Origin of the sequence: Microbacterium sp. SLBN-146 (assembly GCF_006715145.1) — a bacterium.
In the GTDB taxonomy this organism is placed as follows: Bacteria; Actinomycetota; Actinomycetes; order Actinomycetales; family Microbacteriaceae; genus Microbacterium.
Genome location: NZ_VFMR01000001.1, coordinates 1 through 115,343 on the forward strand (window position 1 = coordinate 1; position 115,343 = coordinate 115,343).

The following is a 115,343-nucleotide window of genomic DNA, read 5'->3' on the forward strand; positions in this document are numbered from 1 at the left end:
TGGGTGACGGCCGCGAACGACCTCGGACTCTACGACCTCCGCGCGAACGACAAGGGCTCCAACGTCCGTTCGAAGGGCGGCGACGGGTTCACGCCGCTCGGGCCGTCGCTCATCGACGCCTGCAGCGTGGATCCCGCCGCGCTTCGCGTGCGCACGTGGGTCAACGGCGAGCTCGCACAGGCCGACACGACCGACGGGCTCCTCTTCCCCCTCCCCCGCATCGTCGCCGATCTGTCGCAGCACATGACCCTCGAGCCGGGCGACGTCATTCTCACGGGGACGCCCGCGGGCTCGTCCGTCGTCGCGCCCGGCGATGTCGTCGAGGTGGAGGTCGACGCACCGGCATCCGGATTCTCCTCCGGCCGACTGCGGACGACGGTCGTCGAGGGCGAGGCGCCGTTCGACGAGACCCTCGGCTCGCTCCCCGCCGTCGACGACACGCAGCGCGCCGAGGCGTGGGGATCGCGCGAGGCCGCGGGGCTCGGCCCGGTTCAGGATGCAGGAGATCTCGCCTCGACAGGAGGATCCGCGCCCGGTCGACCTGCCGAGCGGACTTCTCCTGCGCTGAGTGACGCCCTCCGCGCGAAGCTCGAGCGCACTCCCGTCGCCGGCCTGTCGCAGCAGCTGCGCAAGCGCGGGCTCGACAACGTCACGATCGACGGCGTACGCCCCCTGCATCCCGGCGCCAAGCTCGTCGGAACCGCCCGCACCCTGCGCTTCGTGCCGCTTCGTGAGGATCTCTTCGCGAGCCACGGCGGCGGCTACAACGCGCAGAAGCGCGCGTTCGACGCCGTCGAGAGCGGCGAGGTCATCGTCATCGAAGCGCGGGGCGAGACCGGCTCGGGAACGCTCGGCGACATCCTCGCGATCCGCGCGCACGCCCAGGGCGCTGCGGGCATCGTGACCGACGGCGGCGTCCGCGACGTCGACGCCGTCACGGCCGTCGGGATCCCCGTCTACACGGCCGGCGCCCATCCCGCCGTGCTCGGGCGCAAGCACGTGCCGTGGGATCACGACGTCACGATCGGATGCGGCGGCACGACCGTGCAGCCGGGAGACGTCATCGTGGGCGACGCCGACGGCGTCATCGTCATCCCTCCCGGGCTCGCCGACGAGGTCGCCGACGCGGCGCTCGCTCAGGAGCACGAGGATGCCTGGATCGCGGCGCGCGTCGCGGAGGGCCACCCCATCGACGGGCTCTTCCCGATGAACGCCGAGTGGCGGGCACGCTACGACGAGGAGCGGTCATGAGCGAGACGCAGAGCCTGTCGAAGTCGCAGCAGGCCTACCACTGGATCAAGGAGCGGATCGCGCGCCAGGAGTTCACGCCCGGCTACCGCCTCGTCCTCGGCACGATCGCGAGCGAGCTCGACATGAGCGTCGTTCCCGTCCGCGAGGCCGTTCGGCAGCTCGAGGCGGAAGGCCTCGTGACGTTCGAGCGCAACGTCGGCGCGCGCGTCTCGATGGTCGACGACTCGCAGTACCGGTCGTCGATGCAGGCGCTGTCGATCCTCGAGGGGGCCGCGACGGCACTTTCCGCGCGGCGGCTCACCGCTGACGACCTCCGGGCGGCACGGCGCATCAACGAGCTCATGATCGAGACGCTCGAGCACTTCGACCCGAAGGCCTTCACGGCCCTCAATCAGGAGTTCCATGCGGCTCTCTTCGGCAAGTGCGCGAACCCCCGCATGCTCGAGCTCGTCAACGCCGAATGGGGACGCCTCGGCCACTTGCGCGACTCGACCTTCAGCTTCGTCCCCGGGCGCGCGCAGGAGTCCGTCCGTGAGCACGAGAACATCCTCCAGCTCATCGAGAACGGCGCACCCCTCGGCGAGATCGAGAAGGCCGCCAGGCGCCACCGCTCGGCGACCCTCGATGCCTACATGATCCACGAGCACCCGGACGAGGCCCTCGGCCTGCCGGCATTCTGACCCCTCCCGAAGGAGCACCCCCATGACCCGGCACGTTCCCGCCGACCTCCCCGACCGCATTCGCCACTACATCGACGGACGGTTCGTCGATTCGATCGACGGCGACGAGTTCGACGTCCTCGATCCCGTGACGAACGAGACCTACGTCCGTGCCGCGGCGGGCAAGAAGGCCGACATCGACGCCGCCGTGGCATCCGCCCGTCGCGCGTTCACAGAGGGCCCGTGGCCGCGGATGCTGCCGCGTGAACGCTCGCGGGTGCTCCACCGCATCGCCGACCTCGTCGAGTCCCGCGATGCCCGGCTCGCCGAGCTCGAGTCCTTCGACTCGGGCCTCCCCATCACGCAGGCGCTCGGCCAGGCCCGGCGCGCGGCCGAGAACTTCCGGTTCTTCGCCGACCTGATCGTCGCCCAGACCGATGACGCCTTCAAGGTGCCTGGCCGGCAGATGAACTACGTCAACCGCAAACCGATCGGCGTCGCGGGCCTCATCACGCCGTGGAACACGCCGTTCATGCTCGAGTCGTGGAAGCTCGGCCCCGCGCTCGCAACGGGCAACACGGTCGTGCTCAAGCCCGCTGAGTTCACCCCCCTCTCGGCGTCGCTGTGGGCCGGAATCTTCGAAGAGGCCGGGCTCCCGCAGGGTGTCTTCAACCTCGTCAACGGACTCGGGGAGGATGCCGGAGACGCACTCGTCAAGCATCCCGACGTCCCCCTCATCTCGTTCACGGGCGAGAGCAGCACGGGCCAGCTGATCTTCGCCAACGCCGCTCCGTTCCTGAAGGGCCTGTCGATGGAGCTCGGCGGCAAGTCGCCCGCGGTCGTCTTCGCCGACGCGGATCTCGACGCGGCGATCGACGCGACGATCTTCGGGGTGTTCTCGCTCAACGGCGAGCGCTGCACGGCGGGATCCCGCATCCTCGTCGAGCGACCCGTCTACGACGAGTTCGTCGAGCGCTACGCGGCGCAGGCGTCGCGCGTCAAGGTCGGCGATCCGCAGGATCCCGCGACCGAGGTCGGCGCGCTCGTCCATCCCGAGCACTACGCCAAAGTCATGTCGTACGTCGAGCTCGGCAAGACCGAGGGCCGCCTCGTCGCCGGCGGCGGACGCCCCGCCGACCTCCCGACGGGCAACTACGTCGCGCCGACAGTGTTCGCCGACGTCTCCCCCGACGCGCGCATCTTCCAGGAGGAGATCTTCGGACCCGTCGTGGCCATCACGCCGTTCGATACCGACGAAGAGGCCCTCGCGCTCGCGAACGGCGTGAAGTACGGGCTCGCCGCCTACGTCTGGACGAACGACCTGAAGCGCGCGCACACCTTCTCGCAGGCGATCGAGGCGGGGATGGTGTGGCTCAACTCGAACAACGTCCGCGACCTCCGCACGCCCTTCGGCGGCGTCAAGGCCTCGGGTCTCGGGCACGAGGGCGGCTACCGCTCGATCGACTTCTACACCGACCAGCAGGCCGTGCACATCACGCTCGGCCCCGCGCACAACCCGACCTTCGGCAAGGCGGATGCCGCGGCATCCCACTGATCTCTCCCGCGAACCAGAGCAAGGACGCTGACATGACCCACCGCGATGACATGACCCTCACCTCCTCGGGCTTCTACGTGAGCCAGGAGGCGCCGATCCACAGCGCGAACCCCGTTCCGACACCGACGAGTCCCGCGCCGGACATCCTCCGCTGCGCGTACATGGAGCTCGTCGTCACCGACCTCGCGGCATCCCGCCAGTTCTACGTCGACGTGCTCGACCTCATCGTGACGGAGGAGGACGAGAACACCGTCTACCTCCGCTCGATGGAGGAGTTCATCCACCACAACCTCGTGCTGCGGCAAGGTCCCGTCGCCGCTGTGGCGGCCTTCTCGTACCGCGTGCGGACGCCGGAGGACCTCGACAAGGCCGTCGCGTTCTACGAAGAGCTCGGATGCCGCGTCGAGCGCCGCGTCGAGGGGTTCACAAAGGGCATCGGCGAGTCCGTCCGCGTCGAGGACCCGCTCGGGTTCCCGTACGAGTTCTTCCACGATGTCGAGCACGTCGAGCGGCTCGCGTGGCGGTACGACCTGTACACGCCGGGCGCCCTCGTGCGACTCGACCACTTCAACCAGGTCACCCCCGACGTCCCGCGCGCCGTGAAGTTCATGCAGGACCTGGGCTTCCGCGTGACGGAGGACATCCAGGACGACGAGGGCACCGTCTACGCCGCGTGGATGCGCCGCAAGCCCACCGTGCACGACACCGCCATGACCGGCGGCGACGGACCCCGCATGCACCACGTCGCCTTCTCGACGCACGAGAAGCACAACATCCTCGCGATCTGCGACAAGCTCGGGGCCCTCCGGCGCTCCGACGCGATCGAGCGCGGACCGGGCCGCCACGGCGTGTCGAACGCGTTCTACCTCTACCTGCGCGACCCCGACGGTCACCGCGTCGAGATCTACACGCAGGACTACTACACGGGCGACCCCGACAACCCCGTCGTCACGTGGGACGTGCACGACAACCAGCGCCGCGACTGGTGGGGGAACCCGGTCGTGCCGTCCTGGTACACGGAGGCGTCGCTCGTCCTCGACCTCGACGGCAATCCCCAGCCGGTCGTCGCCCGCACCGACTCGTCGGAGATGGCCGTCACGATCGGTGCCGACGGCTTCTCGTACACGCGGGCGGCCGAGGGAGCGGCATCCCTCCCCGAATACAAGCTCGGGAACCAGCTGTGACGCTGCCTCCCGACGTGCTCGCGTCGATCGCGGAGGAACTGGCGGAAGCCGACCGCACGCACGGGATGATCCCGAGGATCACGGCGCGGTACCCCGACGCGACGATCGAGGACTCGTACGCGATCCAGGGGGTGTGGCGCGACAAGAATCTCGCAGCCGGGCGGCTCCTGGTGGGCCGGAAGATCGGCCTCACCTCGAAGGCGATGCAGCAGGCGACGGGAATCACCGAGCCCGACTACGGCGTCATGTTCGACGACACGGTCTACCGATCGGGGGACGAGATCCCGGTCGCGCTGTTCTCGAACGTCCGCGTCGAGGTCGAACTCGCCTTCGTTCTCCGGGAGCCCCTCGAAGGACCGGACTGCACGCTCGACGATGCCCTCGCCGCGATCGACTACGCCGTCCCGGCCCTGGAGGTGCTGAACTCGCACATCGAGCTCGAGGGACGGACGATCGTCGACACGATCGCCGACAACGCCGCCTACGGGGCGATGGTGCTCGGCGACGTGCACAAGCGCCCCGACGAGATCGACCTGCGGTGGGTGCCGGGCGTCCTCGCGCGGAACGGCGAGATCGAGGAGACCGGCGTCGCCGCGGGGGTCCTGGGTCACCCCGCGACGGGGGTCGCGTGGCTCGCGAACACCTTCCACCAGCACGGTGCGCGACTCGAAGCGGGTGAGATCATTCTCGCGGGGTCGTTCACGCGGCCCGTATGGATGTCGCGGGGCGACGAGGTGCGCTGCGACTTCGGACCGATGGGGGTCATCGAATGCCGCTTCGTCTGACATTCCGCGACGACCTGCGCGCCGCCGAGCGACCGCTCGCCGGCATGTGGGTCTGCACGGGCTCGGCGCTCGTCGCCGAGATCGCAGCCGGCTCGGGCCTCGACTGGCTGCTGATCGATATGGAGCACTCTCCGACCGGTCTCGAGTCCGTCCTCGCGCAGCTGCAGGCCGTCGCGGCATCCGACATCACGCCCGTCGTGCGCGTGCCGATCGGCGACGTCGTGACGATCAAGCAGGTGCTCGACCTCGGGGCGCAGAACCTGCTCGTGCCGATGGTGTCTTCCGCCGCGGAGGCTGCCTCGGTCGTCTCCGCCGTGCGGTATCCCCCGCGCGGGGTGCGCGGAGTCGGGTCGGCGCTGGCCCGATCGGCGCGCTGGAACCGGGTCGACGACTACCTCGCGAACGCCGACGCGCACGTGTCGCTCTTCGTGCAGATCGAGACCGCGGCGGGAGTCGAGGCTGCGGCCGAGATCGCAGCGGTCGACGGCGTCGACGGCGTCTTCGTCGGGCCGAGCGACCTCGCGGCATCCCTCGGTCTCCTCGGTCAGCAGACGCATCCCGACGTCGTTGCCGCCGTCGGGCGCGCCTTCGACGCCGTGCGGGCGGCGGGCAAGCCCGTCGGGGTCAACGCCTTCGACCCGGCCGCGGCGCAGGCCTACCTCGACGCCGGCGCGTCGTTCGTGCTCGTGGGCGCGGACGTGGCCCTCCTCGCACGCGGATCCGAGGCCCTCGCCGCGCGCTGGTCTTCTTCGGCGCTCGGCTCGCGCGCGTCGTACTGACGCGTCGCGGGGCTCCGTTCACGCGCAGGGGTTCCGTTCACTTGTCCCGAAGGGCGGGGTCGGGGCCGCGGCATCCGCCATTCGCGACAAGTGAACGGGGAGGGATGCCGCGGGGGCGCATATCCGGACGAAGCCCGTCGCACAACCTTCATGCGCGCGACACGACGGCCTGCCAGGCTGGACGCATGCAGAGAGACGTCACCAGCCGCATCGTGCTGAACATCACAGAGCCGGCCGACCTCGTGTTCGCGATCGGGGTCTCGGAACATTACGCACCCACCGCCGAATCGTTCACCGCGACGCTCGATGGCACCGCGGTCACGCATACCGAGCTGAGTGACGTGCACGGCACGCGCCTGCACCGGGTCGAGAGCGGAACGGGTGAGCTCGTCGTGGAGTACTCCGCGCAGATCGAGGGCGCGGGCGCGGCGATCGAGACCGCAGACATCGACCTCCTCACCTACACGCGCCCGAGTCGCTACGCCGAATCCGACGCCCTCGCACCGACGGCCGCGGCGGAGTTCGCGGGGATCGACGATCCCGCGCAGCTCCTCGCCTCGGTGTCGTCCTGGGTCGGCACCCACTTGTCGTACGTGCCGGGATCGTCCCTGCCGACCGACGGTGCGACCCGCACGCTCCTCGCCCGGCAGGGCGTCTGCCGCGACTACGCCCACCTCTGCGTCGCACTTCTTCGCAGCCTCGGCGTGCCGGCACGTCTCGTCGCCGTCTACGCTCCGGGCCTCGACCCGATGGACTTCCACGCCGTCGCCGAGGCGTGGATCGAGGGCGCATGGCGGGTCGTCGACGCCACGACCCTCGCGCCCCGTTCGACGCTCGTCCGGATCGCGACGGGACGGGATGCCGCTGACACCGCCTTCCTGAACGTGATGTCCGGCCGGGCCGATCTCGTCGAGGTGCAGGTCACGGCGACGGTCGACGCGCTTCCGAACGACGACCTCGATCAGTTGGTGTCGATCGGGTGACCTCCCGCCCGCGGGCGACGCGTGGCAGGCTTGACGCATGAAGGCTTGGGTCGTGCGGTTCGTCTCCCTGTACCTCTTCAACGTCGTGGTGCTGCTCGTCATGGGCTGGATCGTGCCGGGTGTCGCGGTCGGGTGGGCGGCATTCTGGGCGGCCATCCTGCTGACCGCGGCCACCATCTGGCTGAAGCCGGTCATCAAGAAGGCGTTCGCGGGAGCCGCCGCGAAGTCGGCCGGTCAGCGGACGCGCGCCGGTGAGTGGCTCGTGCAGGCGGTGCTCGTCTTCCTCGTCGAGCTGATCATCTGGATCGCCGTCGTCCTGCTCTCGGGCGTCAGTGTGCGCGGGTGGTTCTGGGGCTGGGTGCTGCCGCCCATCGCCCTCCTGATCGCCTGGGCGATCTACGCCGCCGTCGACGACAGGATCGAGGCGCGGGCCGGGGCCGTGTACGACCGCGCGACGGGTGGGCGAGCGACGGATGCCGCGGCCGCACGCCCCGAGGTCCGCTCGACCCGCGCCGGGGAGACCGGCCGCCGCGAGCTCAAGGACGGCCTGACCGACGAGCAGCGACGCATGCTCGACGAGCTCTAGCCGCCGGCATCCCTCACGCCCTTTGCTCCTGCTGGGGTCCCCCTCCGGGTGCCGAGAAGACCCCAACTGCTCGCAACTCGGGCCGAAACCGACGTTTCGCGTCTTCTCGCCGCCCGGGGGGCCGGGGCAGCGGGCCCGGGGCGGCCAGGCGACGCTCGAGCTCGGGGACGACCCCCTGGACGCCGAGAAGACCCGAACTGCTCGATTCGGCGCCCAGACGCAGCGGTTTGGGTCTTTTCGGCAACTGGAGGGTGCGGGGATGGGTGGGGGCGGGTTTGATGGCCTCGGTGCATCAAGACCGTAACAAAGCGTCGTCGGGTGAGCCCGCGGCATCCGATCACCGTCATCATGGAAGAGCGGATGCCGCGACAGCACCCTTCGCGCCCGCCAGCACCCGAGCCCAGGAGGCCCCATGTCCCGTCGTTCCGCCCTGCTCCGTACCGCCGTCGCCGGCGTCGCCCTCGCCGCCCTCGCCCTGAGCGGCTGCGCGGCGTCCGCAGAGCCCGAGAGCGGCGACAGCAGCGAGGTGAGCGACGACGCCTACGTCACGCCGGGCACGCTCACGATCGCGACGGGCGACATCGCCTACGAGCCGTACGTCATCGACGACGACCCCTCGTCCGGCGAGGGCTTCGAAGCGGCCATCGCCTACGCGATCGCCGACAAGCTCGGGTTCGCCCCCGACGACGTCGAGTGGGTGCGCACGAGCTTCGAAGCGGCGATCGCCCCGGGACCCAAGAACTTCGACTTCAACATCCAGCAGTACACGATCACGGACGAGCGCAAGCAGGCCGTCGACTTCTCGTCGCCGTACTACGCCGCCAGCCAGGCGATCGTCGCCGTCGAGGGCGGGGCGGCCGACGGTGTCGACTCGATCGACGGCCTGAAGGGCCTGACGATCGGGGCGATGGCAGGGTCGACGAGCGCCCAGACGCTCGAAGAGGTCGTCGAGCCCGACGTCGCGCCGCAGCTCTTCGGCTCCAACGAAGACGTCGTCGCAGCGCTCAACGCCGGCCAGATCGACGCCTTCGTGATCGACCTGCCGACGGCGTTCCTCGCGACCTCGGTCTACATCGAGAACTCCTTCATCGTGGGCGAACTGCCCGCCGGCGGCATCGCCGACGAATGGGGCGTCGTACTCTCGAAGGACTCCCCCCTCACCGAGAGCGTGAGCGCCGCGATCGACGAGCTCCGCGAAGACGGAACCCTCGCCGCGATCACCGACGAGTGGCTCGGAGCGGGCCAGGGCGTCACGCTGCTCCAGTGACCCTCGACTCGACGCACTTCGGTACGGTCGAGGCGTGACGACCCACACGCCCAGCGCGCTCGAGCTCGAGCGGCGGAGCTTCCGCGCGCGGCAGTCCCGCCGCTCCGTGCTGATCGCGGTCGCCTCGTCGCTCGCCTTCGCGGCGGTCGTCGTGACGACGGCGGCGCTCTCGCCCGGGTGGGCCGACGTCCAGCGAGCGTTCTTCGACCCGGCGATCGCGCTCGACTCCCTCCCCCGCATCTGGGAGGGGTTCCTCCTCAATCTCCAGGTGCTGGGACTCTCCGTCATCACCGTCGGAGCTTTCGCGCTCCTCCTGGCGTTCCTGCGCACTCTCCGCGGCCCTGTCTTCTTTCCCGTGCGCGTCCTCGCCGCCGCCTACACCGACATCTTCCGCGGGCTCCCGTTCATCATCGTCCTGTACATCGTGGGCTTCGGACTTCCGACGCTCGCAGGCGTGCGGATCCCCGTCATCGTGCTGGGGACGCTCGCCGTGACCCTCACGTATTCGGCGTACGTCGCCGAGGTCATCCGCGCGGGGATCGAGGCCGTGCATCCGTCGCAGCGCCTCGCGGCACGCGCGATGGGCCTCGGCTACACGCAGACGCTGCGGCGGGTCGTGCTGCCGCAGGCCTTCCGCAAGATCACTCCCCCGCTCATGAACGACTTCGTCGCGATGCAGAAGGACGTGGGTCTCATCTCGATCCTCGGCGCGGCCGACGCCATCCTGGCGGCGAAGGTCGAGTCGGCGCAGACCTACAACTTCACGCCGTACGTCGTGGCCGGCATCCTGTTCATCCTCCTCGCGATCCCCACGATCCGTCTCACCGACTGGTATGCCGCGCGACTGCAGCGCCGCGAGCAGATCGGGGCGATCGTATGACGGGGCTCCTCCGCGCGACCGACCTGTGGAAGTCGTTCGGCGACAAACCGGTGCTCAAGGGGATCTCGCTCGAGCTCTCGGCCCACGACGTCGTCGCCGTCATCGGCGCCTCGGGGTCGGGGAAGTCGACGCTCCTGCGGTGCCTCAATCTGCTCGAGCCGATCGACGACGGCCAGATCTTCCTCGGCGACGAGGACATCTCCGATCCCCGGATCGACGCCAACCGCATCCGTGCGCGCTTCGGGGCCGTCTTCCAGAGCTACAACCTCTTCCCGCACCTGACCGTGCTCGACAACGTGACCCTCGGTCTTCGCGTCGTCGCGAAGACTCCTCGTCGCGAGGCCGCCGCGCGCGGGCTCGCCCTGCTCGAACGGGTCGGACTCGCGGACAAGGCCCACGAGCATCCCGACCGCCTTTCGGGAGGCCAGCAGCAGCGGGTCGCCATCGCCCGAGCGATCGCGACCGATCCCGAGGTGCTGCTCCTCGACGAGATCACGTCGGCCCTCGACCCCGAACTCGTGGGCGAAGTGCTCGAGCTCGTGCGCTCGCTCGCCGACGACGGTGCGACGATCCTCATGGCGACGCACGAGATGTCGTTCGCGCGCGACATCGCGAAGCGCGTCGTCTTCCTCGACGACGGGCGGATGCTGGAGGAGGGGCCGCCCGCGCAGATCTTCGGCTCCCCGCGCGAACCGCGCACGCGCGAGTTCCTCGCCCGCTTCACCCCCTAGCCCCCCCTGCCCTCTTCCCCCTCCCCGTCCCCCTCTTCGTCGAGACTCCGCGATCTCGCCGACTGACCCCGCTATATGCGCGCAACGACGGGGTGCCTCGGCGAGATCGCGGGGTCTCGACAGAAGGGGGAGGCGGATCGGTCATACTTGACGGGTGCCTCGCACGCCGGGGCCGACCGGCTGCGAAGAGTGCAGCACCCCTGGGGAGGGGACCTGTGAAGCTCATCGTCGTCGTCGCGTTCAATGTGACCGACCTCATCCGCGCGCAGTCGGAGACCCTGCGCGACTGGCTCCTCGCCGATGAGTCCGCGCATCTCGTCGTCCTGGACAACAGCGCGAGCGAAGAGACGATCGCCATCGTCCGCGACGTGACCACCGACGTCTCCGCACGCGTCATCGCCGAGGTCGCCGACCACAACGCCGGCTTCTCCCCCGCCGTCAACGACGCCGTCACCCGCGCCGAGGCCGCCTGGGGGGCCCTCGAATCGGTCGCCCTGCTGAACCCCGACGTGACGACGGATGCCGCGACGATCGCCGCCGTCTTCGCGGGCCTCGACGATCCCCGCGTCGGGATCTCCGCGCCCCTCCTCGTCGACGAGGCCGGGGCCGCCGACCGCGGGAGCCTCCGGCGTGCCTGGAACCGACGCCGCCTGTTCGCCGAGGTCGTCGGGGCTCCGGGTCTCGCCCGCGTGCTCGGTTCGCCCGCACGCAGCATCCGCGCCTCCCGCGCGGGCCGCATCGACGTCGACTTCACGTCGGGGGCCTACATGGCGATCCGGCGGGAGGTCGTCGGGGAGGGCCTCGACACCCGGCTTCCGATGTATCTCGAAGACCAGGAGATCTGCCACCGCGCACGGCGCGCGGGGCTCGCGGTGCGCGTCGACACGCGGCTGCGGGCCCTCCACACGGGCGGCCACAGCAGAAAGTCGCACACCGCGATGGCACGGCAGCTCCGACAGATGGAGCTCGCGACAGCGCCCGCGATGTCCTGGCTCGATCACACGGGATCGCCCGCCTGGCAGGTGAGGGCCGTCATCGGGCTGGCCGCCGCGGCGCGGATGGCGATCGCGGGGGCAGCGGTCGCGGCATCCGTCATCGTCCCGTCGCGTCGCGAGTGGGCACACGATCAATGGGTGCTCGGCGGGTGGCTCCTCACCTGGGCGACCGACCCGCACGCCCGCGACCACGTGGAGTGGACGTCATGAGGATCCTCGTCGCCAACAAGTACCACCGGATGGTCGGAGGTGTCGAAGCGCACGTCGCGGCCGTCACCGCCTGGCTCGAGGCGGCGGGGCACGACGTGATTCCGTTCGCGATGGCGGAGGAAGACTCCATGCCGACGCCGTACGCGACCTACTTCCCGAGCGAAGTCGACTTCCGCGTCTCGAACGTCAAGGACGGCCTTCGGACCCTCGAGCGGGCGACCCTCTCGCGGGACACGCGCCGCCTCCTCGGGGAGCTCCTCGACGCCGAGCGGATCGATGCGGCATACGTCGTGCACGTCTACCACCAGCTCGGCACCGTCATGCTCGACGACCTGGCGGCCCGCGGCATCCCGACCGTCCTGAGCCTCCACGACTACAAGATCGCCTGCCCGAACTACCGCTTCTTCTCCGAGCGCACCGGGACCATCTGCACGCGGTGCCTCGATCACAAGGCCGGCTTCGCCTATGCCCCCGCCGTCGAGCGCTGCTGGGCGGGGAGTGCGCCGGCGGGCGTCGCCCTCTCGCTCGAGGCGATCGCGACGCGCGCGCGGGGAAGCTACCGCAAGGCGGGCACCGTGACGGTCCTCAACGGCCTCCAGGAGCGTGCCGCCGCGGCGGCCGGCGTGTCGGCCGAGCGCATCCGGCGCCTCCCGCATCCCGTCGAGCTCGGCCCGGAGCGGCCCGTCGCCGAGCGCGATCACGTGCTCTACGTCGGGAGGCTCGTACCCGAGAAGGGCGTCGACGTGCTCATCCGGGCCGCCGCGACCTCTGGCGTCCGCACGGTCATCGTCGGCGGCGGCCGCGATGAGGAGGCGCTCATCGCCCTCGCGACCGAGCTCGATGCCCCTGTCACCTTCGCGGGATCCGTCGCCCCCGACGAGGTCGCGGGGTATCTTGCGGATGCCGCGGCGCTCGTCGTCCCCTCCGTCTGGCACGAAGTGAGCCCGCTCGTCGTCTACGAGGCGATGTCGGCCGATGTGCCCGTCATCGGTACGAACGTCGGCGGGATCACGGAGCAGCTCGGCGAAGACCGCGGACTCCTCGTCGGCGCCGGTGACGTCGACGAGCTCGCGGCGGCGCTCCGGACGGTCGTCGACGACCAGGCGCATGGTCGCATCCTCAGCGCGAACGCGCGCGCGTACGCCGCCGAGCACTTGAGTCCCGCTCAGTGGGAGCGCAACATGACGGCCGCTTTCCACAGCGCCGGGGCGACGGACTTCTCGACGTGACGACCCTCGCGAAGGGTCGGCTGCTGTCGAGCGTGGGAGCGCTCGTCGTCGTCGCGGTCGTCGTCGTCGGGCTTCGCGTCGTCACTCCGACGCCGCAGCTCCTCGTCACCGCCGTCGCGGCCGTCGGGTTCCTCGCGGTCCTGGTCCTCGCTCCTGTCCACACCCTCCCGTCGATCTCGCTCGCGGCGTTCGTCTTCGTTCCGCAGCAGGCGGTCGGATACCTCAACGGCGCGTCGCCCGCGGCCATCGCCCTCGGCGTCTGGGCGGTCCGCCGCATCGTGACGGGCGGCGCGGCGCGGGGCGACTCCCTCCTGCTGTGGGCGCGGATCGCCGCCGTCGCGGCCGCGGCATGGGGATGCTGGCTGCTCACGCAGAGCACGGACGCCGTCGCCTTCCAGCTCGGCGCTCAGTGGATGGCGAGCCTCATCCTCGCGGTCGTCCTGCCGCTTCTCGCGGGCGGCGCGGAGCGCGAACTGCAGACTCTGTGGCGCGTCTGGCCCGTCGTGACGATCGTCGCAGCGCTCTACATCGGGATCGAGTACGCTCTCGGCTCGAACCCCCTCTACGGTCGGATCTACGACATCGTCGGCCGGTCGGTCACGCAGGACTGGGCCGTCTACCGTGCACACGGCTCCTTCGGCCATCCGCTGTATGCCGCGACGTTCTTCGCCGCGAGCGTCGCGGCGGCCCTCGCGCGCTTCGTCACGGTCCCCCGCGCACCGTGGCTCTGGGGAGTCGCCGCCGCCGCGGCACTGACGCTCACGGTGTCCCGCAGCGCCCTCGCCGCCGCCGCCGTCGCGGCGGTCCTGATCTTCGTCCTCGTGCCGATCTTCGCGCGAGGACGCGTGCTCCCCCGCTACGGCGGAGCGGTCGCCGTCGCCGGCGTCGGAGCCCTCGTGATCGCGGCATCCGGTCTCCTGCAGTCCCGCGTCGACAGCAGTGAGGCCTCGACCTCGAGCGCGGCGCGCGGGACCATCACCGACATCACCTTCACGGCGATCCGCGCGAGCGATTGGCTCGGCGTCGGGCCCGGCATGGCCGACCGGGCCCTCGCGCCGTGGAACGACCAGCAGTACGTCGTCGAGAGCTCGCCGCTGCAGATCCTCCTGAGCCTCGGGCTTCCGGGTGCCATCGCGCTGGGACTCATCACGGTGCTCGCCGCCGTCGCGGCCCTCACGCGGAAGAACATCCCGATCCTCGCCGCGCTCATCGCGCTCGTCATCGCGATCTCAGGGTACAACGCGATCGAAGCGCTCCTGCCCCTCCACGCCCTCCTCGGTCTGCTGTTCCTGATGGCGTTCGCGCGAACGGCGGATGCCACGTGACGCGCCAGTTCGCCGCGATCCTCGTGTCGCGGCTCGCGGGCGCCGTCATCCAGGCGCTCGTCGGCATCGTCCTCGCACGGAGCGTCCTCGCGGCGGAGTACGGCCAGATCACCGCGATCACGGGTGCTCTGCTCTTCTGGTTCATCGTGTGCAGCGTGGGCATCCCGAGCTACCTCGGGCGCGCTCGGGCGCTCGGCGCGAACGACGACGTCGCGACGGCGCTCGTGCTCAACATCGTGACGTCGATCCTCGGCGGCGCGATCGCGGCGGCAGCGCTCCTCCTGGGACTCGTGCCGATCGACCTCGCCGGCGTCCTCGTCCTGCTCGTCATCGGGACGGCGCTCGACAAGAACGTCGACGCGTCGCTGTCGGTCGCGATCGCCGACGGCGAGCGCCTGCGCCCCGCTGTCTCGGTGCTCCTTCGCCGACTCACGACGGCGGCGGTGTTCTTCGGGCTGCTCCTCGGAGGACTCGCCGCGATCCCCGCCTACTGCATCGCGACGGCGGCGGGACCGGTCCTCGGCCAGGTCCACGCGAGCCTCACGCTCCGGCGGGCCGGCGTCCACGTCCGGCTCGCGTCGAGCTGGCGAGGTGTGCTGCGCGACTCCGTGCCCTTCGCCGTCAATGACATCGCGATCCAGTCCCGCACCCTCGACGTCGCCGTCACGGCGATCGCGGCCGGTCCGACCGCGGCGGGTCTGTACTCGGCCGCCGCCAAGCTCGTCGCACCGTTCGAGCTCGTCTCGTCGACGCTCGCGGCGGTCGTCCTGCCGCATGCGACGCGGATGGCGCACTCGGGCGCACGACGGGCGGCGCTCCTCCTGGGGGCGGCGGGCCTCGCGCTCATCGTCCCGGCGGGCGTCCTCGCGTTCCTCGCGGGGCCGATCGTCGTCTTCCTCCTGGGAGAGCAGTATGCGGATGCCGCGCTCCCCCTCGCGATCCTCGTCTTCTCGCTCCCCGCGATCGGGCTCACGTCGCCGTACTCATCGCTGCTGCAGGGGCGCGGGCGCCACCGCTTCGTCGCGATCACGAGCACGGCGTTCGCCGTCGCGACGATCTCGGCGATCGCGATCGGCGCCGTCGCGGGCGGCGCGATCGGTGCCGCTGTCGCGGTGCTCGCCGTGACGACGGCGAAGGCCGTTGTGCTGTTCTGGGCGCTCGTGACCCTTCAGGACGCGTCGGAGGCCTGAGCCGCGATCCGATCCTCGATCGCGCGGAGCGTCGCCGCCGCGTCGCCGAAGCCCTCACGGGTGGATGCGCGCTCGCGGGCCTGCGCTCTCACGTCGTCGAGCACATCGCCTCGTGCGGCCAGCGCGACGAGGGCGTCGGCGAGTGCGTCGGGAGTCGGGTCGACGAGGACCCCGCCGCCCGCTGCGAGGATCTCGGCCGTGCCGCCGAGGCGGTAGCCGGCAACGGGAGTCCCCACGAGGAGCGACTCCGCCGTCACGCGGCCGTAGGCCTCGTTGAGGGAGCACACGAGGCTCGCATCGGCGCCGCGAAGCACCGCGAGCGCGTCGGATGTCGCACCCCGGTGGTGCACGATGTCGGCGGATCCGAGGTTGGCGGCGAGACGCAGGAGGTCGGCGAGCGCCACCGCGTCGGCGTCGCCGTAGAGGTCCAGCATGACGTCGGCGCCCTGCTCGCGTGCACGGGAGACGGCGCGCACAGCGTCGGCCTGGCCCTTCTCGGCGGAGAGCGTGCCGAGCATGACGAGCCGCAGGGGTCCGGATGCCGGGGGTGTCGCGAGCTCGACGGGCGCACCCGGCGGCACGATCTCGGGCACCTCGACGACGTCCGCTCCGCCCCACTGCGCGGCGGCGAAGTCGGAGACGGCAACGGTGACGTCGGCCCATGCCCGCACACGCCGCGCGATGGCCGGCTTCGAGATGACCGAGCGGAGCGTGTCGTTCGTGCGCATGCTCTCGCTGAGGAACACCACGACGGCGGCCCCCGACCGCCGTGCCGCCGCGATGGGCGCGGGGCACACGGTCGACATGACGTAGACGCGATCGGGGCGGGACCGGCGGAGCATCCGCGTCCAGACGGGTATCTGCGACGCGGCGTGCAGGAGCTTCGCGATGCCCCGCGGTCCCGTGTGGTCCGGTCCCATCCACCACTGCGCCTTGCGGAAACGCAGGCCGATGCGCCCGCGGAACTGCTCGAGCAGGTCGACGAGAGGCCCGGGGCCGGGGATGATGACGTCGACGGCGTCGCCGCGCTCGACAGCGGCGCGCACGAGCGTCACGAGCGTGCGCTCGACGCCGACGGCGAGGGAAGAGTGGCAGACGAAGACGGAGCGCAGCGGCGACGCGGGTGACGTCATCGCTGCGAGGACCGCGCGCTCGCGCGGCGTGCCGTCACGACGATCCCGACGGGCGAACCGCCGACGGAGCGGATCCGCGCCGCCGCCCGCGCGAGGCTCCGGCGCGTCGCGACACCGATGCGGGCGACGAGGACGACCGCACCCACCGACTCGGCGAGGATCGTCGCGTCAGGCCCTTCCGACAACGCGGAGGCGTCGACGACGACGGCATCCCAGTGCACCTCGAGGCGGCGCAGGAGCCGATCCATCTCGGCAGAGGAGAGGAGCGCAGCGGGGTTCTTCACGGCAGACGCCGCGATGACCGACAGTTCGCCGCCCGGGACGGGACGGAGGACGTTCGCGAGGGTCGCGCCGCCCGAGAGCACCGCATCCAGCCCGCCGTCCTCGATCCCCAGCTGACGCGCGACGCCGGGGTGGCGGAGGTCGGCGTCGACGAGGCAGACGCGCTTCCCCGTCGCGGCGAGCGCCTGAGCCAGCAGCACAGCGGTCGTCGTGCGCCCTTCCCCGCGGGTCGGCGACGTGACGAGGACCGACGTGCGTTCGCGGCCCGCGAGGACCGCCGAGAGCATCGTCCGGACCTCGATGACAGCGTCGGTGACCCCTTCGCCGTGCGCCGAGCGGGGCAGCATCCCGAGCACGGGAACGTCGGGCACAGCGGCGGCCACGTCGTCGGGTGCCGTGACGGAATCGTCGACCCGGCCACGGACGATCGCGACGACCGCGCCGCCGACGAGGCCGAGGAGCCCGCCGAGCGCGACGAAGAGGAGGGGATGCGGCGCGGACGGCGCCTGCGGCACGGCAGCCGTGCGCGTCACGGTCATCGCGACCTGCGGGCCGGACTCCCCGCCGTCTTCGAGCGTCGGGACGACGGTCTCGAGGCTCGAGACGACGGCACGCGCGAGCTCCGCCGCACCTTCTGCTGTGTCGTCCGTCGCCGTCACGGTGAGGATGACGGTGTCGAGCTGGGTCTCGGCCGACACCTGGCGGGCCAGTTCGTCGGCGGTGACGTCGAGTCCCAGCTCCTCGATGACGGGGTCGAGCACGAGCGGCGACGTCACGACGGCGGAGTACGACCGCAAGCGCGACTCGATGAATTGGTTGCCCTGCGTGAGCTCGTTGAGGCTCCCGCCGGCACGCACGGCGAAGAAGACGTCGCTCGACGAGGAGTACTTCGCGGGACTCAGCACCGCCCAGCCGAGACCCACGCCGGCACCGACGAGGCCGAGCACGAGGATGAAGATCCAGGCGCGGCGGAGCGATGCGAGCATGCCGGTCGGGCTGGCGATGATGTCCTCCAGGGTCGGGTGGGACAGACGAGGTCTATCGTCCCACAGACGCGGGGAGCGTCAGTCGAGCGAGCGCTCGGCGGCCTCGACGACGTTCGTCATGAGGAGTGCGACGGTCATCGGACCGACGCCTCCCGGATTGGGCGAGACGTACCCGGCCACCTCGACGACGTCAGGATGCACGTCGCCGTGGACACGGCTCTTGCCGGTGTCGGGGTCGGTCTCTCGCGTGACGCCGACATCGAGCACGGCGGCACCCGCACGCACGTGCTCGGGGCGCACGATGTGCTTGACCCCCGCCGCGGCGACGATGACGTCGGCCTGGGCGAGGTGGCGTTCGAGGTCGCGCGTGCCCGTGTGGGTGAGGGTCACGGTCGCGTTGATCTCGCGTCGCGTGAGGAGGAGCCCGATCGAGCGCCCGATCGTCACTCCGCGCCCGACGACCACGACATGCTTCCCGCCGAGGTCGTAGCCGTTGCGGAGCAGGAGCTCGATGACGCCCCGCGGCGTGCACGGCAGCGGCGAAGTGATGGGGGCGTTGACGTTGAGCACGAGGCGGCCGAGGTTCGTGGGGTGGAGGCCGTCGGCATCCTTCGCGGGATCGATGCGCTCGAGGATCGCGTCGGTGTCGAGGTGCTTCGGCAGCGGGAGCTGCACGATGTAGCCGTGACACGCGGCATCCGCGTTGAGATCGTCGATGACGGCCTCCACGTCGGCCTGTGTGGCATCCGCCGGCAACTCGATCTGGATCGAGTTCATGCCGATCGCCTCGGACTCGCGGTGCTTCATGCCGACATAGAGCTGCGACGCGGGGTCTGCTCCGACGAGGACCGTCGCGATGCCCGGGACGATGCCCCGTTCGCGCAGCGCCGCGACACGTGCGCGCAGCTCTTCCTTGATCTCGGCCGCAGCCGCGCGTCCGTCGAGCTTCGTGGCCACCATGTCGTCTCCTCGGTCGTGTCGTGTTCGTGCTGCGTCGGCGTTCCCGGTGCCCCGCCTCGCTCCGGCCCGCTCCCCGCCCCTCGCCGCGAGACTGCATCCTCCGGCCGAGGCTGCGGTCTGCCGCTGCTGTTTCGGCCGCGAGGTGCAGTCTCGCGGATGATGCGCGTGCGGCGGCGGGGCGGGAGAGGGGCGGCGGGGTGGGAGAGGGGCGGTGGGGTGGGGCGGGACGGATGCCGCGGGGGGGGACGTACCGCACCGGGCCGGGGCGGATGCCGCCGGTCGGGGCGGCGGGCGCGTCCCGGGGGCGTGCCGGATGCCGCGGGGTGGCCTACTGCTGGAGGCCGGGGTACAGGGGGAACGCGGCCGTCAGGGCGGCGACGCGCGTGCGGAGTGCCTGGACGTCGGAGCCGGGAAGGAGCGCGAGCGCGATGATGTCGGCCACCTCGGCGAACTCGGCGTCGCCGAAGCCGCGCGTCGCCAGGGCGGGCGTGCCGATCCGCAGGCCCGACGTCACCATCGGCGGACGCGGGTCGTTCGGCACGGCGTTGCGGTTCACGGTGATGTGGATCTCGTGGAGCAGATCCTCTGCCTGCTTGCCGTCGATCTCGGCCTCGCGCAGGTCGACCAGCACGAGGTGCACGTCGGTGCCGCCCGAGCGGACGGCGATGCCCGCCGCCGCGACATCGGGCTGCGACAGACGCTCCGCGATGAGGCGGGCACCGTTCAGCACGCGCTGCTGACGCTCCGCGAACTCGGGGGTCGCGGCGAGCTTGAACGCCGTGGCCTTCGCGGCGATGACGTGCATGAGGGGTCCGCCCTGCTGACCCGGGAAGACGGCCGAGTTGATCTTCTTGGCGATGTCGGCGTCGTTGGTCAGGATGAAGCCCGACCGGGGACCACCGATCGTCTTGTGGACGGTCGACGACACGACGTGCGCGTGCGGCACGGGCGAGGGGTGCAGGCCCGCGGCGACGAGCCCCGCGAAGTGCGCCATGTCGACCCACAGGAGTGCGCCCACTTCGTCGGCGATCGCACGGAAGGCCGCGAAGTCGAGCTGACGCGGGTAGGCGGACCAACCGGCGATGATGACCTTGGGCTTGTGCTCGACGGCGAGGCGGCGGACCTCGTCCATGTCGATCACCGACGTCTCGGGGTCGACGCCATAGGCGACGATGTCGTACAGGCGGCCCGAGAAGTTGATCTTCATGCCGTGCGTGAGGTGGCCGCCCTGGTCGAGGGAGAGCCCGAGCAGCGTGTCGCCGGGGCGCGCGATCGCGTGGAGGACGGCGGCGTTGGCGGTCGCGCCGGAGTGGGGCTGGACGTTGGCGAACTCCGCGCCGAAGAGCTTCTTGGCGCGCTCGATCGCGAGCTCCTCCGCGACGTCGACCTCTTCGCAGCCGCCGTAGTAGCGGCGTCCCGGATAGCCCTCCGCGTACTTGTTCGTCAGGACGGATCCCTGCGACTGGAGCACCGAGACGGGAACGAAGTTCTCCGAGGCGATCATCTCGAGGTATCCACGCTGCCGCTCGAGCTCGCGCTCGAGGACCTGGGCGATCTCGGGGTCGACCTCGGAGAGAGGGGCGTTGAAGTACTGGTCGGTCATGGCGTTCTCCTTGACGGCGGCTTGAGAGACGATCCTGCTGGTCGGGCCCCCGCCGCGAACGGCGGGCACCCGCTGGTCGAGCCCCGCCGCGAACGGCAGGCACCCGCTGGTCGAGTGCCGCCGCGAAGCGGCGGTGTATCGAGACCCGGCCCAGGCGTGCGGTCGAATGCCAGTGTCAGCCGCTCCCCGGTGGTATCCCCACCTCAACGCCAGTCGCGACAAGGCGAGCATATCGGATGCCGGTGACGGTTCCCCCGCTGCGCGGTCGGTCTTCCCGGTGCGCCGAGGCCCCGGTATCCTGAATCGACCTATTTTGTTAGGACTCTTTACAACTCTCTCCGACAGGATGGACACATGACGCCTCCCGCTGTCGTCCCCGCTCCCCGCACGCTGGCGACCGGCGACGGGAACCCTTTCGTCCTGTCTCCGTCGCTTCGCATCGCGGGTGACGCGGAGGCCGCCGACGTGCTCGCTGCTCTCCTGGCGATCCGAACCCGCGGCGACGTCGCGCCGCGCACCACCGACGGCGGGTCAGACGGTGGCCCCCTGATCGAGTTGCGCGTCGAGCCCGGCGAGGAGCGCGAGGGGTACCGGGTCACGGCCGACGCGGCATCCGTCGTCGTGACGGGAACGGATGCCGCCGGACTGTTCTACGGCGTGCAGACGGTCGGTCAGCTCGTTCGGCGCAACGGGGACGCCTGGATGGTCACCGCCGTCGCGATCGAGGATGCCCCGAGATTCGCCTACCGCGGCGTCATGCTCGACGTCGCGCGGCACTTCTTCGGTCCGGACGCGATTCGGGCGTACATCGACCGCGCAGCGTCGCTCAAGTTCAACGCCCTGCACCTGCACCTGACCGACGACCAGGGGTGGCGACTCGCGCTGAAGTCCCGCCCCGAGCTCACGGAGCACGGCAGCGGCACGTCGGTCGGCGGCGACCCGGGCGGTTTCTACACACGCGAGGAGTATCGCGACATCGTCGCGTACGCGGCATCGCGCCACATGATCGTCGTGCCGGAGGTGGACGTCCCCGGCCACACGCACGCCGTCGGACTCGCCTATCCCGAACTCGCCGCGGCGCCCGTCCTCACCGACGATGTCCGCGCCGCCGTCGCGCAGTTCGGCGGTGGACTGCCGACGGCGGGAGTCCCCTATGACGGATTCGCGGTCGGCTTCTCATCGCTCGAGATCCAGGACGAGCGCACGTACGACTTCCTCGCCGACGTCTTCGGCGAGCTCGCCTCGCTCACCCCCGGACCGTACCTCCACCTCGGTGGCGACGAAGCGCTCGGGACGGCGCCGGACGACTTCGCGGAGTTCATGCGACGGGCGAGTGCCATCGTCGCCGACCTCGGCAAGACCCCGATCGCGTGGCACGAGGCGGGAGCTGCGCCAGGGCTCGACGACGCGACGGTCGGACAGTACTGGGGTTTCGTCACGCCGACCGACGGCGCCGACGAGAAGGCCCGGCGATTCGCCCAGCTCATCCTCTCCCCCGCCGACGCGGTGTACCTCGACATGAAGTTCGCCGCCGACTCGCCGCTCGGCCTCACGTGGGCGCGCGGCACGACGACTCTCTCTCGCGCATACGCGTGGGAGCCGACCGACGTCGTGGAGGGCGTCGACGAGGACGACATCCTCGGCGTCGAAGCTCCCCTGTGGACCGAGACGATCCGCACGCTCGGGGAGATCGACGGCATGGCCTTCCCCCGCATCGCGGCGGCCGCCGAGATCGCCTGGTCACCCCGCGCGGCTGCATCGGGTCTGCGCACGTGGGAATCGTTCCGCTCGCGCGTCGGCGCGCTCGGACCCCTGTGGACGAGCCTCGGCATCCGATACACGCCGCTCCCCGAGGTCGAGTGGAGCGCCGAAGAATGACGGCGATCCTGCATTCCGCGACGCTCATCGACGGCGGCGTCGCCCGAGAGGACTCGTGGGTCGTCTTCGACGGCGGCGTCGTGGCCGGGATGGGGCAGGGAGACTCCTGGCGTCCCCTCGCGGCCTCCGCCGACGTCCTCTCCGCGACCGACCTGGCGGGCGAAGGAGCCGTGCTCACGCCGGGCTTCATCGATCTGCACGGCCACGGCGGCGGGGGCGCGTCCTACGACGACGGCGCGGATGCCATCAGACGGGCCCGGCGGTTCCATCGGGCGCATGGCACGACGCGTGCCGTCGTCTCGCTCGTCTCGGCGCCGCTCGGCGTGCTCGAACACCGCGTCGGCGTCGTCGCGGATCTCGTCGCGACAGACCCGGATGTCCTGGGATCCCACCTCGAGGGCCCGTTCCTCGACCCCGCACACAAGGGTGCCCACGACGAGTCGGCTCTGTGGGCCCCCACTCCCGAAGCCGTCGACCGACTGCTACGGGCGGGTCGCGGCAGCGTGCGGCAGATGACGCTCGCGCCCGAGCTCGAGGGAGGACTCGACGCGATCCGGACGATCACGGCGCGCGGCGCGGTCGCGGCCGTCGGCCACACGGGAGCGGGAGGGGATGCCGCGTCCGCGGCCTTCGATGCCGGCGCGACGCTCCTCACTCATGCCTTCAACGCGATGCCGGGGCTCCACCACCGCGAGCCCGGGCCCGTGGGCGCCGCGACGGCCGATCCGCGCGTCGTGCTGGAGATCATCGCCGACGGCATCCACCTGCACCCCGAGATCGTGCGCCTCGCCTTCGCTGCCGCACCCGGGCGGATCGCCCTCGTGACCGACGCCATGGCCGCCGCCGGTATGGGCGACGGCCGCTACGAGCTCGGCGCGCTCACCGTCGACGTCGTGGACGGCGTCGCGCGGCTCGCCCACGGCGGCGCCATCGCAGGATCGACGTTGACGCAGGATGCCGCTGTGCGGTTCGCCGTCGCGGCGGGTGTGCCGCTCGTCGATGCCGTCGCAGCCGTCACGGCGACGCCCGCGCGCGTGCTCGGGCGGACCGATATCGGCGAGCTCGCGCCGGATCGCCTCGCCGATGCGGTCCTGCTGACGAGCGAGTTCGACGTCGTCGCGGTGTGGACGGCGGGCGTTCGGACCTGAGGCTCGCAGGAAAAGCGAGGCGGCCGCTGCATCCCCCGATGCAGCGGCCGCGATCCCCCCTATGAGAGCCGGTGCGACCCCGCGGAACCCTCCCCCAGGTTCCCGCGATGTCGCCCGCCGAATCCGGACATTCTGTCTCTGTCGCCGCTCCGCCCCCGCGTTCCCCCGAAGGGGGGCGTGAACGTCTCTCAGAACATGAGACGGGCGAGTGCGCGATCCATTACGCGACTTCTCGAAGTTTTTTCTCGCGCGTGCGGGAGCGCCCTTCGGATGTCGCGACGGGACGGAGACAAACCGGTCCCGACCGGGCAGAATGAGCATGCCGCGTAATGAAACCCGAATCCGCGCGTCTCTTGTGGTGGACGAGCACGATGCTCCCGCCGCAGACACCTGGAGTTCCGCATGACCACGAACGACGAGCCCGACGGCGTCGCCGAGATCGGTGACGCCGATCTCGTGCTCCGCACGCGCTCGGGGGATCGGACGGCGTTCGGCGAACTGTGGCGACGCCACTACAGATCGGGCATCACGGTCGCACGCTCCATCTCGTCGTCGCTGGACGCCGACGATCTCGTACAAGAGGCCTACACGAAGATCTACCAGTCGATCCAGCGGGGGCGTGGCCCGACGGGCTCCTTCCGCGCCTACCTCTTCACGACGATCCGCCACACCGCCGCGGGGTGGGGACGAGATCGCAAAGAGACCGCGATGGATGTGCTCGACACCGTCGAGGACCCGTCCACGAGCGAAGAGGCCACCGCGGAAGCGCTCGATCGGAGCCTCACGCATCAGGCGTTCCGGAGCCTTCCGACGCGCTGGCAGGAGGTGCTCTGGTACTCCGAGATCGAGGGCATGAAGCCCGCGGAGATCGCCCCCCTTCTCGGCATGAAGGCCACCGCCGTCGCGCAGCTGGCGTTTCGCGCCCGCGAGGGCCTCCGTGAAGCGTGGATCCAAGCGCACCTCCGGTCGGTGGCCGAGGGCTCCGAGTGTCAGTGGACGATCGAACGGCTCGGCGCCTACGCACGGAACAACCTCGGTCGGCGCGACCTCGCGAAGGTGTCGGGTCACCTCGAGAACTGCACCCGCTGCGCGATCATGGCGAGCGAGGCCAACGAGGTCGGGAGCCGCCTGGCCCTCATCCTGCTTCCGCTCACGATCGGAAGCGTCGGAGGCGCGGCCTACCTCGCGTCGCTGCAGAGCGGCGGGACGCCTGCGCTCGCCCTGGCCGCGATGCCCTCGAGCGTCGTCGAGGGCGCGATCGTGGCGCCCGCGGCCGGAGTGCCGCTCGTCCCCCTCGACCCGTCGAGCGCGGGTTCCGCCGTCGGAAGCGCGGCGGGCGCCTCGTCGACGGCCGGTGGGGCCGCCGCAGGCACCTCGGCGGCAGGAGTGGCCGGCACGACCGCGGGAGCCGCCGGAGCCGGCGCGGGCGCGGTGATCGCCGCGGGCGGGATCCTCTCGAGCGTCGGCGCCGTCGTCGGACTCGCCGCGGCGGGCATCGTCGTGGCGGGATCGGTCGTCGCGGCGGCCGTCGTTCTCCCGAACATGACAGCACCGCCGGTCTCGGCCGAGCGATCCGGAGTCGTCGAGACGATCACCGACGATCCGGATGCCGCACCCCTCCCCCGCCCGTCGAGCACGACCTCGACGAGCCCGGCCCCCGCGCCTACCGAGACCGATCGACCCGACCCCGTCTCGCCGACGCCGTGGGCGCTCCCCGTCCCGCCCGCCGCACCGGTGGAGCCCGACGTGATCGAGCCGGGAAGCGCCGAACCCGACACGGATCCCTCGGCACCGGCGCCGAGTGCCACCCCCGCGCCGAGCGTCACACCCGAGCCGAGCGCGTCTCCGACCCCGACGTCGACACCCGAGCCCAGCCCGACTCCCACGCCGACCCCCACACCAACACCCACGCCGACCCCCACACCAACACCCACGCCGACCCCCACACCCGGAGCGGAACTCCCCGACGGAACGCCGACGGTCGCCGGTGCGTCGCTCGCGCTCTCGGACGATGGCGGGATCGTCCTCGTCGTGCGCGCGACGGGCGCCCCGTCCTCGACGATGAGCGTGCAGTTCTTCACCGAAGCGGCGCGCACCGTCGAGTTCGACGCCAACGGAGAGGCCACCATCGAACTCGGCCTGCGTCTGGAGTACGTGCTCTTCGATCCGCAGCTCACGCTCCGTTACATCGCGGGCGACACGCTCGGCCCGGCGTCGACGACGGGATTCCGCGACCTGCTGCTAGGCGTCATCCCCTTCTGATCGCCGCGAGAGAGCCCGTACCCCGCGCGTAGACTTGAGGCCGTGCCAGAGACCCCCAACGTGCCGCCTCAGAAGCCCGCGGAGCCCGTGCCCGCACAGCCCGTCGATGCACAGCCCGGCGCAGCACAGCGTGGTCCGCTCTCGGCAATCGACGTCCTCGCTTTCATCAGCGAGCTCTTCGCCTTCGCGACTCTCGCCGTCTGGGGCTTCGTGGCGTGGCCATTCCCGTGGAACATCGTCGCCGGCATCGGCGCTCCGGTCGTCGCCATCCTCGTCTGGGCACTGTTCGTCTCCCCCCGCGCCGTCTTCGCGGTGCACCCCTTCGTGCGCGCGGTCGTGGAACTCCTCGTCTACGCGTCCGCCACGATCGCATTGTGGAGCATGGGGCTCACGTGGGTCGGTCTCGTCTACGGCGTCCTCGCGGTGACGATCGGGGTCATTGCGGGTCGCCGACGGTTCGCATGAGCACCGTCGACGTCGTCGAGCGTCTCCGGGCGTCGCTCGGCGACAGGGTCGACACGACCCATGAGTCCCTGCAGTCCGCCCGCGCGGACAAGTCGGGGCATGCGGCATCCGGTGTTCCCCTCGCCGTCGTCCACGCGGCATCCGTCGACGACGTGCAGACGACGCTCCGCATCGCGAACGAGACCGCGACGCCCGTCGTGACGAGAGGTGCGGGGACAGGCCTCGCGGGCGGGGCGAACACGGGCGCCGGCGAGATCTCGCTGTCGATGCGCCGCATGGATCGCATCCTGGAAGTACGCCCCGATGACCTGCTGGCCGTCGTCGAGCCCGGCATCCTCAACGCCGACCTCAACGCCGCGCTGGCACCCCACGGCGTCTGGTGGGCTCCCGATCCCGCCAGCCGCGCGATCTCGACGGTCGGCGGCAACATCGCCACCGGCGCCGGCGGACTGCTCTGCGCCAAGTACGGTGTCGTCCGCGACGCGGTCCTCGCGCTCGATGTCGTGCTGGCCGACGGGCGGCTCCTGCACCTCGGGCACCGCACGGTGAAGGGCGTCACGGGGCTCGACCTGACGTCGCTCTTCATCGGGTCGGAAGGGATCCTCGGCGTTGTCGTCGGCGCGACCCTCAAGCTCCGCCGGCTCGTGCCGGGTGAGCTGTGCACGATCGCGGCGACGTTCACCGATGTCCGCGCGGCCGCGGCCGCATCGGCTGCCGTCACCGCCGCGGGGATCCAGCCCGCGATCATGGAGCTCATGGATGCCGCGTCGCTCGCGGCCGTCCACGCGCATCTCGGAATCGACACGCCCCCCGCGGGCGCCGCGCAGCTGACGATCCAGACCGACGGACCCGCCGCCGTCGCGGAGGCCGACGCCATCGCGGAGGTCCTGACCGTTGCGGGAGGCACGGTCGCCGTCACGCAGGACCGCGCCGAGGGCGAGCGCCTTCTCATGATCCGCCGCTCCATGCACCCCGCGATGGAGAAGCTCGGCACGTCGCTCATCGAGGACGTCTCGGTACCGCGGAGCGCTCTGCCGGCGATGTTCGACGAGATCGCGCGCGTCGAGCGTGAGCACGGCGTCGTCATTCCCACGATCGCGCACGCGGGCGACGGCAATCTGCATCCCAACTTCCTCTTCGACTCCGCGCCCGACGAGCACGGGATCATCGACGTGCCCGACGAGATCTGGGTGGCAGCGGACGACATGTTCCGCGCGGCCCTCCGACTCGGCGGCACCTTGACGGGCGAGCACGGCATCGGAGTTCTCAAGCGTCGTTGGCTCGCCGACGAACTCGGCGACGATCAGTGGGAGCTGCAGCGGCAGATCGCGCGAGTGTTCGATCCGCGCGGCATCCTCAATCCGGGCAAGGTCTTCGCGCCCTGAGTCAGCCGCCCCGTCGATTCACGCGGGCGGCGGGTACACCTGCACGTCGGCCTCCGGCGGTCCGCCGGCGCGCGGCGCCTGCACGATCGCGAGGATGCCGATGACGGCGACGCCGATCGTCACGACGGCCTGCGAGAGGACGTAGGGGACGAGAAGTTCGTCGCCGCGCATCCCCGGCGTGACAGCGAGAATCTGAGCCACGACGTTGACGCCCACCGCAACGGCCACGGCGATGAGCGGCACCCATCGGACCGACCTCGGTACGGCTGCCGCACGCCCGACCTGGACGAGCCCGATCACGAGCGCGACGACCGGAAGGAGGAGCGAGACATACGAGAGGGCGAGCAGACCGGGATCGGGTGACCCGTCCTGCGGGTAGACCACCAGTCGGCCCACGATGCCCAGCACGAGCGGCGCGACGCCCGCGACGATGAGGGCCGTGACGCCGAGCGGGCGCCGGTCGACGACGCTGCCCGCGCGACGCCACCCCAGCGCGAACAGGACGAGCGCCGCACACCACAGGATGTCCGCGACCACCCCCGACAGGAAGAGCGGAAACGGCGGGTTGGATGCCACGACGCGAAGGAGCGCGACGGCGACGAGGAGCGAACCGCCGACCTGCCAGGCGATGCGCGCGTCTGCGCGGCGGGGGGCGGCTGCGGCATCCGTCATCTCACCAGCCTATGTATCAGGTGAGGGTCAGATCCCCTGCCACTCGGGTTTGGTGGCGTAGGCGTACCGGTAGTAGTCGGCGCGTTCGAGGGCCGACGCGGCGGCCTCGTCCACGATGACCGTGGCGTGCGGATGCAGTTGGATGGCCGACCCCGGCACCGAAGCCGAGAGCGGCCCTTCGACGGCGCCCGCGACGGCCGCCGCCTTGCCTTCTCCGAACGCGAGCAGCACGAGATGCCGTGCCCGCAGGATCGTCCCGAGCCCCTGCGTGATGCAGTGGCGGGGAACGTCGTCGATCGCGTCGAAGAAGCGTGCGTTGTCGCGCCGCGTCTGCTCCGTGAGCGTCTTGACGCGCGTGAGCGAGGCGAACGACGAGCCGGGCTCGTTGAATCCGATGTGCCCGTCGGTGCCGATTCCGAGGATCTGCAGCGCGACACCGCCCGACTCCTCGAGGGCCCGCTCGTAGTCATCGCCCGCGTGCGTGATGCCCGCGAGCGACCCATCGGGAACGCGGACGCGGGACGGGTCGAACCCCAGTGGCTCGACGACCTCTCGCGTGATGACCGACCGGTACGATTCCGGATGCCGCGGGTCGAGGCCCACGTACTCGTCGAGGGCGAAACCGCGGACCCGCGAGACGTCGACACCCGCGAGTCGCGTTCGCAGCGCCTCGTAGACCGGCAGCGGAGTCGAGCCGGTCGCGAGGCCCAGGACGACGTCGGGATCGGCGCGGATGAGCCGCACGATCTCGTCGGCGACGAGCGCACCCCCCTCGCCCTCTTCTCGCACGATGACGACTTCAGCCATGCGCGACCACCTCCGTGCCGGCCGTGTCTCCGATGAGGGCAGCGCCGACGGCGGCGGCGGGCGACCCGGACGGGAGCAGCTCGATGCGCTCCTCGAGACGGAGCGAGCGCAGGAAGGGGGATGCCGCGGCGCTCGCGGCGAGCTCGGCCGAGACGTCCGCGAGAAGAGGCGCACCCAGCCCCGTGAGCCCTCCCCCGATCACGACCACGTCGACGTCGACCGTCAGGACGAGCACCCGGACCGCGGCGGCGACGGCGCGGGCGAGGCCCGCGCGCAGATCCCGCGCGCGGGCGTCCCCGGCATCCGCGGCCGAGAAGACGTCGCTGACGGGATGGACGCCGGGGCTCCCCCAGCGCTGCGCGAGGGACCCGCCTCCCGCGAGCGCTTCGATGCAGCCGCGCTGTCCGCACGGGCAGAGCGGGCCGTTCGGGTCGATCGAGATGTGCCCGATCTCACCGGCCGTGCCGCGCACGCCGCGGATCAGGGCGCCGTTGTGCACGATGCCGGCCGCGACACCCGTCCCGAGATTGAGGTAGGCCATCGATCCCGACCCGCCGTGGAGCGCGGAGGCACCGAGAGCTGCCGCCTTGACGTCGTTCTCGACGCGGATCGGCGCCCCCAGCGACGCGCCGACGGCGTCGTACAGGTCGAGCTCGGCGACACCCAGGTTGACAGCGTGGACGACGCGGGCCGTCCCCGGCTCGACTTGACCGGGGATGCCGATGCCGATCGAGGCGACCTCGTCGGCGGGGATCCCGGCATCCTCACGAAGAAGCGCGACGGCCTCGACGATCGTCCGGATGACGGCCGATGCCCCCCACCCGGTCGGCACGCGTACGCGTCCGGCGAGCGCTCCGCTCGGGTCGAGGGCGACGGCATCCGTCTTCGTGCCGCCGACGTCGAGCCCGATCCTCATCGGCCGTCCTCCCCCGGGGAAGTCGGCTGTCGTTCCCGCGCGCATCAGCCCTTGACCGCCCCGGAAACCAGGCCGCCGGTCATCCGGCCCTGAATGATGAGGAAGAAGACGACGACGGGGATGGCCACGAGGGTCGAGCCTGCCATGAGCTCGGCCCAGTTGATGCCGCCGTTGGGATCGAGGAACGTGCGCAGCCACACGGGCAGCGTCATCGCCTCGGGCCGCGCGTTGAGCACGAGGGCGAAGAGGAACTCGTTCCACGCCTGGATGAAGCCGAAGATGCCCGTCGCGACGAGACCCGGCGCGAGCAGGGGGAACGTGATCCGCCAGAACGCCTGCGAGCGGCTGAGTCCGTCGATCATCGCGGCCTCCTCGAGCTCGATGGGCACCCCGTTGACGAATCCGCGGAGCGTCCAGATCGTGAACGGCAGGACGGCCGCGATGTACACCGCCGACAGACCGAGGACGGTGTTGAGCAGCTGCCATCCGTCGATGAGGCGGAAGGTCGAGATGATCATCGCCTCGGCGGGGATCATCTGGATGAGGAGGATCGCGATGATGAAGCCCGCGCGGCTGCGGAAGCGGAAGCGCGTGACGGCGAGCGCCGCGAAGAAGGCGAAGACGAGCGACACGACGACCGTGATGAGCGTCACGATGAGCGAGTTTCCGAGCGCGGGGAGGAACGGCACGCGGCCCGAGTCGAAGATGACGTTGATGTAGTTGTCGAGCGTGCCGTTGTCGGGCCAGAAATGCAGATCGCTCCCGCGCACCTGGCCGTTCGGCTGGAAGGACGTGTTGACCATCCAGTAGACGGGGAAGACGGATGCCGCGAAGACGACCACCGCGGCGGCAGCCAGGATGATCGATACGGGACGCACGCGGCGCCGGCGCGGAGCGAGGGTCGCGGCGGTCACAGGGTCTCCTCCTTGATGCTCCCGCGGACGTAGAAGATCGACAGCGCGATGAGCAGCAGCACGACGATCACCGAGATCGCGCCGCCCGTCCCGAAGTCTCCCGATCCGAGCGAGACGCGGTAGATGTAGACGCCGAGGGTGTTCGTCTCCTCGGCGAGACCGCCGATCGACTGCAGGGCGTAGATCTGCGTGAAGACGCGGAGGTCCCAGATGACCTGGAGGATCGTCACGATGATGAGGATCGAGCGGATCGACGGGACGATGACGAGGAAGAAGCGCTTCGCCGCGCCTGCACCGTCGAGTTGGGCGGCTTCGAGGACCTCCTCCGACACCTGTGTGAGACCCGCGTAGACCGTGAAGGCGACGAAGGGCACCGCGCCCCACACGATGATGATCGTCGCGACGGCGAAGAAGCTGAGCGGATCGATGAGCCACGCGTGGCCGTCGAAGTCGAGTCCGAACCAGTTCGTCAGCACGTTGTTGAGGACGCCGTACTGCGTGTCGAAGATCCAGCCCCACACGATCGTCGCCGACAGGGGCGGCATCGCCCACGCCAGCAGGAGCCCGATCGAGACGAGCGTGCGCAGCGCCTTCCCGAGGCTGTTCATGAGAAGAGCGACGAGGATGCCGAGGACCATCGTCGTGACGACGCAGACGACCGCGAACACGACGGAGCGGGTCAGGACCTGCCAGAACTGCGGGTCCGTCAGGACGCTCGCATAGTTGTCGAAGCCGACGAACTCGGGCGGAGCGCCGAAGACCTGTGCCCGCCCGAACTCCTGGAACGACATGACGAGGAGTTGGACGAGCGGCCATCCCGTGATGACCGCGAGCACGATGAGCGCGGGCGCCAAGAGGGCGTAGGGCGTGAAGCCGCCGCGACGGAGGCGGCGCCTGCGGGATCGCGGCGCCGGGTCGGGCGGAGCGACGAGACGCTCGCCGTCGACGGCGCTGACGGCCGGTGCGCTGGGCGCGACGGACATGGGAGGCTCCTGCGGGTCTGGTCGGATCGGCCGGGGGGCGGGTCGCGCGCGGTCGGTGGATCCGCGCGCGACCCGGAGGGTCATCCGTTGAGGATGTCCTCGATCTTGACGTCGACCTCTTCTGCGAGGGAGGCGACGTCGCCTCCCTGCGCGATCTTGACGAAGAAGTCCTCGAGGATGCGCGCAGCCTCGACCTCGGCCCAGTTGGGGGATGCGGGCGTGAGCTTCGCATTCCCCGCGGCCTCCGTGAACGCCTGCGCCTCCGGACTGTCGCCGAGCGTCGACGCGAGCGACTTCTTGGCCGGGATGAGGCCGTTCTCTCCGTAGATGGTCTGGAAGTCGTCGCTCAGGATGATCTCCAGCGCGCTCTTGGCGAGGTCGGGGTTCGCGGACTTCGCCGAGATGCCGATGTTCGATCCGCCCGCGAAGACCTGTGCCGCGCCGCCGTCGACACCCGGGAGCGCGTAGACGAACGGGGCCGCCGGAGGATCCGCCGTCTCGCACGCGCTCGCGAGCCCGAGCGCCCAGTTCGGCGCCGAGAACTGGATCGACGTGCCCTCGCAGTACGGGGTCCACGGTTCGGCGTTGTCGCCGTCCTGGGGTGCGATCGAGGCGTTGACCATGAGGTCCTGGACCTGGAGCAGACCCTCGATCGACTCGGGCGAGCTCAGCTGCGCATCCCACTCCTCGCCGTCCGCGACGGCGATCTCTCCGCCGTTCTCCCAGATGAAGGGGAGCGCGTTGTACCAGTCCTGGCCTGCGAAGTAGATGCCCGACTTCTCGGGGTTGGCCGCGTGGAGCTCCTTCGCCGCCGTGATGTAGTCGTCGAGCGTCGCGGGCGCCTCGGTGACGAAGGCGGGGTCGGCGAAGACGACGCGCGCGCCGGAGTAGAGGGGCGGTGCGTAGAAGGCCCCGTCATAGGACCCTGCCTCGACGAAGCCGGGGAGCAGGTCGTCGCCGCCGAGGTCCTCGTAGATGTCACTGATGTCCAGCAGAGCGCCGACCGACGTGAACGCGGGTGCCTGCGTGTTGCCGAACTCGACGATGTCGGGGCTGTCCGAGGACGACAGGCTCGTCGTGAGCTTGTCGACGAGGCCCTCCCACGTCTGCTCCTCGATCACGAGGGTCGAACCGGGGTTCTCGTCCTCGAACGTGTCGACGAGATAGTCGCGCGCCTCCTGCGGAGTATCCGTGCCGACGAGCCACACGCGGATCTCCGCGCCGTCCGTATCGGGGGAGCCCGCGTCCGCGCCGCCGGCGCAGCCGGCGAGCACGAGAGCCGTGGCGCCGAGGAGCGCCGCGGCTCCGAGCGTCTTCTTCATCATGCTGTTCCTTCGTTCTCTGGTGTCGGAGGGATCGAGCGATTCCTCCGTGGGGGCGAGTCGCCTAGGAGACTCCGAGTTGTCCGGAGAGGACCATGACGGCAGCACCGCGCAGGACGATGTCCTGGCCTTGCGCCGTCATCCGCACGCGGACGCCGTCGTGGAACTCGGCGAGGGTTCGCGTGCGGAGTGTCTCGAGTGCCGCGTCCATGAGCGGGCCGTCGAGAAGCTCAGGGGGACCGGAGAGCACGATCTCGGAGAGATCCAGCGCGCCGACGATAGGGGCCAGCGCGATTCCGAGCCGCTCCCCCGCGTCCCGCAGGATGCGGTCGTGGTCGGCGGGGGATGCCGCGTCGAGCCGCTGCGCGAGCGACGGGACGGAGAGCCAGGCCTCGAGGCATCCGATCTTTCCGCACACGCACTCGGGCCCGCCGTCGGTGCCGACCGTCACGTGGCCGATCTCACCCGCGGCGAATCGCGCGCCGCGCATCGGCTGACCGCCGGCGAGCAGACCGGAGCCGACACCGCGACCGATCTTGACGAGGAGCACGTCGTCGCCCGCTCCCCCGAAGGTGTACTCGGCCAGAACGGCCGCGTTCGCGTCGTTGGCGACGAGCACGGGGAGACCGAGGGCGTTGCGCAGCACTCCCTCGAGGTCGAAGCCGACCCAGCCGAAGTTCGGGGCGGCGAGGATGACACCGCGGGGGTCGACGACGCCGGGGCTTCCGACGCCGATGCCGAGGACCGGCGCATCCGCCGCGTCGACGAGTCCGCGCGCCAGTTCCACGACCGCATCGAGCAGGTCGCCGGCGACGGGAAGCGGGATCTCGCGCCGCTCGATGATGCTGCCGTCGAGGCCGAGGACCGCACCGATGACGACCTCGCTCCCGGAGAGGTCGAGCCCGACGATGCGGTGGCCCGCGCGATCGAGGTCGACGAGGATCGCAGGCTTGCCGGGCCCCGACGACTCGCGCGTACCGGTCTCGACGATGAATCCGTCGGCGATGAGTTCGCCGACGAGATCCGAGATCGTGACGCGGGTGAGTCCCGTCTCGCGGGCGAGGTCCGCGCGACTCATGGCGGCCTGGTGGAAGAGGGTCTGGAGCACGAGCGAGCGATTGTGCGCCCTTGCGTGCTCGGGGAGGACCTTTCCGCCGGGGCGGAGGGCGCGTCCGGGAGCGAAAGCGCGGGCGCTGGTCGTTGCGGTCATGTTTGTTAGTAGACCTTACGAACTATCCGCTCGCAACCCCATCCCGCCATTTGCGCGGCGTCTTAACAAAACTGTTACACGTCCCCGAAGGGCCGTAATACGACTGTTGCCCGCGTGTCCGCCGTCGTCCATTACGATGAGTGAGAAGATTCCGGCTTTACCGGGGGGTGTTGCGTGACGGATCTGGCGATCAAGCCTGGCGCTGACGATGCGTCGACGGGAGCGACGTCCGTCGTGGACGCCTCCACCGACGCGCCCGCAACACCGGACGAGTCGACGACGACCGGACCTCTCGAGTGGGCTCCCGCCGAGCCGCAGCCGAAGAAGAAGCGTGTCGGCCTGTGGATCGGCCTCGGCGCCGGTGCCGCTCTCGCAGGCCTCGTGGCCGCATCGCTCGTGCTCATCGCCCCCGGCACATCCGTCGGCGGCGTATCCGTCGGATTCATGACTCCCGGCGCCGCAACCGACGCCCTCGCACAGCGCCTCGCCGAGACGACGGTCGTCCTCACGGGCGACGGCGCCGATGCCGAACTGACGGGCGCCGACCTCGGCGCGACGCTCGACGCTCGAGCCCTCGCCGACACGGCGTTCGCCGAGCGTCCCGGTTGGAACGTGACCCAGTGGTTCGGAGAATCCGTTCCCGCCGTGGTCACGATCGACGATGTCGCGGCGACCGAAGCACTGCGGGGCATCGCCCCCGAGCTCTACACCGACCCCGTCGATGCGACGCTCGCCTTCGACGCCGCCACCGCGACCTATGTCACGACGCCCTCCGTCGAAGGCACGGGGATCGACGTCAGCGCCGTGCGCGACGCCCTCCAGTCGGCGTTCATCGCCGGGGAGAGCCGCGTCGAGCTGGATGCCGTCGCAGCCCCCGTCGACGCGAGCACGCCGACCTACGTGGCGGAGTCCGCCGCGGCCAACCTGAACGGCATCCTTGATCACGCCGGGTTCTACGTCGGCGAGGAACGGACCGTCCCGATCGACCGTGCCGTCGTCGCCTCCTGGCTGACCGTCGAGCCGAGCGACCGCGGCACTTTCGAGATCACCGCTGACGAAGCCGCGATCCAGCAGGTGGTCGACACGCTTCCCGGCATCGTCGACCGCGCGCCCGTCAACAACACCGTCATCACCGACACCGCGGGAAAGGTCCTGCGCGAAGAGTCGGCAGGCGTCGTCGGCCGCGAGCTCGGCGACCCGTCGCAGATCGCCGGCGATTACGCCGCACAGCTTGCGACGGGCAACGGCGCCTTCACGCTTCCCGTCACCGAAGTGCCATTCACGACGACGACGCTCGCCCGCAACGTCGTGGTCGACCTGAGCGAACAGCGCGTCTACCTCTACGAGAACGGCAACATCGTCAACTCGTACCTCGCGTCGACCGGTAAGTCGGGATCTCCGACCTTCACCGGATCGTTCCGCGTGAACTGGAAGACGCCCATGCAAGACCTCGGATGCTTCGAAGGAGCGCCGTACTGCACCGAGAACGTGCCGTACCTCGCCTACTTCAACGGCGACCAGGCCCTGCACGGCGCCTACTGGCACAACAACTTCGGCAACGTCATGAGCCACGGTTGCGTCAACCTGCCCGTGGCCACCGCGAAGTCCGTCTACGAATGGGTCGCCGTCGGCACCGAGGTCCGCGTCCAGTCCTGAGTACGCTGCCGACACTCAGCACACACGAAGAAGCCCCGGCTCGGTGAGCCGGGGCTTCTTCGTGCGCGTGGTCAGACCCGAAGCGCGTCGATCACGTCGTTGAGCGTCTTCGAGGGCCGCATGACAGCCTCGACGAGAGCCGGATCGGGGCGGTAGTAGCCGCCGATCTCGGCCGGACGCCCCTGTACCGCGACGAGCTCGTCGATGATCTGCTGCTCGTGCTCGGCAAGCGTCGCCGCTACGGGCGCGAAGAGAGCGGCGAGCTCGGGGTCGGACTTCTGCGCCGCGAGCTCCTGAGCCCAGTACAGCGCGAGGTAGAAGTGGCTGCCCCGGTTGTCGATCGTGCCGAGGGCGCGACCGGGCGACTTGTCGTGCTCGAGGAACGTGCCCGTCGCGGCATCCAGCGTGTCGGCGAGCACCTGGGCGCGCGCGTTGCCGGTCGTCGTGGAGAGGTGCTCGAGCGACGCGGCGATCGCGAAGAACTCGCCGAGGGAGTCCCACCGCAGGTAGTTCTCCTCGACGAGCTGCTGAACGTGCTTGGGTGCCGATCCGCCGGCGCCCGTCTCGAAGAGTCCGCCACCCGCGAGGAGCGGAACGATCGAGAGCATCTTGGCGCTCGTACCGACCTCGAGGATCGGGAAGAGGTCGGTGAGGTAGTCGCGCAGCACGTTCCCCGTCACCGAGATCGTGTCCAGGCCGTGGCGCATGCGCGCGAGGGTGTAGCGCGTGGCCTCCTCGGGCGCGAGGATCGTGATCTGGATGCCGCGGGTGTCGAGGAGCGCGAGGGCCTGGTGGACCTTCGCGATGAGCTGCGCGTCGTGCGAACGGTTGAGGTCGAGCCAGAAGACGGCGGGAGCCCCTGTCGCGCGAGCGCGGCCGACCGCCAGGCGCACCCAGTCGACGACGGCGATGTGCTTCGTCTGCGTCGCGCGCCAGATGTCGCCCGTGCCGACGGAGTGCTCGATGAGCACCTCGCCGTCGCCGTCGAGGATCTGGACGACGCCGGGCGACGCGATCTCGAAGGTCTTGTCGTGGCTGCCGTACTCTTCCGCCGCCTGCGCCATGAGGCCGACATTGGGGACGGTTCCGATCGTGGCGGGGTCGAGGGGACCGTTCGCGATGACATCGTCGATGACGGCCTGGTAGACACCGGCGTAGGACGAGTCGGGGATGACGGCGAGCGTGTCGTCCTCTCCCCCGTCGACGCCCCACATCTTGCCGCCATTGCGCACGAGCGCCGGCATCGAGGCATCCACGATGACATCTGACGGGACGTGCAGGTTCGTGATGCCCTTGTCGGAGTTGACGTACGCGAGGCGAGGGCCGCGCGCGAGATCGGCCGCGACCGCCGCGGCGATCTCGTGCCCCTCCTCGACGCCGTCGAGTCCGGCGAGGATCGAGCCGAGACCGTTGTTCGGAGTGAGTCCCGCGGCGGCGAGCTTGTCGCCGTAACGCTCGAAGACATCCGCGAAGTACGCCTTGACGACGTGTCCGAAGATGATCGGGTCGCTGACCTTCATCATCGTGGCCTTGAGGTGCACCGAGTAGAGGACGTCGTCGGCTTCGGCCTCGCGGAGCGTCTCGGCAAGAAAGGCGTCGAGCGCTGCCGCCGAGAGGAACGTCGCGTCGATGATCTCGCGCGGCAGCACCTTGAGGTTGTCCTTGAGCACCGTCACGGTGCCGTCGGCGCCCACGTGACGGATGGTGAGGACGTCGTCGTGCGCCGCGACCCACGACTTCTCGTTGGACTTGAAGTCGTCATGGCCCATCGTCCCGACCCGGGTCTTGGACCCCTCGGCGAACGGCTTGTTGCGGTGCGGGTGCTTGCGCGCGTAGTTCTTGACGGCCAGCGGCGCGCGACGGTCGCTGTTGCCCTCGCGCAGGACGGGGTTCACCGCAGAGCCCTTGATCCGGTCGTAGCGAGCCCGGATGTCCTTGGCCTCGAGGGTCGTCGCGTCGTCGGGGTAGTCGGGGACGTCGTATCCCTGCGCCTGCAACTCGGCGATCGCGGCCTTGAGCTGCGGGATCGACGCGGAGATGTTGGGGAGCTTGATGATGTTGGCCTCGGGAAGCGTCGCAAGGCCGCCGAGCTCGGCGAGCGCATCGCCCACCTGCTGCTCGGGCGTGAGGTTCTGGGGGAACGCGGCGAGGATCCGGCCCGCGAGCGAGATGTCCCGTGTCTCGACATCGACTCCTGCTTGACGGGTCACAGCCTGCACGATCGGGAGGAACGATGCGGTCGCGAGAGCCGGGGCCTCGTCGGTGTAGGTGTAGATGATGGTCGAGTCTGTCACCGGTGTCGTCTCCGTTCGGGTCGTCCTGCCAGCCTATCGCACCGGGCCAAAGTATCTCGACGTCGAGATACTTTGGCCGACGCTGCCCCCAGTGCCGCGACCGATCATGTCACCTGACCGCGATTGCCGTTAGCCTTGCTCTATGACGGAACTGCGACTGGTCGAACTGTCCGCTGCGACGATCGTCGCGGTCAACAACATGTCGCTCAAACCCGGCCAGGAGCAGTTCCTCGCTCCCGTCAGCTACGGGATCGCCGCAACCGTCGTCAACCCGCAGACCTCGTGGCAGCGGGTCGTCCTCGACGGCGACGAGGTCGTCGGATTCGTCAGCGCGAACTTCGACCCCGAGACTCCCGTCGAGCACTTCCAGTCGGTGCTCTGGCGCATCAACGTCGACGCCGACGATCAGGGCCGCGGCGTGGGCCGGTTCGCCGTGCAGATGCTCCTCGATGAGGCCCGTCGACGCGGCATGGACCGTGTCGATGTCATCTACGAAGCCGGCGAGGAAGGTCCGCAGGCATTCTTCGAGCGCGTCGGCTTCACACCCGTGGGCGAGACCGAGTACGGTGAGGTCATCGCCGAGATCCGGATCTGACCGATCCCGGCGATCCATCCCCCACCTCGGCCGTCACGGTCGTCTCCAGCCGCGGCGGGGCCTCGGATTCCCCTCCCCCACCGAGGCCTCGTCGCCTGGCATCCGCGCGGCACCCGGCATCCCGACCTCCTTCTTCGTCGAGACACCGCGATCTCGCCGAGCCACCCCGTTATCTGCGCGCATTTGCGGGGTGTTTCGGCGAGATCGCGGGGTCTCGACGGAAAGGGGATGCGGGATGCTCAGACGAGGGACTCGCGCCAGGCCCGGTGCAACTGGGCGAACTTGCCCGTGCCCTCGATGAGGGCCTGTGGCACGTCGTCCTCGATGATCCGCCCGTGCTCCATGACGAGCACGCGGTCCGCGATCGCGACCGTCGAGAGGCGGTGCGCGATGATGATCGCGGTGCGGTCGGCGAGGAGCGTCTGCAGGGCGTTCTGGATGAGCCGCTCCGACGGGATGTCGAGCGACGCGGTCGCCTCATCGAGGATCAGCACCGCGGGGTCGGCGAGGAAGGCCCGGGCGAACGAGATCAGCTGACGCTGACCCGCCGAGACGCGACCACCGCGCTTGTTGACGTCGGTCGCGTATCCGTCGGGGAGCCGCTCGATGAACGCGTCGGCACCGACGGCGCGAGCGGCCGCGCGGATCTCGTCGAGCGTCGCGTCGGGCTTTCCCAGCGCGATGTTGTCAGCCACTGTCCCGCTGAACAGGTACGCCTCCTGCGTCACCATGACGATCGCGCGGCGGAGGTCCTTGGGGTGCAGCGACCTCAGATCGACGCCGTCGAGCGTGATCGTCCCCTTCGTCGGATCGTAGAAACGCGACACGAGCTTCGCGAGGGTCGACTTGCCGGCACCCGTCGTGCCGACGAGTGCGATCGTCTGACCGGCCGGGATGTCGAGCGTGAAGTCCGGGAGGATCGTGCGGGTATCGGAGTATCCGAAGGTCACGTCCTGGAAGCGGACGTGCCCGCGCGCCTCCCACAGGTCGACGGGGTTGCGCGGATCGGGCACCGTGGGCTCCTCTTCAAGGACGCCGGAGACCTTCTCGAGGGCTGCCGTCGCCGACTGGTAGGAGTTCAGGAAGAACGCGACCTCTTGCATGGGCGAGAAGAAGTTCCGGACGAAGACGACCGCACCCAGGAGAGTGCCGACGAGGATCGTGCCGTCGGCCACCCTGAGACCACCCCAGAAGACGATGAACGCGAGGGCGAACGAGGCGATCGCCATGAGCCCGGGCTCGAACGTTCCGAAGAGTCGGATGGAGCGGATGTTGACGTCGCGGTACTGCAGCGCGAGCTCGCCGAACTCCTCGTCGTTGCGAGCCTCCTTCCGGAAGGCCTTGACGGCACGGATGCCGGTCATCGTCTCGACGAACTTGACGATGACCTTCGCGCTCACGACGCGAGACTCGCGATACACGACCTGAGAGCGGAGGTAGAACCAGCGCATCAGCAAGAAGAGCGGAACGCCCGCGATCGTGAGGATGACGCCCGACTGCCAGTCGAGGAAATAGAGCGCCGCGAGAGTGAACAGACCGTAGAGGACGCCCGACACGAGTTCGTTGAGGCCACCGTCGAGAAGCTCGCGGATGGTGTCGAGGTCGCTCGTCTGGCGCGAGATGATCCGGCCTGACGTGTACGACTCGTGGAACTCCAGACTCAGCCGCTGCGTGTGCAGGAAGATGCGCTTGCGGAGCTCCAGCATGATCGCCTGCGTCAGACGTGCGGCGACGACGACGTACCAGCCGATGAGCGCCGCGCCGCCGAAGCTCGTCAGCAGGTAGACCGCGACGATCATGATCGTCGGCATCCAGTCCATGCGGTCGACCGCGGCCGGGAGAGCCGTATTGATGCCGTACGCGATGAGGAGCGGGCCGACGACGCGCATCGCCGTCGACACCACGAGCACCGCGCCCGCGAGGATGAGCTGCGCGCGCACGGGGACCACGAGCGACCCGAGCAGGTGCAGCGAGCGCCGCCGGATCGACCGGCTCTCTTCGCGCGTGTAGTCGGAGCGGTCTTCGCCGCTGGTTCCCGAGACCGTCGTCGTGCTCACGAGGTCACCTCCCGTCCGTGCGTCGAGTTGTAGGGCTGGTAGCGGAGATCGCGCACGCGAGCTTCCTCGTCTTCCAGGCTCGAGATGACGTGCCGGTAGTGATCGCTCGTCCGCAGGAGTTCGGAATGCGTCCCGACGGCCGTGATCCGGCCGGACTCCATGAGGGCGACCCGATCGGCGAGCATGACCGTCGACGGGCGATGCGCCACGACGAGCGCCGTCGTGTCGGACATCACCTCGCGCAGAGCGTCCTCGACGAGCGCCTCGGTGTCGACGTCGAGCGCCGACAGCGGGTCATCGAGGACGAGCACGGCGGGGCGCGCGGCGACGACGCGGGCGAGCGCGAGCCGCTGACGCTGGCCACCCGAGAGCGACAGGCCCTCTTCACCGATGATCGTGTCGACGCCGTTCGGAAGCTCGTCGACGAAGCCCGCCTGAGCGACAGCGAGCGCTTCGCGCAGGATCCGCTCGGCCTCCTCGCTTCCCGGCTCGAGGTCTTCGCGTCCGAGCAGGACGTTGTCGCGCACGCTCTGCGAGAAGAGCGTGGAGTCCTCGAAGGCCATCCCCACGGCGCCGCGCAACTCGCCGAGGGTCAGGTCGCGCACGTCGACGCCGTCGATCGTGACGCGTCCGCCCGTGACGTCGTAGAGGCGTCCCGGCAGCGTCGTGAGCGTCGTTTTGCCCGAGCCCGTCAAGCCCACGAGGGCCATCGTCTCTCCCGGGCGCAGTGTCAGGTCGACACCGTCGATGAGATCGCGCTCCGAGGCCGCGGCATCCGGATACCGGAAGTGCACGTCTTCGAACGTGAGCGCACCGCGCGACCGACCGAGCGTCACGGGCTCGGCGGGGTCGGTGATGGTGTTCTCCTCGTCGAACACTTCGAAGAGCCGGTCCGTCGCCGTGCGGGCGTCGAGCATGAACGAGAAGAGGAAGCCGATCGACTCCATGGGCCAGCGCAGGACCGTCGCCATGACGAAGAACGCCACCAGTTCGGACGCCTGCAGCTGTCCGGATGCCGCGAGGTAGATGCCGACACCGAGGCACAGGGAGAAGGCGATGTCGGGGAGCAAGACGAGCCAGAACCAGATCCAGCCGACCGCGCGGGCCTTGCTGAGTTCGGTCTCGCGGAGCGTCTCGGCCTGGCGCGTGAACTTTTGGAGCGCGTGCTTTCCCCGGCCGAAGGCCTTGAGGACACGGATGCCGTGGACGCTCTCCTCGACGGAGGTCGCGAGGTCACCCGCCTGGTCCTGGCTCTGGCGCGCGAGCGTGCCGTAGGTCTTCTCGAAGCGGTAGCCCGCGTACCAGAGCGGCGCCGAGACGACGAGGAACGTGAGACCGAGGAGCCAGTGCCAGCGGAAGAGCAGCACGGTTCCCACGGCGATCGTCAGGACGTTGACGACGAGCAGGACGAGTCCGAACGCAAGCCAGCGGCGCAGCATGCTGATGTCCTGCATCATGCGGCTGAGCAGCTGACCGGACTGCCACTTGTCGTGGAAGGAGACGGGGAGGCGCTGCAGGCGCGCATAGAACGTCTGCCGGATGTCGTACTCGACCATCGTCGCGGGCCCGAGCACGAACCAGCGCCGCAGCCACACCATGACGGCTTCCGCGAGACCGAGGCCGAGGATCGCCAGTGCGCCCCACACGAGGAGCGCGGGGTCGCCCGTTGCGATCGGTCCCGCGACGATGGCTTCGAGCACGAGGGGGATCGCCAGAGCGAGCAGACTCGCGATGAGCGCGCTCACGGCACCGAGCGTCAAGCGCGACAGGACCGGTTTGGCGAAGGGAAGGAGCCGCGCAAGCGCGCGAAGAGTGGACAGATCGGACCGGGGAGGTTGAGCGGTGGTGGTCATGATCCTTGCAAGGGTGGAGCGGATGCCGCGACGGATGGGCGGCGAGGAGCCTCGACGAGGCGTGAGGAAATGCGTGGTTCCTGTGAGGGAACGCTCCGCGGGGCGGCGTTATGCCGGGCGTCGGGAAGAAACGGTCATCCCGCGACAGCGCGCGAGCCCTCGGGGCCCCGACGAGCGGCGGCGAGGATGACGGCGGCCTTGGCGACAATGGCGACCTGGTGCATGACATCCTCCTGAGGTAAGAGCGAGTGGGCCGCGAGCGCGACAGCCCTCCAGCTTAGACCTGGGAATTGACTGAATGCAAGCGCTATCCCACCAACAGCCCGGCCTCACGGTCGAGGAGCGACCGCTTCACTTCGAGCCCCCACGCGAATCCGCCGAGCGCGCCGCCCGTCCGCAGCACGCGATGACACGGGACGAACAGCGCCGGGGCATTGCGAGCGCAGATGGATGCCGCGGCCCGCACGGCCTGCGGCGACCCGAGGTGCGTCGCGAACTGCGCGTACGTGAGCGGCTGCCCCAGCGCGATCTCCCGCAGGGCGCTCCAGCCGGTCAGCTGCATCGGCGTGCCGTGCTGGACGACCTCGACCGCGTCGATGGCCGAGAGCTCGCCGTCGTAGTAGGCGAGCGCGGCTTCCGCGGCATCCGTCTCCCCGGGTGACACCGCGGTCGGCCGGTCCTGCAGGCGGAGCCGCCCCAGGAGGCGGTCGAGGTCGTCGGTCCACCCCGAGGACATGACCCGCCCGGCCTCATCGGAGAGGATCATGAAGGCGCCGTCCGGGGTGTCGATGGTCTGGATGGTCGCGGTGCTCATGTGTCGTCTTCTCTCTCGCGTGTTCAACATTCAGTCTTCGGTGCGGGTCGGGGCACGCCCCGCCGCGGCTTCACGGGTGTCCGGCGCGGGGGCCTCGGCGTCCGGACTGAATCCTGAACGCCGACGCCGCCCGACCGGCTCGGGCCGGGGCGGGACGGCGCGCCAGAGGTGCGCGGTGAGGTAGCTGCGCCACGGCGCGGTGCGCGCCGCCCAGGCGGTGAGCGTCCGCGGTTCGGCGGGAAGGCCCACCGCGCCAGCACCGGCGCGGACGGCGACATCGCCCGGCAGGAAGACGTCGGGATCGCCGAGTACCCGCATGCGGACGTAGTCGGCCGTCCACGGACCGATGCCGGGCATCGCCAGCAGTGCGGCCCGCTGCTCGGGGCCGTCGTCGCCCGGGGTCAGCGTCAGGGTTCCCGCGGCCAGCGCGGCAGCGGCGCCGGTGACAGCCCGGATGCGGGCGCCCGGACCCCGGAGGACCTCGGCGCCGCGCTCGGCGATCGCCGACATGGTCGGGAAGAGGCGTCCGCCGAGGTCGCCGGCGGGCTCCCCCAGCGCCGCCGCGAGCGCCGTCAGCGCGGTCCGGGCGGCGACCACGGTGATCTGCTGCCCGATCATGGCGCGGATGAGCATCTCGTGCGGATCCGCGGCACCGGGCACGCGGATGCCCGGGAGCCCGGCGACGAGGGGCGTGAGTTCGGGATGCCGCGACAGCTCGCCGTCCACGGCGAGGGGGTCGGCGTCGAGATCGAACAGGCGTCGCGCGCGCGACACGAGCGCGGAGAGGTCGGCCAGCTGCGTCAGCCGTGCGCGAAGGCGCACGCGACCCTCGCTGTCGAGGCGAAGCTCGAACCACGCTGGTCCGCCGGGGAGGCGGATGAATCGAGAGAACGACGACGTCGTGGCATCCTCGACCCCCGCGACGGCGCGAGCCGCCATCCACGCGAAGAGCCCGTCGGCGTCGAGCGGGCCGCGATGCGGCAGCACGAGATCGATCGCGCCGGGTACCGAGGCCGTCGAGTCCTTCGCCCGCCGCCGCGCGCGCAGTTCGAGGGGCGGCATCCCGAACACCTCCCGCACGGTGTCGTTGAACTGCCGGACGCTCGAGAAGCCCGCGGAGAACGCGACGTGGGATGCCGGGAGGTCGGTGCCGACGAGGAGCATGCGGGCCGTCTGGGCGCGATGTGCGCGGCTGAGGGCGAGGGGACCCGCACCGAGCTCGGCGGTGAGGAGGCGCGTCAGGTGCCGGGGCGAGTACCCGAGGCGGCGGGCGAGGCCCGGCACGCCTTCGCGCTCGACCACCCCATCGGCGATGAGCCGCATCGCCCGCCCCGCCGTGTCGCCTCGCACGTTCCATAGCGGAGACCCCGGTGCGGCCTCGGGAAGACAGCGCTTGCACGCGCGGTACCCTGCCTCGTGCGCCGCCGCCGACGTCGGGTAGAACGTGACGTTCGAGGGCTTCGGGGTGCGGGCGGGGCAGCTCGGACGGCAGTAGATCCCGGTCGACCGCACGGCCGTCACGAACTGCCCGTCGAAGCGCGCATCGCGCGAGTCGATCGCACGATAGCGTTCGTCGAAGGTCATCCCGGGGCTGGTCATACCCCTAGCCTGACACGCTCCCTCGGCAACGGCTCGCGGAAATCGGACACAGCTGTCGTGCCCGATCCCCGCCCCCACGACGTCAGTGGAAGAAGTGGCGCTCCCCCGTGAAGAACATCGTCACACCGGCGGCACGGGCCGCTTCGATGACCTCTTCGTCGCGCACCGATCCGCCCGGCTGCACGATCGTGCGGATGCCGGCGTCGATGAGGACCTGGGGTCCGTCGGCGAAGGGGAAGAACGCGTCGGATGCCGCGACGGAACCCGCCGCGCGGTCTCCGGCCCGCTCGACCGCCAGACGGCACGAGTCGACGCGGTTGACCTGCCCCATCCCGATGCCGACGGTCGCGGAGCCCTTCGCGAGGACGATCGCGTTGGACTTGACCGCGCGGCACGCCTTCCACGCGAAGATGAGGTTCGTCATGTCGTCGTCTTCTGGACGCTCGCCCGAGACGAGGCGCCAGTCCTTCGCGACGGACTCGATGTCGTCGGGGAACCGGTCGGCATCCTGCAGGAGGAGACCGCCCGAGACGAGACGGACATCCATGGGCTCCTGACGCCAGTCGGCGGGAAGCTGCAGAACGCGCAGGTTCTTCTTGAGCTTGAAGACCTCGAGCGCCTCGGGCTCGAAGTCGGGGGCGACGATGACCTCCGTGAAGATGTCGCGAAGGTTCTCGGCCATCTTGAGCGTCACGGTGCGGTTCGCGGCGATGACGCCGCCGAACGCGGAGACGGGGTCGCACTCGTGCGCACGCAGGTGCGCGCTCGCGATGGGGTCGAGGGCGCTCGGAGCCGCGACGGCGATACCGCACGGGTTGGCGTGCTTGATGATCGCGACAGCGGGCTTGACCATGTCGAAGGCGGCGCGGAGCGCGGCATCCGCGTCGACGTAGTTGTTGTACGACATCTCCTTGCCCTGGAGTTGCGTCGCCTGGGCGATGCCGTGCCCGCCGACGCGCGAGTAGATCGCCGCGCGCTGGTGCGAGTTCTCGCCGTAGCGGAGCGTCTCGAGGCGCTCGGCCTTGATCGTGAGGTGCTGCGGCAGTTCGGCGTCGGTGGAGAGCGTCTCCTCGGCGAACCACTGCGCGACGGCGCGGTCGTAGTTGGCCGTGTGGGCGAAGGCGCGCGCGGCGAGCTCACGGCGCTGCGTGAGGCTCGTGCCGCCTCCGGAGACGGCGGCGACGATCGCGGGGTACGACTCGGGCGAGACGACGATCGCGACGTTGGCGAAGTTCTTCGCCGACGCGCGCACCATCGCGGGGCCGCCGATGTCGATCTGCTCGACGACGTCGGCAGACTCGGCGCCCGAGGCGACCGTCTCGACGAACGGGTAGAGGTTCACGACGACGAGCTCGAAGGGTGCGATCTCGAGGTCGCGCAGCTGACGCTCGTGGTCCTCGAGACGGAGGTCGGCGAGGAGTCCCGCGTGGACGCCGGGGTGGAGCGTCTTGACGCGCCCGTCGAGCGACTCGGGGAAGCCTGTGACGGCGGAGACGTCGGTGACGGCATAGCCCGCTTCGCGCAGCAGCGACGCGGATCCGCCCGTCGAGACGATCTCGACCCCGGATGCCGCGAGGGCGGCGGCGAGGTCGAGGAGACCCGTCTTGTCGCTCACCGACACGAGCGCGCGGCGGATGGGCACGACATCGCGGTCGCGGTACAGGGCGGGGTCGTGGCTCGGTCCGGCCATGCGGGTACTCCTCGGGGTGGGCGTCAGGGGGTGGATTCGGCGGCGAGGTCGAGGTCGCCCGTCGCGATGCGATGGACGACGTCGATGAGCAGGCGCCGCTCGACGGGCTTGATGCGGTCGTGAAGGCTGTGCTCGTCGTCGTCCGGCAGGACCGGCACGCGCTCCTGCGCGAGGATCGGGCCCGTGTCGACGCCCGTGTCGACGACGATGACGCTCGCCCCGGTCTGGGTCACTCCCGCGGCGAGCGCGTCGCGGACGCCGTGCGCCCCCGGGAACTCGGGGAGATACGCGGGGTGGGTGTTGATGATGCGCGGCGCCCACGCCTCGACGAGCGAGGCGGGAAGGAGGCGCATGAGGCCGCTCAGCACGACCAGGTCGGGCTTCCACACGTCGAGCTGCTCACCGAGCGCGGCGCCCCACTCCTCGCGGGACGAGTAGCTCTCCCACGGAACGAGGAACGTCGGGATGCCGAAGTCTTCCGCGTGGGCGAACCCGTCGGCTTCGCGGTCGGCACCGACGGCGACGACGGATGCCGGGAAGCCGGGGTCGGCGACGGCATCGAGCAGCGCTCTCAGATTGGAGCCCGCGCCCGAGATGAGAACGGCGACCGTGAGCACGCGCCTAGTCTACCGAGGGCCCGCGGTCGGACTTCCCACCGCGGGAATCGAGTGGGCGCGTGCCGAAGAGGCCGCTGAGCTCCTCGCGGTCGAGCGGCTCGGTGTCGTTCGCGTCGTCGAAGAGCGCCGGCTCTGTGTCGTTCGAGTCGTCGAAGAGCGCCGGCTCTGTGGCATCCGTCTCCTCCTCACGCATGCTCCACGAGACGTCGTCCGCGGAATCGCGTGCGATCGTTTCGCCGCGACGCCGCGGGGAGAGGAGAAGGATGGCCGCGCCGAGACCCGCTTCGAGCCCCACCGCGAGCGCGACGGGACCGGGGGCGGGTCCGACCTGCGCGAGGCTGCCCGGTCCGAGGGCCCCCGATGCCAGGAACGCCAGGAGTGCGATGAGAGCGGCGGGGACGACGGCGATCCCGAGGACGATTGCGAGGCGCGGGGCCATCGCGTCGTGGTCGGTGTCGGAGACGGTGGCGAGGCGCGAGCGCGCGATCCATCCCGCGAAGGCGCCGACGGCGACCGGGAGGAGCGCCAGCAGCAGGAGCCACGGCGTGGCGGTATCGGGGACGGCCCCGAAGACGGGGATGCCGGGGAGCACACCCACCTGCGTGCCCGCGGGGCCCACGGTGGTCTGCGCGCCGATCGCGAACCCGGGGCCCGCGATGAACGAGATCGCCCAGACGACGAGCGTCGGAAGATACGCGAGCTGCCCGAGCGTCACGAGCGTCGCCCCGAGCGCATCGACGTGCGATGCCTCGAACAGCGCGATGATCTCGCCGCCACGCGCCCACAGCACGACGGTGAGCCCGAGCGCACCGACCCCGACGAGTCCCACGGCCACGACGGCCGAGCCGCGCGCGATGAGTGCGGGGACGTCGGCCCATCCGCTGTCCCGTTCCTCGACGAGATCGCGAAGCCGCGCGACGCCGCCGTCGCCCGCTTCGATCCACTCCGTGACGACACCGCCCACGAGCGCGGGGAGCGCATAGAAGAGGACGGGGAAGAGGATCGCGTGCCACGTCTCGACAGCAGCGAAGGGGGTCGCGCCCGTGGAGGCGGTCGCGGCCGCGATGGCGGCGAAGACGAGCGTTCCCGTCACGACGCCCGTGATCCACGCTCCCGCGCGAGACGCACGGCGCCCCGAGCGCGCGGCGAAGACGGCGGTGAAGACCCCGAAGGCGAGCGGCGCGAGCGACAGGACGAAGGATGCCGCGGACGGATCGATTCCCGTTCGAGCGAGATACTCGGCCGAGAGAGTGATCTCGAGGGGCACGGCGTGGCCGAACTGCCAGATCGTCGCCGTCGCCGGCCACAGGGAACCCCAATCGGCCGCACCCCCGAACGCGAAAACCCACACGAGGGTGAGCGGCGCGAGGATCACGGCGAGACCGACGGCCGCCGCGATGGCGGCGTCGACGGCGGCGAGGATGACGACGATGAGGCGATGCATGCGCCATCGACCCTACCCAGCGTTCGGCATCCGACCCGCGCGGCATCCCGCGGAATGCCCACGCGGGCCCGCGACGCGCTATCTTCGTGCCCGGAGGTCACCCCATGGCAGAAGCACCCGCACCGACGACCGAGGTCGAGCAGGCACCGAAGAACGCGTTCGATCGCTTCTTCGAGATCACGAAGCGCCGCTCGACGATAGGCACGGAGGTGCGGGGCGGCGTCGTGACGTTCGTCACGATGGCCTACATCGTCATCCTGAATCCGATCATCCTGACGTCGAGCGCGGATGTGGACGGGACGACCCTCGGGTTCCCGCAGGTCGCGGCAGCCACGGCGCTCACGGCGGGCGTCATGACGATCCTCTTCGGGCTCGTGACGCGCCTTCCCTTCGCCTTCGCGGCAGGTCTCGGGATCAACTCGTTCCTGGCCGTGTCGGTCGTCGGCCAGGTGACGTGGGCGGAGGCGATGGGTCTCGTCGTCATCAACGGCCTCATCATCGTGCTGCTCGCGGTCACGGGGCTTCGGCGCATGATCTTCGACGCCGTGCCGATTCAGCTGAAGCTCGCCATCACGGTCGGCATCGGCCTCTTCATCGCGTTCATCGGGTTCGTGGATGCCGGATTCGTCACCTCGACGGGAGCGTCGTCGCCGCCCGTGGGCCTCGGCGTCGACGGGTCGGTCGGCACGGTCCCGACGCTCATCTTCGTCTTCACGCTGCTCCTGACGGGCATCCTCGTCGCGAAGAAGGTCAAGGGCGGCATCCTGATCGGTCTCGTGACGGGCACCGTCGTCGCGATCGTCGTCGAGGCGATCTGGAACATCGGCCCGAAGTTCGACGGCGACCAGGTCAACCCCGGCGGCTGGGGACTGTCGGTGCCCGAGCTGCCGTCGTCGCTCGTGAGCCTTCCCGATCTGTCGCTCCTGGGTCAGGTGTCGTTCGGCTCCTTCGAGCGGATCGGCGTGCTCGCGGCCCTGATGCTCGTCTTCACGCTCGTCTTCACGAACTTCTTCGACGCGATGGGCACCATGACGGGCCTGTCGAAGGAAGCAGGGCTCGCGAACGAGAAGGGCGACTTCCCCCGCATCAAGTCGGCGCTCATCGTCGAAGGCGTTGGCGCCGTCGCGGGTGGACTCACCTCGAGCTCGTCGAGCACGGTCTTCATCGAGTCGGGCTCCGGCATCGGCGAAGGTGCCCGCACGGGCTTCGCGAACGTCGTGACGGGTGCGCTCTTCCTCGTGGCGATGTTCTTCACGCCGCTCGTGTCGATCGTGCCGACCGAGGTCGCGGCATCCGCTCTCGTCATCGTCGGCGCGCTCATGATGTCGCAGATCCGTTTCATCGATCTGACCGACTTCTCGATCCTGCTTCCCGTGTTCCTCGCGATCACGGTCATGCCGCTCACCTACTCGATCGCCAACGGCATCGGGGCGGGCTTCGTCTCGTGGGTCGTCGTGCGGTCGCTCTCGGGCCGCGCGAAGGGCATCAGCCCGCTCCTGTGGATCGTCGCGGCCGGCTTCCTGCTGTACTTCGCCCGAGGCCCGGTAGAGGCGCTCCTCGGCGGCTGACCCCGGCCGTACATGCGCGGGCGGGGCGCGGTCTGGGGCCCCGAGCCGACACGGAACGCGCGGGACGACACGCTGCGTACGCACGCGGCATAGCGCCTCGCACGGCGCGTGGCGTCTCGGCGAAGCGTGGCGCGGGATGCCGCGGCGGACCGTGCGCGGCGCGCTTCAGGGAGCGCGGCGGAAGGCTCCGGATGCCGGGAGCTGACCTCCGAAGAGCGTCGTCACCGTCACGAGGGTGAAGCCGCGGTCCGCGAGGCCCGAGAAGACGGTCGGCGCGACGCGGATGGATCGCTCGTGCGTGTCGTGGAAGAGGATGATGCCGCCCGGCGTCGCGCCGTCGACCGCAGACCGGATGAGCGCATCGTCGGCGGGGCCCGCCCAGTCGCGCGTGTCGACCGACCACAGGATGGCGGGTTCGGCCGCGACCTCGAGCACGCGCTCCGTGTACTCGCCGTAGGGCGGCCGGAAGCTCGCGACCGGCTGCCCGCTCAAGGAACGCAGGAGTCCCTGCGTGCGCTGCAGCTGCGAGGCGACCTCTTCGTCGTCGATCTCGGGGAGCTGCGGGTGGCTCCACGTGTGGTTGCCGATCTCGTGCCGCTCAGCCGCGACACGACGGACGGTGTCGGGGGCGTTGGACGCCGAACTCCCGAGCATGAAGAAGGTCGCCGCCGCGCGGGCCTCGGCGAGGTCGTCGAGCAGCCTCGGCGTGAGCGACGTCGGTCCGTCGTCGTAGGTGACGGCGATGCACGGGACGAGGCCGCAGTCGACCCGGTCAGCTCCCGCAGGACCCGCGACGGGCGCGTCGAAGGGCATCCCCTCCGACGCGAGCACGCGTGCACCGAAGTCGGTGACGAGCCCGCTCGCGACAGCGGACGGAACCGCGATCGAGAGCGGCTCCTCCGTCGCCGGCGTGCCGAGCGACGCGAGCTGGGGCGCCGTGAACCCCGCCGGGATCGTGAACGTCAGTCCGCCGGGCGCCGGCGTCGTCGAGGCGAGGGCGCCGCGGATCGCGGCGAGCTGGGCCTCGTCGCCGCTCTCGGCGGGACGCCACGACAGCGCACCGGCGGACCGGCGGAGCGCATCGACGACGTCCTCGCTCAGGCGCCCGGCCGCGCCGTCGGCCCACAGCTCTTCCGCCGTCGCGACATCGCCGGTCGCCGTGTCGACGTAGAGAATGCTCGTGGCATCCGACGCGATGGCGCCCGGTGCTCCCCCGACCGTGCGCAGCCGCTGGCCGAGGATCGAACCGGATGCCGCGACGATGTCGCACACGAGAGCCACACCGACCCCTCCCGGTGCGCCCAGGGCCGGGTCAGCGAGGAGGTCGGCCGCCGGTCGCGTCGCAGAGCCCGCGACGCACGAGCGGTCGTCGAGGCCCGCCCCGGCCGGCTGGGCCTGGGGCGCATACGGCGTACCCGACGCGGCAACCGCGGCTGCGATCGCGTCGCGGACGCGAGCCTCGACCACGGCGTTGAAAGCCGAGGCTGCGGCATCCGTTCCGGGAAGGTACGCGAAGCGCGCCTGCACTCCGACGGCGTCGTTGCGGAGTCGCTGCGGCACGATCCGCGCGGCGACGGCTCCGTCGTCGACAGGATCGAGTGCGTCCGGGGCGTCGACAACGGTGATCTCACTCGGCGTCCAGTTCGGCGGGACCCAGGCCGGGTCACCCACGGGAGCACACGCCGTGAGGACGACGGCGACCACGGCAAGCCCGGCCGCGATCCCCCTGCGCCTCACGGCGCGATCCCGTCGAGCAGCTGGGCGAGCGCCGGCCGATAGATCGCTGCGTCGGCTTCTTCGACGACGGTGGCGACGACGCGCGCGCTCGGCCCACTCCCGTCGCCGCCGAGTGCGACACCGGCGACGACGCCACCGTTGTCGAGGTCGGCGTGCACGGCCGTGAGGCCCGAGGTGAGCGTCTCGGTGCGGAGCGATGTCGCGAGCCCCGGCTCTGCCGACACGACCGCGGAAGGATCCTCGTCGACGAGATCGACCCGGGCCGACATCGCGCCGTCGGGAGTGCGGACGATGACGGATGCTGCGGACTCGTGCACGACGACCCATCCCGCCGGCGCGACGATCTGCGCGCGGAGGTCGTCGGACTCGATCGTGACGGGCGTCCGTCCGTCCGCGTCCTCGCTCGCGAGGTTCGCGAGGGCGGGCGGCACCGCCGTCAGCGCGGCGAAGCCGAAGAACAGCGCGACGACGATCGCCGCGAGCACCGAGACCAGGATGGCGATGCTCTGCCGCGGGACGACGCGGTGCGGCGAGGGGGGCATCGCCGCCTGCGCTCAGTCGCGGGGTTCGAGGACGAAGACGGCGATCTGGCGGTCCGTCTTCTTCTGGTACTCGGCATAGTCGGGCCAGACCTCGACAGACCGAGCCCACCACAGTTCACGCTCGTCGCCTTCGAGCTCGCGGGCGGTGTAGTCGCGCTTGTCGGCACCGTCCTGCAGTTCGACGTGCGGCTCGCGGCGCATGTTCTCGCCCCATGCGGGCTCGTCGGGCGCGCCGCCCTTCGACGCGACGACGGCGTAATGCCCGTCATGCTCGACGCGCATGAGCGCCGTCTTGCGGAGGCCACCGGACTTCGCACCGACCGTCGTCAAGACGATGATGGGGACCCCCCGAAGCGTGTTCGCCTCGGTCCCTCCGGATGCTTCGTACTGCTCGGCCTGCTTTCGCGCCCACTCACTCGTGGAGGGGATGTATTCACCTGTCAGCGGCATGGCCTCATCGTATGGCCTCGACGTGAGCGGAGGGCGGTGATCCGGGGCCGTTTCGGCGTGGCCGCGGACGGTCTCACGACGACCTCGGCCGTTCGCGAGAGGGTGCCTCAGGTGAGGGCGGGGATGAATTCGCTTCTGCCTCCGGCCCATTCGGCCCGCACTATGGGAGAGCTTCGCTCGCAGCGCGGGGCTAACCTCCAGGGCATTCGACCCGCTACCCGACTGACGCGAGCGAACACCTGAAAACCTGGAGGACAGCCAAGATGAATACCCCCCCCCCCCCCCCCCCGCTGAAGGGGTAGGCCTCAATCGCAGGCAGGTCCTCACTGCCGCAGCCCTCGCCACCCCCGCGATCGTCCTCACTACTGCGGTCCCGGCGCGCGCTACCTCCCCCAACTCCGCGCTCAGCGTCGACATCACCTCCACGACGGTGACAACCGGCACCCCCACCCCTGTGACGGCCACCGTCCTAGATTCCCAAGGGCGCCCGTGGGCCGGCCAACTCGTGACCCTCTCCGCCACCGGCGCGACCGCTACCTTCGGATCCTCCACCGGCACCACCGACAGCGCCGGAGTGTTTACCACCACTGTTAACGTCGCATCAGGTACCGCCCCCGGCACCGTCGTCACCGTTACAGCCACCTCCGGGCCGCTAACCACCCCCGACACCGCCACAGTCGCTGCCACCATCACCGCCACTGTTTCCATTGTTGGGAACACGGAAGATGTAGCGATCAGCCCGGACGGCACCTTTGCATACGTCACCGGCATTGACAATCGCACGGTGACCCGAATCGACACCGCAACCAATACGGTGGTCGGTTCACCCATCGCCGTCGGCACGGGAGTCCCGTATGGGCCGTCGGGAGTGGCGATCAGCCCTAACGGCTCTTTCGCATACGTCACCGACTGGAACAGCGGCGTAGTCCATCGGATCAACACCGCGACCAACTCGGTCATCGGCTCTCCAATTCCGACCGGCGCACAGCCGGGCCGCGTCGAGATCGGTCCGAACGGCACATTCGCCTACGTGACCAACGAAGGAAGCGACACAGTCAGCCGGATCGACACGGCGACCAACACCGTCACCGCAACCATCTCCGTCGGCGCGAGCCCGTTCGGGCTGGCGATCAGCCCGGACGGCGCTTTCGCCTACGTCACCAGCTGGGGCAGCGGCACAGTCAGCCGGATCGACACCGCGACCAACACCGTCACCGCAACCATCTCCGTCGGCACGAATTCGTTGTGCGTGGCGATCAGCGCCGACGGGACCTTCGCCTACGTAACCAACACTGGCACCAACACGATCAGCCGGATAGACACTGCGACCAACACGGTAGTCGACTCTCCCTTCACTGTCGGCATGGGCCCGCGAGATGTTGCGATCAGCCCGGACGGCGCCTTCGCTTACGTCACAAACAATGCCAGCGGTACAGTCAGTCAGATCATCACCGCTATCGACACCGTCACCGCCACCATCACGGTCGGAAACGAACCATCCGGCCTGGCGATCGGCCCGAACAATAGCTTCGCCTACGTGACCCAACGAAACGCCAACGCGGTCTACCGGCTGGGCACCTAACGATCTGAATCACGCCTGACCCGCCGGTCTCCGTTCGCGGCATCGTCCCCGCCGCCGAAGACCGGCCCGTGCCTCAGGGCACACCCCGAGGACCCCCGTCCTCGAACCTGCTCGTCGACGCCACGGGAAATGGCTGTCCCGCAGGCGTCGGCGAGCAGCGGGTGTGGGCGTGGAGAGGGGTCTCCACACCCACACCCACCTCCCAGCGGAACCCGACGCGGTCAGACGCGGCGGCGGCGGAGCAGGAACGCCCCCGCGCCGAGCAGGAGGAGGCTCGCGAGGAGCCAGCCGAGCATGCTCGGCGCACCCGTCGCCGCGAGGATGTCGGCGCCGTCCGAGGCCGGCTGGGCAGGGATAACGGGCGTGACCGGCTCCACGGGGTCGACCGGGTCGACGGGAACGATCGGTTCCTCCACGCCGCCGTTGATGTAGACGTTCCTGGCGACGGCATAGTCGTACAGGGGATCGTCGCTCGACACGATGTGGCTCACCGTCTGCACGATCATGCCGGGCCCGGGCTCTGCCGACGGGACGAGCGCGAAGAGCGAGAACGGGTGGTCGCCGACCGTGTCGATGAGACGCACGATGACCGTCTTCGGCCCTGTCTCGCCGATCTCGAAGATCAGGATCACCTGGTCGTGGAAGGTCAGCCCGCCGTCGATCGAGATCTCCGCGTAGGGCAGTCCGCCCGCGTACGCCGACGAGATCGTGATGTACACGCGCTCCGTCGGCGGCGTCCCGAGCGCGATCGTGTAGCTGTCGGTGGTCTTGACGCCCGTCTCGAGAGTCGTGCTCCCATCCGACTCGACGATGATGACCTCGCCCGCCCCCGCTTCGCGCGGGACGACCGGAACGATGACGGGAGCCGGGGGCACGACGCTCTCGTCCGGCAGGACGATGGGCGCCTCGACGACGACCGGCCCCGACGTGACCGTCGGCACGACGATGTGGTCGAACTCGATGTTGAGGCCACCGCCCAGCACCGTCACGGCGCCGACGACGATGTCCGCGGCCGGTCCCGTCGTGAGGATCGCGAACGACGATGTATCGGCTCCGCCGTCGAGCGAGAGGAAGCCGTTCTGGCGGTACGCACCATCGACGAGGCGAACGGCGAGCACCTGGAACGCGTCGTCGCCCGTGTTCGCCTCGACCCGCAGTTCCGCGACGTGGCCGTTGATGAAGAAGACGTCGTCGCCCGCGTTGCCGTAGAGCACGGCCGGCAGCGTGATGCCGCGGCTCGCCTCGCCGAACTCGGTCTCGATGGTCTCCATGCCGTCGCCGGGCTGCACGTCGGGCTCGATCCGCGGCGCACCGAAGAACTGACCGACGATGAACGTGTCGTTGCCGTCGTCGCCGTACACGGTTGTGACGCTGCTGTTGTCGTCGAAGACGAACACGTCGTCGCCGCCCAGGCCGTTGACCGTCAGGCGCGTGTTGATGCCCTCGTCGTAGGAGATGCGCTCGACCGTGCCAGCATCCTCATTGATCTGCGCGACGAAGGCGGGGCGTCGAGCGTCGGGGTGCTCGGCGATCGCGGCCAGTGCCCGGAAGAGGAACAGATCCGCGGCATCCGTGCCATCGATCGTGAGGGTGTTCTGGCCGTAGCGCACTCCCCCGCCCCGCACGATGATGCGGTAGTCGTGACCGACGGCGTCCTCTCCGCCCCACGTCTGGATCTGGAAGTGGTTGTTGCCGTCCTGTCCGAATAGCACGAGCGCGTCGCGCACCTCCGTGCCGGCGAAGTCGTCGCCGGGGAGCGCGAGATGCGTTCCCGTCATCGACTGCAGGAGGAAGACGAAGAACGTGTCGTCGCCGTCGCCACCGGCGAGCTTCGAGGAGTCGCCGCCGTAGACGAGGGTGTGACCGCCGAGAAGTGTGCTGTCGAAGAGGAACACGTCGTCGCCGAGTCCGCCGTAGATCTCGGTCGGGTGTCCCGTGACCTCGCCCGCGAAGTAGAGGAGCGACCCGCCCTGGCTCGCGAGGGTCTTGCCGAACGACGCGCGGATCGTCACGGTGTCGCCCTGGATGAGTGTGTCGAGGGGAGCGATGACGTCCTGTCCCACGAGGAGGGTCACGCTGCCACCCGCCACGACGCGGCCCTGCACGACGTCGGTGAGCTCATCGATCGTGCGCCCCTCGGAGAGGAGGAAGAGGCTCTCGTCGTCTCCGCCGTCGACGAACGGCACCGTGACGCGGACATCGCCTGTGACGGCCTCGGCCCGCAGGAGCAGAAGGCCGCCGGTCGCCTCCGTCACGAACACGCCCGTCGGCGGAACGAAGATGATGGCATCGCCGAGTGTCGAGAGGGCGTAGAGACGTGCGCCCGTTCCCGTGTCGACGACGAGGTCGAGCGACCGGTCGGGGCTGTCCGCGCCGATCGTGCCGCCGACGGCGATGAGGTCGATGTTCCCTCCGGCCCCGTCTCCGTCCGCGTCGCGCGCGATGACGCGGGCCACGGCGCCGGGCGCATCGGAGAGGATGCCGCCGGCCCGCGTCCGCAGCGCGACGTCGCCGTCGAGCGACTGCGCCACCTGCACGAAGAGCGTTCCGGCGACCTGGTCGAGGAGGACGTCGCCGCCCGCGAACGCCGTCACGCGGCCGCGCGCCGAGAGCGACGAGCGGATCTCGAGGAAGTCGGGCGCCGTGTCGAAGAAGGGCGGCAGGTCGAGGTCGGGGCCGCCGATGCGTCCGGAGAGAAGGCCCGCGATGAGCACGATGTCGCGGCCTGCGACGCGAGGCGTGCCGTCGTCGATCGTGCCGTCATCGAGGATCGATGCGGTGTTCTCGGCCGTCTGGAGCGTCACGTCGTCGGCGGTCGAGGTGATCGTCCCGACGCGGAGGTCACCCACGGTCTCGTAGTCGTATATCTCGCCGTTGGTGAGGAGCGTGATCTCGCCGTCGCCGTCGCTCGTCGAGTACGAGATCGCCGGGTAGCGGATGCTCGTGAGCGTCGCGTCCACGTCGGACCGGACGTCGAACGAGATGACGGTGTCGGTCGACGGGTGCCGGATGACGATGTCATCGCCCGCACGCACGTCGCTGAAGGTGTACGCACTGTCGCGCAGCACGTTCGACGTGCCCCATGCGACGAGAACGGGGTCGGTGAAGCCGGGCCACGGTCCCGGGTCGGGGTGGAAGTACGAGTGGTACTGGCCGCTCGGCGGGATCGGCGCGTTCGACGGCGGGTCGGTCACGACGACCTCGACGAGGTACGACGTGAACGGCGGCGGGTCGGAGCCGAAGATGCTGTCGTTGACGAGGATGTTGACGTCGCGTCCCGCGTGGATCGGCCCGAGGACCGGGAGGAACGCCGTCGACGCGTAGGGCGAGCCCACCGGCATCCGAGCACTGTAGGTGAGGTCGAGGACGACGTCGTCGCGGGCGTCGGCGACGAGCTCGACGAGCCGCGTCGGGTCGACATCGTCGATGAGGTAGTCGCTCTGAACGAGCACGATGGGAATCGGCAGGCGGAACGGGATGCCGAGGAGCGTGCCGGCGAGCCCGATCGTGCCGCGCTCGGCGTACAGCTGCGCGATGTTCGTGCGGATCGCGCCGTCTTCGAACGCGAAGATGTTGCCGTTCTCGGCGATGACGCGCGTCGTGCCGATCGGGTTGTCGATCGCGCCGTAGAGCTGGAGGTCGGCGGTCCCCGCGTTGTACCAGTTGGCGATGTCGACGAACGTCGGGATGAAGATGGGGCGCCCGATCGCGAACCGGAAGGTGCTGGAGTTATCGGCCCGCACGTTCACGGTCGCCCCGACGTCGTCGAGGTTGACGACGCTGATGGCGTTCACCCGCAGGTCGCGGTCGGAGAAGTTGTGGAGGCGCACGACGTCGAAGGTGTTCTGCACCTGCAGCGTGCCCTGGTCTCCCCGGACGATGCCCTGCTGCGAGCCACCGGTCGCGTTCGCGTGGTAGGTCGCCGACCCGCCGCCGTTGTTCTCGATCGCCTCGACGACGATCGTGCGACCGACCGGGATGACCTGGCCGAGCGTGTACAGCGTTCCGAGGTCGTCGCGCACCGTCACGGCGTACTTCTTGATGATGCGGCCCGCCGCGTCGACGATGAGCATCGGGTTGGGGGCGTGAAGGACGACATCGGCGTTCCACTCCACGAAGCGGAAGCGGTTGTCGGTGAGGCTCTGACCCGAGCCACCGAAGTCGATGAAGCCGCCACCCGTCGACGGACGCGGCTCGAGCGTGATGCCGACGTGAAGCGCCTCGACGAGGAGCGTCGCGGTGCGCACCCGCACGCCCGCCTCGGCCCGGACCGACGACGTGGCGTTGTAGCGGACGACCGCGTCGGCGTCGCTGTCGCCGCCGAAGCATCCGCACGTCGCACGCGCCTCGGCGCGCAGGAGGAGGTTGTCGTGCGTCGAGCGGATCGTGACGGTCTGCCAGCCGACGATCTTGGCGTCGCTGTTCAGCTGCGTGTGGACGGTCGAGGTCAGATGGACTTCGGATCGTGCGTCGGAGTCTTCGAACGCGCCGTCGCCGTTCGAGCGGTTGTAGTCGTACAGGCGCGTGGAGATCATCTGCGCCTGGAGGAGCACATTGTCGGCCTCGAGGTACGCGTCGCCGCCGACCGTCAGCGTCGACTGGTTGTTGGCGACGATGTGGCAGTTGCCGCACTCGTCGCCGGCGGTCGAGCTGCCGGCGAACGAACCGCCCGACGCGCTCGCGCGCAGTTCGGACTGCATCGCCGTGCCCGACGTCGCCGTCAGGTCGTTCCAGGCGGTCATCCTGCCCGAGAGCGTGACCCGCGAGATCGTCGTGAGGTCGGCCCGCGTGTTGGCCTCGGTGCCGTGACCGAAGCCGCCGGCGCTCGAGGACGCGTAGGCGTTGCCGCTCGCGAGCGTGAGGGGATCGATCAGGATGCTGCCGCCGGTCGATGCCACTTGGGTGCCGGGCTTGAGCGACACCGTCGTCGTCGCGCGTGCGCTCACGACGCCGCGAGCGTGGCTGACGGAGATGAAGCCGAGCCCCGCAGACGTGCCGTCGGCGACGGCAGCGGCGGTGTTGCGCGTCTGGACCGTGATGTCACCGACCGCCTCGATGCGCACGCGGTCGCGCACGTCGAGGTCGAGCGTCGCGTCGACGACGACCCGCGGGAGCGTCTCACCGACCGAGATGAAGCCGCCGCCCTCGCCCGACACGCGAGCTTCGGTGTAGCGCCCCGACGGGAGCGCCGGCGTCTGGGATGCGACCTGGATCCGCTGCTGGCCCGTCCCGGTGCTCGTGAGGTCGAGCACGAGCCTGCCGACGCCGAGGCCCGGCGCGATGTCGACGACGGCCGGGATGAAGCGGCTCGTGCCGACGCTGCCGCCCGCCGAGATCGGGACGTGGATGCAGACGCCGAGCAGGTCGATGAGCTCGAGACCGAAGGAGGCGGCCGTCGCATCGCAGACGCGATACACCTGACCGTTCGCGAGACCCGCGATCGGCTGCTGACCCGGCGCGAACAGCTGGTGGAGCACCTGCAGTCCCGCCTCCGAAAGGTCGGGGGTGAGTCCCTGCGGTGTGACGGGGATCGTTCCGCCGCCGCCGTCGTCGCAGTTTCCGAGCGCCTCGCAGAGCGACGCGGCGAGCTGGATCCGGTTCGGGTCGATGCGGATGACCCAGTACGTCGTGTTCTGCGCGAGACCCCCGAGCGCCCCTGCCGTCGAGCGGTAGACGACCGGGTCACCCGTCTGCAGTCCGTGGCCGCGGACGGCGATGACGTTGTTGTCCTCGATCTGGAAGGTCGGCGGGCTGCCGACCTGGACGGGGCTGCCCTCGGCATCGACGACGATGTCGACGCGGCTGGAGAAGAAGGAGGCGCGGGCTTCGGGCGCGATGTACTGAAGGAGCTGGCCGTCGGAGTAGGAGTGCGGACCCACGATGAGGCCGTCGGTCTCGTCGACGTCGCCGCCGTCGAACTCGTACGGCGTCTGGGGAGTGTCGGCATCGATGAGCTGGATGCGCACTTCGTCGAGGACCCGGACGATGTAGGCCTTGCCGTTGACGAGCCCCGGCACCGCGAAGCCCACGGCCGTGTAGAAGACGCGCTGACCGTCGACGAAGTGGTGCTCCCGGCCGAAGACGATGACGTCGTTCGCGGCATCCACGATCGTCCCGTCGAACGCCGCTCCCAGCTGGATCTGCGTCGGGGATACGACCAGCACGCCGTACTCCGACCCGTCTGTGAGGCCGCCCACGGCCGTGCCGCCTTCGCGGTGGTAGGTGACGGTGGCGGAGTCGTCGAGCGAGTGCGCGCCCGTCAGGGTGATCGTGTTCGCGCCCGTGTCGACACCCGTGACGGCGTCGAAGGCGAACGAGGGAAGGGGCGGAGGCGGTGCGGAATTCTGGTTGGCCGTCAGGCGCACCGTGCCGCCCGCGCGCAGGTACGTGTCCTCGGCGACGGCGAGCCGTACGGTGGGGAGGGTCTCGGCGGTCGCCTCGTTCGTCTGGACGTTGAGGGCGACGCCGACGGAGAAGTTGGCGGCGAACGAGCGCGAGATCGGCTGCGCCGTCGCCTCGGCCGAGATGTTGCCGCTGACGACGATCGGGAGGCCCGCACCCACGAGCGTGTCGACGACGGGTGAGACGTGCGCCTTCGCCCGACCGACCGAGATCGCGAGCGCGGCGCCCGACGTGTTCTGCAGCTTCGCGACGGCCTCGTCGGTCGAGTGCGCGCGGACCGCGAGCGACGACGCTCCCGCCGATCCCGCACCCGCGCCGAGCACCTGCGCGAGCATCCGCGCCCATGTCGACGCCGTGATGCGTGCTTCTGGCGTTGCCGAGCTCACCGTGACGGCCCCGCCCGCGACGGATCCGCCCGCGGCTGTCGCGGTGTTGACGGCGATCGCGTCCACGACGATGGCGGCGTTGGGCGCATTCACTGTCGCGCCGGCGAGAACCCGGGCCTGCGTCACGACGTCGCTCGTGATCGTCGCGCGCCCCGACGAGATCGTGAAGGCACCGAGGCCGAATCCGATGCCGCCCGACGTCGACGTCGCGGTGTTCGTCGCGTTCGCCCGGACGGCCAGACCCGTGCCGCCGAACTGGTCGCCCGAGAAGTCGGCCGTCGTCGCGGAGCCGATGAGCGCCGTCGGCACATCGAAGCTGCCGACGAAGATGCCGCCCGACGCGACGTCGGTCTGCGCCGTGACGGTGTTGACGGCACCGGCGGTGACCTCGACGGCACCCGACGTGACGAGGAGCCCCGACCCGAACCGCGCTGTTACATCAGCCGTGGTCGTCAGTTCGGCCACGGCGAGCGACACATCGAGCGAGGCGATCGCGATGGAGACCCCGTCGAGGCGGGCGGAGACGTCCGCTGCTCCGGATGCCGCGACGACGACGCCCGTCGAAGCCGTCACGATGCCGTCGTAGAACGCGCTGACGGCGGGGCGGATCGTCGCGGTCGAGAGGAGACGCCCACCCGCGATGAGCCCGCCGCCACCGCTGTCGACGTGAGATGCGGCGCGGGTACCCGCGCGGCTCTCGGAACGGACGGCGACCTGACCCGTGGCCTGGAGCGTCACACCGGATCCGACCGACGCGGTCGTGTCTGCGGACTCCTCGATGATCGCCGTCGCCGTCGTGTCGCGGCCTTCGAGGACCGAGATCGAGAGGACCCGCACGGTCGCGTCGACGGTGTTCCGCGACGACGCCGACACTGTGAACGCTCCGGAGTCCGCCGCTCCCGCGACGAACGACGCACGCGTGGGAGCCGACACGAAGGCTTCGGGGGTCGTGCCCTTGATGCGGAAGAGCTGCACGCTGACGCTCCGGACGTCGGCGAGCGCTGCGTTCTGCGACCACGCCGTGACGGCCACAGGACCCGCTCCCGCGCGCACCTGCCCGGCGCCCGACGCCACTTCGGCGACGACGGCGGCCGACGTCGTGACGACGGCGCGTGCTCCTCCTTCGCCGAGCGCGAGGAGTCCGATGTCGACGTAGCGCGCTCGCGCGGTCGACGTGTTCTCGCCGCGCGCATCGACCGTCAGTCCGTTGCCGACGAGCGTCGAGCGGAACTCCGCGCGCGTGCCGGCGGAAAGCGTCGCGGTCGGGACGTTCTCGCTGTAGCCGAAGCCAGCGACCGTCGCGGCATCCGTCGTCGCCGTCACGATGTTGCGGCTGTGCGCCCGCACCGTCGTCATCGCCGAAGACCACACGGGGGCGATGATCGACGCCCGGACGCTCGCTTGGTCGGTGAGGAGCGCCGAGACGACCGAGACGGACACGGCGAAGCCCGAGATCCCGAGGGTCGTCGTGTCCGCTTCGACGGACGAGCGTCCCGTCGCACTGGCTTCGACTCCGCCCGCGGCACCGACCGTGCTGGAGATCTCGGCGATCGTGGCGCCGCGCAGGATGGCGGAGGTGATCGCGGCACCGAAGCCGACGATGCCGCCGCTTCCGCCGAAGAAGCGCGCGCGGGCGACGTTGCCGTACGTGCCGTCGTCGATGATCGTCGAGCGGGCGGCGATCAGGCCGCGGCTCCCGACCCAGCCGGAGTCGATGAAGGCGTTGACGGCGGCCGATGCTGTGACCTCGGCCTTCGCCTCCGTGCCCGTCGCTCCGCCGAGGAACGAGATGTTCGCGAGGAAGACTTCGGCGAACGCCTGGTTCTGGCCCGTCGCCGCCACCGTGATGGAGCCGGAGTCTGCGACGTCGCCGCTCAGCCGCGCCTCGGTGAGTCCCGTGATGAGGGCGACGGAGCTCATGAGCGACGCCGTCACGGCGCTGAGGCCGCCACCGGGAGTGAAGGTGTCGACGCGGTTCCGCGAGTTCGCCGCGACGCCCACGGCACCGCCCGCCGAGATCCACGCGCCGTCGGCGACGAGGGCGATGGTCGTGCGCGAGACCGTCGCGTGGGCGAGGGTCAGTCCCAGGGTGAAAGCGCCGGTCTGGATGTTGAGCGTCTGCGCGTCGACGGTGTTGCGTCCATCGGCGAGGAGGGAGAAGGCACCGGCGACCCGGGCGATGCCCGTGAACTCCGCCCGCGTGGTTCCCGAGATCTCACCCGTCGCCGCCGCGCCGTTGATCGAGGCGCCGACGCCGCCCGATACCGACTGCGCCGTGACGGGAACGTCGATGACGGAGGTCGCCGAGACGCTCACGCCGCCGACCGGTGTCAGGGCGCCGAGGTCGGCGAGACCGATCCGCGCGCGTGTGTCACCCGTGACGTCGGCGACGGCGACGGATGCTCCCGCCGCGACCGCCGCGAGGGCGACGCCGATCGTTCGGGGTGCGACGCGGCGGTCCGTCTGCGCGGTCGCCGAGACGACCCCGCCGGCCGTCGGGATCACGACGCCGTCGTCGATGTGCGACGTCTGCCTCGCGTCGGAATCGAGCACGATGACCTGGCCGGCGACGGCGAGGAGTCCGAGCTGCCCCGAGAAGGAGAGCGCCTCCGTGCGCTCACGATGCCCCGTCTGCACGGCGACATCGCCGCCCGCGAGGATGACCGTGCCGCCGGCGATCCCCGCATCGACGTTCGAATCCAGGGTCGCGATGACGATGGAGGCGCCGAGGGCACCGACGCCGCCGGACGCCGAGCCGGCGAGACCGAAGTACGACTCGTCCGCGCGCGCCGTGACCCGCACGTCGTCGCCCGTCACGATCGTGACGTTCGCACCGATGCCACCCGACGTGCCGCCGGGGACGGGCGGGAGCGAGAACTCCTGCGAGACGAGGTCGGTTCCGGGGGCACGCGACGCGATCGAGGCGGACGCCTGCTGAAGGTACGGCGTGTAGCGCGATGTCGTGTTGTCGCTCGAGCCCGTCGTCGCGCCGTCGAGGATCCCCTGGTAGCCGTTCGCGCCGCCGCCGGACGCGTGACCACCGGCCTGCTGCTGCGGCGTCCCCTCGCCCTCGGAGGCGAGCGCGTCCTTGCTGCCGCTGCCGTCGTCGTAGGAGCCGGACGGCGAACCGCCCGCCGTCCACACCGTGACCGACGCGGATGCTCCCACGAAGCCGCCCGCGATGCTGACGGCGATCGTCTGCACCTTGCGGATCGTCAAGGCCTGCACGACGACATCGTCGCTCGCGAACACGGTCGCGTAGTCGCCGATGCTCGCGGCGGTCGTGATGTCGACGACGCCGATGTCGATGCCGCCCGAAACCCCGACGAAGCCGGCACCGAGACCGCCACCGATCGTGAAGGTGTCCGTGTGGTCGGTAGCGGTGACCGACACCGACTGCGCCGCGCCGGCGGGCCGATCGCCGTTGATGACCGTGCGCTCGGCCGACGTGCTGTCGATCCGCGCGATCGTCGTTCCGCGGAGGAGCGTGACGTTGACGGCGCCCGCGACACCGACGAAGCCCGCCCCGAGGGCGACCGCGAGGCCGAAGGCCTTCTGGCTCGACGACGCCCGCACCGCGAGACCCGACTGCGTCCCCTCGGGGAACCCGTTCGCGTTCACCGTGCCGGTTGGGATGCCGCTCAGGGCACCACCGCCGAGAGCCCGGGCATCGACGGTGTTGCCGGCACCGATGACGGCGCGAGTGTCCTTCGTGCCCGACACGACGCCCACGCCGATGCCGACGCCGACGAACCCGACGCCCACTCCGCCCGAGACGATCGTGAGGTCGGTGTCGTCGATCGCCTGCACGAGGATGTTGTTCCCCGCGTCGAGGGTGACCCGCTCCCCCGTCCGCGCGTAGGTGTGGAGGTTCAGGACGGCGACGACCACGGCGACCCCGACGCCGACGACACCGCCGCCGAGCGAGACGCCCGCCGCCGTGACGTTCGCGACGGCGTCGGCGACGATCCGGATGTCGCGCGCGGCGCGGACGATCGCACCCGTGTCGATCGTGGCATCCGTGTCGATGTCGACGATGTCGACGGCGGCGCTCGTCGCGATGCCCGCGATGCCGGCCGCGAGCGCACCCGACACCATGAGCTGGCGGAAGGCGGATCCGGCGGCGACGGCGACCGATTGCGCGGCGTTCGCTCCCGCCTCGTCGTTGACGCGAGCGAGCTTTCCGATGAGAGCGTCGGTGTCGACGCTCAGGACGTTCACGTTGCCGCTGACGCCGACTCCTGCCGTGCCGCCCGCCGCGGTCGCGCCGACCGCGAGGATCTCGTCGCTGTTGTTGGCGATGACGGCGACGCCCCGGATGACGCCCGTGACAGGAGTCAGGATGCGGATGCCCGTGACCTGGGCGGGGTCTCCCGGTGCCGTCGTGCCCTGCAGCACGAAGCTGTGGGCCCGTCCGGTCGCGGCAGCCGCGTCGAGTGCGATCGGCGTCTGCGGACCGGAGCAGCCGTCGGCGCTCGGGTCGGCTTCGCACAGCGTGCGGGCGAGGCGGAACGAGTTCGGTCCGACGGGGATGACGTAGTAGGTCTCGCCGTCGACGAGCTGCCCGATGGGCGCTCCCCCGTTGGCGGTGTAGACGACGGCGTCGCCGAGGTCGAGATCGAGGTCGTACGGAAGCGTCACGACGTTGCCCGCCACGTCGAGCGACGGCGTGAAGTACGGGGCGTCGCGCTGCGGCATCGCGCCTTCGTCGGTGCCGAAGATGCGGTGCGACTGTCCCGGCCGCGCGGGGAGGGTCAGCGCGATGGGTGCGCCGACGGGGTTGCCTGCAGCGTCAAACGGCGAGGCGTAGAGGCGCACGCGCGTCGGCGAGACGACCTCCGCGTAGTAGGGCTGGCCCGCGACGAGGGTGCCGAGCGCCTGCCCGCCGCCCGGGTCGTACGACACCTGCTGGCCGTTCGTGAGACCGTGCGCGTAGCCGAGCTCGACCGTCGTGGCATCCACGAGCGCCGTCTGCGGGTTGAAGCGCGTGTCGATGAAGTGGACGTCGTAGCCGCCCGTCGTCGCGAGCATTCCCGCTCCGCCGCCTTGCGCGACGACGCGGGAGAGGTCGCCGATGAACGCGCGCGTGACCTTCGTGACGATCGGCACGGCCGCTGCAGCGCCAACGCCCGCCGAGCCGCCGATCGCAACCGCGCCGGCGATGACGGTGAGGCTCAGCACCTCGTTCGCCGTGACGCGCGTGCTTCCGCCCGCGAACACGTCGGCCCGCGACGACGGACACGTCGCGGCGCTGACCGTGCCGGCGCCGCAGATCTCGCCGACGAAGGCCATCGTCGTGATGGAGTAGACGGGCACGGCCGCATTGACGGCGACGCCGACCGTGCCGCCGATGGACGCACCCGCCGACACCGACACGACCTCTTCGCTCGACAGCGCGTCGACTCCGACGTCTCCCGACACCGCGACGACCGCCTGGGGTGCGATCCAGGCGCGCGTGTTCTTCGTCAGCACCTGCACGTCGGCGCCGGCGCCGATACCCGCCGTGCCACCGAGCGCCGCCTGACCCGCGACGCCGCGAAGGGTCGTGTGGTCGGTCGCACTGATCATGGCCGAGGCCGACCCACCGGGGGCGACGCCGTCGAGCGTGACGCCGCGGTCGAGGTGGGCGAGGGTCGTGTTGTCGTGGATGCCGACGGACGCCGACCCTGCGACGGCGGCCGTTCCGGCGCCCGCACCGCCGATCGCGAACATCCAGATCTCACCGGACTGGCTCGCGGCGAGCGTGAGGCCGACACCGCCGCGCGCCCACAGGGTCGTCGCGGGGGCGACCGAGGCGTCGACGATGCCCGTGCGGACGAAGACGACCGACGAGACACCGACGCCCGCCGTGCTCGCCGCGCCGACGGCACCCGCGAAGAGGGTCGCCTCGACGGGGTCGGCTGCGGTGATCGTCATCGAGCCGCGGGCGCGGACGGTCGTGGGGGTTTCGGCGCCACCCTCGATGGAGGCACGCGTGCCGGGAGCGCCCGAGCCCTTGTTGACGACGAGAACGACGAAGGAGCCCGCGATACCGGCATCCGATGCCGCAGCCCCACCGGCGGTGACCTGCGTGAAGGCCTCGCCGGCGGTCGCGACGAGCCAGACCGACCCGCCGAGGTCTGCCGTGACGCCACGCCCGATGTACGCCCGGACGTCCTTGTTGTGCACGCCGACGATGAGCGCGAAGCCGATGCCCGCCGTTCCCGTCGAGAGGCCGAGGGCCCCGGCGACATCGACGAACTCCGTCTGATCGGATGCCGTGAAGGCGAGGTCCTGTCCCGCCGTGGCCGGAATGCCCTGGTTGATCTGCGCGCCCTCGCCGACGCCCGCGTGCGTCACGCGGTCGGTGACGTTGACGATGACGGAGCCTCCGACCGCGACGTCGCCGTTGCCGGCGGCGGCTCCGAGCGCCACACCCGTGAACGATCCGAGGCTGCCGAGGAGCGGGATCTCGGGTGCCGGGAGCGGAGCGAGGGATGCCGCGGCCCGGCCGATGATGGCGCCGCCGGCGTCGATGACGGTCGGGGTGGCGAAACTCGATTCGATGACGGCGCGGGTCGTCGATTCGACGAACTGCACGACGATGCCGGCGCCCACGCCGTTGCCGTCGAGCGTGATGGCACCGGATGCTGCGATGGCCGACAGACCCATGGGGTTCGACGCGTCAAGCGAGATGCCGCCGACGACCGCGAAGGTGGAGCCCGTGCCGATGACGGCCTCGTTCGTGAGGAGCAGCACCTGGACAGCAGCGGAACCCGCGACCGACGTGTCGCTCGTGCCGCCCGAGGCCGCGATCGCCCACGCCTGGAAGTCGTTGCGGTCTCCCGTCGACAGCCCCGTGATCGCGACGCTTCCCGCCTGCACGTCGGCGCCCGCGCCGACGACTCCGCGGTTGTCGACCGTGACGACGTTGAGGGCGACGGCGGCGCCGACCTTCGTTCCGCCGTCGAGCTTCGCGCTGAGCCCCGTCGCCTGCGCGACGGCATCCGTCTCGTTCGATGCCAGCACGGCGAAGACGCCGTCGACGTCGACGACGAGGTTCGGGGCGAGGGCGGCCTCCGAGGTGACGGTGACCCAGTTGACCGTCACGGCGGCGCCGATGCCGACACCGTCGCTCGACTGGCCCGACTGCGATCCCGCCTGACTGTTGCCCTGCGAGACGTTGTCGCTCGCCGACGGGAGCGTCGTCGAGGAGGCACTGGTGGCCGGGGTTCCCGAGAGCTGGTTCTGCGCCTGCTGGTCGGAGTTGCTCGCGCCGCCCGTGCTCGTCGGATCGGCACCGCCCGCGCTGGCCTTCGCGATCGCGCTCGTGTGCACCTCGTTCGCGGCGATGAGCCACAGGGAACCGGCCGTGATGTCGCGCAGGACCGTCGCCCGCACGTCGAGGGTCACGACGTTGATGACGACGATGGCACCGACCGCCGTGTCTCCCGCGGCCTCCGCGTCTCCCGAGACGGTGACCGATCCCTCGTGGGTGGCCCGCACGATGACGTCACCCGTTGCGACGAAGGGCCGCGGTCCGGGAGTGCCGATGCGTGCCCGCACGACGGGGAGGACGACGTTGATTCCGACGGCGGGGCTCACGGCCGTTCCGCCCGCCGAGCCCGCGGTCACTTCGTTGACGACCGTGTCGGCGTGATCCGCGCGGACGGTGACGTTCGCGCCGCCGGCGACATCCGCACCGTCCTCGATCTCGGCGCGCGTCATGTCGTCGGCGATGACGTTGACCGCGAGCGAGGCGCCGACACCCGTCGAGGAGCTCCCGCCCGTGGCATCCGCCGTCGCCTTCGCCGTGTCGGTGCGCCGGTTCTCGGCCGCGATCGTGACGTCGCCCGTGCCGAAGTCGACGACGGCCGACGAGGGGATCCAGGCCTCCGTGCTGTTCGTCACGATGTTGAGGGCGACGGCTCCCGCGACGCCGACATCCTTCGAGCCGGCGCCGGCGTTCGCGATCGCGGAGAAGTCGTGGGTCGAGTCGCCCGGGAGCGTCGTCATCGTCGCGGATGCCGCGAAGCCGTTGCCCGCGACGACGGCCCGCTCTCCGACCCACGCGCGGTTGACGACGAAGGCGAGGTTGAGGGCGACCGCGACGCCGACACCCGCGTCGTCCTGCGCGAGCGCCGTGCCCGAGGCTTCCGCCTTGCCGTCGACCTGGGCCGCCGTGAGGAGCCACACGTGCCCACCTGCCGTGATCTCCAGATCGTCGGGAAGGTACGCCGTGAAGCTCACGTCCGAGATCGTGAGGGCGACGGCACCGGCGACCGAGACGCCGCCGTCGCTCGTCGAGGCGGACGGGCTGTCGCTGTTCTGCACACCCGCGCCGCCCTGCGACGTGCTCGCCGAGTTCGCGTAGTCGCGCTGGCCCTGCACCTGACTGTCGACATTCCCCGACGGGGCATCCGCGCTGTCCTCACCGGGAGCTCCGCTGGCCGAGGCGCTCGCGGTCGACGCGTTGAGCGACGAGCCGGTCGCGGAGAGCGTCGTCCATCCGCCCGAGACGATGCTCCGGCGGGTAACCGCGAGAGTCTCGTCGAAGGCGAAGGTCAGAGCGATCGCGATGCCGATGGCGGCGTCGCCCGCGTCGGTCGCGACGGCACCCGCCGTCGTCGCGGCGGCCGTGTGCTGCATCGCGGAGAGCTGGACGTTGCCGGTCGCCTCGATCGGACCGGACACGAGCGAACCGATGACGGCCGTCGTGCGGACGTTCGAGACCGTGATGCCGATCGCCGGGGTGACGGTGACGTCGCCGCCCTTCGCGCCCATCGACGCCTCCGTGACGGTCCGGCTCGTCGACGATGCAACGAGCACGATGTCGTCCGCACCCGTCAGCGAGACCTCGTCGTCGAGGCGGGCGTGCGTGTCGCTCGTGATGAGCGCAAGGGCGAAGGATGCTCCGACGCCCGCGTCACCGGTCGCGACGACGCCTTCGCCCGCCGCGAGAGCCTTGATCGTCGAGGCGAGTGCGCTTCCCGCCGCGAGCGTCGCGTCGCCGCCCGTCAGCACGACGGTTCCCGACACCGCCGCGAGAGTGTCGAACCAGACGAGGCCGAGGGCGACCGAACCCGCGACGGAGACCTTGCCGCCGCCCGCGCCCGACGACGCGACGGCGCCGATCGTCGAGGTGTCGTCCGAGCCGTCGATCGTCATCGTCGCGCTCACGGTGAGCGCTTCGGCGAGCACGGTGAGTGTCGCCGGTACGACGGAGCGGTTCACGACGTCGACGTACGTGATCGCGACGCCGGCGCCGATCGCGGCGTCGCCGCCGCGCGCTGCCGAGCCGTCGGCCCCCGTCGCGGCATCCGTGTTCTGCGACGACGACAGCGTGACCCGGCCGCCGGCCGTGACTGTCTCGACCTGCGGCTCGACGATCGAGAGGGCGCGGACGGTCGCGATGACGATGCCGATCGCGGCGGCGACGGCAACGGGGCCCGCGCTCGTCTCGGCGTTGGGCGTCTCCGCGCTGCCGGACCCCTCGACGCCGTAGCCGCCTGCGACGGTGTCGGCGTAGTCGCGCTGACCGCCGACCTGCTGGTCGACCCCCGTGCCACCGGATCCGCCGTCGCTCTCGTTCTCGGGAGCCCCCGACGCGGATGCCGACGCCCGGGCGCTCGAGCGCGACCAGCTGAACGCCTGGAGCGTCACGTCGCCACCGGCGGTGACGACGCGCCCGAGGGACGCCGTGACGGTGTGGTTCGCGATCGTGAGGGCGAGGCCGATGCCGACGGCTGCGTCGCCACCCGCGATGGCCTCGGCGGCGGCCGTGTTCTCGGCGGCGGCGTGCTGCGTCGCGCGGACGACGACGTCGCCCGTCGCGGTGAGAGTACCTGTGCCGATCCGTGCCCGTGTCGTGACGTTCGAAAGCACGATCGCGATGGCGGGGGACACCGCGACGCCGCCGCCCTCGGCGCCCATGCGGGCCTCGGTCGTCGTCGCGTCACGCGCCTCCGCCGTGAGGGAGACATTCCGCGCGCCCGTGATCGAGACCTCGTCGTCGACGAGAGCCGTCGTCCGGTGGGTGTCGAGGGTGAGGGCGAACGAGACACCGATGCCGGCGTCTCCCGCACCCGTCGTCCCGCTGCCCGTCGGCAACGCCGTGACGGTGCCTGCGACAGCGCTCTGGGCGAGAAGCGTGACGTCTCCGCCCGTGAGGATCAGCGTGCCGTACACGGCCGCGGTCGTGTCGGTCGTGACGATCGCGATCGCGACGGACCCCGCGACGGAGACGTTGCCGCCCGCCGCTCCCGAAGAGGCCGCAGCGCCGAAGGTCGACGTCGTGTCGGTGCCGTCGGCCGTCACGGCCGCCGTGAGCGACACGTCGCGCGCACGGATCGTGAGGGTCACGGGGACGACGGCGCGGTTGACCGTCGTCGACAGGGTGAGGGCGACACCCGCACCGATCGTCGCGTCGCCGTCGCCCGCGGCGGAGCCGTCGCCACCCGAGCGCGCATCCGTGTTGACACTCGACTCGAGCGCGACGGTCCCCGCCGCGACGATGTCGGCGACGACGGGATCCACGACCGTCTCGGCGCGGACATCGGAGATGACGATGCCGACGGCGGCCGCGACGCTGACAGGACCGTCGCTCGTCTCGGCGCTCGGCGTCGCCTGCGAGCCGGAGTCCTCGCCGCCGTTCGCCGTCGAGACGGAGTCGGCGTGCGCACGCTCGCCGGCGGCGAGGTCGTCGACACCCGTACCGGATCCGCCACCGGGGTTCTCCGGATCGCCCGAGTCCTCGTTCTCGGGCGCACCCGCGGCGGACGCCGACGCGAGCGCACTCGAAACCGAGACGCTCGACGCTCCGAGGCGCACTCCCCCGCCCGCCGTGACGTTGCGGGCCAGTGTCGAGGTCGCGCCGTGGTTGGCGATCGTCAAGGCCAGGGCGACGCCGATCGCGGCATCCGCGGCATCCAGCACCGCCGACGAGGCGGTCGTGTCGGCCGAAGCCTTCTGCGTCGCGGTCGACACGAGGTCGCCCGTGATCGAGAGCGTCCCGGTGCCGATGCGCGTGAAGGTCGTGACGTTGGACAGCGTCACGGCGACGGCGGGCGCGAGGGCAACGTCGCCGCCCTTGGCTCCCATCCGGGCTTCGGTCACGGCGGCGTCGGTCGCGGTGGCGGAGAGCGTGACGCTGCGTCCGCCCGTGAGGCTCACGCCGTCGGCGATCTCGGCCGTCGTGCGGTCGGTCACGAGGTTCAGTGCGACGGAGGCGCCGATGCCCGCATCGCCCGTCGCCACGACGCCGTCGTCGAAGGGGAGAGCCTTGACGGTGCTCGCGACGCTGCTGACCGCCGTGAGCGTCGCGTCGCCGCCGAGAAGCGCGACCGTTCCGTCGATCCACGCGCGGGTCGTGTGGTTGACGACGGCGAGTGCGAAGGATCCCGCGACCGAGATCTTGCCGCCGCCGGCACCCGAGACCGACTGCGCGCTCATCGTCGCGGTCGTGTCGGCGCCGTCGGCGGTGACGGTCGCCGACAGCGCGAGGTTCTGCGCGGTCACCGTGAGCGTCGCCGGCACATCGGCCGTGTTCGTGACGTTCGCGAGGGTCAGAGCGACCGCTGCACCGATCGTCGCGTCGCCGTCACCCGCGGCAGAGCCGTCGGCGGCGGATGCGGCATCCGTGTTGGCGCTCGAGGCGAGTTTCACGGTCCCGCCCGCCGTGATGTTGGTGACCGCCGCATCGACGACGGTGCGTGCGCGGACGGTCGAGATCGTGATGGCGACGGCGGCGGCGACATTGACCGATCCGCTGCTCGACTCGGCGGTCGGCGCCGCCTGATCGCCGGAGTCCTCACCGCCGTTCGCTGTCGCGACGCCGTCGGCGTTGGCCCGCTCGCTGGCCGCGAGCTCGTTCACGCCGGTGCCGGCTCCCCCGCCCGGGTTGGCCGGGTCGCCGGAGTCCTCGTCGTTCTCGGGTGCCCCCGCAGCGGATGCCGCAGCGGTCGCCGACGAGACGGAGACGCTCGATGCGCGGAGCGTGACGTCGACGCCGGCCGTGGCGTTTCGAGCGAGCGTCGAGGTGACGGTGTGGTTCGCGATCGTGAGGGCGAGGCTCACTCCGATCGCCGCGTCGGCGGCGTCGAGGACGGCGCTCGTCGCGCTCGTGGCCGCAGTCGCCTTCTGGGATGCCGTCATGGTCAGGCTTCCCGTGACGGTCAGGACCCCCGTGCCGATGCGCGTCTGCGTCGTCACGTTCGACAGCGTGATCGCAACGGCCGGAGCAAGCGCGACGTCGCCGCCCGCGGCACCCATCCGCGCTTCCGTGACGGCGTCGTCGCGCGCGGTCGCCGTGAGGGTGACATTGCGTGCCCCCGTGAGGGAGACGCCGTCGGCGACGTCGGCCGTCGTGCGGTCCGTGATGAGGTTGAGGGCCACCGACGCGCCGAACCCGAAGTCCCCGGCATCCGTCACACCCGCACCGGCAGGAAGCGCCTTCACAGTGGTCGACACGGCGCTCGTCGCCGTCAGGGTCGCGTCGCCACCGGACAGCTGCACCGTCCCGTCGACACCCGCACGCGTCGTGTGGTTCACGACCGCGAGCGCGAACGACCCCGCGACCGAAATGTCACCGCCCCCGGCGCCCGCGACCGACTGCGCCCCGAACGTCGACGTCTCATCCGCACCATCCGATGTGACCGTCGCAGAGACGACCAGGTTCTGTCCCCGCACCGTGAGGGTCGACGGGACCGTCGTCCGGTTGACGACATCGGCGAGGGTGATCGCGACGGCGGCGCCGATCGTGGCATCCGCTCCCTGCGACGCCGAACCATCAGCCGACGTGGACGCGTCGGTGTTCGCCGAGCTCGCGAGCGTCACGGTGCCGCCCGCCGTGATCGTCGCGACGCCGGGATCGACGATCGCCTGACTCCGGACTGTCGCGAGCGTGATCGCGACGGCGGCCGCGACGTTGACCTCGCCCTGCGACGACTCCGGCCGCGGCGTCGTCGCCGTTCCCGCGCCGGCGCCGCCGTTGGCGGTCGACGTCGCGTCGGCGTGGGCTCGCTCGCTCTCCGCAGCATCCACGACGCCCGATCCGGAGCCGCCTCCACCGCCGCCGTTCTGCGGTGCGCCCGCCGCGGAGGCGGCGGCGGTCGAGGACGAGACCGAGATGCTCGACGCGCGGAGCGCGATGTCGACGCCGGCCGTCGTGACACGCGCGAGGGTCGAGGTGACGGTGTGGTTCGCGATCGTGAGCGCGAGGCTCACCCCGACGCCCGCATCGGCGGCGCCCTCGGTCGACGACGATGCCGTCGTGGCGGCGGTCGCTTTCTGGGATGCCGTCATGCCGAGGCTTCCCGTGAGGCTCAGGACTCCCGTGCCGATCCGCGTCAGGGTCGTGACGTTCGAGAGCGTGATCGCGACCGCGGGCGACAGTGCGACGTCGCCGCCGGCGGCGCCCATTCGTGCTTCCGTGACCGCGTCGTCGCGCGCCGTCGCCGTGAGGGTGACGTTGCGCGCGCCCGTGAGCGAGACGCCATCGGCGACGTCGGCCGTCGTGCGGTCGGTGATGAGGTTGAGGGCCACCGACGCGCCGAACCCGAAGTCCCCGGCATCCGTCACACCCGCACCGGCAGGAAGCGCCTTCACAGTGCTCGACACGGCGCTCGTCGCCGTCAGGGTCGCGTCGCCACCGGACAGCTGCACCGTCCCGTCGACACCCGCACGCGTCGTGTGGTTCACGACCGCGAGCGCGAACGACCCCGCGACCGAAACGTCACCGCCCCCGGCGCCCGCGACCGACTGCGCCCCGAACGTCGACGTCTCATCCGCACCATCCGGCGTCACCGTCGCCGACACGACCAGGTTCTGCCCGCGGACCGTCACGGTCGCGGGAACCCACGCGCGATTCACGACGTTCGCGAGCGTGATCGCGACGGCGGCGCCGATCGTGGCATCCGCCCCCTGCGACGCCGACCCGTCGGCCGACGTGGACGCGTCCGTGTTCGCGGAGCTCGCAAACGTCACAGTGCCGCCCGCTGTCACGAGAAGACCCGCCGCCACGATGGTCTCGGCCGTGACGGTCGCGAGCGTCACAGCCACGGCAGCCGCGGCGTTGACGCCGCCCGCCGAGGACTCGGCCGCCGGTGCCGAGCCTCCCGCGGCACCCGCTCCACCGTTCGCCGTCGACGTCGACGACGCGTGCGTGCGCTCCGCGTCGACGGCTTCGTCGACGCCCGTACCGCCCGACCCGCCGCCGCCGGTGTTCTCGGGGGCGCCCGCGGCGGACGCCGACGCCGTCGACGAGGATGCCGAGACGCTGCTCGCATTGAGGGTGACGTCCACGCCCGCCGCGACATCGCGAGCGAGGCGGGCGTGGACGCTGTGACCCGCGATCGTCAGCCCGAGCCCCACACCGATACCCGCGTCGCCGGCCCCCAGGACGGCGGCCGAGGCCAGAGTGGTTGCTCGCGCCTTCTGCGTCGCCGTCGCGGTGAGCGAGCCGGTCAACGACAGCGGGCCGCCCGACCCCAGTCGGACGGTGGTGTCCACGGTGGAGAGCGTCACGGCGACGGCCGGCGAGAGTGCCACGTCGCCGCCTTCCGCTCCCATCCGTGCTTCCGTCGTGGCCGTGCTCTCCGCGGTCGCGGCGAGCACGAGATGACGCGCACCCGCGACGACGGCGCCGTCGGAAACCGAGGCGGTCGTGCGGTCGGTCACGAGGTTGAGGGCGACGGATGCTCCGAAGCCGAAGTCGCCCGCGTCGGTCACGCCCGCCCCCGCGGGAAGTGCCGCGACGGTCGAGTCCGTCGCGCTCGTCGCGCTGACGGTCGCGTCTCCGCCCGAGAGCGTCAGCATCCCGTCGAGGGAGGCGAGCGTCGTCGGCGTCACGACGGCGAGCGCGAACGATCCGGCGACCGAGACGCTGCCGCCTCCCGCACCCGCGACCGATCGGGCGCCGAACGACGAGGTCGTGTTGCCCCCCGCGTCCTGCACCCCCGCAGCAATGGAGGCCGACTGCGCCGCGATCGTGGCACCCGCCGGGACGACCGCGCGGTTGACGACGTCGGCGAGGGTGATCGCGACGGCGGCGCCGATCGTGGCATCCGCCCCCTGCGAAGCCGAACCGTCGGCGGCGGACGCGGCGTCGACGTTCACGAGACTGTCGAGGGCGACTCGGCCCGTGCTCGTGACGGTGATCCCGCTTACGACCCGCGCCTCCGCCCGTGCCGTCGAGAGTGTGATCGCGACGGCCGCGGCGGCGTTGACGCCGCCCTGCGACGACGAGGCACTGGGCGTCGTCGCGGCACCGCTCGTCGCCCCGCCGTTGGCCGCCGCGACCCCGTCGGCGTGCGTGCGTTCGGCGGCGACGGCGTCGTCGACTCCCGAGCCCGAACCGCCACCCGACGTGTTCTCCGGGGCTCCCGCGGCGGATGCTGACGCGGTCGATCCGGCAGCCGAGGTCAGGAACGTCGCGAGGGTCACTTCGCCCGCCGTGACGCTGCGGGCGAGTTCGGTGAGCGCCGTGTGGTTCGCGATCGCGAGCGCCGCGCCGATACCGATCCCCGCATCGCCCGCGCCGAGCGTCGACGACGATGCCGTCGCGGTGGCCGTCGCATCGGTGACGGCGTCGAGGTCGACGGCCCCCGTCACGGCGACGAGCGCGCCGGACCCGATCCGGGCCGTCGAGGAGTCGGTGGAGAGCGTGACCGCGACGGCGGGCGAGAGCGCGACATCGCCGCCGGCCGCGCCCATGCGCGCTTCCGTGCTCGCGCGCGTCCTCGCTGCGGCCTGCAGCGCGAGGGAGCCGGCGCCCGTGACGATCGCACCGTCCGTGATCTCGGCCGTCGTCCCGTTCGTCACGATCGCGAGGGCGACCGACGCACCGAAGCCCAGGTCTCCGGCATCCGTGACACCCGCGCCCGCGGGGAGAGCCGCGACCGTCGTCGCGAGCCGGCTGACGGCCGCGGCGCTCAGCGCACCTCCCGTGAGGGCGACGGTCCCGTCGATCGATGCGCGGGTCTGCGCGCCGACGATGGCGAGAGCGAAGGATCCCGCGACCGAGACGCTCCCGCCGCCCGCACCCGCGACGGAGCGGGCGCTCGTCGTCGACGTCTCGTCGGCGCCGTCGAGGACGAAGGTCGCCGTCGCCGTGAGAGCGCCGGCCGTGACGGTGACGCCGACGGGGACGACGGCACGATTGACGACGTCGGCGAGCGTGATCGCGACCGCGGCGCCGATGGTGGCGTCCGCCCCCTGCGATGCCGATCCGTCGGCACTGGACGCCGCATCGGCGTTGACCCCCGTCGACAGGGTCACGGTTCCCGTCGCGGCGAGGGCGATCCCCGGCGTGAGGAGCGTCTCGGCCCGCACGGTCGAGAGAGTCACGGCGACGGCCGCCGCGGCGTTCACGCCGCCCTGCGACGACTCCGCCGCGGGTGCAGAGCTGCCCGCTCCCGCGCCACCGCTCGCGACCGACGTGTCGGACGCGTGCGCGCGCTCCGTCTCGATCGCCTCGTCGACGCCCGTTCCGGCTCCGCCGCCGGCGCTGTTCTCCGGCGCCCCCGCGGCCGAAGCCGACGCCGTGGAGGACGACGTCGAGATGTTCGTGGCCTGCAGTCCCACCGCGCCGGTCGCGGAGAGGCTCCGCGCGAGCGCCGTTGTCGCCGTGTGCGTCGCGATCGCGAGTGCGAGGGACAGCCCGATCCCCGCGTCGCCGGCGGCGAGGGTCTGCGACGACGACGTCGCGGTCGCCGTCGCCCGCTGAGAAGCGGATGCCGCAAGCGCGCCCGCGAGCGTCGTCTCGGCACCCGATCCGATACGCACCGCCGTCGATACCGTCGAGAGCGTCACCGCGACGGCCGGCGCGAGGGCGACGTCTCCCCCGCGCGCACCCATGCGCGCTTCCGTCGTCGCGGAGCTCTGCGCGTCCGCCGTCACGCCGAGCGATGTCGCGCCCGTGAGGGTCGCCCCATCGCCGAGCTCCGCGGTCGTGGACTCCGTGACGAGCGCGAGGGCGACCGACGCGCCGAACCCGAGGTCGCCGGCATCCGTCACTCCGATACCGGACGGGAGCGCGTTGACCGTCGTGGCCGTCCGCGCGACCGCGACGACCGCGACGGCACCCCCGCCCGCCGTGCCGTCGATGCCCGCGCGGACCGTGTGACCCGTCACGGCGAGGGCGAACGATCCCGCGACCGAGATGCTCCCGCCGCCCGCGCCCGCGACCGACCGCGCCGAGGTCGTCGAAGTGCCGTCTCCGCCCGGGACGATCTGGTCTGCTCGCACGGTCAGGTCCGGGCCCGTGACGACGGCACCGGCCGCGACCGTCGCCGTTGTCGTGACGGTTGCGAGCGTGATCGCGACAGCGGCGCCGATCGTGGCATCCGCCCCCTGCGATGCCGACCCGTCGGCGCTCACGGCGGCATCCGCATCGGCGCGGGCGAGGATCGTGACGGCCCCCGTCGACGTCAGCGTCGCCCCCGAGAGGATCGTCGCGCGGGTCGTCGCCGTCGCGAGGGACACGGCGACCGCCGCCGCGGCGTTGATCCCGCCCTGCGACGACGCTGCGCTCGGCGTCGTCGCGGAGCCGGATTCTTCCGCCCCGTGGGCGGCGGCGGTCGCGTCGGCGTGGTCGCGCTCGGCGGAGAGGGCGTCGTCCACTCCCGAACCGGCGGATCCACCCGTTCCGTTCTCGGGCGCCCCCGACGCCGATGCTTCCGAGGTCGCCGTCGCCGTCGAGAGCGTGCGCGCCTCAAAGGCCGCGCTCTGCGCCGACAGGTTCCGGCCGAGCTCGACGATCGTCGTCGCGTTCGCGATCGTGAGGGCCAGGGCGAGTCCGACGCCCGCGTCGCCCGCGCCGACCACGATCGCACCCGCCGTCGTCGAGGAGGCTGCGCGCTGATCGGCGAGGAGCGTGACGGCGCCCGTCACGACGAGGGGTGTGCCGGCAGAGATCCGTGCGGCGACGTCGGTCGTTACGAGAGCGACGGCTGCTGCGGGAGCGATCGCGACGCCGCCTCCCGCCGCACCCATGCGCGCCTCCGTCGTCACGGCGGAAACCCCGACGGCCGTCAGCGACAGTGCCGTGGCCCCCGTGAGCGACCCCGTCAGCTCGGCCGTCGACGACGCCGTGACGACGGCGAGCGCGAACGACGCGCCGATGCCGAGATCTCCGGCATCTGTCACGCCCTGTCCCGCGGGAAGAGCCGAGACCGCGACGGCCGACGAACCGGATGCCGCGACGACGGCGCTCCCGGAAAGCGTCGCCGTGCCCTCGAGCGCGGCGCGCGTCTCGTGCGTCACGATCGCGATCGCGACCGATCCCGCGACCGAGACGCTGCCCCCGCCCGCACCGGCGACCGATGCGGCCGTCGTCCGCGAGACGCCGTCGTCGGCGTCGGCAAGACCGCGGGCCACGAGTTCGAGGCTGCCGGCGGTGACCGAGACGCCGGTCGGCACGACGGCGCGGGTCGATGCGTCGGCGAGCACGAGCGCGACGGCGGCGCCGATCGTGGCGTCCGCCCCCTGGGACGCGGATCCGTCGGCACGTGCCGTCGCGTCGGCGTCGATCGCGGCGTCGAGGCGCACGGCATCGGTCGCGACGAGCGCGATCCCCGGTTCGAGCACCGTCGCGGCGGTCGCGGTCGAGATCACGAGCGCGACCGCTGCGGCCGCATTGACCCCGCCCTGCGACGTCTCGGCCGACGGGGTCGTCGTCGTCCCCGCACCCGATCCGCCGTTCGCGGAGGAGACCGCGTCGGCGTGTCCGCGTTCGGCGGCGAGCGTGTCGTCGACGCCGGCGCCTCCTGCTCCGCCCGGGTTGGCGGGATCGCCGGAGTCCGCGTCGTTCTCGGGAGCGCCCGATGCCGACGCCGTCGACGTCGCGGTCGTGTCGGAGGTCTCGTGGGCGATGAGGACGACCCCCGCCGCCGTGATGCTGCGGGCCAGCGTCGCCGTCGCGGCGTGCGTCGCGATCGTGAGAGCGACAGCGACACCGATGCCGGCGTCGCCCGCCCCGACGACGATGGCACCCGCCGTCGACGTCGCCGCTGCCGTCTGACGCGCCGCGAGCTGCAGGGTGCCCGTCACAGTGGTGGGTCCGCCTGAGCCGATCGACGCCGTCGTCTGCACGTCGGACAGCGCGATCGCGACGGCGGGGGTGAGGGCGACTCCGCCGCCGCTCGCGCCCATGCGTGCTTCGGCGAGCGTCTCCGCCGTCGTGTCGGCCGTGATCGTGAGATCGGAGACGCCGGTGAGGGATGCTCCCGCCGCGACGGCTGCGCGGACCCCGATCGTCACGAGCGCGAGGGCGACGGACGCGCCGAGACCGAGGTCGCCGGCATCCGTCACCCCCTCGCCCGCGGGAAGTGCCGCGACGGTCGTCGTGACTGACGTCCCCGCCCCGATCGCGACGGTCCCCCCGCTCGCCGCTCCCTCCACGAGAGCAGCGACGTCGATGTTGGTGATCGCGAGGGCGACGCTGCCCGCGACCGAGACCTTCCCGCCGCCGGCGCCCGCCGTCGATCGCGCCTCGATGACCGAGGTCGTGTCGGCGCCGTCGGCGACGGTCGATGCGAGGAGTGTCGTCGCCGGGCTCGTGACGGCGCCCGCGACGACGGCACGGTTCGACACGGTCGCGAGAACGATCGCGACCGCCGCGCCGATCGTCGCGTCGGCGCCCTGCGATGCCGAGCCGTCGGCGACAGCGGCGGCATCCGTGTTCTCGCCCGCCGAGATCGCCACGGCACCGGCCGACGTGAGGACGACGCCCACGTCGAGGGATGCTGCGACCCGTGCGTCGGCGATCGTGACGGCGACGGCGGCGGCGGCGTTGACGTCGCCCTGCGAGGTCGACGCGCTCGGCGTCGCAGCCGCGGACCCCGCGCCCGAGCCACCGGCCGCGGTCGCGACGGTGTCGGCGTGGTCGCGCGTCCCGGCGACCGCGTCGTCGACGCCCGATCCGGCGGCACCTCCGGGGTTGGTCGCGTCGCCCGAGTCGGCCGGGTTCTCCGGCGCACCGCCCGCCGACGCGGCGGCCGTCGCGCTCGAGCGGGAGATGCCCGCCGCGGCCAGCGTCGTCGTCCCCGTCACGGTGGCGCTCCGGCCGAGCGCCACCGTGACGACGTGCGTCGCGATCGTGAGCGCGAGACCGAGGCCGACGGCCGTGCCGTCGGACGTACCGGTCGCCGCACGCGCTTCCGTCGTCGCGACCGCCCGCTGGCCCGCCGTGACCGACAGGGCGCCGCCGACCGTCAGCAGGGCGCCCGTTCCGATCGACGCGCGGGTCGTGACGGTCGAGAGGGTGACGGCGGCGAAGGGCGCGACGGCCGCGTCGCCCCCGCGCGCCGAGCCCTGTGCGACGGCGGTTGCGGCATCCGTCGTCGTCGCGGCGATCGTGACGTCGCCCGCACCCGTGACGACGGCCGCGTCTGCGATGACGGCGGAGACGGTGTGGTCGACGCTCGTCAGCGCGAACGCCGCGCCGATGCCCGTCGTCGGGGTGCCGGCGCCGGCGTCGGAGAGAACGGCCCGTGTCGTGGTCTCGGACGCCGAGGTGGCGGAGACGGAGAGGGTTCCGCCGTCGAGAGCGGCGGTGGCACCGGCGCCGATGCCGGCGGTGGTGCGGAGGACGACGACGGCGATGGCGACGGATCCTGCGACCCCCAGGTCGCCTCCCGAGCCCTGCCCGCCCGTGGCTGTCGTGGTGAAGCGGTGCGACGCGTCGTCGACGCCTGCGGCGTTCTGCGGTGCGATTCCCGCCGTGAGGTGGAGCGCGTCTGCGGTGATGCTGGTCGAGGGGCCGACCTCGGCGCGGACGATGACGTCCGCCAGAGTGATCGCAACGGCCGCGGCGATCGTGGTCCCGCTCGGTGGCCCGCGATCCGACGGCGATCCCGACGCCGTCGATGCCGCCGACAGGTTGCCGAGCGCTTCGAAGCGGACCGTCGGCGCGATGATCGCGATGCCTGCGACCGACACATCCGCCGTCAGCTGGTGCATCGTGAGGGCGAACGCGGCGGTCACGGTGACCTCGCCCTGCGGCGTCGAGGGACTCGGCAGCGGCGTCGATCCGCTGCCGCCCGTTCCGTCGTCGGCCGCGCCCGTCGATGGCGCCACTCCGTCGGCCCATGTCCGGGCATCGCCGGCCTGGGCCGCGGGGGTCTGCGTCGCAGGAGCGTCCTCGCCCGGTGCCCCCGTCGCGGACGCCGTCGCGGTCGTCGCCGACGAGGCCATTCCGACGGCGCGGAGCGTGATCGACTCGGCCGTCAGGTCGCGTACGAGCTCAGACCGGACCACGTGATTCGCGAAGGTGAGGGCGACGACCGCCGCAACGGCCGCGCCACCTTCGGCGCTCACGTTGCCGGTCGCGGTTGTCGTGATGGGCGCGATCTGCGTCGCCGTCGAGACGAAGGCCCCCGCGAGCGTCAGCGGCGATCCTGTTCCGATGCGCGCGAGGGTCGTGACGTTGTGGATCGTGACGGCCAGCACGGCAGAGATCGCGGCATCGGATGCCACGCCACCCCGCGCCTCCGTCACGGCCGGGGCCGTCGTGTGTGCCGTCACGGTCAAATCGGCCGCCTCCGCGAGCGTCGCGCCGTCCGAGATTTCGGCCGTCGCGGAGTCGTTCACGACGTTGAGTGCGACGCTCGCGCCGATGCCCGTCGTCGCGCCTGCCTGCGCGCCCGGAAGAGCGCGAGCGATCGTGTCGTGGTCGCCGCGGGCCGTGAAGGCGAGATCGGCACCCGGCGCGGTCACCGTCGCGCCCGGATCGATCGCGGCGCGTGTGCGGAAGGTCGACGCGTTGATGGCGAGGGCACCCGCGGCTCCGACGCTCGAGGCCCCTCCCGCACCCGAGACCGACTCGGCGCGGTATTCGTTCACCCCGGCGACCGTGCGGGGCGCCGCCGTCGCGGTCGCCGTGACGCCGTCCGCGGTGATGTCGACGTTGCCGATCCGCGCTTCCGTCCGCGTGCTCGCGAGGTTGACCGAGACGCTGACTCCGACGCCTGTCGCCGATCCGCTGACGGCCGAGCCGTCGGCATCCGTCGACGCGGAGCCGGACGACGTCGCCGTCACGGCGGCGCCCGCACCACCGGCGACGATCGCGATGGGGACCGCGCCACCGAGGAGCGCGCCGGTGTCCTGCTGAAGATCGGAGAACGCCAGCGCTCCCGCGACCCCGATCGCTCCGCCGGGCGCCGACGCGTATCCGCCGGGCTGCGCGGCGGTGGCGGTCGCCGTCGCGGGCGACGTGCCGTTGGCCGTCGCGCCGCCGGGGCTCGCCGTCGCGGTCGTCGTGAGCGTGTGCGTCGAGTCGGCGAGGATCGTGAGCGCGCCGCCCGCGGCGATGCCGGCGGGTGCGGTCGTGTCGACGACAGCGGCCGTGCGAGTCGTCGCGCGCGTCGTGGCGACCGCGGCGCCCGCCGTCGCAGCCGTCGCGTCAGCGGTCGTCGTCGCGGTCGTGACGGTCGTCGCGGCGAGGAGGACCGTGCCGCCCGCGGCGATCGTCGAGGCGTCGGTGACCTCGGTGACCGCCGTGTTGTCGATCGTCGCGATCGCGACGGCGGCATCCACGGCTGCGTCGGCACCCGTGCCCGTCGACGACGTCGTGAGCGTCGCCGTCGAGCTGCTCGACAGGGCGACGTCGCCCGACGCCTCGATGCGCGAGGCACCGGTCAACCGCACGGCTGCGGAGGCGGTGCTGTCGCCGAGGGCGAGGCCGAGGGTCGCACCGGGGTCGACCGTGCTCGTCGCCGTCGCCGTGAGCGTGACGCCCGCGCCGCGGAGGATCGCGTCGACGAGGCGGACCTCGGCGGATGCGGGAGTGTCGTCGGTGGACTCGGCGAGGGCGGCCAGCGTGATGTCACCCGACCCCGCGTCGACCGTCGCACCGTCGGCGATGATCGTCGCCGACACGAAGACGAACGTGACGCCGAGGAATTCGAGGATGCCGAGGATCCGGATCGTCGCGCCGACGCCCGTCGAGCGGACCGTGAACGTCGATGTCGGCCGGACCGAGTGCGACTCGAACGAGTTCGCGATGCTCCGCACGAGGATGTGGCCCGGGTTGACGGCATCCGGTGCGACCTCCACCGTGTCGCCGTCGGTCGCGTCGGAGAAGTCGAAGTCTGCCGTCGTGACGGGACCGACCGGCTCGAGGCCGTCGTAGGCGATCGTGCGACCACCGACGACGAGCGTTCCGGACTGCGGCCCCGTGGGGCGCGAGGTGATCGACGGCTGGGTTCCTTCGAAGCGCAGGACGTCGTAGCCGCCGGCTCCTCCATCGACCGAACCGATGAAGCCCGAATCCGCGACGACGACATCGTCGCGGTTGCCGGCCGCACCCTGCAGTGCCGAGAAGCCCGAGAAGCGCTGCGCCCCGACGGTGCCCGCACCCTCGCCCGTCACGCGCCAGGTCGTGTCGTCGGCGGGACCCGCGAGCCGGTGGTTCGCACCGGTGGCGACGAGCTCGCCGACGCCCGCGAACGAGATCGCTCCGACGGATCCGGCTCCGGCACCGTTCGATGACCAGACGACGCCCGTGCCGGAGATCGCGAGCGATCCCGCCGACGAGACCGCGACCGTGAGGCCGAGCGAGGCCGGCAGCGTGATCCGACCTCCCGCCGAAAGCGCGAGGGACGAAACGGATGCCGCGGGCCGACGCTGCTCGACGCCGTCGACGACGGCGACGATGTCCGCACCGTCGATCGAGATCGTGATCGAGCCCGTCGTCGTGAGCGCCCAGACCGCGGGAGTCGCGGGCTGCTCCGCGGCGGGTGCCGTCGGCTCCGCACTCTCGGGCTCGGACGTCGTGGCGCCGGACGTGTCCTGCTCGGACGCAGCCGGGTCGGACGCTCCGGGGTCGGCGGCGGTGGGCTCCGCGGGAACGGGCTCGGCGGGAGCCGGGTCGACGGGGGCAGGCTCGACGGGAGCCGGGTCGGACGTCGCGGGCTCGACGGGAGCGGGGTCGGACGTCGCGGGCTCGGTCGCCGGCTCGGCGTCGGCGGGAGAGGCCTCCGTGGCGTCGAACGGACGGACCGACAGCATCGCGGGAGCGCCCTCGACATCGGCCGGATCGACCGGCGCACTCGGTGCCGGGTCGGGCACGGGCGTCGGGTCGGGGGTGGGCGTCGGGGTCGGAGTGGGCGTCGGGGTCGGCGTCGGCGTCGGAGGCACGGGGGGCGTCGGAGGTGCCGGCGGCGCGGGCGGCGTCGGCAGCCCGGGGATGTTGGGAACCGGCGGAGGCGTCGGCGCTGTGCCGATCGTGCCCGGGTTCACAGTGCCGGGGCCGCACGTGAGGCTCGTGCTGCTGGTGCTCGTCGTCGATGACGTTCCCGTCCCCCCGGTCGCCGGCGTCTGCCCCGACGACACCTGGCGGCAGTTGGGTCCGAACGGGGAGACGGGCGAGGGAGCGGGCACGGGGACGACGATGGTGGGCGGCAGCACGACGATGCGCGTCAGTGCCCGCGGGCGCGGCTGTTCCGCCTCCGTCGGGGGAACGACCTCGATGACGTCGGGCGTGACGACCGGCAGGTCGACGGCAGGTGCGGGAACGTCGAGGACGGCGGACGACCAGGTCGTGAACGGTGCGGCAGGTGTCGGAGCGGGCGCCTCCGAAAGGGCGGCGCTGACGGGAGAACCCCAGGCCAACTGGCCGATCACGAGAGCAGCGGAGAGCGCAGCGACGAGCGGGAGTCGCCACCACGCGGGCGCGACATCCTCGACGCCGCGCGCAGCGCGGCGTGCTCTCCGATCCCCAATGAAGGGGGGTCTCCGACTCATGGGGCCCTTTCTGCCCAATCGTCCTTAAGTGAGATCCCCATCCCCCTGCACACGGCGACGTGACCCTGTGCAGTCCGACTCGAACGGTAGACCCCGGACGACGACCTGCACAAGAGGAGAGTTCGATTCCGTAACAGGAATACATCCGAAAGTCGGAAAGCGCGAAGCACCACGTCACACCTGCGAGCTCCAAGGAGCCTGACCTCCTACGATGGCCCTTCTTCGCCTGACAGGTCAGCAGCAGCTCTCGCGCTTCAGTTACTGAGACTGTCGTGACTGATAGTGTCACGCTAGCCTCAGTAAGGGGGAACGTATGGCAGTGGATCTCAATGCGCTACGCGCGATCGAGCGCGCGCCCCTTCGAACGATCAGGCCACAGGACCTCGGCGCCACCTTCACGCATCCGCGCCGAACGGTCAGCCGCCTCGTCGAGGCCGGAGCGATCGTTCGCCTCGCCAAGGGCGTCTACACCGCACCACCAGATGGCCGAGATGGCAGAGCATGGAGGCCGACTCTTGAAGTTGCGGGGCTTGCTGTGGCCACTGCACGGTTCGGCAACCGGAATGTGGTCCTCATGGGTCTGGGCGCGGCGCGCCACTGGGCGGCGATTCCACGAGCGATCGGGGTCACAACGATTGCAGTACCCGATGCCGGTCGATCGCCCGTCGCCTTGGACCTCGGTGGGACGATTCATATGATCCCTCGCGACATCGAGCGGCTTGATGCCGTTCTGGAACGTACTGAGCTCGGGCCAGCGTTGGTCACTACGCCTGCGCAGACGATGTACGACTTGACAATGAAACCCGCCCAGGGCGGCATGCCCGACGAAGCTACGGGCGCAGTTCGCAACCTGCGCGCCCTCGTTCAAGTAGAAGATCTGCACGCGATCACCATCGAAAACGGGCGTGCGAACGCCGCCCTCCGGGCGATGCTCGCGGAGATGGATCGAGATGCTCGGAATCGCTAACGGCGCGAAGCGCGCACGACGGCGAGACACCCTCGCCGCTCGATCAGAAGTGGAACAACATGCTTGACAACTCCAAATCGACTCCCATCGCCGGCGTGCTCGACGCAAGTGAGCGCCTCAACATCGAGACGAGGTTCGGCGTCGCTGCCGAGCAGGTTGCTCGCGACCACGTCATCTCGCACGCTCTCGCAGCGATAGCCAGCGTCGGCACCGACAGTGTGGTCTTCTTCGGGGGCACGGCACTTTCGCGGACCCTTCTGAGCGACGTAAGACTCTCTGAGGACATCGACCTCATCGCCATGGGTGCGCGGCGCGAAGTGGGCGACCGGATCGAGGCCGCGATCACACGGCGATTCCGCCGCTCGTTCGGGACAGCCGTCTTCACACCGCGTATCCGCGATACCAGGCCTCCGGATCCTGCCGTACTGCACGTGGACGCAACGCGCATCCAGATCCAACTGCTCTCCTCGGCGGCCTATCCAGCGTGGCCCACTGAAGTCGTCACCATCGAACAGCGCTACAGCGATGCCCCGCCTGCAAAGCTGCGGGTTCTGACCACAGCTGGTTTCGTCGCGTCAAAACTCGCGGCGTGGAACGACCGCGAAGCACCTCGTGACCTCTACGACCTATGGGCGCTCGCTCGACTCGGAAAGATCGACGCCGAAGCATCGGAGGTCTTCAGCAGGCACGGTTCGTACACGAGCCTCTCCCAGGTCTCGTTCACGCGTCCACCGTCGGAGGCGGCGTGGGAGGCCGCGCTGAGCCACCAATGCAGACCAGCGGTTGGGCCAGGCGAGGCGGCAAGGATTGTCGAGGAAGCGATATCCCAACTCTGACGTGAGACCGCGCGGGAGACGTGGAGATGACACGAAAGAGGGGCGGATGCCGCAGCATCCGCCCCTCTTCGATCTCTCGTGTTACAGCCCCGCGATGATCTCGCGCATGAGCGAAGCGGTCTCGCTCGGGGTCTTGCCGACCTTGACGCCGGCAGCCTCGAGGGCCTCCTTCTTCGCCTGCGCCGTGCCGGCGGAGCCCGACACGATCGCGCCTGCGTGGCCCATCGTCTTGCCCTCGGGGGCGGTGAAGCCCGCGACGTATCCGACGACCGGCTTCGTGACGTTGGCCTTGATGAAGTCGGCCGCGCGCTCTTCGGCGTCGCCGCCGATCTCACCGATCATGACGATCGCCTTGGTCTCGGGGTCGGCCTCGAACGCCGCGAGCGCGTCGATGTGCGTCGTGCCGATGATGGGGTCGCCGCCGATGCCGATCGCCGTCGAGAAGCCGATCTCACGGAGTTCGTACATCATCTGGTAGGTCAGGGTTCCCGACTTGGAGACGAGTCCGATGGGCCCCTTGCCGGTGATGTTGGCGGGTGTGATGCCGACGAGCGACTCGCCCGGCGTGATGATTCCGGGGCAGTTCGGGCCGATGATGCGGGTCTTCTCACCCTTCGCCTTGGCGTACGCCCAGGCCTCGGCGGTGTCACCGATGGGGACGCCCTCGGTGATGACGACGAGGAGGGGGATCTCGGCGTCGATGGCCTCGACCATCGCGTCCTTCGTGAACGCCGGCGGCACGAAGGCGATCGAGACGTCGGCGCCCGTCGCCGCGATGGCCTCGTTGACCGACGCGAAGACGGGGAGTTCGACGGCGTTGCCGTCCTTGTCGGTGTGGTGCACCGTCGTGCCGGCCTTGCGGGCGTTGACGCCGCCGACGACGTTGGTGCCCGCCTTCAGCATGAGCGCGGTGTGCTTCGTGCCCTCGCCGCCCGTGATGCCCTGGACGATGACCTTGGATTCCTTGTTGAGGAAGATCGACATGTTCTGCAGTCCCTAGTTCTCGAAGTCTCAGGCGTTCGCGAGCTCGGCAGCCTTGTCGGCGCCTTCGTCCATGGTTTCGGCCAGGGTCACGAGGGGGTGGTTCGCGTCGCGGAGGATCGCGCGGCCCTCCTCGACCTTGTTGCCGTCGAGGCGCACGACGAGCGGCTTGGACGCGCTGGAACCGAGCGCCTCGAGCGCTCCGACGATGCCCTTCGCGACCGCGTCGCACGCGGTGATGCCACCGAAGACGTTGACGAAAACGCTCTTGACCTGGGGGTCTCCGAGAATCACGTCGAGGCCTGCCGCCATGACTTCGGCCGATGCGCCGCCGCCGATGTCGAGGAAGTTGGCGGGCTTGACGCCGCCGTGCTTCTCACCGGCGTAGGCCACGACATCGAGCGTCGACATGACGAGTCCTGCACCGTTGCCGATGACGCCCACGGCACCGTCGAGCTTCACGTAATTGAGGTCGTTCGCCTTCGCCTTGGCCTCGAGCGGGTCCGCGGCGTCCTTGTCCTCGAGCTCCGCGTGGGCCGGGTGACGGAACTCGGCGTTCTCGTCGAGCGACACCTTGCCGTCGAGCGCGATGATCTCGCCGTCCTCCGACTCGATGAGGGGGTTGACCTCGACGAGCGTCGCGTCTTCGCCCGTGTACACGGCGTAGAGCTTGACGAAGACGTCGGCGACCTTCTCGGCGAGACCCGGCTCGAAGTGGCCGGCCTTCGCGATCTCGAGCGCCTTCTCGTAGGTGATTCCTTCACCGGGATCGACCTCGATGCGAGCGAGGGCCTCGGGCTTCTCGACGGCGAGCTGCTCGATCTCCATGCCGCCCTCGACGCTCGCGAGCGACAGGTAGGAGCGGTTGGCGCGGTCGAGCAGGACGGAGAAGTAGAACTCGCGGGCGATCTTCGCGCCCGCGGCGATCATGACGCGCTTGACGACGTGACCCTTGATGTCGAGACCGAGGATCGCCTTGGCGGCTTCGTAGGCCTCATCAGGGGTTTTCGCAACCTTGACGCCGCCGGCCTTGCCGCGGCCTCCGACCTTCACCTGCGCCTTGACGACGACGACGCCGCCAAGCTTCTCGGCCGCAGCCTTCGCCTCTTCGGGAGTGTCCGCGATGATGCCCGGCAGTACCGGCACCTCGTACTTCTCGAACAGATCACGTGCCTGGTACTCGTACAAATCCACTGTGCAGTCCTTCGCTGTGGCGAACGGGGTGGCGACCGGAGCCGGGACGCCCCGTGCCGAGATTCTCTCGATGTCAAGAGACCGACCAGTCCCCCAGCCTACTACCGCCTCGACGGAGACTCCGACGGACCCGCGTCCCCCCGTGCGGCTAGGCTCTCTCCGACATGAGCGACACCGCAGCATCAACCACCGCTCGCACGGCCGTCGTCGCCGCCGCGATCGATCTGTTCGCGAGCCAGGGATTCGTCGAGACGTCGGTCGAGCAGATCGCCCGTGCCGCCGGGGTCTCCCGTTCGACCTTCTTCCGGCAGTTCGGCGGCAAGGACGACGTCGTCTTCGCCGATCACGAGCAGCTGCTCGACCAGCTGCGGACCTACCTCTCGGAGTCTCACGACGACCCGTGGGAGGCCGTCTGCGAGGCATCCCTTCGCGTCTTCCTGCATTTCGCCGCCGACCCGCAGCTCGCACGCCGCAGGTACGCCATCGTGCGGGGTGTCGAGTCGCTTAGAGAGCGCGAGATCGTGACGGTCTTCCGCTACGAACGACTCTTCGACGAATACCTCCGCGAAGCTCTGCCGGGTCTCGATCCGCTGGACGCCGTCGGCTTCGCGGCGCTCGTCACGGCCGTCCACAACCACGTACTTCGACAGCTGCTGCGCGGCCCGAAGCGCGTCCCGGCAACGGTTCTGCGTCGCGCGCTCGACGACGCCAAACGCAAGTTCGGCGTCTACGGCGAACAGTCCGATCCGCTCGAAGACGACGTCATGGTCGCCGTCTTCCCCCGACGGATGCCGACGGCCGAGGTCGCGCGGCGACTGCGCGACAAGCTGGAAAGCTGACACCCGGTCTCACAACTGGCGGTACGCGGTTTCGTCGGAGTACTCTGGGCACGCCGCGGATCACCGCGGCGCGGCATCCTGGAGCGCGTCATGAGCACCACCCCCGACACCCCCCACCTGCCCGGCGAGAGCGTCGAGACCTACGACGTGCTCGCGCGTCTGGGCACCGACTACTTCGCCGTCTTCGCCGACATCCCGGCGGCAGACCGAGCGGTCTGGCAGCGTGCGCAGGCGTACGTCGACGAGGTCGGCACGCGCATGCAGGACGCTTGGGACCGGGCGGACTACCCCCTCGACCTCGCCGTGCGCCTCGGCGAGCTCGACCTCCTCAATGACGGCATCGAGCACCCCGCCCTGACCCGCTTCTCGCCGCTCGCGGCGGGCCTCGTCAACATGGAGGTCTCGCGCGGCGACGGGTCGCTCGGGACCGTCGTCGCCGTCCAGGGCGGACTCGCGCTGCGCACCCTCGCGCTCTTCGGAAGCGACGAGCAGCAGGAGCGCTGGCTCGTGCCGATGGCACGTGCCGAGGTGCTCGGGTCGTTCGCTCTCACCGAGCCCGACCACGGCTCCGACTCGGTCTCGCTCGAGACGACGGCGCGTCGCGACGGCGACGAGTGGGTGCTGCGCGGGGCGAAGAAGTGGATCGGGAACGGCGCGTCGGGCGGCATCACATTCGTCTGGGCCCGGGTCGTCGACGAGGAGTCCGAGCACGACGGCAATGTGCGCTGCTTCCTCGTCGAGCAGGACCGTCTCGGCTACACGGGCACCGTCATCACCGGCAAGGTGTCGCTGCGCGGCATCCACCAAGCACACATCGCGCTCGACGACGTGCGCGTTCCCCTCGACGCCGTCCTTCCTGGCACGAAGACCTTCAAGGATGCCTCGACCGTGCTGTACGCGACCCGGTCTGGGGTCGCGTGGTCGGCGCTCGGCCACGCGACCGCCTGCTACGAGGCCGCGCTCACCTACGCGAAGGAGCGCGTGCAGTTCGGCAAGCCGCTCGCGAAGTTCCAGATGGTGCAGGAGCGCCTGACGCACATGCTGGAGGAGCTCACGGCGATGCAGCTCTACTGCCGCTGGATGGCCGACCTCGAAACCGCCGGCACGCTCCGCCCGACCCAGGCATCGCTCGCGAAGTTCCACAACACGCGGGCCGCACGCCGGATCGCGTCGATCGCGCGGGACGTGCTGGGCGGCAACGGCATCCTCCTCGAGAACGGCGTCATGCAGCACCTCGCCGACATCGAGGCCATCCACACGTACGAGGGCACCGAGTCGGTCCAGGCGCTCCTCATCGGACGCGACATCACGGGGATGAGCGCCTTCGTCTGACGCGGGGCGGGTCGGTCTGTCGGACGTCGGAGGCCCGGGGCAGGATGAGTGGCATGCCGTACGACATCCCCGCCCCGATGCTCGCGAAGTCCGTTCCCGCGATCCCCGCGCCGTCCACCGTCGACGGCGGACTGAGCTACGAACCCAAGTGGGACGGCTTCCGCGCGCTCATCTCGTGGGACGGCACCGACGTCGAGATCGGGTCGCGCGGCGCGAAGCCGCTCACCCGCTACTTCCCCGAACTGGTTGAAGCGTTCACCGAGCTCCTCCCCGAGCCGTGCCTCATCGACGGCGAGATCGTCGTGCCGCGCGGCGAGCCGGGTGCGCAGCGCCTCGACTGGGAGTCGCTCTCGCAGCGGATCCACCCCGCGGCATCCCGTGTCGCGATGTTGTCGCAGGAGACTCCCGCGATGTTCATCGCCTTCGATCTGCTCGCCCGCGGCGATCGCGACCTGCAGTCCGAGCCTTTCTCGACGCGCCGGGCCGAGCTCGTCGATCTCCTCGGCGACGTCCCGCATCCCGTGCATGTGACCCGCACGACCGACGATGCGACGGTCGCCCAACGGTGGCTCGCCGAGTTCGAGGGAGCCGGGCTCGACGGCGTCGTCGCCAAGCCGGTCGCCCAGCCGTACGCACCGAACAAGCGCGCGATGTTCAAGATCAAGCACGCCCGCACGGCCGACGTCGTCGCACTCGGCTACCGCCTGCACAAGTCAGGACAGGGAGTCGGGTCCCTGCTCGTCGGCCTGTACAGGGCCGAGGGCCGGCTCGTTTCGGTCGGCGGGGTCGCGGCGTGGAGCAACGCGCGCCGACTCGAACTCATCGACGAACTCGCACCGCTCGTCGAACGCGACGACGAGGGCCGTGCTGTCACGGGCGACGGCGAGAAGTCACGGTTCTCGGCGCCAGACCGCGACTCGTCGTTCGTGCATCTGCGTCCCGAGCGCGTGCTCGAGGTGCGGTACGACCAACTCGAGGGGTGGCGCTTCCGGCACACCGTGCAGTTCGAACGGTGGCGACCCGACCGCGATCCGCGATCGTGCACGTACGAACAGCTCGAGACGGTGTCGGCCTATGACCTGGGTGCTGTCCTCGACTGACCCGGAACCGAGGTGTCAGGAGCCGGTGGTCAGGAGTGCGGCGTGGTGCGGGCAGCCTGAGCGCGGCGTCGCGCGGTGATCGCCGTGCCCGCGCCGATCGCGACGACACCCGCTCCCGCGAGAAGGAAGAGAAGGCTCGCGTCGAAACCCGTCGCGGGAAGCGCGCCGTTGTTGCCACCCGCAGCGGGGTCGTCCGTCGGAGCCGGAGTCGGGGCAGCGGTGCGCGCAGGGATCTCGACGCGGATGACCATCGTGTTCGAGTCGTTCGACTCACCGGGAGCGGTCGATGCCGAGGCGGCAGACACGGGTCCGGCGATGATGGCGGCGCAGACACCAGCGGTGAGCGCCGCGCGTGCGGCGAACGAGGCTCGCGCGCTGGAGCGCGTGAATGACGACGTCGGCATGGTTCTCCCTAGTTCCCGACCCACGCTAGCGCACTCATGAGAGATTTCTCATCCCCCATTCGGTGGACATCACCCGCCGTCTTCGCGGGCATCACCCGGCGTCGTCTTTCTGCTTCGCCCGGCTCGGCTGCACGCGGGGCGGCTCACCCGGCATCTTGGGGAATTCCGGCGGGAAGGGAAGCTCGCCGAGTCCGTCTGCGAGATCCCGTTGCCACCACTCCAGCAGCGTGTCGATGCGGCCCGGGTTGTCGAGGAACCCCGCCCAGGGATCGCCGACCTCGGCCAATCGCGCCGGCATCGACCGCACGGTGAAGGATGCCGGGTCGGCATCCGCGAGTTCGTCCCAGCCGAGCGGCGCAGACACCGTCGCAGTGGGGAGCGCGCGCGGACTGTAGGCACCGGCCATCGTGCGATCACGATTCGCCTGATTGAAGTCGAGGAAGATGCGCTCGCCACGCTCCTCTTTCCACCAGTTCGTCGTCACCCGGTCCGGCATCCGTCTTTCCAGCTCGCGCGACGCGGCGATGACGGCATGACGGACGTCGAGGAACTCGTGCGTCGGTTCGATCGGACAGAAGACGTGAAGCCCTCGATTGCCGCTCGTCTTGATCCACGCCTCGAGACCCGCCTCGGAGAGGACGTCCCGCAATGCCGGGGCGACCGCCGCGGCATCCGCGAAGTCCGTGCCCGGCTGAGGATCGAGATCGATGCGCAGTTCGACGGGGTTGTCGGGCTGTGTTGCGAGCGATGCCCACGGGTGGAACACGACGGTGTTCATCTGCGCGGCCCAGACGACGGCGGCCGGCTCGGTGAGGAAGATCTGCGGATGCCGCCGCCCGCTGTTGTACGTCACGGTGACCGTCTCGACGAAGTCCGGCGCGCCCTTCGGCGGGTTCTTCGAGTAGAACCGCTCGCCGTCGACGCCTTCGGGGAACCGTTCGAGTGAGACCGGCCGATTGCCGTTGGCCGCAAGGAAGGCCTCGGAGACCGCGATGAGGTACTCGGCGAGCTCGCGCTTCGTGATCCCGAGCTCGGGCCAGAGGACCCGGTCGGGACTCGACAGCCCAACCTCGCGATCGCCCTCGGGGCCACCGGGCACGGTCAGCGTGATGCGTGCAGACGCCATGCACCGACCCTAGGCCTCATCCCGCTCCTCCGTCGCTCCCTTGTCGCGAAGGGAGCCGCGCGGCGGCATCCGCTCACTTGTCACGAGGGAGCCGCGCCGGGTCCGCTCACTTGTCGCAAATGGTGGGATCCCCCGCGCGGAAGTCGCCCTTTGAGACAAGTGAGCATGGCCGCTCCACTACGCAGGGCTGCGGACAAGCGAGCGTGGGCTACTCGGCGAGGGCGAGGACGGGGGCGAGATCGTCGCGGCTGAGGCGGATCCACGGACCGCGAGGGTCGATGATGACGCCCGACAAGCCCTCGTCCTGACGCAGCGCGGCAGCGAGCTGAGCGCTCGTGACGGGTGCGGGCCGGTCGTCCCGGCCCATCGCGACCACTTCGAGCGGATGCGTGTAGATCTCGAGGAACCGCGAACCATCGGCGGCCCGCCCCTGGGCGATGCCCGGCTGCGCGCCCTCCGAGGGAGTGTTCACCGCGAGCCAGACGGGCACACGCGTCAGCGCGTCCGCGATGCTCGCTGCCGTGCCATCCGTCCGCTCCGCGGCGAGCAGCGTCTTCACGGTCAGCGTGTCGTCGATGGCCGCCAGCATGCGCTCGATGAGTGCGCGCGGGAGGATCGCCCGCGCAGGTGCCGACGCGGGGTCGATGATGAGGCCCGTCGCCGACGTCTCGAGCACGTGCCGGAGGACCGCGATCGACGGCTGCCCGACAGCAGAGGTGGCCGTGTCACCATCGGATCGGATGCTGGCGTTCAGCGCCGCACCACTGGAATAGGCGAGCGCGAACGTCTTGTCGCCGATGTTCGCGACCGCGAGCGGGAGGCCTTTGCCGTCGGCGAGGAGCGCTCGCGCATCGCCCTTGACCCGCAGGAAGAGATGCCCCTGGAGCACGCTGCGAGCAAGGTCGAGCAGCTCGCTCGGCGACGGCTTCTCGGGGAGTCGCCCCAGCGCCTCGCGCAGCAGCACGTTGTCGCGGAGCCCCGGCACGGTTTCGACGACGCGCTCGGCAGCGGGCCGCCGGTCCTCCGCCGGAAGCGCCTGCACGGGCGTGGCGGCGACGCCGAGTCCCTGGAACGACGACATCGAGATGCCGACGGATGCCGCGGCATCCCCCGTATCGACGGATGCTGCCTCGACGGCCTCGGACTCACCAGGCCGACCCTCATCAGGGTCGACATCCGTGGGGAGCGCGTCGGACTTCTTCGGACGGCGCGAGAAGAGTGCCATTGTTCGAGCCTAACGGGGCTCGTGACCGTGTACCCGGCTAGAGCTTCTCGATGGGCGCGATCTTGACGAGGAGCTTCTTCGCGCCCGCCTTCTCGAAGCGCACATGCGCGACGCGCTTGGCTCCCTCGCCCGTCACGAGATCGACGCGACCATCGCCGAAGTCGTCATGGCGAATCCGGTCTCCGGGAGCGAGCTCCATGTCGCCGTTGTCGCGCACCTTCGACGGAACGCGGTTCGCGAACCGGCTGAGGTCGGTCTTCGGCTCGCTTCGCGCGAGCGGCACGAGATCGTCGCCGTAGCGACCTCCGCCCGATCCTCCGAAGCCGCCGGGGCGCCGGGCGTTGAGGGCGCGGGACTGCGTACCTCCTCGCGAGTTGACGTCTCCCGGCGACTGCCTCCAGTGCACGAGATCGGCGGGAATCTCCTGCAGGAAGCGGCTCGGCATCGCGACGGTGACCTCGCCGAACTGCGCACGCGTCATGGCGAGCGAGAGGTACAGCCGCTTGCGCGCCCGCGTCACGCCGACATAGAACAGGCGTCGCTCCTCCTGCGGCCCGCCGGGCTCGTTCGCCGAGATCCGGTGCGGAATCAGGTCTTCCTCGACGCCCGTGAGGAACACGGCGTCGTACTCGAGGCCCTTCGCCGTGTGCATCGTCATGAGCGACACGGATCCCGAAGCATCCTCGAGGTCGTCGGCGTCGGAGACGAGCGACACCTCGCCGAGGAAGTCGATGACCGTGCCCTCGGGGTTGTTGCGCGCGAACTCCCGCGCAACGGCGACGAGCTCGTCGAGATTCTCGAGCCTCGCCTCGTCCTGCGGATCGCGGCTCGCCCGCAGAGCATCCTGATACCCGCTCTTCGCGAGCAGCAGCTGCAGTCCTTCCGCAACCGCGGTGGGCGGAGCCAGCTCGCCGGATGCCGGCAGCATGAGCGCCGACGCTTCGGCGAGCACCGCGTCGAGTTGCACGATCGCGGCCTGGATCTTGGGGCCCACTCCGAGCGCCGACGCGTTCGCGAGCGCGTCGCGGAACGTGATGCCCTCGTCGGCGGCGTACCGCGCGATGGCCGTCTCGGTGACGTCGCCGATCCCGCGGCGGGGCTTGTTCAGGATGCGGCGGACCGCCATCTCGTCGGCGGGGTTGGCGACCGCAACGAGATACGCGAGGGCGTCCTTGATCTCGGCGCGCTCGTAGAACTTGGTGCCGCCCATGATCCTGTAGGGAAGCGCCGAGCGGATGAAGATCTCCTCGAGCGCACGGGACTGCGAGTTCGTCCGGTAGAAGACCGCGATCTGCGAGTAGTCGAGTCCGCCACGATGGAGGACTTCGATCTCGTCGGCGACGAACTGCGCCTCGTCATGCTGCGAATAGCCGGTGAAGCCGACGATCTTCTCGCCCTCGCCGACGTCCGTCCACAGCCGCTTGTCCTTGCGGTCGAAGTTGTTGCTGATGACGGCGTTCGCCGCACTCAGGATGTTCTGCGTGGACCGGTAGTTCTGCTCGAGCAGGACGACCTTGGCCCCCGGGAAGTCGCGCTCGAACTCGCTGATGTTGCGGATGTCCGCCCCGCGGAACGCATAGATCGACTGGTCGGAGTCGCCGACGACCGTGAGGGATGCGGCATCTGCAGCATCCGGCTCGGCGTCGAAGATCATCATTCCGCCGCCCCCTGCCATCGGCTCGGCGTCGGACCCGGGCGGTCGGGTCAGCTCGTGGATGAGGGAGTACTGCGCGTGGTTGGTGTCCTGGTACTCGTCGACCAGGATGTGACGGAACCGTCTGCGATAGACGTCGGCGACCTTGGGGAAGGCCCGGAAGAGGTACACGACCTGCCCGATGAGGTCGTCGAAGTCGAACGCGTTCGCCCTCTGCAGTTCGCGCTGGTAGGCCGCGAACAGGTCGACGAAGATGCGCTCGGCGGGGTCGCTGAGGTTCGCCTGGCGTGCGTACGACTCGGCGTCGGCGAGTTCGTTCTTGAGCTTCGAGATTCGGGACTGCACCCCCGCCGGCGTCAGCCCGAACGAATCGGCCTCGTGCTCTTTGACGAGACGCTTGATGAGCGCGCGGGAGTCGCCCGAGTCGTAGATGGTGAACGCCTTCGTGAAACCGAACTGCTCGGCCTCGCGCCGGAGGATGCGCACGCACGCGGAGTGGAAGGTCGAGATCCACATGCCTTGCGCCCGCTCGCCGATGAGCTGGCCGACGCGCTCGCGCATCTCGCCGGCCGCCTTGTTGGTGAACGTGATCGCGAGGATCTGGCTCGGCCACGCTTCACGGGTGCGCAGGAGCGAAGCGATGCGCCGCGTCAGCACGCTCGTCTTGCCCGAGCCTGCTCCGGCGACGATGAGGAGCGCGGGACCGCGGTAGATCACGGCTTCGCGCTGCTGCGGATTGAGTCCTGCGAGGAGGTCTTCGTCGGGGCGGGCGCCGGGGGCAGCCGGCCCGCGGTCACCGCCGACGATCAAGGGCTGGGAGGCGTCTGTCATTGCCCGTCGAGTCTACGCGCGAGCGCCGACACCCGACCGGCGTCAGAGCAGACGCCGCTCCGACGCCCACGCCGTCAGCTCGTAGCGCGATGACAGCTGCAGCTTGCGCAGCACGGCGGACACGTGCGTCTCGACCGTCTTCGCCGAGATGAACAGCTCCGCCGCCACCTCTTTATAGGCGTACCCGCGCGCGATGAGTCGCATGACCTCCTGCTCGCGCGCCGACAGCCGGTCCAGCTCGTCGTTCGCCGTCGCGGTCTCGCCGGCGACGGCACCGAACGCGTCGAGCACGAAGCCCGCGAGGCGCGGCGAGAAGACGGCATCCCCGGATGCCACGGCCCGGACGGCGGCGCTGACCTCCGCCCCCGACGACCCCTTCGTGATGTACCCGCGGGCTCCAGCGCGGATGACGCGCACGACGTCCTCCGCCGAATCCGAGACGCTCAGCGCGAGGAACCGCGACGGACCCGCGGCGCATGCTCGAAGGACGGCCTCTCCGCCCGTGCCGGCATCCGCGGCCCCCGGGAGGTGGACGTCCAGCAGGACGACGTCGGGCCGCGTCCGCTCGACGACGGCGATCGCGCCATCGACGTCGGCCGCTTCCCCGACGACGTCGAGGGAACGGTCGAGGTCGGCACGCAGACCCGACCGGAAGATGGAATGGTCGTCGACGATCACGACGCGGAGGACGTCAGGCACGCCACACCTCCTCTCTCGCGAGGCGCAAGTGCACGTCGGTGCCCACTCCGCCCGCGCCGCGCGAGACCGTCGCGGAGCCCCCGGCGCGGCGCATCCGTCCGATGATCGACTCACGCACTCCCCACCGGTCGCTCGGCACCGCATCGACGTCGAAGCCGGGTCCGCGATCACGCACGTACACGTCGACGGTGGATGCCGCGCCCTCGATGTACACCGAGACATCGCCGCCCGCGTGCCGCGCGGCATTGAGCATCGCCTCGCGCGCCGCCGCTGCGACATCGCCGCTCGCCCGCTCCGTGGAGAGGCCCGCCGAGACAACGTCGATCCGCGCGGGGAAGTCGAGCTCGAGCGCACCCGCGTAGTCGCGTAGGTCGGTCGGCAGGTCGCTGTCGGCGGGGGCGTCGCCGTCGTAGAGCCACGCCCGCAGCTCGCGCTCCTGCGCACGGGCAAGACGGGCGACCTCGCTCGAAGCGCCCGACCTGTTCTGGATCAGCGCGAGCGTCTGGAGGACCGAGTCGTGGAGGTGCGCCGCCATCTCGGAGCGCTGCTCTTCGCGGATGCGGCGCACGCGCTCCCCCGAGAGGCTCCGCCATTTCTCGACGAACGTCGACGAGTAGACGACCGCGAGCCCCGCGAGCATCCCGACGGCGAGGACGAAGGCGACGAGGCCCGCGTCCTGCATGACAGCGACCTGCGACGCCACGAGCGCGACGAGGATCGCCGTGACGGTGAGGCGCACGGCGAGTTCGTGCTGGGGTCCGCGGGCCGAGTCGTGGCGGTCGGCGAACGTCGCCCAGAGCCCCGCCGCGACGGCGAGCGCCGCGGAGACCGCGACGGACGAGAACCACTCCGGTGCCGTCGAAAGAGGGCGCTCGGATGCCGCGTAGCTCCACAGCTGCCCCAGGGCCACGAGCCCGATGACACCCGAGGTCCCGGTCAGCGCCCACGCGACGGGCGCCCGGCGGGTGGGAGCATCCGTGCCGTCACGCCACGGCGTCATGACCCAGAGCCACGCGTACAGCAGCGCCCCCGCGCCCCACAGGAGCGCGGTGCCGACGAAGACGGCGCGCGTCGCGGCGACGGACCAGCCGAGGTGCTCGGCGACGCCGGCCGCCGTCCCCGAGACGAGGCAGTCCCGCGGGCGCGCGAGCGGCGCACGACGGAGCGGGACGGAGGACATGCCGCCATCCAATCATCCCGGCAGCCGGACACCGCGCCCCGGGGGCGAAGATCAGGGTGGCGTCAGGGAATCACCCCATGGCGGCACTGTCGGCACCGCGACGAGGATCGACTCATGACCGAATCTCCCGCCGAGACGGATGCTGCACCCGCCGCTCATCCCGGACCGCCACCTGCTCCGCCCCTCGGCGCCCCGACGGGCGGCGACCGCTTCTTCGCGTGGCTCCGCGGCCTCGGCCTGATCCGCGCCGACGGCTGGATCGGCGGGGTGTGCGCGGGGATTGCGGAGCGGATCGGCATCGACCCGGTCATCGTGCGGGGCATCTTCGTCGTCGCGGCTCTCTTCTCGCTGCCGATGTTCCTCGTCTACGCGATCGGCTGGGCTCTCCTCCCCGACACGGCTGGTCGCATCCACGCGCAGGAGCTCCTCCGCCGCCGCTTCGATCCCGCGATGGTCGGCATCGGACTCCTCCTGCTCTTGAGCGTGTTCCCCGTGACGCAGTCGTTCTTCGGGGTCGTGCTCCCGTTCGGCTACATCGTGCCGGGGTACTCCCAGCTGTCCCCGCTGGCGGTCCTCGCGAACGTCGCCGTCGTCGCCGTCATCCTCGTTCTCATCTTCCTCGCCGTGCGCTCCTCGCGCCGCGCGGCTCCGACCGGCGGCGTGCCCGCCTCTCATCCGCGAACGGCTTCCGCGGATCCGGGCGCCGCCCTCGCCGTCGACCGTTCGGGTGTCGACGCGCATGCGGGTCCGGCCGAAGACGCGGGGGCGTCGATGGCCGGATCCGCCCCTCTTCCTCCTGCGCCGGCGGCACCGGACGCATCGCCCGACGATCTCGCGCAGTGGCGCATCCAGCACGACGCGTGGCGCGCGCAGGATGACGCGTGGCGCCGCCAGCAGAAGGATGCCGAAGCCGCCGCCCGCGAGCAGGCGCGCGCGGAGCGTTCCGCCGCGGCAGCTGCCTTCGCCGCAGAGGCGGCGGAGCGACGCCGCCTCCGGCGCCTGACGAATCCTCGGACGAGCGTCGCCTTCGTCGCGCTCGTCATCGGCGCGGCACTCGTGGTCGGCGCATCGACGGCCCTCATCGTGGGCGCGACGGAGGATGCGAACGTCGCGGTGGCCGGTGGGCTGCTGTCGGGCACGGTCGTGCTGGGACTCGGAATGGTCGTCGCCGGTATCCGGCGCCGGCGAAGTGGGTTCCTCGCATTTCTCACGACAGCCCTCCTCGTCGCGGGTGCGGCCACGGCCGTTCCGGCGGCGACGCAGGGACTCGCGTTCGGGTACACGTACGTGAGCAACGCCGATCCCCGCAGTTTCACGCAGGTGTGGGGAGACCTCTCCGTCGATGTGTGGGGTTCCGGGGGCGGAGCACCGATCGACATCGTCAAGCGCAACGGTTCGACGAGGGTCGTGGTCGGTGTCGACTCGCTCGCCGACCTCGACGTGTCGGGTGTCGACGTCATCACGTGGACGAGCTTCGACGTGGAGACCGGCGAGTTCATCGAGGACGGCACCTGGACGGCGAGCGCCGGCTCCGGTCGAGAGCCGCGGATCGTCCGCTCCATCGACACGACGGATGCCGACACCCCTCGCCCCGAGGCACAGGTGATCCGCCTCGAACAGCCGGGCGGACACGTACATGTCGAGATTTACGAGAACGCACCGGAGGAACGATGACCGACGACCAGAGCACCCTCCCCTTCGACACGACGGGCATCGTTCCGCCGAGCGCCGTCGAGCACGCCCCCGTCACGGCAGCGCCCGCGGTCGCTGAGCTTCCGCGCATCCGGTGGGCGGGGATCGTCTGGGGCGCACTTCTCGCGGCAGTCGCGGCGGTCGCCCTCGTCTTCGCGGTCGTGCCCGACCGTCGCGCCGATGTCCGTGCGCTGCTCCTCGACCTCGATCCGTCGACTCTCAATCCGGGAGCCGTCGTGGGCTACGTCATCCTCGCCGTCGGGGTCGCGCTCCTCCTCATCGGCGGCGCCGCAGTCGCCCGCCGCGCAACCTCGCGCGGCTGACCCCGATCCAGCCCCCTAGCGACGTCGGCGGGCGGCGAGGAGGCCGATCCCGGCGAGGAGCAGAAGGATGCCGCAGGCGACCGCGTACCAGGGCAACGCGTCCGGGATGTCGAGCGTCACGAGCGCCCCGAGCACGCGGGAGAGCACCCACGGCAGCGGCTCGAGGTCGTCGTGCCACGCAAGGAGCGCCTGCTCGAGCCCGACGAAGCCGAGGATCGTGGCAGTGATACCGAGTCCCGCGCCCGCGGCGGCGAGCACGGCGCCCGTCGCACGGCGCACGCCCATCTGCTGCGACAGCGCCCACCCCGCGGCGACGAACGTCCACGCGAACACGGCGAGACCGACGGACACGTAGGCGACGCGGACGAGCGGCGAACTCCAGACCGACAGCGCGGGGTTCTCGGACTCCGCGAACGACAGCTCCAGAAGCGTGAGGATGCAGCGGAACATCACGACCCCGCCGATCGCCGCCGCGACGGGGTAGGGCGAACGTTCGTGGTCGATGAGCAGGCGGAGCACGATGAGGAAGACGAGCCACCCGCCGGCGACGACGGCGACATAGGTCCACGACAGCAGAGCGGTCTCCGCGAGGAGGGTCGCGAGGAGAAGGCCCCCCGGCACGCCCACGAGGAGCAGTCGATCCAGCCGCAGCATCCCGAGAGTCGATTCGCGCGCTCGCCACGGCCGCGTCGAGCCGAGCCACGTCGCGCGGGCGGCCGCCGCACCCGGCCGGCGGACGAGCCGCGTGCGGGTCGCGATGATCCCGATGAGGACCCAGGCCAGTGCGAGGAACAGAAGAACACGCGATACCCATGCGGCGGGCTGCACGCGATCGACGGGATCCATCCGCACGGGGCGACCGTTCACTTCGCCCAGCAGGATGCCGACGGCAGCCGAGCAGAGGAGCAGCACGGCGACGGTGACCGCAGCGAGGATGCCTCGCCGTGTCGCCGTCGCCATGCTCCTGAGCCTAGACCTCCGGAGGGCCCGCATTTTCCGCGCGGAGGCCCGGCTCCCGGCATTCGTCAGCTGCTGCGGCGCATCGAACGGATGCCGACCGACAGGCCCACGAGCGCCAGTGCGACCGCCGCGACCCACCCCCACAGCACGGTGACGTTCGCGAAATCGCCCGCGAAGAGCGCGCGCTCGGCCTGGACCACCCAGTTGACGGGGTTGACGGTCGCGACGGCGCGCATCCAGCCGGGACCCTCGTCGAGCGGCAGAAGCATGCCCGACAGGATGAGGAGCGGGAAGATGAGCGTCTGCTGCACACCCCAGAACAGCCACTCGCGATCCTTCGTCGCGAGGGCGAGCGAGTAGGAGAGCGACCCGAGTCCGATCCCGAAGACGGCGAGCAGCGCGAGGCCGACGATGAGCCCCATCCCGTGGATCGTGAAGCCGAACGGCCACGCGATCAGGACGATGATGAGCGCCTGCACGACGATGGGAGCCACCTCTTTCAGCGCGCGCCCGACGAGCAGCGACGAGCGCGAGAGCGGTGCGACGAGCGTCCGTTCGTGGGAGCCCGTCATCATCTCGTACTGGAGGTTGGAGCCCACCGCGCCGGTTCCGAAGAGGACGATCATGACGAGCACGCCCGGAACGAACCACTGCAGCGTCTCACCGACGGGCTGACCGGACGAGCCGACCAGCAGCGGGGCGAACAGCCCGAGGAAGACGAGCGGCTGCACGAGGCTGAAGATGAGGGTGAAGGGATCACGCAGGACGGGCCTGAGTTCGCGCGTGAGGACGTTCCAGGTGTCGCGTGCGGGGTTCGCCGTGACGGCGGTGTCGGTGGTGGTCATCGCTGGGCTCCTGTCGTGCGGGTGTCGTCTGCGGTCGCTCCTGTGTCGGCGGGTTCCGCCACGGCATCCTCTTCGTCAGCGGCCCCCTCTCCCGCCTCGCGGAGTGTGCGTCCCGTGAGGGCGAGGAAGACGTCGTCGAGCGTCGGCGGGACGCCCGTGGCCCGTTCGACGCGGAGGCCCGCCGCGTCGAGTCGACGGACCGCCTCGGGGAGGAGCACATCGCCGTCGGGCGCCGTCACGGTGATGACGTCTCCGTCGGCGCGGACGGCACGGTCGGTCAGCGCGCCGACCACCGCGAGACCGCGTTCAGCGTCGCCGGAAGACGCGAACCCGAGCGTCAGCACGTCGCCCGCGAGGTCGGCCTTGAGCCGTGCCGCGGTGTCATCGGCGATGACACGTCCGCGGTCCATCACCATGACGCGCTCGGCGTAGCGGTCGGCCTCCTCGAGGTAGTGCGTCGTGAGGAAGACCGTCGTGCCGTGCTCACGTCGCAGATCGAGGATGTGCTGCCACAGATTCGCGCGGCTCTGCGGGTCGAGACCCGTCGACGGCTCGTCGAGGAAGATGAGGGGCGGCGCGTGCATGAGCCCGAGCGCGATGTCCAGGCGCCTCTTCTGTCCGCCCGACAACTGCTGGACCGAACGGGTCGCGAACGATGTCAGATCGAGCGAATCGATCAGTTGGTCGGCGCGCACACGCGATGCCGCGGGCGAGATCCCGTAGAAGGCCCCTTGGCTCAGCAGCTCGTCGCGGACGCGCTGCGAGAAGCTGCCGCTCGTGAGCTGTCCGACGTACCCGATGCGCGCCCGCACGTCGGCGGACTGACGCAGGATGTCGTGACCGACGACACGCGCCGTTCCCGACGACGGTGGGATGAGGGTCGTGAGCATGCGCAGGCTCGTGGACTTGCCCGCGCCGTTGGGGCCCAGGAACGCGACGAGCTCGCCGCGCGCGACCCGGAAGGTGAGGTCCGTGACCGCCTCGACGGTCTTCTTCTTCACGGTGAAGCGCTTCGTGAGTCCGATCGCTTCGATGATGGTGTCGTTCGGCATGCCCCGACGGTAGAAGGGGACCCGGACAGATCCGGTCCGCATCCCCCACCGGATCTCACCCGACGGGCACGCGCTCCTGCCGGCTCGCGACCTGGTCCTCGAGCGCGCTCGGCCGGCACGCGACGAAGCCGCTCACGAGCATGACGGCGAGGCTCACGAACAGCACGACGTAGGAGCTCGTCCACGAGCCGGATGCCTCGTACAGCAGTCCGATGCAGAGCGGGCCGATGCACGCGATGCCGTAGCCGATCCCCTGCATCGCCCCCGAGAGGGCCGTCGAACCCTCCGTCGTTCGTGTGCGGACGTTGACGAGAGTGAGGCACAGCGGGAACGTGCTGACGCCGAGGCCCAGCAGCACGACCCACGCGACGACGCCGTCGCCGGGAGCGACCAGCAGCCCGATGTATCCGGCGGCCATGAGCGCGACGCACACCACGACGATGCCGAAGGGGTTCCGCAAGCGGATCGTGAGGGGCGGCACGATGAAGGCCGCGAGAAGCCCGAACACCGAGAACAGCGACAGGAGCGCGCCACCCGAGGTGGGGTCGGCACCCGCATCGACCAGGATGGCGGGGAGCCACGTGATGATCGCGTAGACGTTGAGACTTGTCATCCCGAGCAGCAGCACCATCGCCCACAGGAGCGGCGTCCGCCACGCGCCGCGGAGGCGCGGGGGCGCCGCGGTCTCGGGCGCCCGCTCGCCCCTCGCCCGCACCGCGAGGAGCGCCCACAGCACGACGGCGATCGCCGTGAGGATCGCCCACATGCCGATCGCCCAGCGCCAGCCGACGGCAAGGGCGATGGGCACCGCGATGAGAGGCGCGACGAACTGCCCGACCTGGAGGAGAGCGATGTACAGCGAGCTCATCGACTTGAGCCGCGAGGCGAAGTACTTCTTCACGAGCGGAATCACGAGCACATTGGATGCTCCGACCCCGACCGACGCGATGACGGTAGAGAGCACGAGCATCCCGGCGTCGGGCGACAGGGCACGCAGGACGATGCCGGCCGTCGTCAGGAAGACCGCGAGCGTGAGGGCGCGCTCCAGGCCGATCCGCCGGGCGACCGTCGCGGCGAGGAGGCCGAAGACGGCGAAGGAGGCCGTGACGATCGTTCCGAGCACCCCGAAGAGCGACGGCCCGAACCCGAGATCGGCGCCGATCATCTCGAGCAGCGGTGTGAACCCCGTGACGGCCGTACGCAGGTTCAGCGCCGTCAGGATGATGGCGACGAGAGGCAGCAGCGCACCTCGGCGGGAAGACATCGTCACGAGAACTCCGGATAGGTAGGATGATGGGATGAATTCGCTCGACTCTAGCGCGATGCGCCCGCCCGTGGGAACGCCGATGAGCACGGCGGAGTGGGTGACCGACCTCTTCCACGATGAGATCGCCTCGGGTCGCTGGCGAGTCGGAGAGCGCATCCCGACCGAGACCGAGCTCATGGCTTGGGTCGGGGCGGGCCGCAACACCGTGCGGGAGGCCATCCAGTCGCTCGTGCAGGCGGGGCTCGTCAGCAAACAGCAGGGTCGCGGAACGTTCGTCATCGCGGGGTCCGAACTCGTGCGATCGGTCACACGGCGAGCGTCGCGAGCTCGGCGGCGCGACGGCCTCGAGTTGCGCGCGGCGATCGACGGCGCGGCATCCGCTCTGGCCGCCCGTCGGCGCACCGACGCCGACATCGAACAGCTCCGCGCCCTGCTCGCCGCGCGGACAGAGGCGTGGGCATCGGGCCGCGCCGACGACCGGATCGACGCAGACATCGCGCTTCACCGAGCCATCATCACCGCGACGCACAACGAGCTGTTCGCCGATCTCTACGACGGACTTGCGCCGCTGTTCGAGCGTGTGCTCGTCGATGACGTGACCCACGACGAAGACCCGCATGCCGAGCAGCACATCCGCCTCATCGAGGCGATCATCGCGCAGGATGCCACCGGCGCCGAAGCCGTCGTCAGCGAGCTGCTCGCTCCGCTCGTCGCCGCGGCATCCGATCCGGAGTGATCCAACGCGGACACGATCTGTCCGCGTTGGATGGGATGCTGGCGGCATGTCCGATACGACCACCCGGGCGCTGTCCCTCCTCAATCTCCTCCAGACGCACCGTCACTGGCCCGGATCGGAGATCGCCGCGCGGCTCGGCGTCACGGAGCGCACGGTGCGGCGAGACGTCGAGCGGCTCCGTGATCTCGGCTACCGCATCGAGTCGACCCCCGGAGCCGCGGGGGGCTATCGACTCGAAGCCGGAAGCGCCGTGCCCCCTCTTCTCCTCACCGACGACGAAGCCGTCGCGATGGCGATCGGGCTGCGGGTCGCGGCATCCCAACGACTCGTTTCGGGTCCTGAGACGACGATCACGGCGCTCGCGAAACTCGAGCAGGTCCTGCCCGCTCCCCTGCGTCGCCGCGTGGCGGCCCTCGTCGAGTCCGTACAGCCGGCCGGCATCAACGCAGGAGCCGCCGTCTCGAGCGAAATCCTCGGCGAGCTAGCGCTCGCGTGCCGCGACCACGAACGCGTGCGCTTCTCGTACGAGGCCGCGTCGGGCGAGGTGACGAGGCGTCGGGTCGAGCCGCACGCGCTCGCGCCCGCCGAGCGCCACTGGTACCTGCTGTGTTGGGACCTCGACAAAGCGGACTGGCGCACCTTCCGCGTCGATCGCCTCAGCGCCGTCGAGCACACACGCGTGCTGTTCGAGCCGCGTCCCCTGACGCCGGAGCAGATCGAGGAGTTCATCCTCGTCGCGCGTTCGTGGGTGCGTCAGGCCGTCGAAGCGGATGCCGTCATGGAGCTCCCGATCGACGACATGCGCGCCGCCTTCGGCCAATGGGGCCAGGGCGCGACCGCTGAGGACGCGTCGCATACGCGCTGGCCGGTGGGCGGCGCGGACTTCCGCGAGACCATGTACGGCCTGTCGTGGATCCCCGCGGGCGTGGAGTACACGACGAACCTCGCCGAGCCCGCCCGCTCCGACCTGCGTGAGACCCTCGAACGCATGCTCCGTGCCCTCTCCGCCTGACCCGCCCCCGCGAGCGGCCGCAGCCCCACCCCGCTGACCCACCCCCGCGCAGCGGCCCCACCCGCTGGTCGAGTAGCCGCGCAGCGGCGTATCGAGACCCGAGACCGGGCATCTCGCCGACCCGAGGCCGCACACCACCCGGTCTCGGCGGGATGCCATGCCTCGGCGCGCGATGACATGCGCCGACTCTCAGCGAAACCCTGCGTCACGCATAGTGCACCCGAAAAGCAGCCGGGCTAGCGTGGGGTCATCGCGGCGATCCGGGCGGTCCCGGGCACCGGCTCATACCCGGGAGCGTTGCGGGTTCGACTCCCGCCGTCGCGTCCACTTCCGACGCACGTGCGCGGGTTCAGCTCGTACGCGTGAAGACGCCGAGCCCGTTCGGTTCCTGACCAGGCCCGGGGAAGACATTGAAGTACGTCAGGGTGACGCCCGTGATCTGATCGCCCTCGCGGACGAAGACCGCCGACGAGAGCGACCCGGGGAGCGCGTTCTCCCCCGTCGGCACGAACGACAGCGTGTCCCCGTTCCACGGATCGATCTCGAACGTGTAGCCGCCATCGGGTCCGAGCGCCCCCGTGAGCGTTCCGTTCTCCTCGCTCACGACGAAGTCGCCGAAGTAGGGGCTCGCGTATGTGCCGACGTAGTCCGCCGCCGGACCTGCTGCCGCGGCATCCGCGGGAGGGTCTTCCCCGACGAGGTCGCCCGCCGGGTCGGCGAAAGGCGCGAAGATGGGTGACCAGAAGTCCAACCAGGGTCGCGTCTCTTCACCGAACTGCACGAGGTCGAGGAACTCCGAGACGATCGCCTCGGGAACTCCCGCGGGGGCACCGTTGGTGAGCACCACGATGCCGAGGTTCAGGTCGGGGATCATCGTGGCGTTCGTGGATGCGCCCCACCCGAATGCGCCGGAGTGGTTGATGTTCACACGGCCGGTCACAGTGGTGCCGACGTTCGTGCCGAACCCGTAGTGCGACGTGCGCGATGTCAGGTTCTTGGCGTCGCCGCCAGTGATCGAATGGGCGGAATAGGTCTTTGCGAGCACGAGCGGATCGATGAACTCCACGCCGTCGACCTCTCCGTCGGCGAGCACCATCGTCATCCACTTCGCGATGTCGCCGGCAGTCGAGGCGACACCACCGGCCGGAGCCTCGGCATCCGCGTTCCGGTCGAACAATTGCTCGTACTGGCCTTCCCCGGTTCGCGCGTGCATCGCCGCGCGGTCGTCCGCGGCGAGGTAGTCGTCGTGAACGGTGGTCGTCGACGTCATTCCGAGCGGCACGAACAGCAGTTCCTCCGCGGTCTCCGCCCACGTCTGCCCGCGCGAGGCGGCGACCGCTTCGCCGCCGACCGTGAGTCCGAAGTTGGAGTACTGGTAGGTGTCACGGAACGACGCGAGAGGGATCTGGTCCATGTGGGCCATGATGTAGTCGACATCGAAGCCGATGTCCTCGAGGTCATCGCCGGATCCGGTCGGGAGACCGGTGCGGTGAGAGAAGTAGTCGGCGATCTTGCCGTGCTCGGTCACGTACGGATCGTTGAGCGCGAACGCGGGAAGGTAGTCGACGACCGGATCGTCCCACGAGAGCCCGGCATCTTCGGTGATCGCCTTCGCCACGATGCTCGACGACAAGGGCTTCGAAAGAGACGCGATCTGGAACACGGTGTCCACGGTGACGGGTTCCTCCGTCGTCAGGTCGCGTACGCCGTATCCCTCTTCGAACACGACCTCACCGTCCGAGACGACTGCGACCGCTGCGCCGGGGACTCCCGTCTGTTCGAGCGCCTCCTCGATGTAGTCCGGCAGCGCATCGACGGCCGCCGACACCGCGGTGTCGCGATCCGTGTAGAGGTCCACGACGTCTTGGCCGGGCGCGTCGCCGAGTGCGACGGCGGGCCCGGAGGAGGATGCCGGTTCGGCGGATGTGTCCACCGTGCAGGCCGTGGCCCCCAGCGCGAGCGCGATCACCGTCGGCACAGTGGCAGCGCGTACAAGGCCCGATCTTGTCCTGCTCATGTCACTGGCTCCCGTTCGCTACGTGGCTGCGGGCCACGGCATCCCCCCGCGCCGATGAAACTCCGCGCGAGGAATCCCCCGCCCCTCAGTGTGGGTGGACAGAAGCGGACAGAACAACCTCCGCTTCCGGCCACGTCCTCAAGAGGGCGTCCGGATGCGGTCACGTGCGCCATGATGGTCTCGACACGCAGGGAGGCGGACGTGGACGACAGGGCACTGCTCGAGCTCATCTACCGCAGTCGCCCGAGAACCGTGGCAGAGCTCGCCACCACGGCGCACGCGGATGCGGACGAGGTCGCCGACGCCCTCGCCCGTCTCGCACCGACGGGCGTCGTCTCGGTCCGCGAGGGCACGATCGGTTACGCGCCCCCGGCGACGTGGACAGCCGAGGTCCTCGCGGGCGAAGCGCAGACGATGCGCCAGACGGCGAACGAGGCCGCCTCACGAATCGAGGCACTCGTCGCAGACCTCCCGGTCCTGCTGCGACACTGGGCCTTCGGCGAAGCATCCGGCGATCTCGTTCCCGTCTTCGTGCGGCACGGGCCGAGAGCGGCGGAGGATCTCTGGTACGACATCGCAAGCGACCAGAGCGACTCCGCGTGGGGAGCGCTCCCCGATCTCGGACGCTATCTGCAGAGCGACCCCGCGCGCGCCAGCCGCTTCGCCGAGGTGTTCGCCGGCAAGCACTCCGTGCGAGCTCTCGTCCCGCGGTCGATCGCGGACGACCCTCGACTCGTCGCGATCGCCGAGCGCTACGCCGCCGTCGGGGTCGAGTTCCGCCTTCTCGGCGACCTTCCGAGCTGGTTCTGGATCGACGGCGACGTGCTCGCGCTGCCCATCGAATGGGGCGAGGGGTGGCCGACCAGTGTGATCGGCGTGCGCAGCGCAGCCCTCGCCGACCTGGGTCGGAGCCTGTATCGCGAACTCTGGCACCGCGCCGAACCGATCGGAGGTGTCGACCAGCCGTGGGCGCCGCTCCTCATGCTGATGAAGCAGGGCGTCACGCTCGACGCGGCATCTCACAGGCTCGGGATCAACCCACGAACGGGTCGTCGCCGCGTTGCGGCCGCGATGGAGCAGTACGGCGTCTCGACGCTGTTCGCCTTGGGGGTCGCGTGGGCCGCCGACGGGAAGCCGACGGCACGCTGAGCCGCGGTGGCGCTGATTCTCGGCGTCCCATCCGGTCAGACGGCGAGGTCGGCGTCTCCGTGTCGGGCGTTTCGTAGCGGGGACACCGCAACGACGAGCGCGGCGATCGCGAAGACGGATGCCGCGACCCCGAGCGTCACGTGATAGCCGAGGTACGTCGCGAGCACGCCCGCGAGCAGCGCGCCGAAGAAGAAGATGACGCGGTTCGTCGTGCGGATGGTCGAGTTCATTCGGCCCTGGATCTCGTCGGGCGCAACCGCCTGCCGGTAGCCGATGTCATTGGCATCCTCGATCCCCATCGACAGCCCGTACACGAACTGCGCGCTCGAGACGACGACGATGAGAACGCCGAGGCTCGTCTCCGCGTCGATGGGCAACACCGCGAGCGCGAGCCAGGGAAAGACGACGAGCGCCCGCCCCAGGAGGATCGCTCGACCTGCGCCGAACCGGTCGCCGATCCGCGGCGCGAAGACGGCACCGAGGAAGCCGCCGAGACCGGCGCACGCCAGAGCGATACCGAATGCCCACGCAGGAAGGTGCAGTTCACGAAGGACGAACACCGCGAACACGGTCACCACGATGCTGTTCGCGAGGAACCAGACGTGCACCGACAGCGCGAGCGGAAGAAGCATCCGGTGCCGATAGGTGTACCGCATCCCTTCGACGATCTCGCGTCCGAGGTGGCGGCCCTGAACACGACGCGGCGCTGCGGTCTCCGTCACCCTGATGCGGGCCTGCAGCACCGCTGCGACCGCGCTGATGACGGCGTCGATGGCGAACAGGATCGGGGCTCCGAGGAGGTTGAACAGCGCCCCGCCGAGCGCGGGTCCGGCCGTCGCGGCGACGGTTTCGCTCTGTCCGAGCCGCGCGTTGGCTCGCACGAGAGAGCGGCGGGGGACGACATGAGGCAGGAAGGGCTGGGCAGCCGAATCAGCGAAGAGCGTCAAGACACCGAGAACGAGGATCGCGGCCCCCAGCGACCAGATCGTGAGCGCGTCGAGGAGCACCAGGGCGGCGATCGATCCGAGGGCGATCGCGCGTCCGACACTCGTGAGCACGAGCGTGCGCTGTCGCCGCCATCGGTCCATCAGCGCGCCGACGACCAGGCCGAGGAAGAGATAGGGCACGACGCTGAGCGCGCTGAGCACACTGATCTCGACCGGCGTCGCCTGCAGGACCGTCACCATGAGGACCTGTACCCCGACCCCCGCGATGGTCGTGCCGAACATGCGGAGCGTGGCGGCACTCCAGAAGAGCGCGAAGGAGGGGACGCGCAGCACGTCGCCGGTGGACGTCACAACACCCGATCGCCGGAGTCCATGTCGCGCATTCGCTCAGTGTAGAGCGGGGTCATTCGCTCCGGGCAGGTGCGGCGACTCGAATGTCCCCGGTGATCTCGCACGCGGCGGCGAGGGTGTTGTACACGGTGGGCTGCCAGCTGGCGTCGAATCGGACGAGTTCCGTACCGACATCTGCTGTCGCGCTTCCGCCCGGCGCCGAGCCCGCTCGAACCCGGTACACCGTCGACGACGGCAGCGTGGGCACACTCTCGCTCATGCCCTCAGCATCCACCGCGCACCGCGCCCGAGGCGGGCCTTAGGTCCCGGCCGAGGGGTCACCCCCCATCTGCCGAGAAGACCCGAACTGCGCAGATTCCGGCCTTGCGCGAGCAGTTCGGGTCTTCTCGGCAGGCGGCGCGGCAGGCGGCGCGGCGGGGCGGGGTGCACCGGATGCTTCGCGTCAAGCCCCCGTGTGAGCCCCGGGGCCGCGGGTACCGTCGGGGCCATGAACGCAGACGACAAGATGCGGTTCGCCGCGGGTGAGACGGACGGACTTCCTCCCGCTCCCCCGACGAAGACGACCTCCGAATCCGACGCTCGCCGGGCGGACACGGCCGACACTCCCGCGAGTGAGAGGGAGACCGCGGAGAAGCAGAACACCGAAGGCCTTCCCGACACGATCGACGACGACATCGACCCCGACGACGTCCGTGTCGTACCCGGCGCCGGCGGACCCGACGACGTCGGCGACGTGGACGTCGACCCCGACGATCTCCACCTCCCCGGCCAGGACTGAGGCTCTCGGCTCGGCCCCCTTTCTCCGGCGAGAAGACCCGAACTGCGCAGATTTCGGTCCACGCCGAGCAGTTCGGGTCTTCTCGGCGAATGGGGCCTCGGCCCGACAGCGGAGCGCGGGTCGAGATGCCCCCGCGGGTCGCGACTCGGGCGCGGGGCGACGCGGACGGACGGCAAGGATCGGCGCGGCGGGCGGGCCGCGGGACGTTCGACCCAACGGCGCGCGCGAGGGTGGCGGAGACTCACGGTGACGGCGCCGTCGGCAGAGCGGGCGGGCGCCGACGTTCCCTGAGACAGGATGGTTCCCCATGTCCGACGTGCTCCGATTCGGCGAAACGACGATGTCCGACGTGCCACAGGTCGGAGGCAAGAACGCGTCGCTCGGCGAGATGGTGTCCGGGCTCGCGAGCGTCGGCGTGCGGGTGCCCGACGGGTTCGCCACGACCGCCGACGCGCATCGCGGCTTCCTTGCGCACGGAGACCTGGGATCCCGCATCCGATCCGCCCTCCGGCCCGTCGACCTGAGCGACGTCCGCGAGCTCGCGCGGGTCGCCGCCGAGATCCGCGCGTGGGTCGAGCAGCAGCCGTTCCCGTCGTCGCTCGAGCAGTCCATCCGCTCCTCCTATGAGGAACTGCTCGCCGAGCAACCAGATCCCGAACGCGTCACGTGGGCGGTGCGCTCGTCCGCGACCGCGGAGGATCTTCCGGATGCCTCCTTCGCCGGGCAACAGGAGACCTTCCTCAACATCTCCGGCATCGACAACCTCCTGGATGCCATCAGGAAGGTCTTCGCGTCGCTCTATACCGACCGGGCGATCGTCTACCGGGCCCAGCACGGCTTCCGCGAAGACGACGTCGCCATCTCGGCGGGCGTCCAGCTCATGGTCCGCTCCGACGTCGGGGCTTCGGGGGTCATGTTCACCGTCGACACCGAGTCGGGATTCGACCAGGTCGTCTTCATCACGAGCGCCTACGGGCTCGGGGAGACGGTGGTGCAGGGCACGGTCAATCCCGACGAGTTCTACGTCTACAAGCCGTCCCTCCGAGCAGGCAAGCCCTCCATCCTGCGGCGGGAGGTCGGCACGAAGGCCGTGGCCCTCAGATACGGCGAGGGAAGCGGCACCGACGACAGCACGATCCTCACCGACGTGCCGGCGAGCGAGCGCGCGCGTTTCAGCATCACCGACGAGCAGGTCGAGGAGCTCGCGCGGAGCGCGCTCACGATCGAAGCCCACTACGGGCGCGCGATGGACATCGAATGGGCGCTCGACGGCATCGACGGCAGGCTGTACATCGTCCAGGCCCG

The 115,343-nt window shown here is 70.6% G+C and carries 74 protein-coding genes, 1 tRNA gene and 1 riboswitch (1 of these 76 running past the window's edge); of the genes, 37 read left to right on the forward strand and 38 right to left on the reverse strand.

Translation table 11 applies throughout. The annotated features are described in order from the left end of the window. The 15 genes from FBY39_RS00005 to FBY39_RS00075 form a co-directional block, all read left to right on the forward strand. Positions 1-1,251, forward strand: a 1,251-nt coding sequence (locus FBY39_RS00005) for a fumarylacetoacetate hydrolase family protein (RefSeq protein ID WP_141929646.1), incomplete at its 5' end; no start/stop codon positions are given. Beyond that, a complete protein-coding gene (locus tag FBY39_RS00010) occupies positions 1,248-1,931 on the forward strand; it encodes a GntR family transcriptional regulator (RefSeq protein WP_141929647.1) in 684 nt (227 codons plus the stop codon). The genes FBY39_RS00005 and FBY39_RS00010, both read left to right, overlap by 4 nt. Before the next feature lie 22 nt (positions 1,932-1,953). Beyond that, a complete protein-coding gene (gene hpaE, locus FBY39_RS00015; RefSeq protein ID WP_141929648.1) occupies positions 1,954-3,465 on the forward strand; it encodes a 5-carboxymethyl-2-hydroxymuconate semialdehyde dehydrogenase in 1,512 nt (503 codons plus the stop codon). Between the two features lie 32 nt (positions 3,466-3,497). Further along, a complete protein-coding gene (hpaD, locus tag FBY39_RS00020; RefSeq protein WP_141929649.1) occupies positions 3,498-4,649 on the forward strand; it encodes a 3,4-dihydroxyphenylacetate 2,3-dioxygenase in 1,152 nt (383 codons plus the stop codon). A gap of 2 nt (positions 4,650-4,651) precedes the next feature. After that, positions 4,652-5,434 carry a 2-keto-4-pentenoate hydratase gene (locus FBY39_RS00025; protein ID WP_260838042.1) on the forward strand — a complete coding sequence of 261 codons (783 nt, stop codon included), beginning with the start codon at positions 4,652-4,654 and terminating at the stop codon, positions 5,432-5,434. Then, positions 5,419-6,213 (forward strand): aldolase/citrate lyase family protein, encoded by a 795-nt coding sequence (locus FBY39_RS00030; RefSeq protein WP_141929650.1) that lies wholly within the window; start codon positions 5,419-5,421, stop codon positions 6,211-6,213. Before FBY39_RS00025 ends, FBY39_RS00030 begins: the two co-directional genes overlap by 16 nt. Before the next feature lie 185 nt (positions 6,214-6,398). Then, on the forward strand, positions 6,399-7,196 hold the full coding sequence (locus FBY39_RS00035; RefSeq protein WP_141929651.1) for a transglutaminase family protein: 798 nt from the start codon (positions 6,399-6,401) through the stop codon (positions 7,194-7,196). A 37-nt stretch (positions 7,197-7,233) separates the two neighbouring features. Continuing rightward, positions 7,234-7,782 carry a hypothetical protein gene (locus tag FBY39_RS00040; RefSeq protein WP_141929652.1) on the forward strand — a complete coding sequence of 183 codons (549 nt, stop codon included), beginning with the start codon at positions 7,234-7,236 and terminating at the stop codon, positions 7,780-7,782. A gap of 412 nt (positions 7,783-8,194) precedes the next feature. Next, positions 8,195-9,049 carry a transporter substrate-binding domain-containing protein gene (locus FBY39_RS00045; protein WP_141929653.1) on the forward strand — a complete coding sequence of 285 codons (855 nt, stop codon included), beginning with the start codon at positions 8,195-8,197 and terminating at the stop codon, positions 9,047-9,049. A gap of 34 nt (positions 9,050-9,083) precedes the next feature. Then, positions 9,084-9,929 (forward strand): amino acid ABC transporter permease, encoded by an 846-nt coding sequence (locus tag FBY39_RS00050; protein WP_141929654.1) that lies wholly within the window; start codon positions 9,084-9,086, stop codon positions 9,927-9,929. Then, on the forward strand, positions 9,926-10,660 hold the full coding sequence (locus FBY39_RS00055; protein ID WP_141929655.1) for an amino acid ABC transporter ATP-binding protein: 735 nt from the start codon (positions 9,926-9,928) through the stop codon (positions 10,658-10,660). The genes FBY39_RS00050 and FBY39_RS00055 overlap by 4 nt, the downstream gene beginning before the upstream one ends. 215 nt (positions 10,661-10,875) lie before the next feature. Further along, the gene (locus FBY39_RS00060; RefSeq protein ID WP_141929656.1) at positions 10,876-11,865 is read left to right on the forward strand and encodes a glycosyltransferase family 2 protein; all 990 of its coding nucleotides are present in this window, start codon (positions 10,876-10,878) and stop codon (positions 11,863-11,865) included. Further along, entirely contained in the window at positions 11,862-13,094 is a 1,233-nt protein-coding gene (locus tag FBY39_RS00065; RefSeq protein ID WP_160132840.1) for a glycosyltransferase family 4 protein, read from the forward strand. Before FBY39_RS00060 ends, FBY39_RS00065 begins: the two co-directional genes overlap by 4 nt. Continuing rightward, positions 13,091-14,419, forward strand: a complete 1,329-nt coding sequence (locus FBY39_RS00070) for an O-antigen ligase family protein (RefSeq protein ID WP_141929658.1) — start codon at positions 13,091-13,093, stop codon at positions 14,417-14,419. The genes FBY39_RS00065 and FBY39_RS00070 overlap by 4 nt, the downstream gene beginning before the upstream one ends. After that, complete coding sequence (locus FBY39_RS00075) at positions 14,416-15,609, forward strand: lipopolysaccharide biosynthesis protein (protein WP_141929659.1); 1,194 nt, start codon at positions 14,416-14,418, stop codon at positions 15,607-15,609. Before FBY39_RS00070 ends, FBY39_RS00075 begins: the two co-directional genes overlap by 4 nt. On the opposite strand, the gene FBY39_RS00080 is transcribed toward FBY39_RS00075, so the two are convergent. The 4 genes from FBY39_RS00080 to glyA form a co-directional block, all read right to left on the reverse strand. After that, positions 15,588-16,742 (reverse strand): glycosyltransferase, encoded by a 1,155-nt coding sequence (locus FBY39_RS00080; protein WP_141929660.1) that lies wholly within the window; start codon positions 16,740-16,742, stop codon positions 15,588-15,590. The genes FBY39_RS00075 and FBY39_RS00080 overlap by 22 nt on opposite strands. Beyond that, positions 16,739-18,010, reverse strand: a complete 1,272-nt coding sequence (locus FBY39_RS00085; protein ID WP_141929661.1) for a polysaccharide biosynthesis tyrosine autokinase — start codon at positions 18,008-18,010, stop codon at positions 16,739-16,741. Before FBY39_RS00085 ends, FBY39_RS00080 begins: the two co-directional genes overlap by 4 nt. 78 nt (positions 18,011-18,088) lie before the next feature. Then, complete coding sequence (locus FBY39_RS00090; RefSeq protein WP_141929662.1) at positions 18,089-18,970, reverse strand: bifunctional methylenetetrahydrofolate dehydrogenase/methenyltetrahydrofolate cyclohydrolase; 882 nt, start codon at positions 18,968-18,970, stop codon at positions 18,089-18,091. 328 nt (positions 18,971-19,298) lie between these two features. After that, a complete protein-coding gene (glyA, locus tag FBY39_RS00095) occupies positions 19,299-20,573 on the reverse strand; it encodes a serine hydroxymethyltransferase (protein WP_141929663.1) in 1,275 nt (424 codons plus the stop codon). 141 nt (positions 20,574-20,714) lie between these two features. Continuing rightward, a riboswitch (ZMP/ZTP riboswitch) is annotated at positions 20,715-20,800 on the reverse strand. 127 nt (positions 20,801-20,927) lie between these two features. Between glyA and FBY39_RS00100 the strand changes: the two genes are divergently transcribed. From FBY39_RS00100 to FBY39_RS00120, 5 genes are all read left to right on the forward strand, one after another. Next, on the forward strand, positions 20,928-22,451 hold the full coding sequence (locus tag FBY39_RS00100) for a family 20 glycosylhydrolase (RefSeq protein ID WP_141929664.1): 1,524 nt from the start codon (positions 20,928-20,930) through the stop codon (positions 22,449-22,451). Further along, positions 22,448-23,599 (forward strand): N-acetylglucosamine-6-phosphate deacetylase, encoded by a 1,152-nt coding sequence (nagA, locus tag FBY39_RS00105; RefSeq protein ID WP_141929665.1) that lies wholly within the window; start codon positions 22,448-22,450, stop codon positions 23,597-23,599. The genes FBY39_RS00100 and nagA overlap by 4 nt, the downstream gene beginning before the upstream one ends. A 402-nt stretch (positions 23,600-24,001) precedes the next feature. Beyond that, positions 24,002-25,861, forward strand: coding sequence for a sigma-70 family RNA polymerase sigma factor (locus FBY39_RS16770; protein WP_141929666.1), 1,860 nt, complete (start codon positions 24,002-24,004; stop codon positions 25,859-25,861). A gap of 42 nt (positions 25,862-25,903) precedes the next feature. After that, the gene (locus FBY39_RS00115) at positions 25,904-26,326 is read left to right on the forward strand and encodes a YrdB family protein (RefSeq protein WP_141929667.1); all 423 of its coding nucleotides are present in this window, start codon (positions 25,904-25,906) and stop codon (positions 26,324-26,326) included. After that, a complete protein-coding gene (locus FBY39_RS00120; RefSeq protein ID WP_141929668.1) occupies positions 26,323-27,711 on the forward strand; it encodes an FAD-binding oxidoreductase in 1,389 nt (462 codons plus the stop codon). The genes FBY39_RS00115 and FBY39_RS00120 overlap by 4 nt, the downstream gene beginning before the upstream one ends. Positions 27,712-27,729: 18 nt before the next feature. On the opposite strand, the gene FBY39_RS00125 is transcribed toward FBY39_RS00120, so the two are convergent. The 7 genes from FBY39_RS00125 to FBY39_RS00155 form a co-directional block, all read right to left on the reverse strand. Continuing rightward, positions 27,730-28,383: a hypothetical protein gene (locus tag FBY39_RS00125; protein WP_141929669.1), complete on the reverse strand. Its 654-nt coding sequence runs from the start codon at positions 28,381-28,383 to the stop codon at positions 27,730-27,732. Positions 28,384-28,410: 27 nt separating this feature from the next. Then, positions 28,411-29,190, reverse strand: a complete 780-nt coding sequence (locus FBY39_RS00130) for a glucosamine-6-phosphate deaminase (RefSeq protein WP_141929670.1) — start codon at positions 29,188-29,190, stop codon at positions 28,411-28,413. After that, the gene (locus tag FBY39_RS00135) at positions 29,183-30,106 is read right to left on the reverse strand and encodes an ROK family protein (protein WP_141929671.1); all 924 of its coding nucleotides are present in this window, start codon (positions 30,104-30,106) and stop codon (positions 29,183-29,185) included. The genes FBY39_RS00130 and FBY39_RS00135 overlap by 8 nt, the downstream gene beginning before the upstream one ends. A 44-nt stretch (positions 30,107-30,150) precedes the next feature. Further along, the gene (locus tag FBY39_RS00140; RefSeq protein WP_260837375.1) at positions 30,151-31,020 is read right to left on the reverse strand and encodes a carbohydrate ABC transporter permease; all 870 of its coding nucleotides are present in this window, start codon (positions 31,018-31,020) and stop codon (positions 30,151-30,153) included. Further along, the gene (locus FBY39_RS00145) at positions 31,017-32,003 is read right to left on the reverse strand and encodes a carbohydrate ABC transporter permease (RefSeq protein WP_141929672.1); all 987 of its coding nucleotides are present in this window, start codon (positions 32,001-32,003) and stop codon (positions 31,017-31,019) included. The genes FBY39_RS00140 and FBY39_RS00145 overlap by 4 nt, the downstream gene beginning before the upstream one ends. A gap of 80 nt (positions 32,004-32,083) precedes the next feature. After that, positions 32,084-33,328 (reverse strand): extracellular solute-binding protein, encoded by a 1,245-nt coding sequence (locus FBY39_RS00150; protein WP_260837376.1) that lies wholly within the window; start codon positions 33,326-33,328, stop codon positions 32,084-32,086. Between the two features lie 61 nt (positions 33,329-33,389). Continuing rightward, on the reverse strand, positions 33,390-34,535 hold the full coding sequence (locus FBY39_RS00155) for an ROK family transcriptional regulator (RefSeq protein ID WP_141929673.1): 1,146 nt from the start codon (positions 34,533-34,535) through the stop codon (positions 33,390-33,392). Positions 34,536-34,709: 174 nt separating this feature from the next. Between FBY39_RS00155 and FBY39_RS00160 the strand changes: the two genes are divergently transcribed. Continuing rightward, on the forward strand, positions 34,710-36,191 hold the full coding sequence (locus tag FBY39_RS00160; protein ID WP_141929674.1) for a L,D-transpeptidase family protein: 1,482 nt from the start codon (positions 34,710-34,712) through the stop codon (positions 36,189-36,191). 71 nt (positions 36,192-36,262) lie between these two features. Here the strand turns inward: FBY39_RS00160 and FBY39_RS00165 are convergent, their stop codons facing one another. Beyond that, a complete protein-coding gene (locus FBY39_RS00165) occupies positions 36,263-38,485 on the reverse strand; it encodes an NADP-dependent isocitrate dehydrogenase (protein WP_141929675.1) in 2,223 nt (740 codons plus the stop codon). Positions 38,486-38,627: 142 nt separating this feature from the next. Here FBY39_RS00165 and FBY39_RS00170 point away from each other — a divergent pair, with 142 nt between their 5' ends. Beyond that, positions 38,628-39,080: a GNAT family N-acetyltransferase gene (locus FBY39_RS00170; protein WP_141929676.1), complete on the forward strand. Its 453-nt coding sequence runs from the start codon at positions 38,628-38,630 to the stop codon at positions 39,078-39,080. 239 nt (positions 39,081-39,319) lie between these two features. Here the strand turns inward: FBY39_RS00170 and FBY39_RS00175 are convergent, their stop codons facing one another. The 7 genes from FBY39_RS00175 to FBY39_RS00205 form a co-directional block, all read right to left on the reverse strand. Beyond that, positions 39,320-41,137: an ABC transporter ATP-binding protein gene (locus FBY39_RS00175; protein WP_141929677.1), complete on the reverse strand. Its 1,818-nt coding sequence runs from the start codon at positions 41,135-41,137 to the stop codon at positions 39,320-39,322. Beyond that, positions 41,134-42,990: an ABC transporter ATP-binding protein gene (locus FBY39_RS00180; protein WP_141929678.1), complete on the reverse strand. Its 1,857-nt coding sequence runs from the start codon at positions 42,988-42,990 to the stop codon at positions 41,134-41,136. Before FBY39_RS00180 ends, FBY39_RS00175 begins: the two co-directional genes overlap by 4 nt. A gap of 307 nt (positions 42,991-43,297) precedes the next feature. Beyond that, entirely contained in the window at positions 43,298-43,804 is a 507-nt protein-coding gene (locus FBY39_RS00185; protein ID WP_141929679.1) for a methylated-DNA--[protein]-cysteine S-methyltransferase, read from the reverse strand. Positions 43,805-43,834: 30 nt separating this feature from the next. Then, positions 43,835-45,403 (reverse strand): Ada metal-binding domain-containing protein, encoded by a 1,569-nt coding sequence (locus tag FBY39_RS00190; protein ID WP_141929680.1) that lies wholly within the window; start codon positions 45,401-45,403, stop codon positions 43,835-43,837. Positions 45,404-45,485: 82 nt separating this feature from the next. Beyond that, positions 45,486-47,093: a bifunctional phosphoribosylaminoimidazolecarboxamide formyltransferase/IMP cyclohydrolase gene (gene purH, locus FBY39_RS00195; protein WP_141929681.1), complete on the reverse strand. Its 1,608-nt coding sequence runs from the start codon at positions 47,091-47,093 to the stop codon at positions 45,486-45,488. Between the two features lie 23 nt (positions 47,094-47,116). Beyond that, complete coding sequence (gene purN, locus FBY39_RS00200; protein WP_141929682.1) at positions 47,117-47,710, reverse strand: phosphoribosylglycinamide formyltransferase; 594 nt, start codon at positions 47,708-47,710, stop codon at positions 47,117-47,119. 4 nt (positions 47,711-47,714) lie between these two features. Further along, entirely contained in the window at positions 47,715-49,154 is a 1,440-nt protein-coding gene (locus FBY39_RS00205) for a DUF6350 family protein (RefSeq protein WP_141929683.1), read from the reverse strand. A 104-nt stretch (positions 49,155-49,258) separates the two neighbouring features. Here FBY39_RS00205 and FBY39_RS00210 point away from each other — a divergent pair, with 104 nt between their 5' ends. Further along, positions 49,259-50,722 carry an NCS2 family permease gene (locus FBY39_RS00210; RefSeq protein ID WP_141929684.1) on the forward strand — a complete coding sequence of 488 codons (1,464 nt, stop codon included), beginning with the start codon at positions 49,259-49,261 and terminating at the stop codon, positions 50,720-50,722. A 165-nt stretch (positions 50,723-50,887) separates the two neighbouring features. Here the strand turns inward: FBY39_RS00210 and FBY39_RS16630 are convergent, their stop codons facing one another. The 3 genes from FBY39_RS16630 to FBY39_RS00225 are packed head-to-tail and all read right to left on the reverse strand — an operon-like array spanning position 50,888 to position 53,451. After that, positions 50,888-52,459, reverse strand: coding sequence for a polysaccharide deacetylase family protein (locus FBY39_RS16630; RefSeq protein ID WP_141929685.1), 1,572 nt, complete (start codon positions 52,457-52,459; stop codon positions 50,888-50,890). Continuing rightward, positions 52,456-53,001: a hypothetical protein gene (locus FBY39_RS00220; RefSeq protein WP_141929686.1), complete on the reverse strand. Its 546-nt coding sequence runs from the start codon at positions 52,999-53,001 to the stop codon at positions 52,456-52,458. Before FBY39_RS00220 ends, FBY39_RS16630 begins: the two co-directional genes overlap by 4 nt. Before the next feature lie 12 nt (positions 53,002-53,013). Next, on the reverse strand, positions 53,014-53,451 hold the full coding sequence (locus FBY39_RS00225) for a nitroreductase family deazaflavin-dependent oxidoreductase (protein WP_141929687.1): 438 nt from the start codon (positions 53,449-53,451) through the stop codon (positions 53,014-53,016). Between the two features lie 505 nt (positions 53,452-53,956). Between FBY39_RS00225 and FBY39_RS00230 the strand changes: the two genes are divergently transcribed. Continuing rightward, entirely contained in the window at positions 53,957-55,033 is a 1,077-nt protein-coding gene (locus FBY39_RS00230) for a beta-propeller fold lactonase family protein (protein WP_141929688.1), read from the forward strand. 221 nt (positions 55,034-55,254) lie between these two features. Here the strand turns inward: FBY39_RS00230 and FBY39_RS00235 are convergent, their stop codons facing one another. Further along, complete coding sequence (locus FBY39_RS00235; protein ID WP_141929689.1) at positions 55,255-86,541, reverse strand: hypothetical protein; 31,287 nt, start codon at positions 86,539-86,541, stop codon at positions 55,255-55,257. Between the two features lie 313 nt (positions 86,542-86,854). On the opposite strand from FBY39_RS00235, the gene FBY39_RS00240 reads away from it, so the two are divergent. Further along, complete coding sequence (locus FBY39_RS00240; protein ID WP_141929690.1) at positions 86,855-87,508, forward strand: type IV toxin-antitoxin system AbiEi family antitoxin domain-containing protein; 654 nt, start codon at positions 86,855-86,857, stop codon at positions 87,506-87,508. A gap of 59 nt (positions 87,509-87,567) precedes the next feature. After that, a complete protein-coding gene (locus tag FBY39_RS00245; protein ID WP_141929691.1) occupies positions 87,568-88,344 on the forward strand; it encodes a nucleotidyl transferase AbiEii/AbiGii toxin family protein in 777 nt (258 codons plus the stop codon). A gap of 81 nt (positions 88,345-88,425) precedes the next feature. Here the strand turns inward: FBY39_RS00245 and sucD are convergent, their stop codons facing one another. Together sucD and sucC are read right to left on the reverse strand one after the other, a co-directional pair. Beyond that, positions 88,426-89,328, reverse strand: coding sequence for a succinate--CoA ligase subunit alpha (gene sucD / locus FBY39_RS00250; protein WP_141929692.1), 903 nt, complete (start codon positions 89,326-89,328; stop codon positions 88,426-88,428). A 27-nt stretch (positions 89,329-89,355) separates the two neighbouring features. Continuing rightward, on the reverse strand, positions 89,356-90,519 hold the full coding sequence (gene sucC, locus FBY39_RS00255) for an ADP-forming succinate--CoA ligase subunit beta (RefSeq protein ID WP_141929693.1): 1,164 nt from the start codon (positions 90,517-90,519) through the stop codon (positions 89,356-89,358). A gap of 164 nt (positions 90,520-90,683) precedes the next feature. On the opposite strand from sucC, the gene FBY39_RS00260 reads away from it, so the two are divergent. From FBY39_RS00260 to FBY39_RS00270, 3 genes are all read left to right on the forward strand, one after another. Further along, on the forward strand, positions 90,684-91,358 hold the full coding sequence (locus FBY39_RS00260) for a TetR/AcrR family transcriptional regulator (protein ID WP_141929694.1): 675 nt from the start codon (positions 90,684-90,686) through the stop codon (positions 91,356-91,358). 90 nt (positions 91,359-91,448) lie between these two features. Continuing rightward, positions 91,449-92,690, forward strand: a complete 1,242-nt coding sequence (locus FBY39_RS00265; RefSeq protein WP_141929695.1) for an acyl-CoA dehydrogenase family protein — start codon at positions 91,449-91,451, stop codon at positions 92,688-92,690. Positions 92,691-92,743: 53 nt separating this feature from the next. Next, entirely contained in the window at positions 92,744-93,790 is a 1,047-nt protein-coding gene (locus FBY39_RS00270; RefSeq protein WP_141929696.1) for an ATP-dependent DNA ligase, read from the forward strand. Between the two features lie 29 nt (positions 93,791-93,819). On the opposite strand, the gene FBY39_RS00275 is transcribed toward FBY39_RS00270, so the two are convergent. The 6 genes from FBY39_RS00275 to FBY39_RS00300 form a co-directional block, all read right to left on the reverse strand. Then, on the reverse strand, positions 93,820-94,194 hold the full coding sequence (locus tag FBY39_RS00275) for a hypothetical protein (protein ID WP_141929697.1): 375 nt from the start codon (positions 94,192-94,194) through the stop codon (positions 93,820-93,822). A 91-nt stretch (positions 94,195-94,285) separates the two neighbouring features. Further along, positions 94,286-95,320 (reverse strand): non-homologous end-joining DNA ligase, encoded by a 1,035-nt coding sequence (gene ligD / locus FBY39_RS00280; RefSeq protein WP_141929698.1) that lies wholly within the window; start codon positions 95,318-95,320, stop codon positions 94,286-94,288. A 208-nt stretch (positions 95,321-95,528) separates the two neighbouring features. After that, positions 95,529-96,545, reverse strand: a complete 1,017-nt coding sequence (locus FBY39_RS00285) for an SseB family protein (RefSeq protein ID WP_141929699.1) — start codon at positions 96,543-96,545, stop codon at positions 95,529-95,531. Between the two features lie 37 nt (positions 96,546-96,582). Then, positions 96,583-99,030 (reverse strand): ATP-dependent helicase, encoded by a 2,448-nt coding sequence (locus tag FBY39_RS00290; RefSeq protein WP_141929700.1) that lies wholly within the window; start codon positions 99,028-99,030, stop codon positions 96,583-96,585. A 42-nt stretch (positions 99,031-99,072) separates the two neighbouring features. Next, positions 99,073-99,729, reverse strand: a complete 657-nt coding sequence (locus FBY39_RS00295; RefSeq protein ID WP_141929701.1) for a response regulator transcription factor — start codon at positions 99,727-99,729, stop codon at positions 99,073-99,075. Continuing rightward, the gene (locus tag FBY39_RS00300; RefSeq protein WP_141929702.1) at positions 99,722-100,909 is read right to left on the reverse strand and encodes an ATP-binding protein; all 1,188 of its coding nucleotides are present in this window, start codon (positions 100,907-100,909) and stop codon (positions 99,722-99,724) included. The genes FBY39_RS00295 and FBY39_RS00300 overlap by 8 nt, the downstream gene beginning before the upstream one ends. Before the next feature lie 114 nt (positions 100,910-101,023). On the opposite strand from FBY39_RS00300, the gene FBY39_RS00305 reads away from it, so the two are divergent. Continuing rightward, positions 101,024-102,583, forward strand: coding sequence for a PspC domain-containing protein (locus FBY39_RS00305; protein ID WP_141929703.1), 1,560 nt, complete (start codon positions 101,024-101,026; stop codon positions 102,581-102,583). Next, complete coding sequence (locus FBY39_RS00310) at positions 102,580-102,924, forward strand: hypothetical protein (protein WP_141929704.1); 345 nt, start codon at positions 102,580-102,582, stop codon at positions 102,922-102,924. Before FBY39_RS00305 ends, FBY39_RS00310 begins: the two co-directional genes overlap by 4 nt. 15 nt (positions 102,925-102,939) lie before the next feature. Here FBY39_RS00310 and FBY39_RS00315 read toward each other — a convergent pair whose 3' ends face one another. From FBY39_RS00315 to FBY39_RS00330, 4 genes are all read right to left on the reverse strand, one after another. Continuing rightward, positions 102,940-103,884, reverse strand: coding sequence for a hypothetical protein (locus FBY39_RS00315; RefSeq protein WP_141929705.1), 945 nt, complete (start codon positions 103,882-103,884; stop codon positions 102,940-102,942). A 65-nt stretch (positions 103,885-103,949) separates the two neighbouring features. Next, entirely contained in the window at positions 103,950-104,729 is a 780-nt protein-coding gene (locus tag FBY39_RS00320) for an ABC transporter permease (RefSeq protein WP_141929706.1), read from the reverse strand. Further along, complete coding sequence (locus FBY39_RS00325) at positions 104,726-105,781, reverse strand: ATP-binding cassette domain-containing protein (RefSeq protein WP_141929707.1); 1,056 nt, start codon at positions 105,779-105,781, stop codon at positions 104,726-104,728. Before FBY39_RS00325 ends, FBY39_RS00320 begins: the two co-directional genes overlap by 4 nt. A gap of 55 nt (positions 105,782-105,836) precedes the next feature. After that, positions 105,837-107,045 (reverse strand): MFS transporter, encoded by a 1,209-nt coding sequence (locus FBY39_RS00330; protein ID WP_260838043.1) that lies wholly within the window; start codon positions 107,043-107,045, stop codon positions 105,837-105,839. Between the two features lie 34 nt (positions 107,046-107,079). Between FBY39_RS00330 and FBY39_RS00335 the strand changes: the two genes are divergently transcribed. From FBY39_RS00335 to FBY39_RS00345, 3 genes are all read left to right on the forward strand, one after another. Continuing rightward, on the forward strand, positions 107,080-107,784 hold the full coding sequence (locus FBY39_RS00335) for a FadR/GntR family transcriptional regulator (RefSeq protein WP_141929709.1): 705 nt from the start codon (positions 107,080-107,082) through the stop codon (positions 107,782-107,784). A gap of 46 nt (positions 107,785-107,830) precedes the next feature. Then, positions 107,831-108,796 (forward strand): WYL domain-containing protein, encoded by a 966-nt coding sequence (locus tag FBY39_RS00340; protein WP_141929710.1) that lies wholly within the window; start codon positions 107,831-107,833, stop codon positions 108,794-108,796. 251 nt (positions 108,797-109,047) lie between these two features. Further along, positions 109,048-109,123 (forward strand) — tRNA-Met (locus FBY39_RS00345). A 22-nt stretch (positions 109,124-109,145) separates the two neighbouring features. On the opposite strand, the gene FBY39_RS00350 is transcribed toward FBY39_RS00345, so the two are convergent. Continuing rightward, on the reverse strand, positions 109,146-110,813 hold the full coding sequence (locus FBY39_RS00350) for a serine hydrolase (RefSeq protein WP_141929711.1): 1,668 nt from the start codon (positions 110,811-110,813) through the stop codon (positions 109,146-109,148). Between the two features lie 201 nt (positions 110,814-111,014). On the opposite strand from FBY39_RS00350, the gene FBY39_RS00355 reads away from it, so the two are divergent. Further along, entirely contained in the window at positions 111,015-111,962 is a 948-nt protein-coding gene (locus tag FBY39_RS00355) for a hypothetical protein (RefSeq protein ID WP_141929712.1), read from the forward strand. 35 nt (positions 111,963-111,997) lie between these two features. Here FBY39_RS00355 and FBY39_RS00360 read toward each other — a convergent pair whose 3' ends face one another. Then, complete coding sequence (locus FBY39_RS00360) at positions 111,998-113,260, reverse strand: MFS transporter (protein WP_141929713.1); 1,263 nt, start codon at positions 113,258-113,260, stop codon at positions 111,998-112,000. A gap of 52 nt (positions 113,261-113,312) precedes the next feature. Next, on the reverse strand, positions 113,313-113,519 hold the full coding sequence (locus tag FBY39_RS00365; protein ID WP_141929714.1) for a hypothetical protein: 207 nt from the start codon (positions 113,517-113,519) through the stop codon (positions 113,313-113,315). Positions 113,520-113,747: 228 nt separating this feature from the next. Between FBY39_RS00365 and FBY39_RS00370 the strand changes: the two genes are divergently transcribed. After that, positions 113,748-114,038: a hypothetical protein gene (locus tag FBY39_RS00370; RefSeq protein ID WP_141929715.1), complete on the forward strand. Its 291-nt coding sequence runs from the start codon at positions 113,748-113,750 to the stop codon at positions 114,036-114,038. A 307-nt stretch (positions 114,039-114,345) separates the two neighbouring features. Beyond that, positions 114,346-115,343, forward strand: the beginning of a protein-coding gene (ppsA, locus tag FBY39_RS00375) for a phosphoenolpyruvate synthase (protein WP_141929716.1). Its footprint extends 1,390 nt past the window's final position; only the first 998 of its 2,388 coding nucleotides appear in the window; its start codon is at positions 114,346-114,348; the stop codon falls past the right edge of the window.

Bases quoted from the DNA above. Each gene is read 5' to 3' on its own strand.
- FBY39_RS00010 (WP_141929647.1), top strand. From the start codon at position 1,248: ATGAGCGAGACGCAGAGCCTGTCGAAGTCGCAGCAGGCCTACCACTGG.
- hpaE (WP_141929648.1), top strand. From the start codon at position 1,954: ATGACCCGGCACGTTCCCGCCGACCTCCCCGACCGCATTCGCCACTAC.
- hpaD (WP_141929649.1), top strand. From the start codon at position 3,498: ATGACCCACCGCGATGACATGACCCTCACCTCCTCGGGCTTCTACGTG.
- FBY39_RS00030 (WP_141929650.1), top strand. From the start codon at position 5,419: ATGCCGCTTCGTCTGACATTCCGCGACGACCTGCGCGCCGCCGAGCGA.
- FBY39_RS00035 (WP_141929651.1), top strand. From the start codon at position 6,399: ATGCAGAGAGACGTCACCAGCCGCATCGTGCTGAACATCACAGAGCCG.
- FBY39_RS00040 (WP_141929652.1), top strand. From the start codon at position 7,234: ATGAAGGCTTGGGTCGTGCGGTTCGTCTCCCTGTACCTCTTCAACGTC.
- FBY39_RS00045 (WP_141929653.1), top strand. From the start codon at position 8,195: ATGTCCCGTCGTTCCGCCCTGCTCCGTACCGCCGTCGCCGGCGTCGCC.
- FBY39_RS00055 (WP_141929655.1), top strand. From the start codon at position 9,926: ATGACGGGGCTCCTCCGCGCGACCGACCTGTGGAAGTCGTTCGGCGAC.
- FBY39_RS00065 (WP_160132840.1), top strand. From the start codon at position 11,862: ATGAGGATCCTCGTCGCCAACAAGTACCACCGGATGGTCGGAGGTGTC.
- FBY39_RS00080 (WP_141929660.1), bottom strand. From the start codon at position 16,742: ATGACGTCACCCGCGTCGCCGCTGCGCTCCGTCTTCGTCTGCCACTCT.
- FBY39_RS00085 (WP_141929661.1), bottom strand. From the start codon at position 18,010: ATGCTCGCATCGCTCCGCCGCGCCTGGATCTTCATCCTCGTGCTCGGC.
- FBY39_RS00090 (WP_141929662.1), bottom strand. From the start codon at position 18,970: ATGGTGGCCACGAAGCTCGACGGACGCGCGGCTGCGGCCGAGATCAAG.
- glyA (WP_141929663.1), bottom strand. From the start codon at position 20,573: ATGACCGACCAGTACTTCAACGCCCCTCTCTCCGAGGTCGACCCCGAG.
- FBY39_RS00100 (WP_141929664.1), top strand. From the start codon at position 20,928: ATGACGCCTCCCGCTGTCGTCCCCGCTCCCCGCACGCTGGCGACCGGC.
- nagA (WP_141929665.1), top strand. From the start codon at position 22,448: ATGACGGCGATCCTGCATTCCGCGACGCTCATCGACGGCGGCGTCGCC.
- FBY39_RS16770 (WP_141929666.1), top strand. From the start codon at position 24,002: ATGACCACGAACGACGAGCCCGACGGCGTCGCCGAGATCGGTGACGCC.
- FBY39_RS00120 (WP_141929668.1), top strand. From the start codon at position 26,323: ATGAGCACCGTCGACGTCGTCGAGCGTCTCCGGGCGTCGCTCGGCGAC.
- FBY39_RS00125 (WP_141929669.1), bottom strand. From the start codon at position 28,383: ATGACGGATGCCGCAGCCGCCCCCCGCCGCGCAGACGCGCGCATCGCC.
- FBY39_RS00130 (WP_141929670.1), bottom strand. From the start codon at position 29,190: ATGGCTGAAGTCGTCATCGTGCGAGAAGAGGGCGAGGGGGGTGCGCTC.
- FBY39_RS00135 (WP_141929671.1), bottom strand. From the start codon at position 30,106: ATGAGGATCGGGCTCGACGTCGGCGGCACGAAGACGGATGCCGTCGCC.
- FBY39_RS00145 (WP_141929672.1), bottom strand. From the start codon at position 32,003: ATGTCCGTCGCGCCCAGCGCACCGGCCGTCAGCGCCGTCGACGGCGAG.
- FBY39_RS00150 (WP_260837376.1), bottom strand. From the start codon at position 33,328: ATGATGAAGAAGACGCTCGGAGCCGCGGCGCTCCTCGGCGCCACGGCT.
- FBY39_RS00155 (WP_141929673.1), bottom strand. From the start codon at position 34,535: ATGACCGCAACGACCAGCGCCCGCGCTTTCGCTCCCGGACGCGCCCTC.
- FBY39_RS00170 (WP_141929676.1), top strand. From the start codon at position 38,628: ATGACGGAACTGCGACTGGTCGAACTGTCCGCTGCGACGATCGTCGCG.
- FBY39_RS00180 (WP_141929678.1), bottom strand. From the start codon at position 42,990: ATGACCACCACCGCTCAACCTCCCCGGTCCGATCTGTCCACTCTTCGC.
- FBY39_RS00185 (WP_141929679.1), bottom strand. From the start codon at position 43,804: ATGAGCACCGCGACCATCCAGACCATCGACACCCCGGACGGCGCCTTC.
- FBY39_RS00190 (WP_141929680.1), bottom strand. From the start codon at position 45,403: ATGACCAGCCCCGGGATGACCTTCGACGAACGCTATCGTGCGATCGAC.
- purH (WP_141929681.1), bottom strand. From the start codon at position 47,093: ATGGCCGGACCGAGCCACGACCCCGCCCTGTACCGCGACCGCGATGTC.
- FBY39_RS00205 (WP_141929683.1), bottom strand. From the start codon at position 49,154: ATGCATCGCCTCATCGTCGTCATCCTCGCCGCCGTCGACGCCGCCATC.
- FBY39_RS00210 (WP_141929684.1), top strand. From the start codon at position 49,259: ATGGCAGAAGCACCCGCACCGACGACCGAGGTCGAGCAGGCACCGAAG.
- FBY39_RS00220 (WP_141929686.1), bottom strand. From the start codon at position 53,001: ATGCCCCCCTCGCCGCACCGCGTCGTCCCGCGGCAGAGCATCGCCATC.
- FBY39_RS00225 (WP_141929687.1), bottom strand. From the start codon at position 53,451: ATGCCGCTGACAGGTGAATACATCCCCTCCACGAGTGAGTGGGCGCGA.
- FBY39_RS00235 (WP_141929689.1), bottom strand. From the start codon at position 86,541: ATGAGTCGGAGACCCCCCTTCATTGGGGATCGGAGAGCACGCCGCGCT.
- FBY39_RS00240 (WP_141929690.1), top strand. From the start codon at position 86,855: ATGGCAGTGGATCTCAATGCGCTACGCGCGATCGAGCGCGCGCCCCTT.
- FBY39_RS00245 (WP_141929691.1), top strand. From the start codon at position 87,568: ATGCTTGACAACTCCAAATCGACTCCCATCGCCGGCGTGCTCGACGCA.
- sucD (WP_141929692.1), bottom strand. From the start codon at position 89,328: ATGTCGATCTTCCTCAACAAGGAATCCAAGGTCATCGTCCAGGGCATC.
- FBY39_RS00260 (WP_141929694.1), top strand. From the start codon at position 90,684: ATGAGCGACACCGCAGCATCAACCACCGCTCGCACGGCCGTCGTCGCC.
- FBY39_RS00265 (WP_141929695.1), top strand. From the start codon at position 91,449: ATGAGCACCACCCCCGACACCCCCCACCTGCCCGGCGAGAGCGTCGAG.
- FBY39_RS00270 (WP_141929696.1), top strand. From the start codon at position 92,744: ATGCCGTACGACATCCCCGCCCCGATGCTCGCGAAGTCCGTTCCCGCG.
- FBY39_RS00275 (WP_141929697.1), bottom strand. From the start codon at position 94,194: ATGCCGACGTCGTCATTCACGCGCTCCAGCGCGCGAGCCTCGTTCGCC.
- ligD (WP_141929698.1), bottom strand. From the start codon at position 95,320: ATGGCGTCTGCACGCATCACGCTGACCGTGCCCGGTGGCCCCGAGGGC.
- FBY39_RS00285 (WP_141929699.1), bottom strand. From the start codon at position 96,545: ATGGCACTCTTCTCGCGCCGTCCGAAGAAGTCCGACGCGCTCCCCACG.
- FBY39_RS00290 (WP_141929700.1), bottom strand. From the start codon at position 99,030: ATGACAGACGCCTCCCAGCCCTTGATCGTCGGCGGTGACCGCGGGCCG.
- FBY39_RS00300 (WP_141929702.1), bottom strand. From the start codon at position 100,909: ATGTCCTCCGTCCCGCTCCGTCGTGCGCCGCTCGCGCGCCCGCGGGAC.
- FBY39_RS00305 (WP_141929703.1), top strand. From the start codon at position 101,024: ATGACCGAATCTCCCGCCGAGACGGATGCTGCACCCGCCGCTCATCCC.
- FBY39_RS00310 (WP_141929704.1), top strand. From the start codon at position 102,580: ATGACCGACGACCAGAGCACCCTCCCCTTCGACACGACGGGCATCGTT.
- FBY39_RS00315 (WP_141929705.1), bottom strand. From the start codon at position 103,884: ATGGCGACGGCGACACGGCGAGGCATCCTCGCTGCGGTCACCGTCGCC.
- FBY39_RS00320 (WP_141929706.1), bottom strand. From the start codon at position 104,729: ATGACCACCACCGACACCGCCGTCACGGCGAACCCCGCACGCGACACC.
- FBY39_RS00325 (WP_141929707.1), bottom strand. From the start codon at position 105,781: ATGCCGAACGACACCATCATCGAAGCGATCGGACTCACGAAGCGCTTC.
- FBY39_RS00330 (WP_260838043.1), bottom strand. From the start codon at position 107,045: ATGTCTTCCCGCCGAGGTGCGCTGCTGCCTCTCGTCGCCATCATCCTG.
- FBY39_RS00335 (WP_141929709.1), top strand. From the start codon at position 107,080: ATGAATTCGCTCGACTCTAGCGCGATGCGCCCGCCCGTGGGAACGCCG.
- FBY39_RS00340 (WP_141929710.1), top strand. From the start codon at position 107,831: ATGTCCGATACGACCACCCGGGCGCTGTCCCTCCTCAATCTCCTCCAG.
- FBY39_RS00350 (WP_141929711.1), bottom strand. From the start codon at position 110,813: ATGAGCAGGACAAGATCGGGCCTTGTACGCGCTGCCACTGTGCCGACG.
- FBY39_RS00365 (WP_141929714.1), bottom strand. From the start codon at position 113,519: ATGAGCGAGAGTGTGCCCACGCTGCCGTCGTCGACGGTGTACCGGGTT.
- FBY39_RS00370 (WP_141929715.1), top strand. From the start codon at position 113,748: ATGAACGCAGACGACAAGATGCGGTTCGCCGCGGGTGAGACGGACGGA.